A 115,343-nucleotide genomic window follows, 5' to 3' on the forward strand; every position below is an offset into this window, starting at 1 on the left:
GCGCGGTCCTGAGCAGCGGCGTAGTGCATTATGCGGGTATCCTCTCCGGCACGGGCAGCCGCCAACAATTAACCACCGCAGATGCTGACATTTTGGCCCAGCTCTCCCCCAACGGCGAGCAGCGCACCAAGAAACTCTCCATCGGCGGATACCTTTTGCAAGCTGAAGCTGTTCCCAATGGCGACGTCCTCATTACCGGGTTGCCCCTGGCCGCCACCGAACAAACCCTCTCCGCCCTGGTGCTCTCCATTGTGCTGGTCTCTTTGGCAGGGCTGCTGGCGCTGGGGTGGGCCGGGACAACCATCATCCGGCGCAACATGCGCCCCCTGGCGCAGCTTTCGGACACCGCAACCCAAGTCTCTACGCTCAGGCTCGACGCCGGAGAGGTCGCCCTAAGTGCCCGGGTCCCGGCCGCGGCGGCTAGTCCTGGGACAGAAGTAGGCAATGTGGGGTACGCCTTCAATGCCATGTTGGACAACGTGTCCCACGCCTTACAGGCACGTCAACACAGTGAGACTAAGTTGCGCCGTTTTGTGGCCGACGCCAGCCATGAATTACGCACGCCCCTGACAGCGATCCGCGGCTACGCCGAACTGCTGTCCATGACCGAGCAACTGAGCCCCGACGGGCAAATCTCCTTGGACCGCGTGCAGGTTCAGTCAGTTCGAATGAGCCGGCTTGTGGAAGATTTACTGACACTTGCCCGGCTGGACGAGGCCCGTTCAGCGGGCCGGCCAAGGAACCCCGGACAACAAACACCTGCAGTGGCCGTAGATTTAGGGCCATTGACTCTGGAGACCGTACGCGATATTCAGGTGGCCACGCCTGGGCACCACTGGAGCTTTTCTGTTCCGGACCAACCTGTGAACGTGGCCTGCGAGGCCACCACGATGCGCCAGATACTTCTGAACCTTCTCTCCAATGCTGCCAAGCACACACCCGCAGGAACAGAGGTACATATCGCCTTGTCCCAAGCTACCGACGGCTCAGCCCTTTTGGAAGTTTCTGACAATGGTCCCGGTATTGACCCCGAGTTCCAAAAAATCATTTTTGACAGGTTTTCCCGCGCCGATCAGGCTCGCACCGCAACATCTGGCAGTACCGGTTTGGGGCTGAGTATTGTGCGGGCAATGGCGCTCGCCCATGACGGCACCGTATCCATGGCCAGCACCCCTGGGCGCACCACGTTCACCGTCCGCCTGCCCGGCTCCTCCCCTATTCCTCCAGTACCCACTGTTCCCCCTGTTCCGCCCTTTCCGCCGGTTCCCCCTTCCACGGCCCCCGGATCAACAGCCTCGCGGGCGGAAAATCCCCGCCCTGAACTGTCCCGCCCCGGCGTGGCAACGTCAGATGGCGTACACGTTTGCGGCCCGACTTTACCCTGATCACTTCCCCTCGCTAAACTGCAGTGATCAACCGATGGAAAGGAGCAAGGTGCCTCACGCTCCCTTCAGACTGCTCCGTACCACGGCGGTAGCTACCACCATCCTCGGTTTGGCAGCAGGGGCGCACCTTTTGGGCGGCGGCACACTCCCCGCTCCATCGATCATGGTCGCCATCATGGCACTACATATTTTGTGCTCCACGATCGCCACCAGATTCCAAATCTCGCCCGCCACCATGGTGGCCTTGCTGGCGAGCAGCCAACTGGTCCTGCATCAGAGCTTTGAAATGCTCTCCCATGGCGTCCGTGCAGGTGTTGCCCCCGGAGCGCCGGCCATGAGCCACCACGGCATGTCCGCTGAGGAACACGCCTCCGCCATGATGGCCTCCTCCGTCCCGCTGGCAAGCTCTGGGATTGAGAACCTTAGCCACACAGTGCAAATGTCACCGTGGATGTGGGCGGCCCACATCGCTGCCACGCTCGCCGCGGCCGTCCTGCTCGCCTATGGTGAGGACGCTCTCTGGGCACTCGCGGGCTGGCTGCGCCCACTGTACCGCAGCGCCGCTGTTGTGCTTGAAATTCCGGCAAAATCAAGCCGGCCAGCCATCATGCCACGCCCGTTGCCCCGCCTGCCGTGGCGCAATCTGCGTGCCAACACCCGCCGTGGTCCACCTGCCGGAGTAGCAATTTTCGCCTAGCACCCTTCGAACTCGTCGCGGGGTGCCATTACCCCGTAATTTTTTGCGCACCCGCCCATTCGAAAGGCTTTCATCATGCGTTTTTCACGCACTCTCAAAACCACCCTCGCCGTTGGCGCCACCAGCACCTTGATGCTGTTGGGCCTGGGCAGCGCGTCTGCCCACGTGAGCGCCACTCCCACAGAAACCGCGGCCGGATCCTATTCACTGGTCACTTTTTCGGTGGGCCATGGCTGCGATGGCTCGCCAACCACCGCGCTGACCATCACCTTGCCCGATGAGTTGAACTCCGCCACCCCCACTGTCAACCCGAACTGGACCATCAGCACCACCAGCGAGAAGTTGGACACTCCGCGCACCTTGGCCAATGGCAGCAAGATCAGTGAACGCATGGCTTCCATCACCTACACAGCTAAAACCCCGCTGGTTGACCATGAGCGGGACACCTTCACCTTGTCCGTGCAGTTACCTGATGCGGTGGGAACCACCCTGCACTTCCCCACACTGCAAAAGTGCGAGGTGGGACAAACCGATTGGAAGGAAATTCCGGGCGCCGGTGCGGACCATGACTCCGTGGACGCCCCTGCCCCCGAGCTGACCGTCACCGCGGCTGTGGCGGAGGGCGACGGGCACGGCGCCCCTGCCGCTGACGCCGCCCCCGGGGCTGCCGCGTCCGTTCAGAAGAGCGACGCCGGTACCGCCTGGCCCGCTTGGCTCGGCTTGGGTGCGGGGCTGGCCGGACTTGTTCTGGGCGGCTTGGCATTTTTGCGCACCAGCAAAAAGGCGTAACGAAATAACTCCGCCTGGCACCCCGCTGGCCACCCCACCCAGATGACTGGCGGGCTGCCGCAAACTATCACCATCTGCCAAGGTAAGTGAGCGCAGCCGTGAGAAGCATTTTTTGCTTTGTCACGGCTGCGCTGACACTCCGGATGGAGAAAATGTGCCAGCCCCGATCAAACCGCACACGGCGGGGCCAGTTGACTCATTAACCTTCGCGCGGAAAAGTAGGGGCATGACTTCCCCACAACTCACCCCCATCCAGCAGTACTCGTGGGGAAAGCTGCTCACGGCAGCTTCCATAATCCTTCTAGGCAGTTCACTGGCTGCGTGCGGAGCGCAGAGCTCCGGGGACTCCACAGCCTCACCGCGCCCCAGCAGCGCTGCCACCACGGCCAGCCCCAGCGCAAGTACACCATCCCCCACAGCTGGGCAGACGCCGTCGTCCGCGGTATCGCCTACAAGCGCTGCCCCCATCACGCCCACAGACCAGGGTGTGCCGCTGTGTCCCGCGTCCTCTTTGAGTGGCGCCCTGGATGACAGCGGCGGAGGCGCAGCTGGGCACATTTACATGACCCTGGTCCTCACGAACTCGTCAGCGGAACCGTGTATTTTGGACGGTTACCCGGGAGTTTCCATGGTGGCAGCGGGCAGTACCACCCCGATCGGGGCACCGGCGGAACGTGACCCGCAGGCGCCATCGAAGGGGCCCATCACACTGGCTCCGGGAGACAGCGCCGGCGCCACCCTGCGCTATACCCAGGCGGGCAATTATCAGAACTGCCAGCGAGTGCAGGCAGAGTCAATTCTGGTGTATCCACCCAGCGCCACGGACAGCCTTGCCATCCCCCGCACTTTGACGGCGTGCAGCAATGAAGACATCAAATTACTAAGCATCGGCGCGTTCACGCAATAACACGCAGCTACGGGCGCAGGGCCTCGTTGGGGTCGAATTCTTCGAAGGATCCGATGAAGTCAGGCTCGCTGTCAGCCGATTCCCGGCGTCTTCCATGGCGCAAGATGTGCAGCCTGTTGGCCCCGACTGCCAAAATGGCGGTGCTCACCAGGTGCAGCGCGCCACCGATAATCTCTGCATGGATCACCGCTGTCAGCAAGCCCGCCAAAGCCACCCCTGCGCCCACTGTCATGAGCAACCTGAACCGTTCAAAGTAACCGTATACGGCAAGCGCGGCACCCAGCACCAGCCAGGGACCTGTGCCATTCAAAAATGGCAGCAACATACTTACGGCAACGGCGAACGCGGTGCCACCTACCAAGTACAAATAGTGGTTGCGCGGAGCAATCCACCACGACGGGTGCTTCCACAGCCACAGAGCGCTCACTGCGCCAACAACAAGCATTCCCACTGCGAAGAATCCGGCGTCGGCCCCGTTGCCTTTATCGGTGACCATGCTGATGGCTCCGGAGAGCAAAAAAAGCAGTGCCATACCCAGCAAGGGGAACCAATTGTTGCCAATATGGCGTACCTTCACTGTCCCTGACCTCCTAGGTTCTCTCAAGTGGAGCATCAGCTGGCACGTTTGTAATAACGGACCGGCACCGGCACCCATTGCCGCTCCTACCGATAGGTTACCGCGCGGCACCGACACTGCCGCACCACAAGTGCGCTCCCCGCCAAAATTTTGCCTAGGAATATCCTTTCCCTCATCCTTTGGCGCAATATGTCGGTGCCATGCGGCATGATGGAGCCGTGGATGTAACAAGCCAAAAGCCGGTCATGAATCAATTCGCAGAACCAACCCGCGAATGGTTTCTGGGCGCGTTCAGCTCACCCACTCCGGCACAGGCCGGGGCCTGGGATGCGATATCCGGAGGAGCGCACACTCTCGTGGTGGCGCCCACTGGTTCCGGAAAGACGCTGGCCGCCTTTTTGTGGGCCCTGGACTCTCTGAGCACTGGCAAGCTGGGTGCGGGCACCGGTGCTGCAGGTGGCCGGGAGGCGGATAATACGCAGGGCCCCCGCGGCACCAGCGTCCTGTATATTTCTCCCCTGAAGGCCTTGGGCGTGGACGTGGAAAGAAACTTGCGTGCACCGCTAATCGGCATTACGCAAACTGCCGCGCGGCTGGGTCTGGAAGCGCCCCACATCAGCGTTGGCGTGCGCTCCGGCGACACTCCCACCAGCGAGCGCCGCCGCCTGCTCAGCCATCCGCCGGACATCCTGATCACCACCCCGGAATCGCTGTATCTCATGCTGACCTCGAAGGCGCGAGAAACTCTCCGTGATGTCCACACCGTCATCATCGATGAGGTCCATGCCGTGGCTGGCAGCAAGCGCGGAGCCCACTTGGCAGTGTCCATGGAGCGCCTGGATGCTCTGTTGCAAAAACCCGCCCAGCGCATTGGTCTCTCCGCCACTGTCGAGCCGCATTCCACTGTGGCCCGCTTCTTGGGAGGTCAGGCCCCAGTGACCATCGTTGCCCCGGCCAGCACCAAGACCTGGAACTTGGCCGTCACGGTCCCGGTTGCCGATATGACCGAGTTGCCGGCGCTTGCCGCGGGCCACGATCTCGGGCCCGCCTCCGGTCTGGCACCCAACGCCTCCATTTGGCCGCATGTGGAAGAGAAAATTGTGGACGCCGTCCTGGCAAAGAAATCCACCATCGTCTTTGCCAATTCCCGCCGCCTAGCCGAGCGCCTGACGGGCCGGCTCAATGAGATTTATGTGGAGCGCTGCGAGCTTGCCACGCTGGGTGGCGCCGCGTCAGGTGGCGCCGCGTCAGGTGGCGCCGCGCCGGGTGGTGACGGGTCTGCCGCCGGCCTTTCCCCCGCGGACCCTTGGCGGACTGCGGAGTCCCCGGCCAGGCTGCCCGCCGAGATGATGGCACAGGCCGGGTCCGTGGCAGGGGCACCGAATGTGCTCGCCAAAGCCCACCACGGTTCGGTCTCCAAAGAGCAACGAGCCCTGATCGAGGACGATCTGAAATCGGGACGGCTGCGGGCAGTGGTGGCCACCTCCAGCCTGGAGTTGGGGATTGATATGGGGGCCGTGGATTTGGTCATCCAGGTTGAATCCCCGCCGTCGGTAGCCAGCGGGCTGCAGCGGGTAGGACGCGCCGGGCATCAGGTGGGCGAGATTTCGCAGGGACTGCTGTTCCCCAAGCACCGAGCGGACTTGCTGCATTCGGCCGTCACCGTAGAGCGGATGCTTGCAGGGGAAATTGAACCGTTGTCCATCCCCGCCAACCCTCTGGATATCCTGGCGCAGCAAACGGTCGCGGCCACGGCGTTGGAGTCCGTGGATGTTGAGATCTGGTTTGAGACGGTGCGGCGCAGCGCGCCCTTTGCCGCCTTGCCCCGTTCAGCCTTCGACGCCACACTTGACCTGCTGGCCGGGCGGTACCCGTCCGATGAATTTGCAGAGCTGCGCCCGCGCATCATTTGGGACAGAACCGCCGGCACCATCACTGGCCGCCCCGGCGCCCAGCGGCTGGCCGTCACTTCCGGCGGCACCATCCCGGACAGGGGCCTGTTCGGCGTGTTCATTATCGGTTCGGAGGAGCCGGTGGCCGCTGGCTCCGCCAACAAGGGTGGGCGGAGAGTGGGCGAGCTCGACGAAGAGATGGTTTACGAATCCCGGGTGGGTGATGTGTTCGCGCTCGGTGCCACGAGCTGGAAGATCGAAGACATCACCTTTGACCGGGTACTTGTCACCCCCGCCTTTGGCCAGCCCGGCAAGCTGCCCTTCTGGAAGGGCGATTCGCTGGGCCGGCCTGTGGAACTGGGCCGGGCACTAGGCGCCTTCATCCGCGAGGTCAGTGCCGCCCCACGCAAAAAGGCGCTGGCCCGTTGCGAAGCGACGGGCCTGGATGAGTGGGCGGCCAACAACCTGCTTGGCTATCTGGAGGAACAAAAGGCGGCAACCTCCGCGGTGCCCGATGACAAAACGCTCATGGTGGAGCGCTTCCATGATGAGCTGGGCGATTGGCGCGTGGTCCTGCACAGCCCCTTCGGCATGCCCGTCCATGCCCCCTGGGCCCTGGCAGTGGCGGCCCGGCTGCACGAACGCTACGGCTTGGACGGCTCGGCCATGGCCTCCGATGACGGCATTGTGCTGCGCGTTCCCCTTATGGATGATGAGCCGCCCGGTGCGGAGCTGTTCCTTTTTGACCCCGAGGAATTAGACGCCATTGTGACGGCCGAGGTGGGTGGTTCCGCCCTTTTTGCCAGCCGTTTCCGTGAATGTGCGGCCCGCGCACTGCTGTTGCCCCGGCAGAATCCCGGTAAGCGTTCGCCCCTGTGGCAGCAGCGGCAGCGTTCAGCCCAGCTGCTGGATGTGGCCCGGAAGTACCCGCAGTTCCCGATCGTGCTGGAGACAGTGCGCGAATGCCTGCAGGACGTTTATGACCTGCCCGCGCTGAAGGGCATTGCCGCGGCCATTGAACGGCGTGAACTGCGGATCGTGGAAACCACCACAAGCCAGCCCTCGCCCTTTGCCCGGTCCCTACTGTTCGGCTATGTGGCCAGTTTCCTGTACGAGGGCGATTCCCCGCTGGCCGAACGCCGCGCCGCCGCCCTCTCCCTGGACCCTGCCCTGCTCGATGAATTGCTGGGCCGAGCCGAACTGCGTGAGCTCCTGGACCCCACCGTCATTACCCGCACTGAATCCGCCTTGCAGCGGCTCGCGGGCGCCGGCCCCGATCAAGACCGCCGCGTCCGTGGCCTTGAGGGGGTTGCGGATTTGTTGCGTCTGCTGGGCCCGCTCACTGTGGCCGAGATTGCTGCCCGGCTTCTTCCGGAAACGCCAGCTGTGTTGGAGCCCAGCCAGGACCTGCACGACGCCGGGAACCCACCCTCCGCCGCCGCCCCACCCAGTGCGCCTGCCCCGGCCAGTACTTCTGAGCTGGCAACCGCTGCTGCCCATGCCGCCATGGCGAGCAGTTACGCGGAGGCGCTTGTCGTAGCAACCCGGGCGCTGCGCATCAACATGGCTGGGCAGGAGCGCTTCGCTGCCGTTGAAGATGCTGCGCGGCTCCGTGATGCCCTCGGCATCCCGCTGCCCATGGGCGTTCCGCTGGCGTTCATTGAACCTGTGGCGGATCCTCTGGGGGATCTGCTGGGCCGTTATGCCCGCACCCACGGCCCGTTCACCACGGCGGAAGCTGCAACGAGGCTGGGATTAGGTGTTGCGATCGTCCGTTCCGGGCTGGCCCGGCTGGCAGCGGATAGGAGGGTTACGGAAGGCGAGTTCCGCCCTGCCGAACTGACCCGTCCAGAGTCCAGCACTGCGTATCCGGAGGGTGGCACCGCGTATCCGGAGGGTGGCACTGAGTGGTGCGACGTTGCTGTATTGCGGCAGTTGCGCAGCCGCTCGCTCGCAGCATTGCGGGCCGAGGTGGAGCCGGTCAATGCTGCAGCATTTGCTCGATTCCTGCCTACATGGCAGCATGTCACAGCAGCTTCCGGCACCCCCGCCCTGCGTGGTTTAGACGGGGTTCTGACGGTAGTGGACCAGTTGGCGGGGGTACCGATTCCGGCGTCGGCATGGGAACCCCTTGTGCTGGCCGCCCGGGTAGCCGACTATTCCCCCGCGATGCTCGATCAGCTCAGCGCAACCGGGGAAGTTCTGGTCTCCGGCGCCGGTTCCATCGGTTCCAATGACGGCTGGCTGAGCCTTCACGTGGCCGAGTCCGCTGAACTGACGCTGGCCCCGCCTGCCGATTTGGAGCCCACGGACTTCCAGTCTGCGCTCTTGACGGCGTTGTCCAACGGTGGCGCCTACTTCTTCCATCAGCTGCGGGAAATGAGCGCCAACGGGCCGGATCTGGTGGCCTCCGATTCCGAGCTGACCGCCGCACTGTGGGACTTGTTCTGGTCCGGACGCATCAGCAATGACACCTTTGCCCCGGTCCGTGCCCTGCTCGCGGGCGGGCACACAGCGCATAAGCAGAAGCCACCGCCATCCCGGCTAAGACCAGGCCGGGCCGGACGGTATGCTCGGCCCGGCCTGGCCGGGGGCACCCCGCGCGGGGCGCCGCCCTTATCTGCAGGGCGTTGGAGCCTTTTACCCGGCGTTGGCACTGGCACTGAAGTGGGGGCGAGTGTCCAGATGGACAGTGCCCAGACCACCTTGCGCAGCCACGCACTCGCCGAGCTGTTCCTGGACAGGTACGGCGTGGTGACGCGCGGCTCCGTCATGAACCAGGGAATCCCGGGCGGATTCGGGCTCATGTACAAGGTGTTGGCACGGCTGGAGGAAGGCGGCAAGTGCCGGCGCGGCTACTTCATCGAGCACTTGGGCGCAGCACAATTCGCCGTCTCTGCCACGGTGGATAGGCTGCGCAGCTTCAGCGAGGACGCAACCACAAATCCGCGTCCACCGCAGGCTCTTGCCCTGGCAGCCACCGATCCGGCAAACCCCTATGGTGCCGCACTTCCGTGGCCGCCGCTGGATTCCGGGCACCGGCCGGGGCGCAAGGCTGGCGCTCTGGTGGTCATGGTCGACGGCGTTTTGGTTCTGTATGTGGAGCGCGGCGGGCGGACGCTGTTGTGCTTCAGTGACAGGGAGCCAGGCCTTGCCCTCGCCGCGGCCGCACTGGTTCAGGTGGTCAGGCGAGGAGCCATCGATAAAATGGCCATTGAAAAGGTCAACGGGCTCGATGTTCTGGGCACCCCCCTGGCCGCGGCACTATTGGCCTCCGGCGCGTACGGCTCGCCCAAGGGGGTACGGATCCGTGCCTGAGGGAGATACCGTCTGGCGGCAGGCGCGGGATCTACGGAAAGTACTGGAGGGACAAGTACTTACGTCAAGTGACTTCAGGGTGCCCGCGTATGCAACCTTGGACCTCGCAGGGTCAACGCTCACCTCTGTGCAATCGCGTGGCAAACACCTGCTCATGTATGTGGCCGGACTAGTGATCCATTCCCATCTATCCATGGAAGGTCACTGGGATATTTACCCTGTTAGCGCCACTGGCCGGGCTGCGCGGTGGCGGCGGCCAGCCTTCACGGCCCGGGCTGTCCTCACCACGGGCCAGGCCACGGCGGTGGGGTTCTCGTTGGGCACGTTGGAAGTGCTGCCGGAAGCATTGGTCAGCGAGGCTGTTGGACACCTCGGTCCAGACCTTCTAGGAGCTGACTGGGATGCCGGATTGGCCTTGAACAACTTGTTGGACCGGCCGGAGAGGGCCGTGGGCCTGGCGTTGCTGGATCAGCGAAATCTTGCGGGGATTGGCAATGTTTACCGCAATGATCTGTGTTTTCTAGGTGGCGTTCATCCGGCGCGGCCTGTGAGCGAAGTGCCGAATTTGCCGCGCATGGTGGAACTTGCCAAGCGGCTGCTTGAAGCTAATAAGGACCGCTCGGGCCGTTCCACCACGGGCGGGCCGGCACGCGGTGAGGCAGCGGCGTGGGTCTACGGTTTGGCGGGAAAGCCGTGTAAAAGGTGCGGGGCCACCATCCGGTACGCCACCTTGGCAGATCCGGACTTCCCGGTGCGTGCTGCCCGGGACATTTACTGGTGCCCGCGCTGCCAGCCAGATTGAAAATGAATTGACGTCCGTTTGGGCTTTTTCAAGCCTGCCAGGGCGCTGAGCTGATTCTTAGCTGCGTTTTTGTTTCAGGCGTTCGCGAAGAACGCCCACGCCCGGGCCGTTCAGCTCGCTCAGGTACGCGGTGCGCCCGGCCATGACCATCACCAGAGCCAGTGTGGGGCCTGTGACAAGAGCTCCTGCCCCTGCAGTGAAGGGCCCATCCTCCGCCCGCAGTTGCAGCCCGGCGGCGTTACTGCGGCTAGGCACGGCGAAATTGCGGCTCGCGTAAAATTCCGCAACCGGGGTCAACGCTGCTAATGACGGAGTCCGCGCCAGTCCCAGCGGACGGCGAATATCCTGGGCATGCACCACAACCTCACCGAGGTAGGCGGCCGTGTCCGAGCTCGGCGCAACGGTGCTGTTGATAACGGCCCGAAAGTTCTCCAGGGTTTCCGACGGAGTGACACCTAGGTGCTTCGCCAACCGCCGCTGATTGTGCACAGCGGGCCGAAACCGGGCGCCAAGCATGCTGGAAATCCACGCCCACTGGCCAGTGCTGGCCGCAGCGCTCAGATGCGCCAGCACATGCTGAACATCCCACGTTTCACACAGGCTTGGCTGGTGCCATTGCTCCGGCGAAAGGAGCGCTAAATCCTCTGCCAGCGCTGCCCTCTCTGCGTGCACCAAAGCCCACAAAGTGGTGTCCTGCGATTTCGCCATGTCGCGCCCATTTCCTTGGTGATGCAGTGCGGCTACTTAGCTGGTTAGCTGGCGGACACCGAGACAATAATGACCTGTGTCGATTTGCTGCCGTCATACCGAAGATCATAGGTGACACCGAACCCCGGAGAGAACCCAGGCGTGAGCACATACTCATGCTTTTCATCGGGGCGGGCCTTGACGCTGTCAATCCAGTTCTCGGCATCTGCCCGGTCAATCCCATATTTCTCCACGCCCTCACGAACCAGCGCGAAGTACTCTTCGCCCGTGTCAGCGGTCAAAAAGTAGTAAATGATGTCCAAGGTGGGCATGGTGTCGGTGGTGGTGAAGCGGACGTGGTCCGTCTCCGCCGTCACCGTATCCTCACTGCCTACAATGCTCAGAAGAAATTTCTGTCCCCGCGGGGCAACCAACTCGGGCCCATACGCCGAGTCCGGCAGGCCGACCTCGTGCTTGATCAAGGCGCCCGTGCGGAAGTCGAGGCGGATTGACTTGCTTTCTTTGATCTGGGCAACGCCCTGCTCATTCAGCAAAGAAAATTCGGTGGTCGGCATGGGAGCCTCCTGTGTGTTGGTGGACGGGCCGCCCAGAGTAAATCCGCATCCGGTCAAGGCGAAGCATGCGAGCGCCGCCATGAGGAGCCAGAGGGTGGAGCGGGGCGCGCTACGGGTGGTGTTGGAACGGTTGGGCACACCTTGTTGGGTCATCGCTGGTTGGGTCATCGTTGGTGGACCTCCACCTGAAATCCGTCCAAAATTCTTTTGACGATCGGTGCAATGTTGTGGCTCGGCCGGGATTGTTCCACCCTTTGGTTAAAGTCTGAGCTGATGATCTCGCGTGCTCTCGCAGGATCGTTGGCCAACAACTCCTGATACTGAGGCAGCGTGTCCTTGGTGATCAAGGCCCAGCGTTGTTCTTGATTGGCAATGTTACCGTCCGGCAGGCCCGTGGTTACCTCAGTGCGGAATTGAAGCGGGTTATCCCAGTGGGTGCCAGGGACGTCCTTGGGGCCGGGCGATTCAACGTTGAAAATATAGGGGAAAACCTCCGGAAAGCTCTTGGCTCCAGGGATGGAAGGCTCGCCCACGAGCGTGACCAGATAGGTCACGGCCTCCCCGGTTACTGGCCGTTGACGCATGAAGTCGTAGTCGTCCTTGATGATTTGGTTCTGTTCCCGATCCAACAGCACAGTATTGCCGTGCTTGATGCGTTCCGGATCCCCGGAGTCGATGTCATGCCAGGCCTGAGCTGTTTCCCTGCTGATGGCACCGGAGGCGTTGAGCCGATCAATTTCTGTGAGCCCGCCATGCTCATAAGCCATGTGCTGGCGGGCCTGATCGAGGAAGATTTCCTTGTTCATATCCAGCATGGCAACTTCATAGAACTTAACTTCGTCATCCGGCATGGCCGCGACGTCTCGCAGCCACTGCAACTGGTCAAAGGGAATCTTATCGATGGGGCCTTTGAGAACCTCTTGGGCGATGGTGCGCACCATGTCCATGTCCTTGAAACCTCCTGCGAAGGAGGGGCCAATCATGTTCGCCATGCCTGCCCACTGCAGATCTGGGTTGGCCAGAAATTGTTGACCGTAGAAGTCGTAGACCTTCTTGATGGTCTCCCAGTTGTGTGCCGTTCCCTTGGACGTGTCCCACTGCGATGGGTCTATGCCCATCCTTTCCATCGCCAGATTGTTCCAATAGTCATTCAGGAAACTCTTGTACTCCGGTGACTTTTCCAGAATCAGGCCCTGAGCAACGGCGTCATCCATGGCCTGTTTGGCTGCCGCCGAGTTTTCCGCGGCCCAGCGTTTGAAATCATCGCCTTGGAGGTAGCTGATCCGTTCCTGCGCCGTCATGGCGTTGAGCTTGTCAGTGAGCTCCTGAGCTGCAGCGCTCACCTCCGCCGCGGTGGGACCGGCATTGGGCGGGCCGGTATTGGGAAAGCCGCCCGAACCGTGGGTGCCCAAGGAATTGGCCGAACTGGCGTTTTCCTGCTCTTGTGCATTGCGCAGCAAGCTGGCTGAAGCATCATTCATGCCGTTGACTATCTGGGCTATAGATCTTTTGTGCCCTGACCAAGCCCTGCGAAAATTATCCGCATCCGGTCCATACCATTGGGCCGCGGAAATAACGTGCGTCAAGGTCATCGCGGTATGCCGCAGATTGTTTCCGGCAGCCGTCATGTCCTTGGCGAACAGCCGCAACTGTTCGGGGTCCGCTCCCAGCATCTTCCCCGACATAGGGCTCCTCCCACCGTGCTCTGAAGTGCTCACGCTACCAATAAAGCAGCCTATTCGGGATGGTGAGAACTATCCATCCACGGGCATGGTCGGGTCAGTGCATAACCCTCGGTACCCTTGAAAGGTGATGAAATCTCCCCTTCCCGTGCGCAATGGCGTCAATGCCACCCGCATGCGCATCCCCATTGCAGGCCCCTGGGCAACGGCCATGGAGTACGTGCTGGATAAGTTTAACCATGTGGACCCGGCGGAGATTGTGGAGCGTTTTGAACGTGGCGAGGTGAAGGCCCTCGACGGGGAGATCGTCACACCGACCACGGCGCTGAACGAGCACATGTTCATTTGGTACTACCGCGAGCTGCCCGTGGAGAAGCGGCTGCCCGTGGAACTATCCATACTCCACCAGGACGAGCATCTGGTGGTTGTGGACAAGCCGCACTTCCTACCCACTACGCCTGGCGGCATGTACGTGCAGGAATCAGCCCTGGTACGGCTGCGCGTGCTGCTGGACCTACCGGAGCTGGTGCCTATTCACCGTTTGGACCGCATGACAGCCGGGGTGTTGCTGTTCTCAGCGAACCCGGAAACTCGCGGCAAATATCAGACACTCTTTGAAAAACGGCGCATCGAAAAGACCTATAGGGCCGTGGCACCGGTCCGTGATGACCTGAAGTTTCCTCTGGTAGTACGCAGCCGCATGATCAAATCGCGCACGTATTTGCTGGCCCAGGAGGTCGAAGGCGAGCCGAATGCGGAGACCCGGATTGAGCTCATGGACACCCGGGTCGATGCGTCCGGGCAGACCCTAGGACTCTACGATCTGGCGCCACACACGGGTAAAACCCACCAATTGCGGGTGCATCTTGCCTCGCAGGGCCTGGGAATTCTCAATGATCCGTTTTATCCGGTCCTTCACGAACAAGCCCCCGATGACTACAGCAAGCCGTTGCAATTGCTGGCCCACAGCATTTCATTCCAGGACCCGCTGACCCGTGAAGCGGTGAAGTACTTCTCGAAGCTGGAACTGGCACAGTTCCCAGACCACAACTAGACGCAGCTGTCACTGTGGCGCCTAGTTGGCAGCCACCGCTGCGCATACGGAGAGCACGCTGGCAGGTCCGGACGCCCGCGCCCAATGAAACTGCTCAAACGCCGATCGTGGAAACTTCTACGATCGCCTTGACGCTCAGGAACGGATAATTTTCCGTGGCAAAGACACGAATCGCATCCGCCACCGCACGCGCCGTGGCAGGTGCTGGCAGCGAACCGTCGGTACCAATCCGTGTTCTGATGGTCAGGGCGCCAGTTCCGTCCCCGGTGGCAGTTGTGTCAACCAGGGGGAATTCTTCAATACCGCCCGAGCACACCACAAAGTGAGCCAGCTCCGCAGTGCCTTGCTCCAACAGTAAGCCCAGGCGTTTCACGGTTGTCAGCCACAGCGGATCGGCCGCATAGACGGTGGCAACCCCGTCCATGGACAGCACCAACTGGCGAATTTCCTCTTCCATGCTCATTCCGAATCCTCCCCCAAGCCGGCCGGGCCTCCGGAGCGTTCGCTCTCTCCGAAGTCTTCGCTCTCCTGGGCAAAAGCCTCATCCAACGGCGGGCGCAAATCTGTAAATGCCACGTGCACAGCCATCACGTTCAGCTCCGTGTGCACCAACAATTGCGCCCACACTGCTTCCCGCAATTGTTGTGCCAGTGTTGGCAGCGGGTAGCCATAGCGGGCGGAAACATGGATCCGCACCTCCACGGGCGCCCCGGGGACACTGACCTCCCCCTCCAAACGGCAGCGGCCTATGAGTACTCCTCCCAAAGAATCCCCCACTGAACGGACCAGCGCAATGACAGCACCTTCCGTTTCCGTGAGTTCATCATCGGGACCACCTTGTAACGGGATGGGGCGTCCGGCCCTGGTTTCCAAGCGCAGACTGGCCAGGATGCCGTCCAGCCAGCCGGCATCGGATGTGGCGGAAGCAACGTCGTCGTCCATGAGTTCATGAGCTGCGGCGCTGAGGCTGCGCAGCCCGGCAAGACGCGCGTGGCACTGCGGACAGTTCTCTATGTGAGCCGCGTCAGGTGAGGTGCCAGTGTCTAGGTAGTCGCTGAGGTCCGCGATGTGCAGGCTGCAACCGTTCGTGGGGTTCATCGCCATTCCTCCATTTCCTGAACTAGCGTTATCCGGGACCTAGCTAGCCGGCCCCGCACACTGGTAATGCTGATGCCCAGCTCCTCGGCGATCTCCGTGTAGGAAAGCCCTCCGTATTCCTTCAGTACCCAGCATCTTCGTTGCTCTTCAGGCAGCCGCGTCAGTGCTTTTTCCAATGCCCGCCGCGCGGACCCGGCCACAGCTAGTTGCTCCGGCGTTGGCTCCCGGTCAGCGGTTTCAGACTGGTCCTCTAAGTTGCTGTGCGTCTTACGACGGCGGCCGGTGTCCACTGCGCGGCGGGAGACTATGCGCATGAGCCAGGACTTCACAGCGCTTCCGTCCTGCAAGGCGGCAATGTCCCTCCATGCCGTGAACAGCGCATCCTGCACTACGTCGTCGGCCTCGTCATAAGAGCGCACCAAGCGCCGGGCATAGGCGCGCATGAGCGGACCGTACCGGCGTGCGAGCATGTCAAACGAGGCAACATCACCGTCGCCGGCCCGCTCCGCCAAGAGGGCATCGGAGGCATCCGCGAGCTTGTGCGGGAGGTCCTGCTGTTGTTCCACCTGCTAGGGCCTTTCGGGGTTCTCGGCTGGATCAGGGATATTTCCGGTGGTGACGGCACCCATAAAGAGCAGCCACGTCTTGATGGTAGGCGATACCCATCCTGCCACCTCACAGCACCCTTCCGGCACGTCCAAACTTTGTGCGTGTACCAGCGCGGATATGCACCAGCACAGGGATTTGTGAGCCAAGAAGCGCATCTAGACCACGGACCAGGTGTTCAACTTCGGCCGTCAAGTCTGCGGGTGAGGCACCTCTTCGCGCCTGGACACTAATCTTGAGCGCCACCCCGCCAACCACACCCCGTGCCCGCCACGATGTCACGGAACAGGAGAGCGCCGCAGTGTTATTCGCTAAAGCATCCTTGATGAGCTGCCCGGCAACCGCCGTGTCCACAGTGGTGTCTCCGGCGCCGCTGGCTTGGCGGGCCACGTAAGAGCTACGGCCCTTTCCTTGGGCAATAATCCACCACACGAGTAACACTGCCAGCAGCACGAGCAGAGCCAGCACCGCCAGACTCCACCAGCTGGTGTTGGTCCCGGGGATCGGGGCGGCCGCCAAGTTTTCTTGAATGCGAGCCCAGAGCTGGGTGGCGCTGACTTGGGCAATACCGGTTTGGGCAGTACCGGACAGCACCGCCACGAAAGCTAGCCCGAGGACTACCACGGCGAGCAGCGCCAGCACTGTGCGGTTCAGCCTGCGCTGGGCGCTATTCATGACGCCACCGTTTGCGTTCCCGTGGTGACATGCAAGGCCAGGGGCTTGCGCAGACTGTAACTGGCCACTTCACCTTCCACGGCTTCGCGAACAAGTACTAAGTCCACCGCTTTGCCTGAGCCGGGGTGAAGGACTACCTGAACGCGCTTTTTTCCAATGCGGCTGGTGACTTGTTCAGGAGCCAGGCGCGCAGCTGTCCGTGCGGCTCTGGAGACCGCGGCCGCCAGCACTTCACTGTCAACCACCACGGCGGAACGTTGGTTGTCCACAATGTGCCGCGGCTTGCTCCCGGGAAGTACTGCCGCGAGCAACAGTGTTAACCCTAGAAGAGCCAGGAGTGCCGCTGCTCCGATCAAGGCCCCAGGCGCAGCATCGGCTGTCAGTGAAAGTGATCCCTGGGCCAGTTTCGCTGGGGCTATCAGCAAGGGTGGCTGGCCAGTTGCCGCAAGCACCAGTTCCACGCCCAGCCACAGGGTTACCACGAGCAACACGGCAGCCACTGTGACGGATAGAGTAGCCCTGCCCGAGCGGGTTTCACGGACATTCATGCGATTGATGGCCCGGTTGTGCTGCTGGTTGTTGGGCAAGTTGCTCTGCTGGGGGCCCTTTGCTGTTGTGGCTCTCATTGAACCCTCCCCGCGGTCCTGCTCATGGCCTCATGAATTCCCGTGAAGCGAACATCCACGCGCGCAACTGTTGATCCAGCTAACAGCGCAAAACGCGCAGCAACCACCTTCCTTGCCGCGGCCGCCCACTCAAAGACGGTGCCGCCGTCGAGCGTGGAAAAAACAGCAGTAGAGTTTTCCTTCGCCGCCCGGACCATGAGGGGCACAACCAGGCGAACTCCTACTTGTCCTTGCTCATCATGGAGCGAGGCCCGTACCTCTTGTAAGGGGACCTTGAAAGCGTCGGCGGCAATGGCTGCTATCAGCTGATCCAAGGTGCCGGACGAAATGTTGGTGTACCCGGCGCACATCGGTGGCCGGCTTCGAAAACTTGGCTGCTGTTCAAACCCCAGCGGGCCGGTATCCATGAGGCCGGTATTCATGAGGAAGTGCGCTTGCCTCTGAGGGCGTCAATGACTCCCCTGAAATCCAGCCGGCCCTCCACGCTTCGCCCGATGACCGCTCCAACCGCCATGCACAGGGCTACCAGAAGCATGGCCCAGAATCCGAAGGCCACGGCGGTAAGTGCCAGCACAGCCCCGACTACTGCCCCGATAGCGGTGGCACTCATGAGACGCGGGCTTCGCGCTGGCCGCTCTGCTCGGTGCGAACGCGCTGCTCGTCATTGTCAGCCCGCCTGCTGGGCCGCTCATCGTCATCCTCGGTGGCAATGTGGATATCGGTGATGGAGACATTGACCTCCGTTACCTCCATGCCAACAACATCTTCAACGGCCGCGTAAATGGCGTTGCGGACATCGTCGGCCACTTGCTGGAGAGGGTGCGGGTACTCCACCACCAACGTGACGTCCACTGCCACCTGGGTCTGACCCACTTCAACGCTGACACCCTGAGTGAGGTCCTTCTGACCGACGGCTTCGCGAATACTACCCAAAGCGCGGGCCGCACCGCCGCCGAGTGCGTACACACCGGGGATATCCTGGGCTGCAATGCCTGCCACCTTGGCCACCACACCGTCCGCCACTGTAGTGGTTCCGCGGCTTGTTGCTGTCTGCCGTGCCGCATCAAAAGTACTTGACGCTACGGGCTTTGCAGCGGCGTTGGCTGCAGGCTGGTTCTTGCTTTGAGGCGCAGTAGTCAAAATAATCACTCCCGAAATTCATCGTGTCGATATTTTTGCAAGCATATTTTTCAAGCTCGGTGCCATCGTGGCGCCTACAAGTAAGGCGTAGCGAACGCTTACATCCTCACGGTGAATTTTATGTGATCTTAATCACAAGTATGGGGCGGCTCCAATGACCGGTCAAATGGGGCTGCTCAGATTGCGAGCCACTTCCCGGTTTGGCGGCGGTAGGTGCGCAGCGCACCCGAGCTGGCCACGGTATTCACACCGTGCGCCATGGATACCGCAGCGTTGCGCGCAAACTGGTTCTCGGCGTCGTGCTCGCTGGCCTCCACCATGAAACGCACGGTGATGCGCGGGGTTCCGGCCACAATATCTAGCTGATTTGCCTCCACTACATGGGCGGCACCGACAGCGGCAACGGCCATGTCCATGACTTCCTCGGGGGCGTGGCCAGGACGCAGCCCGGTGATCTGAAGGGTGGCGCGGAAGGAAGGCATTACTCCAGCCTATCGGCGGTGGGCCACACACAAAATTGCGCCCGCCTCCCAAATATGCGCCAGGTAAAGCGGGCGCATATTTGGGAGGCGGGCGCATTTTCAACACGAGAAGCCGAAGCCGGTGCTTATCCGGTGTTGCGCAAGCCGGCGGCAACACCATTGATGGTGATCAGCATGGCTCGTTGCAGGCGCTCATCCACCTCGCTCGCGGTGATGTCCGCTTCCCGGACGCGGCGCAGCAACTCCACCTGGAGGTAGGAGATCGGGTCCAGGTACTGATCCCGGACTTCCAGGGAGCGCTTGAGCAGCGGCTGGTTATCCAGCAGCTCGCTTTCTCCTGTCAGCAGCTGAATTTCGGCAACCGTCAGGTCAAACTCGGCGCGAATTGTGGCGAACAGGTGCTGCAACTCGGCAGGGACCAGGGTGCGAACATAGTGCGCGGCAATATCCATATCCGTCTTGGCCAACGTCATCTCCACGTTGGAAATGGTGGAGGAGAAGAAGTGCCAGTGATCCAGCATTTCCTTGAGCTCGGCTCCGCGGCCAGCTTCACGTGCCGCTCGAAGGCCGGAGCCCACACCGAACCAACCGGGCACGATCTGGCGTGACTGGGTCCAGCCGAACACCCACGGGATGGCGCGCAGCCCACCCAGGCCAGAACCCGAGTCGGGGCGCTTGGACGGGCGTGAACCAATGTTCAACGAGCCCAGCTGTTCCACGGGGGTGGAGGCCAGGAAGTAGGCCGGCAGATCCTGGTGCTCGATCAGTGTCCGGTAGCTGCCAAAGGCCGCATCAGAGATGATTTCCATGATCGCCCCAAAGCGGCCCAGATCGTCCTCGGAGTGGCGCGGGGCCTGATGCAGAGCAGATCCTTGCATAACAGCGGCGAGCGAGAGCTCCAAGTTTTCACGGGCCAGTTCCGGCAGGGAGTACTTATCCGAGATAACCTCGCCCTGTTCGGTGAACTTGATGGCGCCTTCCAAGACGCCATTGGGCTGGGCCATGATGGCATCATACGTGGGGCCACCGCCACGGCCCACCGAGCCGCCACGGCCGTGGAACATGCGCACGTTGACACCATGCTTGAGTGCAACATCGCGGAGCTTGCGCTGGGTCTTGTGGATTTCCCACTGCGAGGTGAGCACGCCGGATTCCTTGTTGGAGTCCGAGTATCCGAGCATGATTTCCTGCACGTCTCCGCGCAGCCGCACCAATTCACGGTAGGCAGGATCCGAGAGCAACTGGTCCACAATCTCCGCCGAGGCGCGCAGCTCGTCCACGGTTTCCAGCAGCGGGGCAAAGCCGATCTTCGCGTAGCGGTTCTCACCCGTGAGCTGAACCAGGCCGGCCTCGCGGGCCAGCACGGCAGCTGCCAAAACGTCATCGGCGCCGCGAGTCATGGAGATGATGTACGTTTCCACAACATCCGGGCCGTAGGTGCGCAAGGCACGCCGCACCACACGGAAAACGTCGTACGTGCCGTTCGCTGCGCCGTCGAGCTTAATGGGGTGACCGGACAGCGGGCGGTGGCTGGCCAATTCTGCGCTCAGTACGGACATCCGCTCGGCACGCTCGAGTTCTGCGTAGGGTTTGCCCAGCTCGCTAACCCGGTCAATGAGCTGGCCGACGGCGTCATGGTGGTAATCCGCGTGCTCGCGAATGTCCAAGGTGGCCAGGTGGAGGCCGAAAGAGGAGATGGCCCGGCGCACCGAGGCGAGGGCGCCGTCGGCAACCAGCGCTGCCGAATTGTTGCGCAGTGAGGTCTCCAGCAGTTCAAGATCGGCGATGAGCTCGGAGGTGGCGCTGTAGTCCCGGCCGGGCTCGTGATACGCGTCCGCTGCCACGCGCTTTTGGGTGTTGAACAGCTTGGCCTTGATGCACGTCAGCTTCAGACGGTACGGCTCATCCGCGTTCAATTCCAGCACGCGGGCATCGAACCCGGGCAGGTTCGCCAGATCGGCTGCGATGGAATCCGTCAACGCCTTATCCGCACCGCACAGGGCACTGGAGTTGGAGAGGACGCTGAGCAGTTCATCAATGAGCGCCGTGGCAATCTTCACGGCGTTCTGGTTCTGCAGGATCAGCACTTCACGGGTGACCTCCGAGGTGACGTTGGGGTTGCCATCGCGGTCCCCACCAATCCAGGAGCCAAAGCGCAGCGGAGCCGCATCGGCAGGTAAAGAAACACCGTGCTCGCCGAGGAGGTCGCTGAGCTCGGTCAGCACCTCCGGCATGGCGTCGGTGAGGATGTTGCGCAGGTAGTAAATAGCGTTGCGTGCCTCATCCATGGGGGTGGGGCGAACCTTGCGCAGCTCATCGGTCTGCCACATCTGATCAATGATTTCGGCAAGTTTGCGGTCCTGGCGGGCACGCGCGGACGTGCCTTCCTCGGAGGGAGTGGCCAGGATATCGGAGAGTTTGCGGATCTTATCCAGCACCGAACGCCGTGACGCCTCAGTGGGGTGGGCGGTGAAGATTGGCCTCACATCGAGTTCATTGACCACCTTCTGCAAAGCATCCGTACCGGCTTGTTCAGCGATCTCGGTGACAGCCTTGGCCAGCCAGCCATCCTTTTCAGCACGTGTTCGCAGGCTGCGCACGCGGTGTACTTGCTCGGCGGCATTGGCCAGGTGAAAATAGAACGCAAAGGCGCGAACCAAATCGGTTGCCTGCCCCAGTGGCAGGGAGGCGAGGACCTCGCGGACCTGCTCTGCGACGTCATTCGCGCTCCAAGGCCCTGTGCCGGAATCGCCGCGGGCGGCTTCCTTGGACTCCTTGGTGAGCAGGCGGACTTGCTCCACCATGGCGAGCAGCTCGGGCCCGTGCTGACGGACCAGGGATTCACCCAGGAGCGTGCTGACACGGCGTACGTCTCGGCGCAGATCAGTGTCCTGCTCCGGGTTCTGGGAGGTGCCCTGAGGGCTAGCGTGCATGTCTGAGCTCATGAGTCAGCGTCCTTACGGTCTATGAATCTGGGGTGCTCGTATGCGGCGCTGAATACGGTGGCGGCCCAAGGCAGGGCCTTTTGGATCCTACTGGGCCTTGTGTGACGGGTGCCAATCAGTCTCAAATTGTGGCTGAATTTTTACGGCTGGCCACCGGCTAGCCGGCGTGGCTGGCTACCGTTCGGCTACCGTGCGGCGTAGCTGGCGTGGGCGCTTTCCCAGCAAGGGTAAAAGTCGTCCCACCAGTGCTGCCAGTCAACGCTTTTGCCCTCAAGGGCCTCATTGAGGTGGTCCAGATGCACGTGCCAACCGGCCATCGACATCAACACAACCTCTTCCGGCAGCGCAACAACATTACGGAACGTCAACACCGTACCGCCGGGCACGGGGACCAGTTCAATACGAATCCGGCCGTGCATCGAGTTGGAGATTTCAAGGAGCGCTGGCGCCTCGGCTTCCACCACGCGCCCGTTCCACCAGTCAGTTTCAATGCCTTGTCCAACATCTTTGACGTTGAGCCATTTCAGGTCAAAGGAGGATCCCGTCTTAGCGTGACCACGCACTTTGGCCCACCACATTTGGGTTTTTTCGGGATCAGTCAGCATGGCCCACACCGCGTCCGGGGATGCTGCGTAATGCCGGGTGAAGACAAGTTCCGTGCGCTCGGAATCCACTACGGCCCAGGTGCCGAGCGGAAACCGTGCCATGTCCTTGTTGAATTCTGCGTTTGAAGCCATGAACCTATTCTTCCACTACCGCCGGGCACCCGGATCGTTAGGTGCCCGGATCACTGGGTGCCCGGACCACTGGGTGCCCGCCGCGCCCGGAATACGCGCATGCACCCCGCCGTTGCAACGTGTAGAGGTTTTTAGCGCATTCAAAGGAGCATCATGAGTACCCCCACCGCCGAGCTCAGCCGTCTCACCCAGCGTTGGGAGCGCTTCCGTTCCGGGCGGGACACCTCGTTGGCCGACGCCCACGGCTGGCTGACCCTGACCTCCTTCCACTGGCTCCCCACCACCGCGTCCGTTTTGCCCGGCATACCCGGACTGTGGAGTTCTGACGGCACTGCGGCGTCACTGACCGCCGCTGCAGAGGATCACCTGACGCTGGTGAAAAGCGGCGAACCGGTGAATGGCACCGTCACCGCTTTGCTCGTGGATGAAGAGTCACTGCTCTGGGTTTCCTATGGTTCGGTGGTGGTTGAGCTGGGCATGCGGGCCAACCGCTACATGATCCGTACCCGTGACGCGCTCTCACCCACCTTCACCCATTTTGCTGGGGTGCCCGTTTTTGACTACAACCCGAATCTCGTGGTGACGGGGGCGTTTACCCGCTTTGCTGCACCGCGCGCGGAGGCCATCGCCACGGCAAACCCGGAGGTGCCCGGCTCCGCCGAATTTGTTGGTGAAGTGTCCTTTGAACTGGCGGGCACGCAGTACCGGTTGGACGCTGAAGCAGGCGCCTTGGGTTCTCTTGTGATCACATTCCATGACGCCAGCAACAACGTCTCCACCGCGCCGTGGCGCAAGGTTGAACTGTCCAGGCCGCGCCCGGACGGCTCCGTTGTGCTGGATTTCAACCGCGCCATCAACTACCCCAGCGCCTTCAGTGACTTCGGTACCTGCCCGCAACCCGTTGCAAACAACACGCTGGCCGTGGCCATAGAAGCCGGCGAGCGCGACCCGAGGAAATAAATCCTGCGCTAAACGAGGGCACTGCGCCACACAAGGGCGCTAAACAAGGGCACCGCCCTAAACGATCGCCGAAATCCCCGTAATGGCCCGCCCGGCAATGAGTGTGTTGATTTCGTGGGATCCCTCATAGGTATAAATGGCTTCGGCATCGGCAAAGACCTTCGCCATGGAATAGTCACTGACAATTCCGTTGCCGCCCAGAATGGACCGCCCCAGCGATACGGTTTCGCGCATCGCAGACGTGGTGTGAGCCTTGGCCAGGGCCACCTGGGCCATGGTTGGACCCCCGGAGTCACCAGAGCCGGCGCTCTCTGACGCGTCTTGCAACCCCGCAATGCGTACCATCATGGCCAACGAAGAGGTGGCATTGCCCAGCATGGTCACCAACTGCGATTGAATCAGCTGGAACGCGGCAAGGGGACGGCCAAATTGCTGGCGCTCAAGAGCATAGGCCCGGGCAATATCAAAGGCCGCGAGCTGTTGCCCCACTGCCTGCCATGCCACGGAGATCCGCGAGCTGAGCAGCAACTTGTTGATGTCCGCGAAGGAATTGACCTGGGCAATCCGGTCCCGCTCCGGGACTTGCACGTCTATGAGTGTGATGTGCGCGTTTTGGACTGTCCGCAGCGCAATTTTGTTTTCAATCTTGCTCCGCTGCACCCCGGAAAGAGTGGCATCCAGGAAGAAACCCCGTACCTCCCCTGTCTCGGCATCCCGCGCCCACAGCAACATCCGCTCGCAAAACGTCCCGTTGCCAATCCAGCGTTTGGCACCGTTGATCACCCAGTGGGTTCCGCCGTCGTCGCCCATCACACGCCGGGCCGTGGTGACCATCCCGCCGGCAACATCGCTGCCGTGATCAGGTTCGGTCAGGGCAAAGGCGCCCGTGGTGCGCAGCGCCACGGCATCGGCGAGCATCCGCTCCTGCTGCTCCTGCGAGCCAAAGTCAATGAGAGCCTGCACAAAAAGGTCGTGGTGGACCAGAAAAAACGTGGCTAGGGACGTATCTACCCGCGTCATTTCAGCCACTACCAGCCCCGTGAACAAGTGGCTATACCGGCGGCGGTCCGGGGCGGCCAGATCCAGGGCAGCAATCTTGGGCAGGATGTGGGCCGGGAACTGCGCATCATTCCACCAGCCGACGGCGTGCGGGGCCACCTCCTGCGCCAGAAAGGCCCGCAACTGTGCCAGCTTGGCCTGTTCCTGTGCACTGAGCAGCGCCTCGAAGTCGTAGAAGTCCGCGGACGGCAACTCCCTCTTAGGCAAACTCATTTGGGTGCCATCCGGATGGCGCCGTCGAGTCTGATGGTTTCGCCGTTCATCATGGCATTCGCGAGAATGTGTTCCACAAGCACCGCATATTCAGCGGGCTTGCCCAGCCGTGAGGGGTGCGGAACCTGCGCCCCCAGGGAATCTTGCGCCGCTTGCGGCAAACCTGCCAGCATGGGCGTTTCAAAGATGCCCGGCGCAATGGTGACTACCCGGATCAGCGAACGCGCCAGTTCACGGGCTAGTGGCAAGGTCATGGCCGCCACGGCACCCTTCGAGGCCGCATAAGCGGGCTGGCCGATCTGCCCGTCAAAGGCAGCCACGGAGGCTGTGTTCACAATAACCCCGCGCTCGGGACCGAATTCCCCCGCGAACGGCTCGGCAGCGGCCATGGCCTCGGCACACAGCCGGACCACATTGAAAGTACCCACCAAATTGATCTGGACCACGCGGCTGAAGGCCTCCAACGGCAGCACACCCTCACGCCCCAGCACCTTCCCGGGAGTGGCAACGCCTGCACAATTGACAGCGATTCGCAGCGTCCCCAGCTCGGCGGCAGCCTGGACCGCGGCACGCACCTGGGCCTCATCGCACACATCAGCTGGGGCAAAGACAGCCCGCTCCCCGAGTTCCGCGGCAAGCTCGGCACCTTGCGAACCTGGCAAATCAACCAGTACGACGGCGGCACCGGCCGCGTGCAGCCGCCTCGCCGTTGCTGCACCCAGCCCGGAGGCACCACCGGTGATGAGCGCAACCGTGCCATTGTCAGAGATTTCCATAATTCCTCCTCATTGAGGTGCTGCCACCCGTCACCAGGCCACAACGACTTTGCGTTAATGCATACTAACCAAAATTTCTGGATGCTGGGGCGTGCCTTTCACACCACGGCTAGGACAGTACGCTTGGGTCCATGACAGGCCCTTTCCCGAACACGGCGAAGTCACCACACCCCTCCCGGGATTGGGCTGCGCTGGCCGCCACTGCCGCACAAAACGTCAACGCCCGTTTTGGCCATCCGCTGATGCGCCTGCCGGGGACCTGGATCGGTTCCCTTGCAGCAGGGCCCAACGCCCGCCCACCATCGACGGTGCCGTGGTCCGAATGGCATTACTGGTGGCAGGCCCACTACCTTGACGCCATCCTGGACGCCGGGTTCCTGGCCCTGTCCAACGGCGCACGCCCAGCAGCCCGGCGCTGGCTGCGGCAAGGTCAGGCCCTCTTGCGCGGCATCCTCATCCGAAACTTCGGCCGCTTCCCCAACCATTTCTATGACGACATGGCGTGGCTGGCCTTGGCAGCCTCCCGGCTCAACGAATTATCCCTGCGGCTGAACGCTAAACCCGTGGCGCTGGCTCGGTTTGCCACGCGGGTGCTGACCCGGCAGTTGCATGCGGCCCATGATCAGGTGCTGGGCGGAGGCTTGTACTGGTCGCGGAAACGCGACTACAAAAACACTCCCGTCAACGGCCCGGCGGCTCTACATTTTGCCCGGATTGGCGAGCTCCGCACTGCCGCAGCGGTGACCGCTTGGCTGCGCACCGAACTCTTTGACCTGGACTCGGGACTATACATGGACGGCGTCCACCCCACCGCTACCGGGCGCAGCGTGGAAAGAAACATCTACACGTACAACCAGGGCCCTATCCTTGCCGCCCTTCTGAGGCTCGGAGGGCCGGGCCAGCTCGATCAAGCAGCCGGCCTCGTCACCGCCATCAAAGCCCAGCTCAGCACCCCCGGGCACGGGCTGCGCCTCGAACCAGGCGGCGATGGAAGCCTGTTCACCGGCATCCTGTGCCGTTATCTGGCCGTGGCCGCGCGGGACGGAAGGCTTTGTGCCCAAACCCGGGAAACGGCGTCGAACCTCATTGTTCAGACCGCGGAACAACTCCTGAATCACGAGCCGGATCAACTCTCAGCCGCCATCCAGCGCTGGAGTATCTTTTCAGCCGCAGCCGCACTCTAATCGTCGGGGCGCCACTGACCTTTCACGTACGCCTAGAGCGGCCGGCGCTTTTGCGGGTACGGCGTCTGCCCCGCTGCCAGCATCCCCACAAAACGAAGCATGTTTGCCTCTCGGGCGGCTTGCGTTTTCACATTGGCCAGCCGGTAGAGAAAGGCATAGCGGTTGGTAGCGCTCAGGACCTCGAACATGGCCTGGGCCGCCGGGTTGGCTGCGATCGCGGCGGCAAAATCGTGCGGAACCTCGGCACTGGCCTGCCCGGAGTATGCAGCCTCCCAGCGGCCGTCCGCCTTGGCAGCATTGGCGGCGGCAACTCCTGCAGAGCACATACGCCCCTGCTCACAGAGCCGTTCAAAGTGGCCCACGTTGATCTTGGACCATTTACTGGCCTTGGTGCGCGGGGTAAAACGGCGAACAAAGGAGTGCTCGTCACGTTTGCCCACCACCCCGTCAATCCAGCCAAAACACAGCGCCTCATCAAGGGCACCCGCATAATCGAGCTCAGTGACGGCGCCGCCCTTCTTATGCAGCACCAGCCGAACCCCGGGAGAGTTGGTGTGGTTCTCGCTCAACCAGGCCCGCCATGAGATGGCGTCGGGGAGCAGCAATTCAGGAAGTTCGGCCATGACTCAACACTATTATTGGAACCATCCACCCGCCACCAGGAGAAACCATGCTGCGCGTGCGCCCCCTTATTTTGACCCCCCACTTCGATGCCACCGTCACACAACTGCGTGAGCTGGGCCTGGACACTCTGGAGATCGGCAGGGACAGCGCCGACTTTGATTCCGGCAACGGCAAGATCCGGGTGATTCGCGAGTCTCCGCAGGCCAGCCGCACGGAGCTTGCCTTTGAGCTGCGCGACGCCACTATTTTTGTTCGGCGCACTCTGGCCGATGGCTCGCACGCGGAGCTTGCTGACACAGACAACGGCCCCGGCGCTAAGGTCACCGCGCCCGACGGTTTCAGTTTTTCACTGGCCGAATCCGAAGACCTCCGCCTGCCCCACCCGGCCGCAGCTCTGGCTGTCACCGCCATCTGGCGCACCCCGGACACTGCTGCCGCCAACAAGGTTCTGGCCAACATTGGCGCCAAGTTTGTCCGGGATCTCCCGGATGGCGGTGCCCTGTACCGGGCCAAAAACGGCGGTTTTGTGGCCACGGCGCAGGGTGAGGTGTCCGGCGTCGAGCTTGAGCTAAAGCACGGCTCCGGGATACTCACTTTTGGTGCCGGCAGCGAACTCTTCCTAGATTTCAGTGCGGAAAAGAAGCGCGCAGGACGTGGATAAGGTAGAACTTAGATATGAGCGTGCGTACCCCTGATCCTTATCCCGGCTGGTTATCCAACGAGGACCTCTATGAGGCTCGCAACCGGCTTCCCATGGTCTATGTCGAAGCGGTTCCAGTGAGGCTGGACCCGCTGGGATACGTCAACGAGGTGGGGCTGCTGCTGCAAGCTGATGAGCAAGGTTCCATGGTGCGAACCCTGGTCTCGGGAAGGGTGCTGTACCGCGAAACCATCCGGGCCGCCCTCATCCGCCATATTGAGAAGGATCTGGGCCCACTCGCAATGCCACAGCTACCTGTCAGTCCCGTCCCGTTCACGGTGGCCGAGTACCTGCCCTCTCCCTCCCAAACGGGATTCACGGACGAGCGCCAGCACGCGGTTGCCATGGTTTATGTCATCCCGGTGACGGGCGACTGTGAGCCGCGCCAGGACGCCCTCGAGCTGACGTGGATGACACCGGAGGAGGTTCTCAGCCCCGGTGTCCAGGCTGAATTCGTGGGCGGCCGCGGGGCGTTGGTGCGCCAAGCAATCTCCTACGCCGGCTTGGGCCGCTAAGCCGAGGCTCGGCAACCCGCCGCCGGCAGCTCTGGCCCGTTTGAACTATCGAGCGTAGATTACCTTCCATGGTGACCACTCAGCTTTCCGTCCTGATCAACGCCGATGCCGAGCAGGTTTGGCTCATGCTCCGTGAACCAGCCAAACTTGCCCAATGGCACGGTTGGGACATGGACGGCCTGGATGCGGAAATCCAACAGGTCTATCACGCCAATGTGAGCGAAAGCGCTGACCATCTGCGCTTGAACTTGGAAATGGGCGATTTTTTCACCTTGCAGCCGCGGCCAGACGGCACCTTATTGACGCTGACTCGTGGTGTGGCCACAGGTGAATGGGCCAAGTACAACGAGGATATTACTTCTGGTTGGACCATGTTTATCCAGCAATTGAAGTTTGCTCTTGAACGTCACCCAAAAACTGCAAGGCGCACCATCTATGTTGATGGGACCAGTTCGGCGCACACCAACTTGTGGGACGCCCTGGGCATCGATACCGGGTGGCTACCCGATCCGGGGGAACCCTACGAGTTGACGTTGAACACGGGGGCTTCACTATCCGGCAAAGTTTGGTATCGCAGTGAATCCCAAGTGGGGTTGACGGTGGCCAATTATGCTCAGCATGGAGACGGGCTGCTTATTCTTGCCCAGCAGAAACCCTTGGAAGGTCTGCGCGAACACCCCGGCGCCCAGATCATCGCCTCCACCTATGGCCTCGGCGCCGCAGCTTTCGACGCTATCGGCACCCAGTGGGACGCCTTCATGGAAACCCACTTCCCTGACGAATAACACCCGTCACCTCCTCGACTCTCTGCGGCAACTGCGTGAGCGTTCAAAGGGGTGGGGCGGTTGCGTTGGACACCTTCGTGACCGCTGGCCTGCAAAGACTGGCAAAATGGAGAAATGCCTTCCCCTGAAACACTCACTGACCTGCTTGCGCCCGCACACGCACCCTCCGAAGCGCCCTGTGAACCACCGGCGCCCGGCGCACCTGCCTCGCAAAGCGAATTCGGTTTTACCGTCACCACCCGGCTGAACGAGACGTGCGCACCCAACGCAGCGGCGATTGAGAAAAACGGCGGGGCGTTCCAGGGCCGTACCGGCGTCATCACCACCCCGCACGGCGCCATCAAGACCCCGGCGTTCATCGCTGTGGGCACCAAGGCCACCGTGAAGGCGGTACTGCCGGAAACCATGGCGGAATTGGGTGCGCAGGCGTTGCTCTCCAACGCCTACCACCTGTACCTGCAGCCCGGCGCGGACATCCTAGATGCCGCCGGCGGCCTCGGTAAATTCATGAACTGGTCTGGGCCCACGTTCACCGACAGCGGCGGATTCCAGGTCATGTCCCTAGGCTCTGGGTTCAAGAAGGTCATCAACATGGATGCCGTGGCGGCCTCCCCGCACGCCGGCGCCGACGATTCCGTGGCCGTGGGCAAGGAACGTCTGGCGCACATTGACGATGACGGTGTCTGGTTCAAGTCCCACCTCAACGGGGACATGCACCGTTTCACCCCCGAAGTTTCCATGGCGGTCCAGCACCAGATCGGGGCGGATATCATGTTTGCCTTCGATGAGCTGACCACCTTACTGAACTCCCGCGGCTACCAGGAGATGTCCCTTGAACGCACCCGGTTGTGGGCGCTGCGCTGTATCGAGGAGCACTTCCGCCTCACGGAGGAGCGCACGGGCAAGCCGTACCAGGCCCTGTTTGGCGTAATCCAGGGCGCCCAGTATGAGGACCTGCGCCGCAAGGCCTCCCACGATCTGGGAGAAATGAACTTTGACGGTTTCGGAATTGGCGGTGCGTTGGAGAAGGAAAATCTGGGCACCATTGTGCGCTGGTGCTCCGAGGAGCTGCCGGAGGACAAGCCGCGCCACCTGCTGGGGATCTCGGAACCCGATGACATTTTCACCGCCATCGAGAACGGGGCTGACACCTTTGACTGCGTCTCGCCCACCCGTGTGGCCCGCACCTCCGCGTTCTACACCCCGGACGGGCGCTTCAACCTCTCCGGAGCCAAGTACAAACGCGATTTCACGCCTCTCTCCGATGAGTGCGATTGCTACACCTGCGAAAACTACACGCGCGCCTACATCCACCACCTGTTCAAGGCCAAGGAAATGGTCTCCTCCACGCTCGTCTCCATCCACAACGAGCGCTTCGTGGTGAAAATGGTGGACGATGCCCGCCTCGCCATCGAGGATGGCACCTTCTTCGCGTTCAAGGCCGAAACCCTGCGCCGCTATTACCCCAAACGGCAGGCATAGCGGCGCAAAAAAGTACGACGGCGGCACCCGGGAGAGTCAAAAAACTCACCCAGGTGCCGCCGTCGTATGTTCAAAACGGGTTCGGCTGGTGTTCGCGGAAAAAGACAGTGGTAGACGGCCGTCTTTTTCCGCAAGCGCCGTCCGAATCCACACTGGGCTCCAGCCGAAGCTGCGGGCAGCAACTATGTTGCCGGCGCGGCCTCCACATAGGAGGGCTCGTTGCGTTTGAACCAGCGGATCACCACCGCGGTGACGGGGATCAGCGCGTACTGCACACCCACCTTGTACACAAAGCCCACCAGCACGTAGTTGACGAACATGCCAAAACCCACAATGCCAATCACAGGGGCGGCAATGGCACAGAAAATCAGGGTGTCCAGGAATTCCCCGGCACCGCTGGAGCCCATGAGCCGCACCCACAGCTTGCGTTCACCGTGGTGGGCCTTGAGCCGGACCATGATCGCGGAATTGACACTCTGCCCGGCCAAAAATGCGAGCAGGCTGGCCAGCACAATTTGCGGCACCGGCCCCAGCGCGTCCTGCAGGGCCTGCTGCTTAGCCAGTCCAAAGTCGTCAGTGAACCCGGGCAGCGCAATCATGACCCAGTAGGAAAGGGACGCGAAAATGGAGAGTGCAAACGTGGTCAGGATGGCCTTGCGGTTGACCTTGAAACCGTAAATTTCGCTGATCACATCACCCAAAATGTAGGCGAAGGGGAACAGGAAGAAGCCGCCGTCGGTGATGATGGGGCCAAATTGCACGCCCTTGGAGGCGCCAATATTGGAAAGGATCACAATGACGGCCATGCACGCCAGGAGAATCCCAAAATAGGGGCTTCCGATGGCGGCGAACGTAGGCGTGGTTTTGGGGGAGTTTTTGGTCGGGGTTGCCGAGTCAGGGGTTGGCGAAGCTTTGCTTTGCAGCGGGGACATGTTGAGTCTCAAATTTCTTTTGTTTAAGTGGTTCGCTCATGCCACACCCGTCAGGGGCGGCCGGCTGTATTATCACTGGGCCCGTCTGCACCCGGGCCACCCCCTATTCTGCCACGGCAGCAATCCCCTGCCCACCCGGGCTGCCGTTACTTCCTGAAGCTCAGGATCTGCGCCACACGGTTCCACCCGTCGACGGCGGCAAATCGTTGCGCTTGTTCCTCACCTGCCACCAGATACAGAGTGTCTGCCCCATGGGCGAAGGCTTCATCGCCCAGCCCCGCAACAATGGCGTTCTCAAACACGGGAAGCTGATCCTCATAGCCCTCATCAACACTGAGCTCAGCCACCACGGCAAGTTCATCTGCCGTGCTCAACCGGCCACGGCCCACAGGGTGGTCAAAGACCGCTAGCTCAACAAGGTCGTAGTTCTCCATGGGCGCCTCCGCAAGATTGGCTTCGGCAGGCAAGTGCGGCGCCAAGTCAAGGTTGTCCGTCTGCGCCTGCAGCAGCACCGCCCGCGAGGTGGCCACAAGTCCTTTGGACAGGGCATAGGTAGTGGTTTCGGCGGCATCCTCGGTGATCAAGACCAGCTCCGAGCCCTGCGCCAGCACCGTGATTTGAGCTTCAATATCCTGCCCGGGCCACACCATGACGTGCTGGTTGCCGAAAAGTACTGTGGAACCCTCAACTGTGGCGGCCAGGTCCTGGCTCGCAGCCCACGCCTGTGCCCAGTCCGCAAAAGTGTCCTGCCAAGATCCCATGTCTTCACCCTTTCCAACCACAATATTTCAGGTGCTGGCGGCTCCATCCGGGCCGCCCGCGTGCACCTCCAGCATAGGCACACTCACCGCGGGAAAACATCGCAATAAACATCACACACCCGTCCCCTCTTCACGGCCGCTACGGCTAGCATCAAGCTATGAGCACATGGCAGCAGGACGTCCTTGGCCCCACCTTTGAACAGCTCACCCTGGACCTTCCCGCAGGTTCCCCCGCCACACTGGTTCGCTACGTTGGCCCCGCACCACTGTGGGAGCCGTCCGCGCTGACCGGTGCCGATGTCCTGTACGTCCACGGCTGGTCGGACTACTTTTTTCAGCACGAGCTGGCCGAGTTCTGGCACCGCGCCGGCGCCAATTTTTATGCCCTTGACTTACATCATTACGGCCGCAGCCTGCGCCCGGGCCTGGCGCCGGGGCAGGTCTCTTCCCTCACCGAGTACGACGCCGACATTGCGGCCGCGCTGTTGGCCATGGGACGCAGCGTGGTCCCCGAAGCGGCGGTTCCTTTCCCCTCCCCTGAGCCTGCCCCGGATGAGAAGTCCTTCGAGCTGGACTTCCTAGAGGAAACCCGGCACCGTCTCAGCGCGGCCTTCGACGCGCTTGCAGGGCGCGAACGCGTCGAAAAAGCCCCCGAATTCACGGGCCAACGCCCCCTGGTTTTGCTGGGCCATTCAACAGGCGGGCTCACACTGAGCTTGTGGGCCGCGCGGCACCCGGGTGCGGCATCCGCCCTCGTGCTTAACAGTCCTTGGCTGGAATTCCAGGCCAGTGAGGTGGGGCGCGCCATGGTGGCACCGCTCATCCAGGCGCGCACCAGGTTCCGGCCCATGGTTCCGCTGCCGCCTATTGACCCCGGTTTCTATACGCGGGCCGTGTCAAAGAAGTACGACGGTGAGTGGGAGTACGAGTCCGCCTGGCGCCCGGATCGTGGCTTCCCTGTGACGGCATCGTTCTTAAATGCTGTCTTTCAAGGGCAGGCGCAGGTAGCTCGTGGGCTGGGCCTGACGGTCCCGGTGCTGGTCATGCTCTCAGACAAGAGCTATTTGCAACCCAAATGGTCTTCCAGCGCGTTGTCCTCAGATGTTGTCTTGAATGTGGATGTGGTGGCCAAACGCGCCCTGGATTTGGGATCCAGCGTCACATTGCACAGGATCCAAGGCGCCTTCCATGACGTTTTCTTATCCCCCACCGAGATCCGGGATCAGGCGTACTCAGGCATGGGCCGCTGGGTAGAAGCCGCCCTGAATGCAGCCACATCGCAGCGCTGGGAGCGGCGAAGTGTGAGCTCCTTTCTCGGCATTTCCTAGTGCGCATGTGTTTGAATAATGCGCAGGAATAAAACCACGAGTCGCTTTGGGTCTCAAGGAGAGGAACACGCTTCCATGAATTCATCTATGAAGGCCATGACTTACCAGCAATACGGCGGCCCGGAGGTTTTGCAACAGGCGCCGTTGCCCATTCCTAAAGTGTCCCCCGGGGCTGTGCTGATCCGTGTCAAAGCGGCAGGGGTGAATCCGGTGGACTGGAAAATTATGGGCGGCCACCTCGATTCCCTGATGGATGTGAATTTTCCCGTGGTTCCAGGCTGGGACGTTGCCGGAATTGTGGAGGCAGTGGGCTTCGATACGCCGGAGTTCTCAGTGGGAGATGAGGTATTTTCCTATGGCCGCCGGGATACCGTTCAGGGCGGGACCTTCGCCGAACTTGTGGCACTTCCAGCCGCGATCGTGGCACACAAGCCTGCAAACCTTTCTTGGGAACAGGCCGCAGCCCTCCCCTTGACCGGCCTGACAGCTCAGCGGAGTCTAGATACGCTAGGCGTGACTGCGGGCCAGACGCTGTTGATCCACAACGGTTCCGGCAGTGTTGGGCGCACCGCCATCCAGCTAGCAGCCCAGGAGGGCGTGCGCGTCATCGCCACGGGCTCCGTAAAAAACCATGCCCGCCTCCGTGAACTTGGCGCCATCGCGGTGGAATACGGTTCCGGGCTAGTGGAGCGCGTGCGCGCCGAAGCGCCGGAGGGTGTAGACGCCGTGGCTGACTTTATTGGCGGCGTCCTCGAGGATACTTTGGCGTTATTGAAGGAGAACGGCCGGCACGCCTCAATTGCAGATGCGAGCGTGAGCTCCCACGGCGGGCACTACGTCTGGGTCCGCCCCGGCACGGAGGAACTAGTGCGCCTGAGCCTGCTGGTTGAGGACGGATCGCTGAGCGTAGATGTGGCGCAAACTTTTCCCATGCAGGAAGCTGCCCGCGCCTTTGAAGCCAGTATGTCCGGGCACGGCAGCGGCAAGGTGGTCCTGACCGAGTTCAGTAACTAGCCCCCGCGCCCTCCACGGCTCGTCCCGCGTTTCGGGGCACTCTGACCTCTTCCGCGCGGGGGCGCGGGGCGCGGGTGTGCGCCGGGGCGGAGTGGGCTTGCGCGGCTGCACGGGTGCGGCAGCCAGGCCAAGGCGACTACGGTTAAGGAACCTCATCCCGCTGTCTGCAAGGAACCCTGTGGCCAATAAGTCCAAGAACGCCAAGAAGTCCCGTTTCGGCAATCCGGCCAAGGCCTCGGCCGACTCCGCTGCCCGGTCAACGCAACGGCCCTCGGCCGAGGCCCGGCTGGATCGGGCCATGGTGGCACTGTCGTCGGGCTATGTTGCCTGGTTGGAAGCCGAGAGCCGTCCCAATAAGTCAATCGATCTCAGCCTTGCCATCCTGGATGATTTCTTTGACATGTACCGCATCCTTGAACCGCATCCGGATCCCACCAATCTGGTGCCCGCAGCGCTGCGGGAAGTTCTGGAAGTCACCGGCCACGCGAACCCGCTGGGTGTGATGACCCTGCGCAACGGCGTCCATGATTACATCGCCTACTTGGCCGAGGCCGAGCTTTGGACGGGAACGCATGAGGATCTGATGACCATTTTTGAAGAGCTGGCGCAGACGGCAGTTCCCGGGGCTGACCCCGATGACGCGTTGGATGATGATAGCCTGCCCGTTGAGGACTACGAGTTCGCCGAAATCTACCTCCCCACGGTCAGTGAAGAGGCGGCTGCAACAACAGCTGCCAATTCCCCACTCTGGAAGAATGTTCTGGCCCTGCTTGAGTGGATTGGCGAGGGCAAGGACCTCACGGAACACGGCACCGTGCTGGATCAGGAAGGCGCCGCTGCCACCTTGATCCATACAGGCGTAGGCGCCCTCGCCGCGGCCGCCGCGTTCACCACCCCAGCCGATCACGGCGCCGCACGGCTGGCACTTTATTGGCAATTGCTGGATGTGGCGGGGCTGGTGAGCGTGCGTGAGAGCCGTATCTCCCCCACCTCCACGCAGCTGTTGCACAGCAATGATCCCGAGATGGTGTTGCATATGCGGGATTTGATGGGCCATCTGATTTATACGGCCACCCTGGAAGGTTCAGAGGAGGGCATTTATGAGGATTGGCATCTGGAAATGGCGGATTGGCTGACCCAAGCCGCATCCGGCGCCCCTCCCGAAGCGGCCCTGCTCATCCAAGCCTTGGAGGAGCCGGATTCTGTTCATCCGGACTTGTTGGCCATTGCCCAAAACATCGCCCACTGGGCTGAGGAGGGCCTTGTCACCGTTGGCGAGTTCATTGAGGTGCCACCGGTCTGGCGTCCCGACGTTTTTGACATCCTCAAGGACGATTTCCCCATCCAGGCAGTAGGTCCGGGAGCAGAGGATCTCTGACCCAGAGTACGACGGCGGCCGGCACCTCGCCCGGACGGGGCACCGGCCGGGCGAGGTGCTTTAGCTGCGGCTGGCCTCGTTGACGCGCAACTGCAGGAGCGCCAGATCGATCAGCGGCACTGGCACACCCAACCCGGCGGCCCGGCGAGCGAAGTCGCCCACTATCTGCTCGCCCTCATGCGCCAGCCCGGCCGTCACATCCCGGTACAGCGACGAGGTGAACGTTGAGCCAGGCTCGGTAAGGAACGTGAGGTTACCCGCCTGCTGCGCTTGTGGCACCGGGTAGCCTGCTGCGGCAGAGACCGCAGCGGTCTGCGCCAGTACCGCCGCCACAAACTCCGGCCCTCCCGGCACCGCGGCAATGGACCCCACCGGTCCGCGCATGAGGCAAGTGGTGACCCCGGCAGCCACAATAAAAACCCATTTGTGCCACATGATGGCCAGCCCATTCGGCACAGCCACGGCTTCGAAGCCAGGCACGGAAATCTCGGCCAGCAGCGCCTGCACCCGTGCTGACACGGCGCCTTCCAGGGGACCGTCTTGGTCACCAATGCTCCAGCGCGCTAGCGGGTTGAGGATCGCAATGTCGCCGTCGGCGTTAATGGTGGAGACCAAATGCACCACGGAACCGATCACGGCGTCGGCACCAAACGCGGTGGCCAGCACCTCCATGTGCCCCATACCGTTTAGGAACGGCACAATGAGAGTGTCCGGCCCCACGGCCGGGGTCATGTCCACCATGGCTTGTTCCAGGCCGGGACCTTTAACGGTGACCAGGACCACGTCGAATATCTCATCAAGCGTCCCTGCCGTGAGGATACGGGGCGCACTACGGGTTTCACCTTCCGCGTCCACAATGCGCAAGCCGCGTTCCTGCAGGAATTGTGCACGTTTTTCGCGGACTAAAAAGCTCACATCCCGGCCGGCACGGGCCAACGCAGCGCCGAAGTATCCCCCAGTTGCACCGGCCCCTACTACGAGTATTTTCATGTGCCTATTTCCTTGCTGACACGTCGTCGGTGCCTTCGGTATTCATGCCAGGTGAGCAGCACAATGAGTGCGTCAAACACTGTCAAGATGATGAGCCCGGCCGAGGGCTGCACGCTCAGCTGATAGAGCTGGTAAAGGATGAACAGGCCAAGGACGGCGATCATCCAGGGGTACGCCCACAACTTATCCACGAGTAATGCGGCCACAAGGACCACTTTTACTATGCCATGAGCCAGCAGGTAGAAAGCGGCAAAGAGGACCACATGGTCGCTGAGCCCGGAGGCGCCCCGAAGGATGCGGTTGGCAATAAAATTATCCGGATCTTCGGTCAGTTCCGGCTGGGTGACCAGGACGGCAATCTCCTGGATTTTGGCCGGGGCTATGAAGAGCAGGAGCACGCCACCGAGCAGTTCCAGGACACCGTCCAAGCCTTTGATGATGATGCCGGCGACGAAGAGCCTGTCCCACCAATCGGTCATTTTGAGTATGCGCATCATTCCTCCAGCCGCATTCCTGCTTGGAGCCTAACACTGGGGCCTTGGCACTTGCCTAGCGGTTGATCAGCGATCTCACTTGGTCAAGCGTGTCTTCATACCGTTCCTGAACAATCCGCGTGTGCAGCCAAGTTTCGATGCTCCTGACCCCTGCCAAAGATCTGATCCGGGAAACTATTTCGTTGTATTGTTGCTGCGAGTCGGCTGCAATGGTGGCCACTAGGGAGAACCGGCCAATAGTCCGGGCAACGAATTCAACGCCATCCACGTCAGCCAGTAAGTTCACTACGTCTGCTGACGCATCACCAATGAGCGACAATCCACAGCCAAAGACGATGGACCCATTTATTCCGGCGCGGCGAGTAATGGCCCCAATCTGCATCACATTGGCATCAATAAGTCGCAACGCACGGGACCTGCACGTACTCATGGACACACCAATGGCTTCTCCAATTTCAGCAAACCCCCGACGCCCGTCCTGCTGGAGTATGCGCATAATATCAATGTCAATCTGGTCCAAGGACAACCGCTCTAGCACCGGCTCTTCACCTAAAAAGAGGCTGCGAATGACCTTCTCGTACAGGAGAACATTGACGGAAGAGACATCTGGTAGCCCACTGACAAAGGCCACAGTCTCATACAGTTCATTCATGGTGCTTACCCGCACCTCGGCCACCACTTGATGCGCACCCGTGGTTTCTGAGATGTAGACAGCAGAGTCAAGGGCCTCCACCCGGCGCAGGACGTCGTGACTGGGGCCTGAAATTTTCAAGGCCAAGTGAGCGAGCACTTCCAGCCCCAGCACTCGTGGGTGCACAGCGGCAATGACTTTCACCTTGCCCGAACCCAACAACTCGTTCACGTGAGAGGCCACGAGAGTGCGGTTGATTCCCACTGACTTAGCCAAGTCACTATATGATGCGCGCCCATCGGCTTGCAGCTGCTGCACAAGCATTCTGTCCATCTGATCCATTCACTCTTTATACCAGCTGCAGCAAGGTAACAGTCAAATAATTAACAAGAAACCTCAATAACGGAAGACTTGTCGAACAATTACTGAAAATCTCACACAGATTTAAGGCAAAGAGTCTCACATTCTAATAATTTGTTGACAACGAGTGTTTCGTGTCACACAATCGTTTAGACACCCTGCTAGCACAATCACCTGTGCTGCTCCCCCTTTCCCAGGAGAACTACAATGGCGAAATTCTTCAAACTTGCGGCTGCTGCCTCCATCAGCCTGCTAGCACTTTCGGGCTGCTCAACCTCTACCGGGGGGGACGCCGCAACAGGAAACAGCAACACCCCTGCAGACCTCGTCAAGGCCGGCCAAGTCACGCTGTGTATCGATCCGGAGTACCCTCCCCTTGAGTACTACGCGGATGGTTCCGGCGGAGACATTGTTGGCTTCGATGCCGACGCTGGCCGAGCGCTTGCCGACCACTGGGGCGTGAAGGTCAAATTTGAGGTGACCTCCTTTGACGGCCTGATGCCCGGACTGCAGACAGGACGCTGTGACATCATCCTCGGCGGGCTATACACCAGCCCGGCACGTTTGGAAGTAGCAGACGCCGCTCCCATCATGAACGCTGGCCCTGCAGCCCTTGCTGCACCAGCTTTGGCCAGTAAGCTCACCAGCAAACTCGATCTGTGTGGACGTAAGGTAGCTGCGCAGGCCGCGTCCAGCAACGCAGCAACGGTTCAGGCGATGGGCGAAGAGTGCAAGGCCGCTGGCAAGGGGGCCCCTATCGTCTCCGAGTATCCCAAGACCTCGGACACCGTCTTGGCTGTTCTCAATGGCAAGTCTGATGTGCTCGTTGAAACTAATGTGGCCGCCGCCTACATGGTCACGCAGAACAAGGGCAAACTCGAAATGGCCAGCCAAGTTTTTGACCCCGACACCACCTTCGGCGTCTTCACCAAGAAGGACAGCTCCATGACACCGGCCATTGCTGCCGCGTTCAAAGCCCTCAAAGAGGATGGCTCCTTGGCAGAAATCGCCAAAAAATACGATCTTGACCCAACCATTGTTGACGTCAAATAGGCGGATCTCCGCCTTTTTCTACCCTGCTTTCACGCACCAAACCATGGTGTTTGCCGGTCCTCACCTGGAAGTGGGCCTAGCCCACGATTCTCACGAGAGTGCATAGACAATGCTTTTTGATTCCAATATCTTCTTCGCGCAACTTGTCAGCGTTGACTACATGAGGGGCGCCGCCCTATCGGTGGCGGTGGCCATCGTTTCGCTGATTCTTGCCACAGTTATCGGCTTCTTCATGGCCGTCGGGCGTACGGCAAAACAGCCGTACCTGCGAGCCCCAGCCCACTTTTATGTGTGGTTCTTCCGTGCAATCCCCGCCTTGCTGGTACTGCTCATCATGTGGAACGCCCTGCCTCAAATCATTCCAGCCCTGCGTGCCGACTGGTTCTCACCGTTCATCGCCGCATCCGTGGGTCTGGGTTTGGTAGAGGCAGCATTCATGTCTGAAATCATCCGTTCAGCCCTGCTCAGTGTTGATGATGGCCAAGGACTCGCAGGACGCGCTTTGGGAATGTCCCCAGCCAAGGTCATGGTCAAGGTGGTGCTGCCACAGGCCATTCGGATTGCACTGCCGCCTACCGGAAATGAGTTCATCGGCCTGGTCAAATACTCCTCACTGGCCTCCGTGATCTCCTTGCGGGAGTTGCTCACCACCGCGCAGGTGGGAGTGAACATCACCTTCCGTTACGCCGAATACTATGCCGCCGCGATCGTCTACTACCTGGTGATCGTCTCGATCCTGTCCATTCTTCAGGGTCTCTTGGAAAAGAAGTTCGCTTGGACCTCAAAGTCCGCGAAGTCCAAGAAGTCCACTGAAGCCACTGTCCCCGCCCCCATGGGGATCTCATGATGCCGGCACCCCAACTTTCCCAGGAGCCCCTAATGACCCAGCAGCCCATCCTTCAAGTCCGGGACCTGCACAAGACTTATAACGGTAACCAGGTCCTCAAAGGCGTGGAGTTCGACATTGAGAAGGGCCAAGTCAAGGCCGTGCTGGGGCCTTCCGGCTCGGGTAAGTCCACCATGCTACGCCTGATGGCCCTGTTGGAGCCGGCCGATTCTGGTCAGATTTTACTCAAGGGAAGCAGAATTGGCAGCCGGGAGCACAAAGGCAAATCAGTGCACCTATCCGAGCGGACCCTGGCAATCCAGCGCCAAGAAGTGGGTATGGTATTCCAACGATTCAACCTCTTCCCTCACCTGTCAGCAGTTCGCAACGTCATGTTGGGGCTGACCAGTGTCAAGGGAATCTCGCACCACGAGGCACGCATTCAGGCACGGGATATGCTCCAAAAAGTTGGTTTGGACAACCGCGCTGACCACTACCCTTCCGAACTTTCCGGTGGACAGCAACAACGGGTGGCCATCGCCCGCGCTTTGGTCATGAATCCTTCAGTCATGCTCTTTGACGAGCCCACCTCGGCCCTGGATCCCGAGCTGGTCGGCGAGGTTCTTGAAGTCATGGAAAATCTCGCAGAATCTGGGATGACAATGATCGTGGTTACCCACGAGGTTCGTTTCGCCCGGCGTGTAGCCAACGAGGTCACCCTCTTTGATGGTGGCGTCATTGTGGAACAGGCCGAGCCTGAGGAATTTTTCACCAATCCGCAGCACGAGCGCACGAGGAAGTTCCTCAGCCATGTCCACTAGAACCGCCACAACCATCGCTGCAGAATCTGACAGCGCTGTTGAGTCAGTGAACAAGACCCTGCGTGCTGTCTACACGGACATGGACGACGTCGACTTCCGCGCCGGTGTAGACCGGCTCCGTGAAGGAGGATTCGAGGTTGACTACCTCAACACCTCAGATTCTGCACAAATCATGGCCCAAGCCCCTGACGCTACGGCTCTGTTGGTGGGTTACGCGGAAGTAACCGCCGTCATGATGGATGCCATGCCTTCGCTGCGGATTATTGCGCTGCTGTCCATGGGCTTTAACAATGTTGATATTGAGGCGGCACGTGAGCGTGGAATTTGGGTCACCAATATTCCCGGCGCGGCCACGGAGGAAGTAGCAACGCACGCGTTGGCACTCACCCTCTCCCTGACTCGCGGCCTTACTTTTTACAGTTCCGCAGTGCAATCCGGGCAATGGAATGCCCGTGATTCCACCGTCCCACCACGGCTGAGTCAAACCCGTTTAGGAATTCTGGGGTTGGGCCGTATTGGCACTCGACTCGCCGAACTCGGAGGCGCCCTTTTTGGCGAAGTGGTGGGCTACGATCCCGTCCTTCCGGACACTCCGGTGATCCGACAGCAGCTGGCTGCAGCCGGCATTCGGCGCACTTCTTTAGAAGAAGTGCGTTCCACCTCAACGGTGCTGTCCTTGCACATGCCGCTGACCCCAGAAACTGAAGGCATGGTCGACGCCGCGTTCTTGGCCCAGATGCCACAGGGCTCCTACCTGATCAACGTCAGCCGGGGCGCATTGATAGATTCACAGGCCTTGCGTGAGAGCGTCAACGCCAAGCATTTGGCCGGTGCAGGCCTGGATGTGCTGGACGAAGAACCACCCACCGTCAGCGGCCATCCACTGCTAGGTAACCCGCGCATTCTCATCACACCCCATGTGGCTTACCTTTCCGATTTCACGGACGCTGAGTATGTTCGCCAACAGGCCCAGAACGTACTCTCTTGGGCGGCTCAAGGGCGCCCAGACTCCCCCGTTCTTGAATTGCTTTAGCTCATCCTCAACCGCCCCCGATTCTTGGGAGAGAAGATTTTGCGTAAACTCAACGCCTTCGAGCACCGCCCGTACGGCCACCGCCCTGTCATTGTTACAGCCGAGCACATCCACACCATGGATTCCTCCTACCCCAGCGCGGAAGCCTTCCTGCTGATCGGTTCGGAAATTGCTGCCGTCGGTAGCATCCAGGAATGCCGTGAAACAGCGGCACTGCACGGCAGCCAGGAACCTGAAATCCGGGACTTCGGCGCAGCCACTGTGGTCCCCGGATTCATTGACGCTCATGCGCACCCTTTGATGTATGGACAAATGATGAGCTGGGTGGATTGTGGCCCGGCCCAAGCCACAACCATTCCCGAGATTGTGGCCTTGCTTGTGCAGGCTGCTGAAAAAACCCCCAACGGACTGCCCGTACGCGGTTTTGGTTATGAACACCGCAACCTTCTCGAGGGTCGTCACCCCACACGCCACGAACTTGATGCCGTGGCCACGGACCGGGAGGTGTATTTGATGAACGCTTCTGGTCACGGCGGCGTTGTCAACTCCTACACTCTGACCCTCAACGGTGTCACTGCTGAGACCCCCAACCCTCAAGGTGGGGAATTCTTCCGCGACGCTAACGGCGAACTGACCGGCGAACTTTCCGACGCAGCGTGCAACATCCTCACCGGTGTCTCCGGCGTCAAAATTGGTCACCACGGACCCAACTTCCACCTTGCTGACGAACCGGGCGAACATTTACGCCAGCTGGGTCTCGCCCAGGAAAGTTTCCTTTCCGGCGGTGTCACCAGCATCGGTGACGCTCAAGTTTCACGCCGCGAATTCGACATGTACCTTCGCTTGGCCGCAGAGAACCAGCTCAAGGTTCGGGTCAGTATGTACTTGCTCTCTCACCTACTAGAGGACGCTCTTGAGATGGGTTTGCACGGACAGTTTGGCAATGCCCGGTTAAGCTTTGCTGGCATCAAGCTCTACGCTGACGGGACGCTCGGTGGGTGGACCGCCTACTTCCCTGACGGGTATGTTGGCGATCCCTGCCGCACTGGCCAGCTCTACCATGAGCCTGCTGCGTACAAGGCTTTGATCGCGAAAGCACACGCGGCTGGTCTGCAAACAGCAACCCATGCACAGTCTCCCACCGCCATTGAAATGGTCATCGACGCCATAGAATCGGCGCTGGTTCAGCGCCCCGACGCAGACGCCCGGCACCGGATTGAACACTGTGGTTTACCCACAGGCGAACAAATTAGCCGTATGGCCCACTCCGGGATCCGCCCCGTCAACCAACCCCAGCACTACTACAACTGGGGTGAAGGCGTTCAGCAAGCTATTGGCACCCCGGGGGAACGTTTCAACCCACTCGGGGAGTTCATTGAAGCGGGAGTACCCGTCACTATCAGCTCCGATGCCCCGGTGGCAGAGCCGCGCCCCCTGGAGGCCATTCAGGCCGCCGTCACCCGTGTCACCCGCAACGGTCACAAACTGGGCCCGGATAACTTGTGCATCACAGTTGCACAAGCCTTGGCCGGGCATACCATCAACGCCGCCACAGCTTTGGGCCGCGAAGATGATCTGGGCTCACTGACCGTGGGTAAGAAAGCCGATTTTGCTGTCCTCACAGGTGATCCTTTGAGTACTGCCGCCCATGAAATTTCAGCCATCACCGTGCTCCAAACCTGGATCGATGGGACGTGCCAGTTTACGGCTGAGCCAGACTCGGCAAGCCACGAGTCCACAGGTACCCCCACACTTCACACCGTGAATTCGTAAGAAGGAACACCATGCAAACCCAATCCACGGCAATTACCCCTTTAGAGGACAACGTGCAGGTCACCAACAATGCTGGCTATGCAGTGCTCAAGACGCTACGCAACTACGGCATTGACACGATCTTTGGAATTCCCGGCACTCACAACCTTGAGTTCTACCGCCATTTGGCCCCTTTGGGCATCCACCCTGTCACAACCCGCCACGAGCAAGGCGCAGGATATGGCGCCGACGGGTGGGCCCAGCAAAAGGGACTGCCAGGCGTGGTGATCACCACCTCTGGACCTGGACTTCTCAATGCCCTCTCCGCCGCCGGGACTGCCTACTGCGAATCCCGTCCACTGATCATCCTCTCCCCCGGCGTACCAGAGGGTGAGGAATTTGCCGATATCGGTTCTTTACATGAGACAAAGAATTCCACGGCAGCAGCGGGTGCCATTGTTCAATGGAGCCGCCGAGTTCACTCCGCCACGGAAGCTGTGGCCGCCGTCCATGACGCGTTCGAGATATTCCGCTACGGCCGCCCACGCCCGGTCCATATAGAGGTGCCGCTGAACATCCTCGAGTCTCTCTCCGATTGCCCCGAAGATTTGCTTCAGGCACGGCCACGCCGGCAAGGCGCCCAGGCGGATGCCACATCCCTTGCAACGGCTGTGCACCTTTTGAAGGCTGCGCAGAACCCCGTCATCCTAGCCGGTGGCGGTTCCATCCCCGCCGGAGCAGCACTGGCGGCTCTGGCGGAAGCGTTGCAGGCACCCGTGGTGACCACTCTCAACGGCAAAGGCGCAGTTCCCGAATCCCATCCTCTGGCGCTGGGCTCTGATATCCGCCTCCCCGCCGCCCAGCAATTGTGCAACCGTGCCGATGTGTTGCTGGTGATCGGTTCTAAAGTGGGTGAGTCTGAACTGTGGGGTGGGAATATCACCCCTAGTGGCCCCGTCATCCGGGTAGATATTCTTGCCTCCCAAGCCAACAAAAACCTCGCCTCTGACCTCGCACTCATTGGCGACTCGGCCGCCATCGTGACTCAATTACTCCATGAGATCGGTTCCCCTGAGCGCCCCGTTGTCAACCTTGCACCGGTCCGGGAAGAACTGCGCAACCAAGCCAGGGCGTTGTCTCCGGAGTTAAGCCGTATTGCTGAGGAAGCCGCCGCGGTTTTGCCGTCCAACACCATTGTTGGCGGCGACTCTTCGCAAATCACCTACCTGGGCACGGCGTCGTTCATTCCCCAAGAATTCCCGCACTCCTTCCTCTACACACCGGCCTACGCCACGCTGGGATACGGGCTCCCAGCCTCCATCGGAGCCAAGATCGCAGCTCCAGAACGTCCCGTTGTGTGCATCGTGGGCGACGGCGCTCTCATGTTTGCTGTGCAAGAACTCATCACGGCCGTGGAGCAGCGGCTAGATCTTGTAGTGGTGTGTGTGGATAACGGCGGTTATGCCGAAATTCGTTCCAATGAAGCAGACCGCGGCATCCCCGCTGTGGGTGTGGATCTAGTTCAACCGAACTGGGCAGCCCTTGCCACCGCGTTTGGCGGCACCGGTCACGCCATCACCCGCGCCGCTGATTTCGCACCGACCCTGCACGCCGCACTGCAGGGGCGTGGATTGCACGTTCTGCACGTGCCTGTGAGTTTATTCAACGCCGCATCCTAAATACCCCGGAACTTCTCCCTTCAACGCCTGAATCAGGAAAAACCATGACACTTGCATCTCCACATTTGACTGCAGCGCCCGAACTGACAGCGGTGGCCAAGACAACCGCCCAACAATGGATTACCGAGAATATGCCCCGGCTCTCCACCTGGCACAAGCACATTTGGGATCTGGCAGAACCTGCCTGGCGCGAATACAAGTCAGCCAGCTGGTACGTGGAGCTGCTACGCGCCGAAGGCTTCACCGTTGAAGCTGGCAGCGCAGACATGCCCACTGCCTTCAGCGCCCAGTGGTCTTGCGGCGATGGCGGTCCGGTCCTTTTGACTTATGCCGAGTACGACGCCGTGCCAGGGAATTGTCAGTCAGCCTCCACCGAGCAGTCCCCGCGCGAGGATCTGAGCCCGCACGCACCCGGTCACACCGACCCTCACTCAGCACTGGGTATCTCCACTTTGGCCGGCCTCCTCGGCACCAAGCACGCCATGGAAGTACACGGAATCGCCGGAACCTTGAAGTACACGGGCGAACCTGCCGAGAAAGTGCAGGGATCCAAGGTGGTTCATGGCCTGAGAGGCTACTACGACGGCGTGGACGCCATTGTCAGTTTCCACCCGTTTTACATGCTGCCGCTGTGCAACACTGCCCGCTGGGATACCCAGTGTGGTAGCTACTACAGCAAGGTGTACACCTTTATCTGTGATGAGCCGGAGACGTGGCAGCTCAATGCGAATCCCAACTCGCCCATCCCGGCGTCACACTCGGCAGCCCGTGCACCCGGCGCTAACGTCGCCTTGATGAGCATGTACACCTCCTCCCGCGTCATGCAGGACGCCATGCTGCCCAGCTTTGGTGGGTGGAGCCTGTCCGACGCCATTTTCACTCAGGGCCAGGCCACTGCCGATAACCTGCCGGCCCGGATTGCACAGATCCAGTACTCTTGGCGCTGCCCCACCTTGGAAATGGCCGACCACGTCTTGGCAGTACTTGACCGCAACGCAGAACATGCCGCCGCCATGGCCCACTGCAAGCTGAGCACCACGTGGGTGGCACGCAACCGCCCTGGCCGCACCAACCATGTCCTGGCGCAAGCGCTGTACAACAACTTAGAAGGTGTTGGAGCTCCCTCTTACGGTGAAGAAGCCATTGCTGCAGCCCAGCAGATCCAGCGCACCTTGGGACTCGAGCCCATGGACAGGCCGTTCCTTGACGAGTGCGAGGCTCTGATCAGCCCGCAGGACGCTGAAGCGGCTTTGCGTGAGCATCTTGCTCCATGGCAAAAGAACTGGACCAGCGACGACTATGTAGAGATGACCCACTATGCCCCCACGGTGCGCTTCTATGTTTCGCGTCCAGCGTTGAAACCAGCACCAGGTCAGGGCGCATATCCCGGCTGGGTGATGAACGCTCTGGGCGGCATCCCCGCAACCATTGATCCCACGATCGACGTTGCTGGTAAAACCATTGCCGGAACATTCGTAGATTTGCTCACTCGCCCGGAAATTGTGCAGCAGGCCAAGAGTGAGTTTGACACGCGTGTGGCGCAGGATCCCATGCCCGTGCTCTTGCCAGCAGATTTCATGCCGCCCACTGAGTTCGCGTGGCCTGACTACTCTGCAGCACCCGACGGCGAACGAGTCTGGTACCCCAAAACCTCAAGATAGCAGCGTTTCCAGCCACCACCGATGAACAGGATCACCCGTGTCTCACACTTCAGCACCCAGTACCCAGACTCTGCGCTACAGGGTAACCAATCCCAGCAGCGGCGCCGTGATCCAAGAGTTTCTCACGGCCACGGACACTGAGGTGCAGGAAGCCCTGGCTTCATCGGAGCAGGCTTTCACAACATGGCGGCACGTACCGATAACCGAACGTGCCGCCGTGATTGCCCGCATTGGCGCACTCTTCTTAGAACGTAAGGATGAGTTGTCAGCGATAGTCACCGAGGAAATGGGAAAACGTCTTTCTGAAGCCGTGGGTGAGGCGGAATATTCTGCTGAAATCTTTAATTATTACGCCAAGGAGGGGCCTGGCTTAGCCGCGGACCAACCTATTAAAGCGATCAACGGTGACCGCGCCGTCATTCAAAAGCGGCCGGTTGGTCCATTGCTGGGGATTATGCCGTGGAACTACCCGTATTATCAGGTAGCCCGGTTTGCCGCCCCCAACCTCATGCTCGGTAACACCATCATTCTCAAGCATGCAGAGAACTGCCCGCGCTCTGCTCTAGCTATTGAGCAGCTCATGCGCGACGCCGGCCTCCCGGCTGGCGCCTACATCAACTTGTTCGCCACACATGGACAAATCGAAAGTATCATCGCGGACTCCCGCATCCAGGGCGTGTCCCTGACAGGTTCCGAACGGGCCGGGGCTGCCGTGGCCCAAACCGCCGGGCGCCATCTGAAAAAGGTGGTACTGGAATTGGGTGGCTCGGACCCGTACCTTGTCCTTTCCAGCGCTGATGTGGCGGCCTCCGCCCGGGCAGCATTCAGTACCCGGATGGAAAATGCTGGTCAGGCATGTAATTCCAACAAGCGGATCATCGTTATGGATGAGCTCTACGATGAGTTTGTCCAGGAATTAGCCGACCAAGCCAAAGCATTACAGCCTGGTTCACCCGAACTAGAAGAGGACGGAACGTATGTTCCGCTGTCTTCAGCTGCCGCTGTTACTGGACTGCTGAACCAAATTAATGACGCCACGGAAAAAGGCGCGGTTCTTCATGCAGGTGGTTTTCAGGCGGACCGACCCGGGCACTACTTGGCACCGACGGTTTTGACCGGCGTCACAGCAGATATGAGGGCATTCGGGGAAGAGCTTTTTGGCCCTGTTTTAATCGTCTACAAGGTCTCAAATGAAGCCGAGGCTGTGGCACTCGCCAACAATTCTGAGTTCGGTTTAGGCGGGGCTGTCTTTAGCACTGACACAGAGCAGGCATTGGCCGTGGCCCAGCAAATCCATTCCGGAATGGTGGCCATCAATACCGCTGGAGGGGAAGGGGCAGGCATGCCGTTTGGCGGGGTGAAGCGATCCGGGTTCGGGCGGGAACTGGGTCCTCTGGGGATGGAAGAATTTGTGAATAAACAATTGCTCTACGTGGCTGCGACCAGCTGAACTGCTGCGCTGGAAAGCATTCTCCCCCGCTCAATGGTTGACGAAAGCTCTGTTGCGGCGGAAGCTAGGGAGTGGATGGCACCTGCTGCGCCTCAGTGGACAGACACCGCCCAAGTTGCACAGTCGCGGCCCGTACGGGGCGCACAAATCCGGCACCAGTCAACGGCTTTTTTGTAATTGGGGTGTTTCGTGGAACAGGTCTCGGCAGAGCTGCTCAGCACGGTCCGCAAGGTTATCGCCGTCCACCTTGCCTACAAGTCCCGGGCAGAACAGCGCGGGCGGATCCCCTCACATCCGTCGTATTTCCTCAAGGCCCCTTCCTCACTGAGCCTCAGCGGTTCGGTGGTGGAGCGGCCGGTGGGCTGTGAATTACTCGCCTTCGAAGGCGAAATCGCGCTCGTCATCGCCAAGGCAGCACGGCGGGTCAGCCCCGCAGAAGCCTGGTCCCACATTGGGCACGTCACCGCAGCGAACGATCTTGGCGTGTATGACCTCAAATATGCGGACAAGGGCTCCAACGTCCGGTCCAAGTCCGGCGATGGTTTCACACCGCTGGGTCCGGGCCTCATTCCCGCCGCCGGGCTCGATCCCCATGCCCTGCGGCTGCGCACGTGGCTTAATGGGGAACTGGTCCAGGATGACACCACCGCTGGCCTGCTCTTCTCTTTCAGCCAGATCGTGGCCGATTTATCCCAGCTCATGACCCTGGAACCCGGGGATGTCATCCTCACGGGCACCCCTGCCGGATCCTCTGTGGCCGTACCCGGAGATGTCCTTGAGGTTCAGCTCGACTCCCCCGGAACGGGTCCATCTACCGGCTTATCTACCGGCCGGCTGCGCACGTCAGTGGTGCAGGGCTCCGGGGAGTGGGCCGGCTATGGCGATGTACCCCGCATCAGCGATGCTGACAGGGTGGACGCGTGGGGTTCTGCTGAAGCCGCCGGGCTGGCTTCCACTTCCACTTCCACAGCTCTCAGTGCTGAACTTCAGCAGAAACTGATAAGTGTTGGCACGGCCACCCTCAGCTCCCAACTGCGCAAACGCGGCTTTAACAACATCCATATTGAGGGCTTGTCCTGCACTAAAGCCGGGCTGAGGATCGCCGGAACGGCCCGAACCTTACGCTTTGTGCCCTTTCGCGAGGACTTATTCGCAGCTCACGGCGGCGGCTTCAACGCCCAAAAACGCGCCATTGACTCGCTCAATGACGGGGAGGTCCTGGTCATGGAGGCCCGCCGGGACCCCACCGCGGGGACACTGGGGGATCTTCTGGCCCTGCGCGCCCAGGTCCGGGGCGCGGCGGCCATAGTGACAGATGGCGGAGTCCGGGACCTCACCGAGATCGCCGCCCTGGACATTCCCGTCTTTCATCACGGCACCCACCCGGCCGTCCTGGGCCGCCGCCACGTCCCGTGGGACACGGACCTGACCATCTCCTGCGGCGGGGCCACCGTCCAGCCGGGGGACATCATTGTGGGCGATGACACCGGCGTGCTGGTCATCCCGGCGTCGTTGGCGCAAGAGGTAGCGGACGCTGCCATCGCTCAGGAATATGAAGAGAAGTTCATTGCCGAAATGGTGGCTCAGGGCCACGGCATGGACGGCCTGTTCCCCATGAACGCCACGTGGCGGGCCACGTTCACGGAGTGGGAGTCCAGCCACAGCGAGCAGAAAGGCGGCCTAGGATGAGCGGCCATTTCATCCCGGACGGCCTGCCCGCCCACATCCGGCACTACATTGACGGCCAATCCGTGGACTCGGTGGGCGGGGAGAGATTCCATGTGCTGGATCCGGTGACCAACGCAAACTACGCCACCGCCGCCGCCGGACAGAAAGCGGATATTGCGCTGGCCGTGACAGCCGCAACGCGTGCCTTCCGTGAGGGACCGTGGCCGCATATGAAGGCCCGGGAGCGGGCCCGGATCCTGAACAAGGTGGCAGACGCCATCGAGGACCGCGAGGACCGGCTGGCCGAGCTGGAAACCTTCGACACCGGTCTGCCCATCACCCAGGCTCGCGGCCAGGCCCGGCGCGCGGCGGAAAACTTCCGCTTCTTCGCGGATCTGGTGGTGGCCCAGTTGGACGATGCCATGAAGGTCCCCGGTGCGCAACTCAACTACGTCAACCGTAAACCGGTGGGGGTTGCCGGGCTCATCACGCCCTGGAATACGCCGTTCATGCTGGAATCCTGGAAGCTGGCGCCCGCGCTTGCCGCTGGCTGCACGGTGGTGCTCAAACCCGCCGAATTCACGCCTCTGTCAGCGTCGTTGTGGGCCGGTATCTTCGAGGAGGCGGGCCTGCCTCAGGGCGTGTTCAACCTGGTCAACGGTCTGGGCGAGGAGGCTGGGGACGCGCTGGTGAAACACCCTGGCGTGCCACTGATCTCCTTCACCGGCGAGACCACCACGGGTCAGACCATCTTCCGCAACGCAGCCACAAATCTGAAGGGGCTCTCCATGGAATTGGGCGGCAAAAGCCCGTGCGTGGTCTTTGCCGATGCAGACCTGGACGCCGCGATCGATTCCGCCCTTTTCGGTGTGTTCTCCCTCAACGGCGAGCGCTGCACGGCAGGTTCGCGGATCTTGGTGGAGCGGCCCATTTATGACGAGTTCTGTGAGAAGTTTGCTGCCCGCGCCCGGAACATTGTGGTGGGCGATCCTCACAACCCTGCCACCGAGGTGGGTGCGCTGGTGCACCCGGAGCACTACGCCAAGGTCATGAACTATGTGGAAATTGGCAAGTCCGAGGGCCGGCTGCTGGCCGGTGGTGGGCGCCCCGCGGGCCTGGACACCGGAAACTATGTGGCACCCACCGTGTTTGCCGATGTTGGCCCCGAATCGCGGATTTTCCAGGAGGAGATCTTCGGCCCCGTGGTTGCCATCACCCCCTTCGAGGACGACGCCGGGGCGCTGGCTTTGGCCAATGGCGTCAAGTATGGTTTGGCCGCCTATGTGTGGACGAACAATCTTAGGCGCGCCCACACCTTCGCCCAAGCCCTGGAAGCGGGGATGGTGTGGCTGAACAGCCACAATGTGCGGGATCTACGCACCCCTTTCGGCGGTGTGAAGGCCTCCGGGCTGGGGCACGAGGGCGGCTTCCGCTCCCTTGACTTCTATACGGACCAGCAAGCTGTGCACATCACCTTGGGCAGCGTAAACACCCCGAAGTTCGGAGCCTTGCCATGAGCGCTGCCGACCCGCAAACCCCTGTCCCGGATATTGTCCGCTGCGCCTATGTGGAACTTGTTGTCACCGATCTTGGCGCCTCCCGAGCCTTCTATGTTGACCTCCTGGGCCTGCATATCACCCGTGAGGAGCCGGGCGCCCTGTACCTGCGCACTCTGGAGGAGTTCATCCACCACAACCTGGTGCTGCGTCTTGGCCCCGTGCCCGCCCTGGCTGTTGCAGCGTTCAGGGTCAGGACGCCGGCGGACGTCGATGCTGCTCAGGCGTATTACACGGCGCTGGGCTGCCGCACCGAGCGGCGGCGGGAGGGCTTCGTTGCCGGGATTGGTGACTCCGTCCGGGTGGAGGACCCTTTGGGGTTCCCGTTCGAGTTCTTCTACGAGGCCGCACACGTGGAGCGGCTGACCCGGCGCTATGACCTTGCCTCGGCCGGGGAACTGGTTCGCCTGGACCACGTCAACCTTGTCACGGCCGAGGTTGCCCGCGGCCGGGATTACTTAGAAGGGCTGGGTTTTCGGGTCTCCGAAGACATCCGGGACTCGGCCGGCACCACCTATGCGGTCTGGATGCACCGGACCCAAACCGTGCATGATATCGCTCTGACAGGCGGTGCCGGGCCACGCCTGCACCACATCGCCTTCGCAACGCATGAGAAGCACAACATCTTGCACATCTGCGACAAAATGGGCGCCCTGCGCATCTCCGCGCGGATTGAGCGCGGACCCGGCCGGCACGGGGTCTCCAACGCTTTTTACCTGTACATCCTTGACCCTGACGGACACCGCGTGGAGATTTACACGCAGGACTACTACACGGGAGATCCGGACAATCCGGTGGTTAGCTGGGATGTCCATGACAACCAGCGCCGCGATTGGTGGGGCAACCCGGTAGTCCCGTCCTGGTATACAGAGGCCTCCCCGGTTCTGGATTTGGCAGGCCAACCCCGGCCGCTGCACATACTGGCCGGAGCATCCGAACAAAGCATCGCGGTTGGTGCCGACGGTTTTTCCTACACCCGCGACGACAGCGGCCGGGGCTTCAAGCTGGGAGAGCAGCTGTGAACCGTACTCACCGGCGTCCTCTTAGCCCGGCAGGGGCAAGTTCTTGCCGCCCGCTTCGCGGGTGCCCGAAGCCACTCCGGCGCGGAATATGCCCCTGCCGGGACTGCGCCGCGAGCGAGAAGGAGACAGCTCATGCTTGACGATGCAACGCTTACCGGGATTGCCGACGAACTCGCGGAGGCGGCACGGACTCGGGTGCCGGTCCCCCTGCTGAGCGTTCGCTATCCCGGCATGAGCGTGGAGGACGCCTACCGGGTGCAAAAGCTGTGGCGTCAGCGCGGTGAGGCTGCCGGAAGGGTCGTGGCCGGGCACAAAATTGGGTTGACTTCCCGCGCCATGCAGCAGGCCACCGGTATTAGTGAACCCGATTACGGCATCATCTTTGAAGACGCCATCCTAGAAACGGGGCGTACGCTTCCCTGGCAGCAGTTCACCCACCCCAGGGTGGAAGTGGAGCTCGCATTCTTGCTCAAGGAAGATCTTGTTGGCCCTGGCATCACCCTGATCGATGTTCTGCGTGCCACCGACTACGTCACCCCAGCCCTGGAAATCCTCGATTCCCGGGTAGAGATGGAGTGGCGCACCATAGTTGACACCATCAGTGACAACGCCGCCCTCGGTGCCGTAGTGGTGGGCGGCAACCCGGTGAAACCGGACGCCATTGATCTGCCGTGGGTATCCGCCATCCTGCTCCGCAACGAGGTGGTGGAGGAGACGGGTGTTGCCGCCGGCGTGCTGGGTCACCCTGGGCGGGGCGTGGCCTGGCTGGCCAACAAGCTGGCCGTCCACGGCGAGTCACTCAGGGCCGGGGAACTGATCCTGGCAGGATCCTTCACCCGCCCACTCTGGGTTGCCGCCGGCGATACCATCCATGCCGATTTCGGAATGCTAGGGAGAGTCACATGCCGCTTCGAATCAGCCCCGATCCTTCACTAAAGGACGCGCTCGCCGCCACCAGCAGGCCGCTGGTGGGCATGTGGGTGTGTTCCGGCAGCGCCCTAGTGGCGGAGATTTGTGCCGGAGCCGGGCTAGACGCCGTAGTGATCGACGGCGAGCACAGCCCCAACGGGCTCGAGGGAATCCTGGCCCAGTTGCAGGCGGTGCACGGCTACCCGGTCACGGCCGTGGTGCGCCCGCCGGTCAACGACACCGTAATCATTAAGCAGTATTTGGACTTGGGTGCGCAGTCGCTGCTGATCCCGATGGTCCACACCGTGGCCGATGCCGAGGCCGCCGTGGCTGCGGTCCACTATCCTCCGCGCGGGGTACGCGGGGTGGGCTCGGCCTTGGCCCGGTCCTCGCGCTGGAACCGCATCCCTGACTATGTTCAACGCGCCGGGGATACCGTGAGCCTCATGGTACAAATTGAATCGGCCCAGGCCGTGGAGAACGTGGCTGGGATCCTGGCTGTGGACGGGGTGGACGCCATCTTCGTGGGACCGGCCGATCTCGCCGCCTCCATGGGATTGCTGGGAGCGCAGGAACACCCCACGGTGATGGCGGCCGTGGAGCAGTGCATTGCCGCGGCGAAGGCAGCCGGAAAGCCGGTGGGTGTGAACGCATTTGCTCCGGCCACTGCCCAGTACTACATCGACGCCGGGGTGGACTTCATCCTGGTGGGCGCCGATGTCACCCTTCTGGCCAGGGGCAGCGAGGGTCTGGCCTCAGCGTTCATTCCCAAACGCGTAGGCCGCCCCTTGCTGTGAGCTCATCGGGTGCACGGCTCATCCTTTTGCGGTCGCCTCCAGAAAACGGGCTGTGCGCCTAAAATCACGAAATAGCAAAGCAATCCCGATTATCCCTACGCCGGAGGCCACCACCCCTATCCATACGAACATCTCGTCCCGTCCCGCCCAGTTGAGCGTTTGGGAGGCGAACATCAACGGGTAGGCCGGCATGATGATCAGTTGTGTGGCCAAGCCCTTGAGGCGTTGAACCCCAGCAGCCCGGACCACCGGTAAGTGCTCCCGCTCCAGAGGTGCCTTCCCGGTAATCTGCGCAGTGATGTTCTTGCGTTCGCTCTCTGCCAACCGAAACAATACATCTAGGGTGTTGAGCCGAACGGCGGGTGCCACCTTCTTAGCGTTGTAGATCAATCCGCCCACGAACGCACCCAACGTGGACAGTAGAAGCCCCACGCTCAGATAGTTCGCCCAATCGGCCGCAGTAGTTCCGAAAAGCAAGATCCCGCCACCGATTCCGAGAACCAGCAAGGCAAGGAAACCAACAGGGAAATACCGCAAGTAGTAGCTTCTGACGGCGCGCCCCAGGCAAACGTCTTCGACGCCGTCGGCCCTCTTCATGGCTCACTGCCACCGTTCATTGGACTCGGCCAAGAGATCGTCAAGTCCGCTCATCCTGTTCCTCCCCACCAGACGCTGTTTTGCCCTGCCATACCATCATCGTTGTGCCGTGCCAACAAAAGATAGGGCTTATGCTGACTCTGCCTTCTTGGGTTTCCTGGCTTTCATGGACAAGCTCGGCGTACCGTGCTGACATGTATCCATGCACCCTTCGGGACGGGACAAAAAGATCAGGGCAACTGCTGGCTTGGCCATCATTGCTTTGTCGTTCTTGTCGATGGTCATGATCTACTTGTCCGGGCTCAATCTCTGGAGCGCAATTCCACTCGCGGTTATCTACGGTCTCCAGGCGCTGTTTACGCTGGGCGCCGGCGTCTATCTTTGCAGTGGTTGGCGCAAGGCAGGAGCCTTGGAACTGATTACCGGCCGGTGGCGCCTCATTGGATTGGCCGCTTTTGGTTTGGTGGGAACGGCCGCAGTCATCTTCGGATTCTCGGCGGGCCCAGATGCACTCATCACCACAGCCCTGTGGCCCAATATGGTGGCGTTGTGGATTCTTTTGAGCTTCAGACCCATGACCGCCCGCTTCCCACGCGAGGAACAGTGGACCAGCTCGCTCTCCGGCGAAGCCGCCTGGGTCTCACTGACCGAGGCGTTCCACCAGCCGGGGTTGATTGCAACAACGGCAGGCCAGGACCTCTGGCTCAAGATCAGTAAAGATTGGGCTGGCGGGACTTGGCAGCACGAGGACGCCGCCCGCTATATGAAAGTCAGGCCTGAGATCCATTTCAGGATCGATGAAATCCGCGGCGAAACCCGTATCACCGCCCACAGTGACGACAGTGCAGTGGGAGGTATGTTCGACGAGCTGAAGCTCATGGAGGAAATGAGCAAGACTGCAGTAGAACTGGCCCAGCAGGCAACCCGCGCAAACGCGGGTGAGCACAGTTAACCGTGCGCCAGCATGATGGGGGCGAAAAATGCTGCCAGCCCTGCCGTGTCGCTCAACGGCAGCACGTTCGCCACGTACTGGTCCGGGCGGACCACTACGACGGCGCCGGAGCGGCTGATCCCGCGGGCTTCGAAAATGTCGCGTGACGGGTCCGTGGCATAGACCAGTTCGTAGTCAATGAGCCCAAAAGGGCCGGTGCGTGGCATGAACACTTCCGGAACTTGGCCCAGCTCCACACCCTCAAAGTCCTGCTGGGTAATAAGTTTTACATCAAACACGGCATCGGAGTCCCCCTCCGGTGGCGTGTACTTGAGCAGCGGCGACTCAGGATTGTGAGAGAGCCAGTGTGCCCACTCCGACAGGGCTGACTGCTCGCCAATGGCGGGTTCATCGGCGAAGGCGTAGATGCGCCACCGCCCATCGGCCCGGTGGTGGTGACCCAACTGCACCGGGTTTGCATCCGCAACCCTAACCACTGGCGCAGACTTAAAGCGCTTGCCGAGGGGAAAACCCGTGGCCAGTTCCTGATGCGTTGCTGGTGCGGTGATCATGGAGGGCTGGTACTGGGTCATGAAGCCTGCCGGGAACTCGAAGGTGCGCACATAAAAGTCCTCCAACTCGGTGGCATCCGCCATGTCCTCGGGCCGCATGGCCATCAGCTTGGACCATTCCAAATCGAAGTCAATGAGGTTCTTGGCAATGACCTGGCGCTCGGCCGAATACGTGGCCAGCAGCGACGCCGGGCTGCGCCCGGCCAACACATGCGCAATCTTCCACGCAAGGTTGAAGCCGTCCTGCATGGAGACGTTCATGCCCTGGCCCGCCTTGGCACTGTGCGTATGGCAGGCATCCCCTGTGATGAACACGCGCGGAAGGCGAGTGCCGAGCAACTCCAGTGGGACGTCGTCGAACCTGTCAGTCAGGCGGTGCCCCACCTCGTAAACGCTGGTCCAGGCCACGCTGCGCACATCCAGTGTGTAGGGGTGCAGGATCTTGTTGGCCTTGGCGATGATCGTTTCGATGCTGGTGCTGCGCACGGTGTGCGAACCGTCTTCTGGCACCTCACCGAGGTCAACGTACATGCGGAACAGGGAGCCGCCCTCGCGCGGAATGAGCAGGATGTTCCCGCCATCACCGGACTGGATGGCGCATTTGGCGCGAATGTCCGGGAAATCAGTGACGGCCAGAACATCCATGACACCCCATGCGTGGTTCGCGTGGATGCTGCTGTGCTTTGCCCCAATGGATTCGCGCACGGCACTGTGCGCCCCGTCCGCACCCACCACGTACTTCGCCCGGACCACACGTTCTAATCCGGTTTGCGCACCATGGGTACCCACCAGCGTCACAGCGACAGGAAAGTCTCCATGGTCCTCGATTTTCAGGGTGCGCAACTCCCAGCCGTAGTCGGGGCGGATGCGCGCCGGGGAGTTGGCCATGACCTCAGCAAAGTAGTCCAGCACGCGCGCCTGGTTGACAATAAGGTGCGGGAATTCGCTGATCCCCGTGGTGTCATCCGGGGCGCGGGCCGCCCGGGCAATGCGGGTGTGATCAGCCGGGTCAGGTTTCCAAAACACTGTGGCAGTAATCCGGTACGCCTCGGTGATGATGCGCTCGGCGAAACCAAACGCCTGAAACGTCTCCACGCTGCGGGCTTGGATACCGTCCGCCTGGCCAATCTCCAGGCGCCCGCCGCGTCGCTCCACAATCCGGGTGTTGATGAACGGGAATGCACCAAGTGCGGCCGCAGTGATCATGCCGGCAGGTCCCGAGCCCACAATGAGCACGTCCATCTCATCCGGCAGTTCCGCCGGACGGCCAATACCCGTCCCTTCCGCGGCCTTGACGCGTGGGTCCCCGGACACGTAACCGTGCTGGTGGAATTGCATGTACTTCCTCCCTGCCTGTGTGGCGCCCGCACCTTCATCATGTGCCCCTGGGGCAGTCCAATCAAGGGGCTTTGGCGCACCCGTGGCGGCAGTCCGGTATGGAGCAGATCCTCAGCCGCGGCAAAGCAGCGTTACGGCAGCCGGGCGGCGTGGGCGGCCGCGGCCGCCAACAGCTCCGGCACTCCCGCCTCGAGCGCGGCGCCGAACCTCTCACCATCTGCCCGTTCCCCGTTCTTCCATCGCGTGTAAATGGCCTCACTGAAAATGGCTGCCTTCCACAGCGCCAGCGCCTCATACCAGGGCAATGCGGAAAGGTCCAGATTAAAATGCGCGTTGTACCGTGCCGCCATGCCCGCACGGTCCAGGTATCCCGGCAGAGCCGTCACGGGCGAAAGTTCCAGCAAGGTGGCAGTGGAGCCTGCCTGCGAGTACGTGGCACTGAGGTACCCCAGATCAGCCAATGGATCACCCACGGTGGCCATTTCCCAGTCCAGCACCGCTTTCACCTGGGCGGGACCCTGCCTGGCAAACATCAGATTTCCCAGCCGGTAGTCCCCGTGGATCACGGCATGGCGCTGGGTCTCTGGACGGTTCTCCTCCAACCACCGGGCCAGCTGCGCCACTTCGGGAAGTTCACGTGTTGCCACTAAGTCCCACAACCCCGCAAACCGCGCCACCTGACGTTTCAGGTAGCCCTCGGGGCGCCCAATCTCTGCCAGCGGACCACTAGTAGCGTCCACGGAATGCAGCTTCACCAGCATGTCTGCTGCCGCTTCGCTCGTAGCCCGGCGCTGCGCCAGCGTATCCAGGTGCGCCGGCACGGCGTCTGTAACCACCTCCCCGTCAACGAATTTCATGATGTAGAACGGCACTCCCAGCACGTTGGCATCGGCACATGTAGCCAGAATTTTCGGCACCGGAATGCCCAGCGGCGCTAGCAGCGATTGGATGCGTGCCTCACGGACCATGTCATGGGTAGAGGGCGGCAAGGGTGGGCGAGGTCCCCGGCGAAGCACCACGTGCGCCCCGCGCCGTTTAATCCTGAACGTCACGTTGGATTGCCCCTCGCCAATACGGCGGGCGTGGACTGGCCCTGTCCCGAGGTGGCAGGCATCAAGGAATTCCGCCACCCGGTCAAGGATCAGCAGTGGCGGTGACTGCGCCCTTGCCGCATCTTCAATGGTTTGCACAATATCCATCGGGACCCCCATTAGCGTTCTCCCTCGTGGCTGACAGCCGTGCCCTGGAACGGTTCTCCGCCGGCAACGGCACGGCGCCGCTCAGCGGCAGCACGGCGTGCAATGGCCCATTTATGAGTTTCCGTGGAGCCGTCATAGATCCGGAACGGGCGGACTTCATTGAGGTACTGCATCAGTGGCAACCCGTCAGAGACGCCGTCTCCGCCGCACAACTGCACCGCCCTGTCCATGACCCGGTACACCGCCTCGGAGCAGTGCACTTTGGCCACTGAGGAGAGTGCCGAACCCGCCTTCGCATCTACGGCAAGCAGGCGCGCACACTTGGCGATGATGGCATCAGAGGTCTCAATGTCCATCACGGACTGCGCAATCATGTCCTGCGCAATGCCCAGCTGGGCAAGGTGCGCACCGAATATCTCCCTGGTATTGGCGCGGTCAAGCATGATGTCCATGGCTCGCCGGGCCAAGCCCAGCCAACGCATGCAGTGGGTCAGCCGGGCAGGGCCCAACCGCACCTGGGCGTATTGGAAGCCAAGGCCCGCTTCCCCGAGGACACCGGAGTCCGGGACTAGAACGTCCTCAAAGTGGAGATGGGAATGCCCGCCAGGGAGGTAGGTGTCCATGGTGTGGATGGGGGCGCCAAGCCGTACGCCGGGAGTGTCCATGGGCACCAGGAACATTGAGGCACCTGTGCTGGCCCCGTGCGCACCGTCAGCTGCGTCTGCGTCCGTGCGCGCCATGACAATGGCGAACCCGGCGAGCGTAGCACCACTGGTGAAGCGCTTGTGCCCGTTGATCCGCCAGCCGTTGCCGTCCCGCACAGCCGTGGTGGCTAGTGCTGCGGGATCGGACCCGGCGCCGGGGTGTGGCTCCGTCATGGCAAAGCAGGAGCTGATGTCTCCGGCGGCCAGCGGGGCTAGGAAACGCCGTTTCTGCTCCGCTGTGCCGATCAGGTTCAACATGTGCATATTGCCCTCATCCGGTGCCATGGCGTTAAGCACCGCCGGACCGATAGGTGAGTAACCGGCTTCCTGAAACACCGGTGACCAGTGCTCCACGGCCAGTCCCTGCCCACCGAATTCCACCGGTACGTGCGGGGCGAAAACCCGGGCCGCCCGGGCAGCAGCCGCTAAGTCACGGCGCACCGAAACGTTTAGTGCCTGCCCCGGCCGGGGTTCGGCAGGGATCACCGTTTCACGGATGAATTGACGCGTGCGTGCCCGGAGATTTTCCACGGCCTCCGGGTATTGCCCCTCTGGTGGTGTACTGTTCATGATCAGCCCAACCCTCCCGCATTGCCCAAACCGCCATCAAGAATCAGGACCTGTCCCGTCACCCAGCTTGCGTCACAGGAGGCGAGAAAGGCCACGGCGGAGGCAACGTCGCTAGGCTCGCCCAACCGGCCCAGCGGGTAGGAGGCCGCCACTGCCGCTTCACGCCCCTCATAGAGCGCACCCGCAAAACGGGTTTTCACCACGGCCGGCGCCACGGCATTAACCCGGATTTCCGGTGCCAGTTCCATGGACAGTGTGCGGGTCAGGTGTGAAACGGCGGCCTTGCTCACCCCATACAGGCCCAGGCCGGGGGCGGGAACGTTGGCGCTGATGGAGGACACGTTCACCACGGTCCCGCGCCGCACCTTGAACTTGAGCCCAGGATGCGCCAGCACGGCCTGCGTCCAGGCGAGGGTGCCCCACACGTTAACCTCAAAAATTTTGCGCCCCGCGTCCAGCTCCGCGGTTTCCAGAGGCCCGTAGACGGGGTTGATGCCGGCGTTGTTGACCAGCACATCCAGCCCGCCAAAGTGATGTTCGGCTGTGGCCAGCACCTCTGCGCGGTGCTCCGGGTCATCGGCATGCCCGGCCACGGCGAGGGCGTTCGCACCGAGGCTGGCAACTGCCTCATCCAACGCATCCTGGCGCCTGGCCGTGATGAGGACGCGGGCCCCCTCCTCCACCAGCCTCCGGGCAATGGCCAGCCCTATCCCCCGGCTGGCGCCGGTGACGATGGCATTCTTGCCAAGAAATCGCTGGGCCGGGTTCGGGGTTGAGTGCGTGCCATCTAATGCCATGGGATCCTCTTTTTCCGTTGCCATCGCGCCTACTCGGCGGTAGCTATTGCCAGCATGCTGTGGAATGCGGCAACGGTCAAGGGAAAGCTGGAAACCGCTAGTGTGCGGCGGCCCGGGTTTCTGCACCTTCACCCCACGGCTGCCCCACTCTCTCGTTGAGCAGCCTTCAGTTGCTCAGCCCTTCTCGCGGAGGGCCTTGCCATGCGCGGCTGCAGCAACTTCCGAAACGTGCACCTGCTCGGGTGTGCGCCCGTCACGGTTCAGCGGCGGGCAAAGCTCGGCGCGCATTGCTTCCTCAAGATCGGCAAGGGGTGCAGCGTCCGGGAGTACGCAAAACTGCACGCTCAGGTTTTGCGTCATCCAGACGCTCAACACTTCTTCATCTACATCGGTCAGGCGCGGGTGTGCGGAGCGCCCATGCCACTGGGCCTGAAGTCCCAGCAATGCCGCCAGGGAACGGCGGAAAGTGGATTTTGACGTTTGAATATCGTGGTGTTTTGCCCTGCCCTTGAGGTTCGTGGCCTTGCCCACGTAGAGCAGGTCACCGCGTTTGAGCGGGGTCAGCTCCGCCGGCCAATTCATGTCCTTGGGCAGGCCTCCGCTCAGGTAGTACTTATAAAGGCCGGGGGCAAAAGGCATCGCCTGCCATGCGCTTTTTGCGGGGGCGGTTGCAGTCCATTTGAGTTCGCTCATCCGTTGACTTTACGGCATGGAGCCTGTGGCGTCCTGCCGTTGAGCCCTGGCAGAGCGCCAAGAAACCCGCTCGGCAATAGGGGCTGCCACCTTCGTCTCCTCCAATACCAAGAGCCCCGGCTGGGCGCGCAACCACGCGGCATTCAAGCCAGTGACGTCTTCGGACTCGAAGAGGTCTTCAAACTCCACATCCAACCGCTCCATGGCGCCAAGCCCTTCGCGGACGTAGGCATCAAGGTCTTCGCGGCGCATTCGTGGCAATGTCCGCTGGAGTCAACAGTGCCCGGAACATGTCATTGACAACAGAAAACGTTGTCTGCGATCACGTCTTCATTGTTCCCGGCGGCACCTGCGGCACTCAGCACAACGGGGATGTGGCGTGTAGTCATGGACGTTCCTTAGCTCTTCGGATGCGGTTGGCCCTTCCACGCTAAGTTGCAGGAGTTCACTTCACCCCTGTGCTCGCGTGAACGCCAGGGAAAAACCGGGGAACGTTTCACGCCATGACCCGGCCATGACCTGCGGCCTCTTTTACCGGCCTTCGTGCGCTGCCAAGAACCTGTACACCTCTGTCTCGTCCACTCCGGGGAAGGCGCCCTGGGGCATAGCCGCCAAAAGGTGCGAGTTGGCGCGGGTTGAGGGCCAGGCATGCCCTGCCCACTGGGCCGAAAGCTCGGTGGGTGGGCGCCGGCAGCAGTCAGGATCCGGGCAGCGGGATGCCGAACGCTCCGTGGTGTCCCGGCCCCGGAACCATTTAACGTGCTCATAAGGTACCCCAATACTGAGCGAATACTCTCCCGAGGAATGGCGTTCAGTGCGGGCAGTGCACCAATACGTCCCAACGGCCGTGTCCGTGTATTGGTTGAACGCACGGAACTTATCCGGCACTTCAAAGACGGCCCGGGAGGTCCAGTACCGGCACACGGCCTGGCCTTCGATGGCGCCGGTGTGATCGGCAGGGAAGTTCACGCCGTCGTTCTCGTAGGCTTTGTGGATGATCCCTGACTCATGCACCTTCTGAAAGTGTGTGGTGATGCCCAGGTGCTCGGTGGCCAGGTTGGTGAAGCGGTGCGCGGCCGTTTCATAGGAGACGGCGAAGGCGTCACGGATGTCCTCAATGGCAAGCTCCTTCGCCATCTTGGCTGTCTTGAGGAAGTCCACTGTGGCCCGCTCCGGCATGAGCAAGGAAGCCGCAAAGTAGTTGGTGTACACGCGTTGGCGCAGGAAGTCAGCGTAGTCGCGGGGGGTCTGGTGCCCCAGCACATAGTGACCCAGCGCTTGCAGCAGTACCGAACGCGGATCGTGGTCGGAGCGCTGCCCGTGAGTGAGATAAATTCGGCGATTCTTCAAATCCGTCACAGACCGGGTGGAATGCGGCAGATCCCCCACATAATGCAGGTCAAATCCGAGGTGTTCGGCCACGTCCGCAGCAACGTGGTGGGACAGTGGCCCACGGTCATGCCCCACCGCCGCCAGTAGATCCTGGGCCTGGCGTTCAATCTCCGGATAGTAGTTGTTGCGTTCACGCATTTCCTGGCGTAGTTCGTTGTTCGCCCGGCGGGCCTCCTCCGGCGTAGCGGACTGTTCATCCAGCCGCCGTTCCAACTCGTGTTGCAAACCCACTAAAGATTCAAGGACTTCGGTGGAAAGCCGTGAGCTGACGCGGACTGTGGGCAGCCCCAGCGATTGGTACAGCGGCCCGCGCTGCGCCCGTTCCAGCTCAATTTCCAGTGCCGCGCGCCGGCTGGGCGGCTCGTTGCCCAACAGCTGATCAAGCCCTACGCCGAGCGCCCCGGACAGCGCCTGCAGCAGCCCCAGTTTGGGCTCCCGTTTGCCGTTTTCAATCAAGGAAAGCTGCGACGGCGCGGCCCCCACTTTCACCCCGAGATCATCCAGGGTCATCCCCTGGGTCTTACGCAGGTGCCGCACCCGGCGCCCTAAGGAAATGATGTCCAATTCTCCCTGCGCAGCAGCTTTCTTACCGCGCCGGGCAGATGCCTCACCTGTGTTCCATCCCACATTCGTCATTTCTTGACAATACGCGAAGAAACGCGTTTCTTTCCATCAATTACCTCTAGTAACCCCTTGAAAAGCGCTGAATAGTAGAAATCACGAAGAAGAACGCAGCTTCAACTAGCTCACCCACCCCGGTGATCGAGCTTGTCGAGATCCACAATAACAAGGAGCTTTCCATCATGAGCGCAGCATTTGAACCCGCAACCACGCCGGAGCAGAACCGCACCGAGGCAGCTGCAGCCCTCGAGCTCGAGTGGGCTGCCAACCCCCGCTGGAATGGCGTGGAACGCTCCTTCAGTGCCGGGGATGTCATCAAGCTCCGTGGCCGGGTCCAGGAGGAACACACCCTGGCCCGCCGCGGCTCCGAGAAGCTGTGGGACCAACTGACAAACGCCGCACCTGGCGGCTACACCAACGCACTGGGAGCCCTCACCGGCAACCAGGCGGTTCAGCAGGTCAAGGCCGGCTTGAAAGCCATTTACCTGTCCGGCTGGCAGGTTGCCGCGGATGCCAACTCCAACGGCAACACCTACCCGGACCAGTCGCTGTACCCGGTAGATTCGGTGCCCAAGGTAGTTCGCCGCATCAACAATGCGCTCCTGCGTTCAGACCAGATTGAGTTCTCAGAAGGAATCCAGAGCGTTGAGGATTGGCTGGTGCCGATTGTGGCCGATGCCGAGGCCGGCTTTGGTGGCCCCCTCAACGCCTACGAACTCATGAAGTCCATGATCACCTCCGGTGCGGCCGGTGTGCACTGGGAAGATCAGCTTGCCAGCGAGAAGAAGTGCGGGCACTTGGGCGGTAAGGTGTTGATCCCCACGGCCCAGCATGTCCGCACGTTGAACGCGGCAAGGCTCGCGGCCGACGTCGCCGGCGTCCCCTCGGTAATTATTGCCCGCACCGACGCCGAGGCCGCCACGCTGATCACCTCGGATGTAGATGAGCGCGATCGCCCCTTTCTCACCGGCGAGCGCACGGCGGAAGGTTTCTACCACGTCCGCAACGGGATCGAGCCCTCCATTGCCAGGGCCCGCGCCTACGCCCCTCACTCAGACCTCATCTGGATGGAGACCGGAACACCTGACCTTGAGCATGCAAAGAAGTTTGCTGAAGGGGTCAAATCCGAATTCCCCGACCAGATGCTTGCCTACAACTGCTCACCGTCATTCAACTGGAAAAAGCATTTGGATGACGCAACTATCGCTAAGTTCCAACGGGAGCTTGGCGCTATGGGATACACCTTCCAGTTCATCACCTTGGCTGGTTTCCACTCCCTGAACTACTCGATGTTTGATCTTGCCCATGGCTACGCCCGTAACGGCATGAGTTCCTACGTCGAACTGCAGGAGCGAGAGTTTAGCTCCGAATCCCGCGGCTACACCGCAACCAAACACCAGCGCGAAGTGGGCACAGGCTACTTCGATGCGGTGGCGACCGCCCTGAACCCGAACAGCGGCACCCTCGCTTTGGCAGGCTCCACAGAAGCCGAGCAGTTCCACTAACAACTCCCTCCCGCTGGGTGGGACCGCTGGCCGCCTCTTGTTGAGACTCACGTTGCAACAAGAGGCGGCTCGCAGTCCCGTCACCGGCACTTTCAGACTTGGAGCAAGCCCCATGAACTCAACGAACAGCCTGAACGGAATCACGTTCAACGGCATCACCATGACCGCACCGCCCATCTACCGCCAGGAAGAAATCCTGACTCCTGAGGCACTGGATTTCATTGCTGCACTAAACCGCACCACGACGGCGCGGCGCACCGAATTGCTGGCAGCCCGCCGCACGCGCCGCTCCCAGATCCTCAGTGGCACTGATCCGCGCTACCTGCGCGAAACGTCCGCCATCCGGGAAGATCCCCGCTGGCGCGTTGCTCCCCCTGCCCCGGGTTTGGAGGATCGCCGCGTGGAAATCACCGGCCCTGTTGACCGCAAGATGACCATCAATGCGCTGAACTCCGGGGCGAAGGTCTGGCTGGCTGATATGGAAGACTCCTCCACACCCACCTGGGGCAATGTGATCCGCGGCCAGCTGAACTTGATTGACGCACTGGAGCGCCGCATCGACTTCACCAGCCCCGAAGGCAAAGAATACAAGCTGGCGCCGGCGGAGGAACTCCCCACTATTGTGGTCCGTCCCCGCGGCTGGCACTTGCCGGAGAAGCACCTGCTGATCAATTCCAAGCCCATGGCAGGCGGCATCGTAGACTTTGGCCTGTATTTCTTCCACAATACCCGGAGGCTGATCGCTCAGGGCAAGGGACCGTACTTTTACCTGCCGAAGATTGAAAATCACCAGGAGGCCCGTCTCTGGAATGACATCTTCATCCAGGCGCAGGACCTGCTCGGCATCCCCCAGGGCACCATCCGTGCCACGGTGCTGATCGAGACCATTACGGCCGCGTTCGAGATGGAGGAGATCCTCTACGAGCTCCGCGACCACGCCGCTGGCCTGAACGCTGGCCGGTGGGACTACCTGTTCTCAGTCATCAAGAACTTCCGCACCCGCGGCCCGCGCTTTGTGCTTCCGGACCGCAACCAGATCACCATGACCGCACCCTTCATGCGCGCCTACACCGAACAACTGGTCCGCGCCTGCCACACCCGTGGCGCTATGGCGATCGGCGGCATGGCAGCCTTTGTGCCCAACCGTCGTGATCCGGAGGCCAACGCCAACGCCATGGAGAAGGTCCGTGCAGACAAGACCCGGGAAGCCAACGACGGCTTTGACGGTTCCTGGGTGGCCCACCCTGACCTGGTTCCCGTAGCCATGGAGGTCTTTGACGAGGTGCTTGGCTGGAACCCGAACCAGATTATTCGCACCCGTGAGGATGTTCTCCTCGATGACCGTGCACTGCTGAACGTGGCCGGCACGGAAGGCAAGATCACCGAGCAGGGCATTCGTGACAACATCTGGGTGGGTATCCAGTACATCGAGTCCTGGCTGCGCGGCCATGGTGCTGTGGCCTTGAACAACCTCATGGAGGACGCCGCCACCGCGGAAATCTCCCGTTCCCAGATCTGGCAGTGGATCCACAGCCAGGCCATCACGGACACAGGCGAACTCATCACCTATGACTGGGTCAAGGAAATGCTCGACGAGGAGTTCTCACGGCTCCCCCGATTTGATAAGGACCGGTTCGATGACGCACTGGAAATCTTCACCGATGTAGCCATGGGCGAAGAGTTCCCGGCCTTCCTGACTACCTCCGCCTACGCCAACTACCTGCACGCGCACGCCGAAGTGCCCGAACAGCAGTTGATCGCGGCCTAATTTTGACAGCTCTCGCCGAACGCGACGCCACTGCACACCCGAGATCCGGGTCTCGGCGAGAGCGTCATTACCATCACCGAACGTACAGTTGATGCCCTGTTCCCACAGGCATCAATTGTACGTTCGGCGTTTAACGGGGCGTTTACGGGGTGGGGCGGGCGGGGAATAAGCGCCGAACGGGGCATGTTAGCCACAGTATGAAGATTGAGATCTGGTCCGATGTGGCCTGCCCCTGGTGCTACATCGGCAAGCGCCGTTTTGAAACCGCTCTGAGCGGCTTTGCCCACAAGGATTCCGTGGAAGTGACGTGGAAGAGTTTCCAGCTGGATCCCACCCTTCCCGAGCACTACGACGGCACCGAGCTGGAATACCTTGTGGAGCGCAAGGGCATGGACCGCGGACAATTGCTGGGCATGCTGGGCCACGTCACACAGGCTGCCCAGGGTGTGGGGCTGGACTTTAAGTTCGAGAAAGTGGTGGTCGCCAATAGTTTCCGCGCCCACGAGCTGCTCCACCTGGCCAAGTCCCACGGATTGGGCGACGCCGTCAAGGAAGCCCTGCTCTCAGCCCACTTTGAGCACGGCGTGGATATTGGCAACCGAGAAGCCCTCGTTGCGATCGGCACTAAGGCGGGGCTGTCCGCCGTCGAAATCAATGATGCTCTGGAGAGTTCGCAGTACGCCGACGCCGTCCGCAACGACATTGCCGAGGGCCGCGCGATTGGCGTCCAGGGTGTTCCGTTCTTCGTCATCGACCGGAAGTACGGCATCTCCGGTGCTCAGCCTTCCGAGGTGTTCGGCCAGGCTCTGGAGCAGGCTTGGCAGGAAGCCAACCCGCTGACCATGGTTTCGGCCACCGGTGGAGAAGACGCGCAGGCCTGCGGCCCGGACGGCTGCGCCATCTAGGCTCTCCGGCCTTCCGAGCAGGTGGGCCCGAAGCAGGTGGAATACTATGAGGATCCCGAGCGCTGTGCTGGCCCTTGTGGCTGGGTTGGCTGGCGGTTGGCCCGGCAGTGCCTTGGCCCGGCCCGCAGCCACGGCCGCTGCTCTGGTGGGTGGCTTCGATGCCACCGCCGTGGCACGGGCGGTACTGAGGGGTGAGCGCCGTTGGTTGCCAAAGAGCTCGGGGTGGCCGACGCCCTGTACTTGCAGGCTGAGGTGCCAGGCGGTCCCGCTGCCCTGGCCGGACTGCGAACAAGCGACGTCGTGGCGCTACTGGATAATCGCCCCGCCACCAGCACCGCGACACTCGGCGCCCTGCCCTGACACGGAGCCCCTCTGCTCCCCTAGATTCGTGACGGCGTGCCAAGACTGACGGCAACAGATAGGCGGTGGTGCGCGCTCTGGAGGCCATTTACCACCGCCCAGCGTCTGGACTGAACTGGGACCCCTCCCACTTCATGTGGCAGGGCATTGATCCGGTTTCCTTCATCTGGGACTTCAAGGACCGGATCTACCATGTTGATTGCAAGGATACGAAGCTGCGTCCCACGGGCCGCAACACGGTCATGGGCTCGCATTTGCCATGGGGAGATCCGCGCCGCGGCTGCGACTTCGTTTCGGCTGGCCGGGGAGATGTGCCGTGGGAATCCTCCTTCCGCGCACTGAGCGCCATCGGATACCACGGCCCCATCTCCATCGAGTGGGAAGACGCCGGAATGGACCGTCTGCAAGGCGCACCCGAGGCCCTCGCAGCACTGAAGAAGTTCGACTTCGCCCCGTCCACGCAGTCTTTTGACGCTGCGTTCAGCAACCAGGACTAGCCCTACCGATGGCGTTTTGGGGTATCTGACGAGTTCTGACACCGATCCCGCTTTCTGATCCCGGAAATCCGGGATCAGAAAGCGGGATCGGTTTCATTTTTCGTGGGACAGGCTCACGGATAGAGTGGATTCCATCATGAGCATTCCAAAGTCAGCACCCGCCTCAGTGCGCATTGACGCCTGGCTGTGGTCCATCCGCGCCTACAAGACCCGGTCCATGGCCACTGCCGCCTGCCGCGCCGGCCATGTGAAACTCAATGACGTGAACGCCAAGGCTGCTCACACGGTGGTCCCCGGCGACACCGTCCGAGTCCGCCAGCCCGGCTATGACCGGATCCTGGAAGTTCGCCTGTTGATCAAAAAACGCGTTGGTCCCGAAGCGGCCTCGCACTGCTTCACCGACCACACTCCCCCGCGCCCGGTCCTGCCAGCGCTGGGCTTGCCCCAGCGCGATCGGGGCACTGGCCGGCCCACTAAGAAGGACCGCCGAGACATGGACAAACTTCGCGGAGAATGACTCCAAAGCGGGCGCTGAGTGAACCTACCGAACGCAAGGGCCGCCGTCGTACTTGAAAAAGTACGACGGCGGCCCTCAAGTTTTGCGGCCAGCGGCAGTTAGCCGGGAATCTGAACTCGGGCAACCTGCTGCATCAGCGGATCCGAGATGCCAATGCTCGCTGCACCCGGAGCAATGTCGAAGGCAACAAAGCCGCGTGATTTATCTCCAGCAGGCACGTCGCCAGCAGGCAACTGATCGTCGGCGAAGAACTGAAAGTCGCCCTTGCGGCCGTCGTCAGTCTTTACGGAGAAATACAGCGGATTGGCGGAGGTGGTTCCAGACTCGGTCTCCCACAGCACATCCAGCAGCAGGTACTCGCCATTTTTGGCCTCGGTGGCGAGCACGTTCGTGCTGACAACATCTGTGCGCACCGCCGAGACAATGGTGATCCTAGCAACGTTGCCATTGCCCATCTTTACCGTGAAGGGGACGCCAACAGTAGGCTCCGCTTCTTGGGCTGGCGCCTCCGGGGCTGGAGCGTCAGCGGCAGGATCTACCGCAGGTGCCTCAACAGGGGCATCGACCTTGGGAGCCGTGATCACAGTATTCTTCAAGGCGTCGGGGGCTGCTGAGGATCCGCCCGCTGCGCCACCTCCGGACACCGAACCAATCACCAACAAGACGGCGGTGACTATCCAGGCCACAACCTTGTGCTTGTCATATCCCGCCAGCAGTCGTCCCTGCTTGTCCCGCTGCTTTCCAGCCAGTGTGATGATGAGATCCACCAATACCCATATGCCCGCGCCGCCGAGGGTGACGAGTTTGAGGATGCCGGTGCCCACCTTGCCCAGGTAGAACCGGTCAACTCCGAAAATCCCCAGGAACAAGGCAAAGAGCCAGGTGGCAATGAAGGATTTGGTCCCTACTCCGGCGCCCTGCGGCTCCGTTGCAAAGGGCGCTGACGGTGCCTTGGTGTACATGTCGTTCGTCAATTTAGGTGTCCTTGTCTGTGGCACTGCGGTCCATGGTGGCCGCGAGTGAAAGTGATGATGAACCGGGATTACCCGGGGAACTACTGTTTGGTCCAGCTACCACAGCGGCTCGATTTAAAGTCCTGGCCGGCGCTGATGGTCACCGACGGGCGGCCCCCTCCCGGGATGTCGTTGTCCACAATGTCCGAGCCGTTGCTCCCACTGGTCAGGATCGCCCAGTAGCACGAGGAGCCAACGTCGGCTGTGGCAATGTAGGTGCCCGGCTCAATGTCACGTCCCACTGTCCGGGTTCCATCGCCAAAGGTGTTCTTGGCCTTCGCCGCTTCGGCTCCACTCACTGTGGTTTCACGCTTCTTGAGCGCAGCTTCTGCCTCGGAGTTCTTCTTCTCCGTCTCAGTCGCGGCCTTCTCCCGGCTCACAACCGCCGATTCACGAGACTCAATATCCCCTTTGAGCTTGAGGTGAAGCTCCTCCAAGGTGGCGTAGTCCGTCTGCAGCAACCGAATTTTCTGGTCCACACCGGCCTTGCTTTCTTGCAATGCCACGTACGCCGAGCTCTTGCTGGGGTCCGGCAGTGTTGTCCCGAAGAACGTCCCCGCCCCAAGAAGTACCGCGCCGGCCACTGCACTTACCAGCACCTTGGCCTTCAACGTGCGCTTTGTACCGGCCTTCGGCTTCGAAGACGGCACCTGCGCAGCATTGGCTCTTGGAGCTTCTGAGACCACTTGGTCGTTTTGCTGCTCAGGCTTCATAGCCGTCTTCCTCATTCCGTGTTGGAGTTCCTTGTTCATCAGGCACATCAGTGGCAGCGCCGGCTGCCGTTGGGACTGCCCGGAGGGCGTTCACCAACGGAGGGCTACCAAACAACTGACCGTCCGCCAGCCCCAGGACTTGGCCCGTGCTGCTGTATATCAACCGCCGTCTGGCTTTTCCTGCATCGGCGTTTTTGCTGCCCATGATGTGCTTCCCCCAAATGGTGAATGGTGCTCGTTGCTGTCAGGAATACGCTAAGCCGTCGTGAGAAAATTACTGAGGATCGTTCTGATAAGAGGACTTATCAACAAGTTGTAAACAGTCTGCGGATTACGGCATAGGCTGTATTTGCACCTGCCACACAGACATGAAAGGAGGGCGCATGCACCAGCAACCCGCACCCCTGCGCATCTCCTTGGCTGAAATTGCAGAGCTGACCCGGGTGCAGCGTCCTGTGGTCTCCATGTGGCGCAGTCGCAGCAAGGGCACCGAGAATCCCTTCCCGGAGCCAGCTAACGTGCACCGCGGTCAGCAGCTATTTGACGCCGCTGAAGTCATGACCTGGCTTGAGACAACTCATCACGGCAACAATCCACAGGCCCCCGCGGACATGGCCGCCTATGCCCGCGCAGATTCGGCCCGGACGGATCCGGAAGCAGCGTTTGCCTCACTGAGCGCACTTGTCACGCTGCGCTACTTAACGGGCCAGCCACTGAACGGTCTGGACCACGATGACTTGTTGGATGCTGCGGATGATCATGATCCGGACAACGTCTTTCTATACTCAGAAATCGAAGCCCTGGGCTCCACGGCAATGCAGCAGGGCGCACATGCTGACGGATTAGTGGACGCCGCCTACTCCCCTGCTGCCGCCTTCGAGCATCTGCTGGGCGAACGCTTCCGCGCCGGTCTGCGGGACCATGCTGATACGGCCTTAGCGGATCCGGCCATTGAGCTGGCAGCCCGCTGCGCCGTGGAACTTGGTACGGCCATCGGCGCCAGGCACCCAATATTTGTGGATCCCACTCCCGGCAGCAGTGACTTGTTGGTGGCCGTGGCCGGGCTATTGCCGGAGGACGCCGATCCAACCTTCATCACACCCAACGCGCCCGGCCAGGCACCCCGGACAGCACTGTGCCGCCTGTTGGTCCACGGCGTTCACCGCGAGTGCCTCGAGGTCACCGGTTCCGGACAGTTCTCCGTGCAGGATCCGGCCGTGCATGTGGCGGCGTACCCTTCCGCGGGCGCCCCGGACATGGCCGCGGCAGACATTCTCGCCAGCATCGAAAACACTGTGTTGCAGATGGATGACCGCCAGCGCGGCGTCATCATGGCCCCCGCCACGGTGCTCACCGATGCTTTAACTGAACCGGCTGCCGCCGTGCGCTCGGACCTGCTCCGCTCGGGCCGGGTGCGCGCCATTGTCAGGCTGCCCGCAGGCCTGGTCCCGGCCAAGACCCGCCAGTCGCTGGCCCTCTGGATGCTTGGGCCGGCTCTTGCTGCCGTGCCGATTGCCGAGCGTTGGACCATGGTGGCCGATCTGTCCGGGACTACCTTGAGCCGGGTGGTGGTGCAGGATCTGGTGAGCGATCTTGCCGTGTCCATGGATTCGGCGGCAGTGATCCGCGCCCACTCCATGCGCTTTGCACACCTTGTCCCCACCTCACGCCTGCTGGCCATGCGTGGTGCGCTGGTAAGGCCCGCAACCGAGCGGAGCACATCTCATCCTGCCGAGCAGGCCGTGCGTGCCGATCAGCTCATTGCACTGCTCAATGGTGCTGATACCACGCCCGCGCCCCTGCCCATTGGGCTGACGCTAGGCCAGGGCACCGGTGCCACGGCCACGGTGCAGCAGTTGCTGGACAAGGACCATCTGAAGTATCAAACCGGCGCCCGGCTGGATCCCAATTTGTCCCTGACGGACGACGCCGGCCCCCGCGTTTTGGGGCTGCCGGAACTTGGGCTCGCGGAGCCTTTGGGACGGGCGCAGCCGTCGGGACTGCCCGAGGCTGTGGGAGGGGCGGGTGTGCGCGAACGCCGCATCCAGCGGCTGGTATTGGCCAGGACTCACCCCAATGCGCGGCTGACCGAACCAGGTGATGTCGTCTTTGCCACAACTCCCACGCCGGCGGCGATGGTGGACGCAGAAGGAGGGGCCGTCGTCGAATATCCGGCTAGGGTGCTTCGGGTCAGCGCCATGGATCCCGGCGGGCTTATGCCGGAACTCTTGGCAGCCGATATCAATGGTGCCGCATCCAAGGAATGGCGGAGTTGGTCTCTTCGCCTCATTCCGCATAGCACCGTACAGGCGCTGCGCCCCGTGCTATTACTGCTTGAAACCGAGCAGGCTGCCGTTCAGCTCAGGCTCCAGCGGCTCAATGAACTCACCACACTCATCCGTGACGGCGTCAGCGCCGGCGGGATGGTTGTGGACGCTAACATCGTTTTAACGTAAAGGAAGTATGGCCCATGCCCCCGAAGAAGAATGTGGACGCCGCCCCGTCCACCATGAAGGAACTCAAGGACACTCTGTGGAAGGCCGCGGATAAGCTGCGCGGCTCCATGGACGCCTCACAGTATAAGGACGTGATTCTGGGGCTAGTGTTCCTGAAGTATGTTTCGGATGCCTTTGATGAGCGCCGTGAGCAGATTTCCTCCGAGCTGACGGCCGAGGGCCTGAACGAGGAGCAGATCGGCCAGCTCATTGACGATATTGATGAGTACACCGGCCGTGGCGTGTTTTGGGTTCCGGCCCGTGCACGCTGGACGTATTTGGCGCAGAATGCCAAGGGCACACCGGCCACTTTGGACGAACATGCCAAGAGCATCGGCGAGCTGATTGACGACGTCATGGCGGACGTGATGGGCACCAACCCGTCGCTGGCCGCCACGCTGCCCATGATCTTCAACAAGGACAACATCGACCAGCGCCGACTGGGCGAACTGCTGGATCTGTTCAACTCGGCCAAGTTCACCGGCCAGGGCGCCACGAAGGCGCGCGATTTGCTGGGCGAGGTGTACGAATACTTCCTGGAGAAGTTTGCGCGCGCTGAGGGCAAGCGCGGCGGCGAGTTCTACACCCCTGCCGGTGTGGTGCGCGTTTTGGTTGAGGTGCTGCGTCCGGATCACGGCCGCGTGTATGACCCCGCGTGTGGTTCCGGCGGCATGTTTGTCCAGGCCGAGAAGTTCCTGGAAGCCCACAACAAGGAGGGCTCGGAGATTTCCGTCTACGGCCAGGAGCTGAACGAGCGCACCTGGCGGATGGCGAAAATGAACCTGGCCATCCACGGGCTCAACGGCAACCTGGCCTCGCGCTGGGGCGATACGTTTGCCCGCGACCAGCACCCGGACATGCAAGCCGATTTCATCATGGCCAACCCGCCGTTCAACATCAAGGACTGGGCCCGGTCCGAGTCGGACCCCCGCTGGAAGTACGGCGTCCCGCCGGCTGGCAACGCAAACTATGCGTGGATCCAGCACATCATCTCCAAGCTGGCCCCCGGCGGTACGGCCGGTGTAGTCATGGCGAATGGTTCCATGTCGTCCAACTCTGGCGGTGAGGGTGAGATCCGTGCGCAGCTGGTAGAGGCGGACCTGGTTTCCTGCATGATTGCCCTGCCCACCCAGCTGTTCCGTTCCACCGGCATCCCGGTGTGCACGTGGTTCTTCGCCAAGGACAAGAGCGCCGGTCCTGCCGGGTCTGTGGACCGGACCGGGCAGGTGCTGTTCATCGACGCCCGGAACCTGGGCCACATGGTGGATCGGGCCGAGCGTGCGCTCTCTGATGAGGACATCGCTCGCATTGCGGGAACGTTCCACGCCTGGCGCGGCACCACTGCTGATGCTGGCACGTACGACGACGAAGCCGGCTTCTGCAAGTCCGCCACCCTCGCCGAAATCAAGGCTGCCGACTATGCACTGACCCCGGGGCGCTACGTTGGCGCCGCCGAAGTAGAGGACGACGGCGAAGCGATCGAAGAGAAAATCGCCCGGCTGTCTGCGGAGTTGTTTACCCAGTTCGACGAGTCTTCACGGCTGGCGGCTGTAGTGCGCGACCAGTTGGGGAGGGTTTCATGAACGAGTGGCCAATCTCAACTGTCGGTTTCGTATCTACGCGCGTGACCAAAGGCACGACCCCGAAAGTGGGGGGCTACACAACTGGCGGTGTTTCATTCGTCAAAGTTGAATCAATCACAAGTGAGGGGCAATTCGTTCCCTCGAAATTGGCCTACATCAACGATGAAACGAATCAGTTCCTGGCACGGTCAATTCTAGAGGAAGATGATCTCCTCTTTTCGATCGCTGGAACGATCGGGCGAGTAGCTCGCGTAACACCGCAGGTTCTCCCTGCCAATACCAATCAAGCACTTGCAATAATTCGACCTGATAAAAACAAGATTGCCGTCGGATTTTTGCTGTACTGCCTTCGAGACAAAAATCGAATCCAGAATGCACTGTCGCTAGTAGTTCAGTCGGTGCAGGCCAACCTCAGCCTCTCTGAACTCTCGTCCATACAGATCCCATTTCCGCCACTAAGTGAGCAGCGCGCCATCGCAGAAGTCCTGGGCGCCCTCGACGACAAGATCGCCGCCAACACCAAACTCGCTGCAACCGCCCACGAGCTGGCCGGACACATTTACGACTGCTCCACGAATCCTTTTGATTCCGTACCGATGAGTGACGTTCTGTCCCCTGTTCTTGGTGGAACTCCACCACGGTCAAGGGACGACTTCTGGGCGGGAGACCAATTGTGGGCATCTGCCAAGGACATTACGGGTGCAGAATTTTCCACTGTTGTGGACACCGATGAAAAAATTTCATGCAGTGCAGTCGAAAAGACAAAAGCGAAGCCGTTGCCTGCTGGAAGCGTTATTCTGACCGCCCGCGGAACCGTGGGAGCAGTCGCCCGACTCGCTGTTCCCGCATCCTTTAATCAGTCCTGTTATGGGTTCGTACCCGGAGTTGTTCCACCCGGCGTGTTGTACTTCTCGATCGTGCACGCAACACAGCGGGCCAAGGCCATCGCTCATGGTTCGGTTTTTGACACGATAACCATGAAGACTTTTGACCACTTGGAGTTCCCTGATTTCGAGGGAGACACGATGGCCAACACCGAAGCCAAGATCGCGCCACTTCTAGAGACAATCACGGGGGCAGTCCTCGAAAACCACAAGTTGGCCACAACCCGCGACGCTTTGCTCCCGCAGCTGATGTCCGGCAAGCTGCGCGTTAAGGACGTCGAGTCGCTCGTCTCGGCCGCTGTCTAAAAACAACTCCAAGTTTCCTCCAAGTTCAAATTGGATTTGGAGAAAACTTGGAGGTAGCACTCTGCACTTCAGGAATACGCTTCGCGGGGTCACCGCTCCCCAGTCATCATCCAAAGGAAGAAATGCCGTATTCACTCGAAAATCGCCTTGTTGTCGGGGTGGCTTCAAGCGCTCTGTTTGACTTGAAACGGTCTGATGACTATTTCAACAAGTACGGGGAGGCGAAGTATCGCATCTATCAAGACAAACGCATTGACGATACCTTGGCGCCTGGCTATGCCTTCCCGTTCATTGAGCGCCTCTTGAGTCTCAACAATTTGAGAGGACCCGAGGATCCGGTAGTTGAAGTCATCATTCTCTCGAAGAACGACCCCTCCACCGGATTGCGCGTAATGCGTTCGGTCAAGAAACACGGCCTAGGCATATCACGCGCGGTGTTTACTCAGGGGCAGGCGCCCTACAAATACATCGGCTCCTTCGACATGTCACTGTTCCTCTCGGCAAACCGCAAAGATGTTGACGCGGCTACTCAGATGGGTTTCCCTGCTGGACATGTTCTGCCCTCAACTGCTATCTACACTGGAGGGGACGCATTGCGAGTAGCATTCGACTTCGACAGCGTGCTCGGTGACGATGAGTCAGAAAAGGTCTACCAAGAGACTTCAGGGGACCTGGCCAGATACTACGACTACGAAACCGCCAATCAAGACAGACCCCTTTCCCCGGGTCCGCTAAAGCGGCTACTTGAAGATCTAAATTTGATCCAAGAGCTCGAGACCACTCGTCAAAAGTACGATAAAGACTACAAACCGAGATTGCGGATATCCCTCATCACGGCACGCAGTGCCCCGGCACACGAGCGTGCGATCAGATCACTCACGCAGTGGGGTGTCACCGTTAACGACGCGTTTTTCTTGGGTGGCATCGCAAAATCTAAGGTCCTCGAAGTAATGCGCCCACATATCTTCTTTGATGACCAAAAATCCCACCTAGACCCTGCCGCAGGTTTCACTGCTGGTGTTCATGTTCCCTACGGCATCGCAAACAAGGCTCTTGTACTCAATGAAACACAGTCTGCCCAGCCTGCCGTCGGTGCGATCGACCTAATCACTCCTCAGGATGGCAATAAGGTTGAAGACCTTCTAACGTCAGCAGGTTGAAGTGCTGGATGCTCCTGCTCCGCGTTGGTTCCGTCAGCCGTCCTGAAGAGTACGCTGCGGAGTGAGACCAGCCACCCAAGGCAGTGTTGCAGCGCAGGTCCGATTAACGTACCCAGATTGACATCATTAGATCTAAAAATTACCAATGCACCCGTTCTTGGGTGCATTAACAAGATAATGTGATTATGTACTCGAAATCGAGTACATAATCACATTAGGCTGCGAGGGGCTGAATGACAATCACATCAACTACTACCCGGCTAGGTGCTTCCCTTCGCAGCCGACGAATCGCCCTTGGTATGTCGCAAGAGGAACTCTCCGAGCAGCTGGGAATTTCGCGATCAAAGATCAGCGCCATGGAAAACGGCCGCTTCGGGAGTACCCGATTGCTTTTTGAAGTGACTGAAGCCATCGGGCTCGAAGTATTCATGCTCCCTCGCGACGACAGGACCGCTCGCGCGATTCTCCTGACCCAAGACGATTTTAGGATCAAGACCAGGGGCACTCGAGTGAGGCGTACCAATAATGGCTGACTCCCTAGAAGTCTGGTTCAACAATGCCCACGTGGCCGATCTGACATCCGATGGCCCGGGCGGCGGAGCGGCACTGACGTACACAGCTCATGCGCTGAAGGACTTCGGCGTCGGCTTCCCGCTCTTGTCGGTCCGTATGCCGGTCAGATTGGAAATGTACCCGGCCACGCAGACGCGTGCGTTCCTTGATGGGTTACTCCCGGAAGATCATATCCGTGCACAATTTGCCAATGAGGCCCGTGTAAGTACCGACGATACGTTTGGATTATTGCGCGCATACGGGCTCGACTGCGCCGGAGCCATCCAAGTGATTGACCCGGAAGTTCCCGATCACGCGCGAGAACCAGGCATCCGATGGCTTGATGAAAACGAGTTCGCAGTTGTCGTCTCAGACCTTCCGTCGGCTCCGCTTGGCATTTCGGCTGATCCCGGTGTCCGCTCGAGCCTGGGTGGGCTCCAGGGAAAGCTGGTCGTCGTCGTCGATGGCGACCGAATTGGCATTCCCTTGAATGGACAAGCTTCAACCCACATACTCAAACCGGCTAGACTCACCGAAAAAGGGCTGGAACGCTGGCCGGGCATTGCACAGTTGGAGACCATGGGACTTCGCCTCATCAAGGCTGCCAGCGAGGCCGGGGTTTCAGTTACTGCCTCCGATGCTCGCGTCATCGACATTTCCGGACGACTCGGCCTCCTCGCCAATCGATTTGATCGAAAAAAAGACAAATCGGGCCTCGTGCAACGCATCCACCAGGAAGACCTCGCCCAAGCGCTGGGTATCAAACAAAAGTACCAACTTGACTCCCACACTGCGCCTCGGCTAACAGACATTGCCAACCTGCTTAGAGTCCATGCAACGGCGCCAGCAAGTGCAGTGAATCAGCTTCTGGAAATGGTGACACTGAACGCCGCCATCGGCAACTGCGACATGCACGCGAGAAACCTTGCGTTACTTCTCGACAACGGAAAAATCGGCCTGACACCGGCCTACGACGTGGTCCCCACTGCCGTCTGGCCCGACCATGATAGGGAACTGTCCCTACGTGTTGGCGGCGAGGCATTTCTTGACGATCTTCGTGGTGAGGACCTCCTCGCCGAGGCGACAAGCTGGGGTATGCGACGCCCCCTTTCCAAAAGGATCATCAACCGCTCACTCACAGCATTGGAAGTGGCACTTCCGGCCGTCCGGCAAGCTGCAATAGCCGAAGGTTGGGATCACCCTCTTTTGGACTCAGTAGTAGCCGGTTCCCTTATCCGCATTGAAAACCTGCGGGTGTCATAGTCCGCACCCCACCGCAATCCAAAATTGCAGTGGGGCTCAGGGTCAGCGTCGAGCTTTAGCCAAACCAGTACTGATTCATCCAATTCCGCGGATTCGACCTTCTGTTCATCACGGAACCCATCAAAAATCATCTGCTTGAAGAGGCTCCAGCGGAACCAAATGCGCCTGAATCGCGTCACGAACTTTATCGACGTCGACCTCGAAGTGCTGGTCAACTAGGATGTCAGCGATGCGCTGCTCGGTGCTTCGCCTCACAAAGCAACTGCGTCGGAGAGCGCGGACTCTGAGATCGGCTGCTTGAGCAAGTGGACCGGAAAGGGGTCGATGTCGCTACCCTCACGGGCGGTTCCGCGGACAATTGATCCAAAAATCTTGGGGTTTGTTGCTGCGTGCTTTGCCAGGAGTGCAAGGAGCTCACCACAGTGGGCGTTGAGGAGCTCGCGGAGTGCGATCGTCACAGGCGTTGCGGCTGCCATAGACATGCATCAAAGATAGCGAGAGGTCCTGATTGGGCGCCAAGATCCCGCACGTAGAAACATGAAGTATTGCCAGCTCCACTTGTGACGAGACCGCCATCGCACTGGACGACATTGACTCACGAGCCCGTCATAATACGGGCGGGAACTTAGTCCCGAAATTGGGCGGGTAGTCTGATCTTTAAGTACCGAAGCATCCAACGTTGGGTGCGCAAATTAGCGCCACGATGGGGGCTCGTCTTGACTGAAAAAACTGTTCTACTTTTCTTGCACGGTGTGGGGGACGGAGACCCGGAGGGCCAATGGAGGGCAGCGCTTGATGAGGCCCTGACACTCTCCGGGTATCCGGGCCTCGACGCGGTTAGCGTTATCGCCCCCAGGTTTGCGCATGCGCTCAAGGGGTTCGATGAACCTGAGCAGCTTCCCACCCGGACCGTCAAGGCGCTCAGCCGTGACGCTGCCAAGCTGAATCGCAGAGACTTCGAGCGCCGCCTTGCCGCCATTGAACACCGGATAGGACGGCAAGATCAGGAACACCTCATCAAAGCGGCTGTTGGGATCCTAGTAGCACCGGCACATGACCTAGTTGCGGACGCAGCATTAGAAACCTGGTCCTTTAAGCAAGCTGCGAACTACTTGAACAGCAAGCAAATCCGAGCCCAAGTCCTAAACCGCATCTTGGCCGCCGTGCCAGAATCCGGCAAGCTTGTCATTGTCGCCCATAGTTTGGGGTCCGTGATCGCTGCCGATCTGCTGCTGCGGCTGCCAGTGGAAGTTGAAGTCTCCGCCATGGTCACCATTGGCAGTCCTTTAGCCAGCGGGAAGTTCAAGCTCGATGATTTGCATGACGCACTGGCCGATCCGCCGTCCCATCTGTCATGGTGGGTGAACTTCAGGAATGCGTGGGATCCGGTGGCAATCAGGCGTGGCCTGTCTTCCGTATTTCCGTGGATGTTGGACCATGTGATCAACACAGGATATGACCCAAACCCAATACTCCCTCATACCGCAAGTGTTTACCTGGAACACAGCACCGTAGCGGACACCATTGGATACGCGGTCTTCGGTTCCAAGTTCAAGGAGGTTGCCTTCGTTGAAAGAGGCGTAGAAATCTCGCTCAATGAAGTTGAGAGTAAGACACTGCTGGGTTTGCGGTACTGCCATCTCATCAAGAATGAGTTGAGCGGTGATATAAGGCGCCGCTACCTTGCCGCGTTGCGATCCGTTCAGGCGCAAGCAGTGGCTGACGTCCGCACGCACAACGCAGCCATCAAGAGGCCCCTCCCATCACAAATAGCACGGCTCGACTTTGACTATTCCGACAGCACTTCACTGCTGCCGGAACCGACGTTCAACCGCTCGGGAACATCAAAAGAGGAGGCCGTGACACTGCTGACGGCCGTTGCTGTGACAAACGTTATTGCTCCTTTCGAAATCACAATTTCAAAGGACATAGAACGGGCGGCCCTGGAAGGACTGGCCTCGGAGATGGGACTAAAACGGCAGTTCGGTTCCGATGTGCTAGAAGCCGGCAAACGTGCCCAAGGCATCCTGCGAGACAGTCAAAATCTGCAATGGGTCAAGGTCGGGGCATTGGTGGCCGGTACAGCGGCATTGGTTGTGGGAACGGGCGGGCTTGCCTTGGCAGCCGCCCCAGGTCTTGCAGGTGCAGCTGTTATCACAAGCGCTTTGGCCAGCTTCGGTCCCGGCGGGATGATTGGCGGGCTGATAACAGCTGGAGCCTTGGTGGGTGGCGGCGGGCTATTGGTCGGTTCCGGAGGCGGAACCATGGTGACCGGCCTTGCAGGGGACGAGACCAGCGTCGATCAATTTGAAGGATTTCTTGCCCTGCAAATGGCCGCTGTAACACTGCGGCAGCAACACAAGATCGACAGCAATCCCTCCGTGTGGCAGTTGCTGACCGAGATTGAAACCAAGGTTAGCCGGCAGCATGAGCGCCTTGATGAAATCTCTGACCCAAAGGCCCCGTCTGTTGCAGCACTTGCCAAGAAACGCATCTTAGTGAAACGGGCGCTCACATACATGAGTGACAACGGCTTGGAACCAGGTGTTCCTGAGATGGCTGAACCGGACGGCAACCCCAGTGATAGGCGCGGGGCAAGGTTCGTCCCGCAGTTCCAGCGCACCAAGTAAAATTCCCCGTCTCCAAACTTCCTCCAAGTTCACTTTGAACTTGGAGGAAGCTTGGAGAAACAACTTTGCTTCCATGAGCGGCAGGCAAGTTGCGGCTGAAAGGCGAGCGCCGTCGTCGTACTTTCCTCAGAACAACTCGGAAAGAATCTCGTCCACGCCATCCTCATCAAAGCTCTTGGGGTCAAACGCTTCACCCTCTTCAATCCCGAGCCAGTCACGGTATTCCTGATATTCCGGGTGGGTGGGCTGGGTCATGATGGCGACGATGTTTTCCCAGCCCCACACACCGCCGCTGTCCTCAGCCGGTCCGGCACCCCGTCCGCCAGTACAGCGTGCGGCGGGACCGCCGCGGTACTCCAACACGTTCTCCACGGCGATGGAGTGCTCCCAGTTGTCACCAAAATCGTAGGTATAGCCAATCTTGTCCTTTTCCTGCGACAAGATCTGGCCCACTTTTATGCTGGCTTCATCGATGGGCATCTGGTCCCCAAAATCAAAGTCATCACCAACCGGGCCGTACGCCGTACCGTTGTAACCGCCCACACGGAACTCATGCAGGTGGCAGTTCATCCAGCCAAACGCCCGCTGAATGATGTGGTGTAGCTGCGCCAAATTCAAGTCGTTGCGCACCAGTAGGCGCCGCCACACGGGCGGCTTGGAATCCTTGAGCATGATCTTGACTTGCAGGAGCCGAGTCTGCGGGCTCGCCTTGGGCGCAGGCCCGCCGATGGCATCGATACCGGCCAAGCCCTCCCATTCATCGTCCCCCTCCGGCCTGTTCTTTGCGTATTCGAGCAAGGAGGGGATGAATGGCACTAGTGGCGGCAGGACCTGGATGACAGGTTCCAGGGTGAGCAGCCCCAGGCGGGCCATTTCATGCGTCCGTTCCGTCACGATGTCAATGATGGGATCCACGGCTTTTAGTCCAATGTTTGCCACCAACTCGGGGATGTAACCCATGGTGAATCCCCCTGGATGGCAGATGTCCAGTAACAGGATGGATTGGACCAAAGCGACATCTTGGAAGAGCATGCTCCAGTGACTCTCACCATGAACAGAGATTTCCAGGAACTTGCTCACAAAACTGCGCAGAATGCCCAGCCGCCCCGGATGCCCTGTTTCCAGCAGTTCCTCCGCGAATGCAGTGGGGCGGACCCTTGTGGGGCCGACCTGGACCAGGTGGCACGCCTCCAGCGTCACCCAGAACTTCATGAGCTCGTCCAGGCCGTTCATGGACAGGACGGCGTAGACCTCGGCATCGGGCTGGTTCGGATCGCGGCTGGGCTTTTCCCATCTCTGATCGCGGAGCGGCCTGCCTCCCCTGGCACGAAGGCCTATGGCAGATGCTGCGCCCTCAATTTCCTTCAGGCGCAGCAGGCCCGTGGAAGTCACTTCCCTGCCCTTGCCTAGCCAGTGCAAGAAATTTTCCAGATAGTGCACCAGCTCTGTGCCTTCGTAGAACGCCAACTCATCGTTTGCGGTCAGCTGGGGCACTTCAAGCTGGGCGCCGGCGTTTTCCTCGCTCACGTGGAACAGGGAATGCACCGCGTCATATTCTGCCTCCGTACCCGTCCACATACCTGCGCGTTCTAGGAATTCGACATACAGGTGAACGGCTTCAAAGACGAACATAACAGCGTTGTCGGACCCGGTGCTGGCGTTGTCGTAAGCCGCGTATACCTTCCCCAGTACGGTCCCGAACGGTTCCGCATCAAATGCTGTGGCCACGGATGACGGCACCAGCTCAAAATATGCTGCCGCCACGTCCTTCACCGGGTTCAGGTATTCCATGGCAGCATCTGCCGGCATCCCGTGAGAGTCCTGGCACCATTGAACAAACGCAGGTACCACGGCGTCCACGGCCCGGCTTGCCCGAAGCTCGCCAACCGACGTCATTTTCGAATCTTTTGCCGAGCGATCGGTCTTCTTAGCCATGGGATTCCTTCGTGTGCCGAGCGGGCGGGGTCTCGAACACACAGTCTATCCGCGACGGCTGCGTAGCCAGCCGCTCGGCAGAGATGTAAAGAAGGGGGCAAAAGGTTTAAACGTTAGCGAGACATGTAAAGCAGGTTGCAACGTTTATCCACAGCCCTGAAGTAGCGTTCATACCCTCAGGCGAAGTCGTCTTTGAGGATGCTCGGCAGGAAGCCAAGCTCATCCAGCTGCCGAATGATGAATGGCGTAATCGGACCGGGCGCCAAGACAAGTTGGTAGCTGCGCTTGCCCTCGGCAACGGGCTGAATCAGTTTCCTGTCAACAAGCTTGCGAGTTTACTGGCTTCGACTCGAAAACGACCCTGGCAGTGCGATCTCCAGATCCGCGGCCTTAACTTCAGTCAGCCGCGCCACAACATCGAGAGCAGCCGACTCGCGCGCAGAAAATGCACCGGCATCAACCACGCGCTTTATGGCTGGCCGCAACAAGCCGTCCAACACAAAGGTACTGTCGCTGAGCTTATTGAGCTTTTGCATGTCGTTGAGCATGCCGTTCAAGAGGTATTCGCACCACCGGATAATGCCATCCGGAGTAAGTGAATCTGCTTCCTCCAACATGCTGTAATACCGCGACCTGTCCGATCCAAAAACCGATGTCGGGTTGACTGCCCGGTACATCCCGGAATCGCTGAATCCTTGGGAAAGGATAATCGCGTAGGTAAATAGGCGACAGACGCGACCATTTCCGTTTCCGTTTCCGTTTCCAAAGGGATGTATCCAGACGAACCGGTGGTGCGTGATGGCCACTTTCAGAAGGTCGAAGTTCTGCTCCACGGGCCTATTCACAAAGTCCAAAAGCTCAGTCATGTCCCCTTGAACAGACACAGGCGGCGATGGAACGTGGGCTGAACCACCGATCATGACCTCACCGGTTCTGTAAGAACCGGGAGTCTTATCCCCTTCCCGATTCAATCCACTAACCGCAATCTTGTGAAGCTCCCTCACCAGAGCATGCGTTATGGGCGTACCTGGCTTCACAACCCTGTCAACAAAAGCCGCAGCATCCTGCAAATTGATGATCTCTTGGACGCCCTCGGAAGGAGTACAGTCGCCCCCAATTGACCTTGTAGCGCCTTCAACAGCGTCGACGATGGATGTCCGGTTGCCCTCGATGCGTGCGCTCATGATGCTGGACATCAGCTGGAACAAAGACTTCAGCTGCAAAAAATTAGCGGGCGGGCGTTTCCTGTGCTCAAATCTCCTCTCAACCGCTCAAGGTCGATGATCGTGCCAGCCAAGGGCGGACTGAAGGAGAGCTCAGGAAACTCAATGCTCGGCATGCCAAGAATTTAGCATCAACAAAACAACAACTTAGGGAAAAGGCAAAAAAATCCTTTGTTTTCAGTGTTTTTTGCGATCAAATTTCGTCAACAATTAACTTCAAGAGAAGAAAGAACTAAGTTTCTTCTCATCTGCAACTGCATCGAACTCAAAGATGGCACGGCCCAAAAGCCTTGATAACCCCACATACCGGACAAAAAAACATCGCGATGACGCTCAGCTGATAGCGTCATTGAAGATGACAACCACTGGGGAGAATACGATGACATTGGCAGCCACGGGCTTTTCCGAAGCCGACTGGGAAGGCCTCGCGCTGGAGCAACTCGCCGAGCCTCTCGGCTGGCTCCCAAAGCACGGCGAGGACATTGCCCCAGGCAAGGACGAACGTGAGTCTTGGTCTGAGCTGTTGATCCGTCCACGCCTGCTCGCTGCGCTGCAAAAGTTCAACCCCACCGTTCCGCTGCAGTACGTGAAGCAGGCACTGGCGGAGATCATCGCACCCAAATCCAACGATGCCATTACCGAAAATCAGCGCATCCACGGCTATCTGGTCAACGGCTACAGGCTCAGCTACATCGATGCGGACGGCAGCGACGTCAACGCCACTATCCATCTCCTCAGTGCCGACCCAGACCAAAATGACTGGCTCGCCGTCAGCCAAGTGACCTTGGTGGCAGGCGACTACAAGCGCCGCTTCGATCTGGTGCTGTACTGCAACGGCATGCCCGTCAGCGTCATCGAGTTGAAGAAGGCCGGTAGTGCACACGCCAACCTCACCGGCGCGCACGCCCAGCTGCAAACATACCTGCGCGAATTCCCCATGGCCTTCCGCTTCTGCGTCTTTACCCTCGCCAGCGATGGTATCCAGGCCAAATACGGCACCCCTTTCACACCCTTCAATCACTTCTCCCCATGGAACGTGAATGACGACGGCGTCCCTGTTCCCCCGGGATTGATGATTGAGGGGGAGGCCGTCACTGAAATGGAGACGGCCCTACAGGGGCTCTACAACCAAGACAGATTCCTGCAACTGCTCAATGACTTCACCGCTTTTGATGAGAACGCAGACGGCTTGAGTAAGCGCATTGCCAAGCCACACCAGTACTTCGCCGTCACCAAAGCTGTGGGAAGCACGGTCCAGGCGGTCGAATCCAATGGAAAGGCCGGCGTCGTCTGGCACACCCAGGGTTCGGGCAAGTCTATGGAAATGGAGCTCTATACCAACCGCGTGATCCGCCACCCACGGCTGAAGAACCCCACGGTGGTTGTCATCACCGACCGAAATGAGCTGGACGGTCAGCTGTATGAGACGTTCCTGCAGAGCCAGCTGCTGCCGGAAAAGCCACAGAAGATCCGGCGCCGGAGCGAGCTGCGCGAGGAACTGAGCAACCGCACCACCGGTGGCATCTACTTCACCACGCTGCAGAAATTTGGTCGCAGCCAGGCCGAAAAGGAAGCCGGAACAGAGCATCCCTTGCTCAGCGATCGCCGGAACGTCATCGTGGTGGTCGATGAGGCGCACCGCAGCCACTACGACGATTTGGACGGGTACGCCCGGCACCTGCGCGATGCGCTTCCCCACGCCACGCTGATCGCCTTCACGGGCACACCCATCTCCTTCGAAGACCGCAACACCCGCGATGTTTTTGGTGATTACATCGACATTTACGATCTCACCCGGGCCGTGGATGACGGCGCCACCGTTCCTGTCTATTTCGAGCCTCGCCTGATCAAGGTGGGCCTGGCCGGTTCCATTACTGAAGAACAGCTGGATTCCGCGGCCGACGACGCCACGGTGGGTCTGGACATCACCGAACGCGCCCGCATCGAGGCGAGCGTGGCCGTGGTCAACGCCGTTTATGGCGCCCCAGAACGCATTGCCGCGCTGGCTGCAGACCTGGTGGAACACTGGGAAGGCCGCCGATCCGTGATGAAAAAGTTCATCTCGGTACCGGGAAAAGCGATGATCGTGGGCGGCACCCGCGAGATTTGCGCGAGGCTCTACACAGCCATTGTTGAGCTGCGCCCGGATTGGCACTCCAATGAACTGAGCGCCGGCAAAATCAAGGTGGTCTACTCCGGGGATGCAACAGACACAGCGCCGGTGTCCAACCACGTTCGCCGCGATTCGCTCAACGCCATCGTCAAGGCCAGGCTCAAGGACGCGGATGACGAGCTGGAGTTGGTGATTGTCAAGGATATGATGCTCACAGGCTTTGATGCGCCGCCTCTGCACACCCTCTACCTGGACCGCCCACTCAAGGGGGCGTTGCTCATGCAGACCCTTGCCCGTGTGAACCGCACGTTCCGGGGCAAGGAAGACGGGCTGTTGGTGGCGTACGCCCCGCTCGCCGAGAACCTGGCCAAGGCGCTGGGCGAATACACGCAGTCCGATCAGGCCAACAAGCCTGTGGGAAAGAACATCGACGAGGCCATCGCGTTGACTGTGACAGTGATGGGGACCCTGCGCCAGCTGCTGGCCGGTTACAACTGGAAAACGGTCCTGAACAAGGGCGGCCCCAAGGCCTGGATCAATGCCGCAACCGGAGCCACCTCATACCTACGCGATGCGGCAACACCGGGGAACGCGCCGTCGGAGGATGAAACCTTGGCGTCAAAGTACCGGCGCTATAGTGGGCAGCTCTCGCGGGCCTGGGCGCTGTGTTCCGGCGCAGTGAATCTGGCGGAGCTCAAACCTGAAGTCCAGATGTACGAGGAAATTCGCGTCTGGATGGCAAAGTTTGACGCCGCAGACCGTCAGGCATCCGGCGAACCTATCCCGGAAGAGATTCAGCGGCTTCTGGGTGAGCTGATTGCCGGTGCCACCCAATCTGGCGAAGTCCTGGACATCTACTCGGCGGCTGGCATGCCCAAGCCCTCACTTGATGATCTGACGCCAGAATTCATCGCCAAGACCAAGGCGGCACGAAACCCGCAGCTGGCCATTGAGGCCCTGCGCAAGCTCGTAGCTGAGGAATCGGTAGCCACCACGCGCAACAACATTGTGCGTCAGCGGGCGTTTTCAGAGCGCATCACCGAGCTGATGCGCAAGTACACGAATCAACAGCTCACCTCCGCTGAAGTGATTGCCGAGCTGGTGGAGTTGGCCAAGGAAGTGGCTGCTGAAGCCAACCGCGGACAGCACTTCACGCCCGCACTGAACTCTGATGAGCTGGCGTTTTACGACGCCGTCGCCTCTAACGAATCCGCCGTGGAAATCCAGGGTGAGGGCAAGCTGGCCGAAATTGCACGGCAGCTGGTAACCGTCATGCAACGCGATATTCGTACCGACTGGACGGTCCGCGATGATGTTCGGGCGAAACTGCGCTCATCCATCAAACGGCTCTTGGTGATCAACGGGTATCCGCCGGACAGCCAGCCTGCGGCGATCAAGCTGGTCATGGAACAGATGGAGTCCATGGCGCCTCGGTTTGCGGAAGCGCGGGGATGACCGGGCTCGTCCACGCACCGGTGAGTATTGCTGAGCTGTGATCCACAGGGTTTAACGGCTTCACGCGCGGTTTGTGAATGAATACTGTCAGTGCCATGATCGCCACACCCAGCAGCGCTGTGCAGACGCCGGGAGGCAAGTGCCGCCGTCGTACTTGCGGAAAAAGCCGGGCCCAGACGGCTTAGAACCTGTCGGCAAGCTGGCCGTTCAGCCCGAGCCAGCCCCGATAATCCGTATATTCCCCATGGGAGGGACCAGTGATGGCCTCCAGAGCGCGGGTGGCCCGCAGCTCACCGCCAGAGATCACTTGATGATGCGCTGCACCTTGCCGGTTCACCTCGTTTTCTTGGCCATGGGTAACCTTCACCCTTGAGATCACCCCTTATGCCCTTAGCGCGCGACACGTCATAGCCGTTAATGAGGAGGAACATCCAACGTCCGGAATCCAACCACAGCGGCACTGGCAGGACTTTGGGGCACCTCTGTGATTCTGCTCACCGGTAGTGATGATCTAGGCTATAATTTCGTGGTCGGACCATAGTGGTCTGACCACGGTTGCCTCACAAAGGGACCACTAAGAACCTTCCCCGCCCCACTCCAAGCGAAGGACCCCCGTGGATACATTCACACCTACAACAGATCCACTGGTCGGCAGCATCGCGCTTTCGGCCATCGTCGCCCTCCTGCCCCTAGTGACATTCTTCATCATGCTGGCAGTAGTCAAGGCCAAGGCCCACGTCTCCGGCCTAACCTCCTTAGCGGTAGCGATCCTTGTGGCCATCTTCGTCTTTAAGATGCCCGTGGGCATGACATTGATGTCCGGCGTGATGGGTGCCGTATTCGGCGCGTTCCCCGTTGTCTGGATCGTCATCATGGCTATCTGGCTGTACCAAATCACCGTGGTTTCAGGACGCTTCGAGGATCTGCGCCGAGTCTTTGACGTGATCGGCGGCGGGGATGTGCGTATCCAATCGATTCTCATCGCCTTCTGTTTCGGTGGCCTGCTTGAGGCACTGGCCGGATTCGGAGCCCCCGTGGCCATCACAGCCACGATGCTGCTGGCCCTGGGGATGTCTCCGCTGCGCGCTGCGGCCGCAGTCCTGGTTGCCAACACCGCCCCGGTGGCCTTCGGCGCGGTAGCCATCCCAATCACCACCGCGGCCTCGCTGACAGGATTGGACGCCAACCACATCGGCGCCATCGTGGGACACCAGGCACCGATCCTTGCCCTCTTTGTTCCGACGCTGCTGTTGTTCATCATTGATGGCAAACGCGGTGTCAAGGAAGTCTGGCCGGCAGCGTTGGTCATCGGCGCCACGTTCGCTGTGACTCAGTTCTTGTGCGCTACCTATTTCTCCTACGAATTGACGGATATTGTTGCCTCGCTGGCTGGCCTTGGCGCAGCCGTCATTTTCCTGCGTTTCTGGTCCTCCAAGGGCCGCGAAGCAGCACGTGAACGCATCATGGTGGGCGGAACTAACGGGACTACCGGGGGAAGCGCCGGCATTACCACAACGTACGACGAGTCCAACCGCAAGCTACTGCCGGGCCCAACGTTCCTGGCCTTGTTCCCCTACTTGCTTGTGATCATCATCTTCGGCATCGCCAAGCTTTGGACAATTGGAGTCAGTGTTCCTGCCGTCCTTGGATCCACCGACGTCAAGGTTCAATGGCCACTACTCTATGGCCACATCCTGGATGCCGGAGGGAACCCCGTCACCTCAACCGTCTATAACTTCCAGTGGCTCTCGAACCCCGGCACCCTACTGCTGTTCACAGGTCTGATTGTTGCCGTGGTCTATTCAATCTTTGACGGTGGCGGCAAATACAAGATCAAGGTTTCCCGGGCTGTCGCCGAAATCTGGCATACCCTCTACAGAATGCGCTGGGCAGCCACCACCATCTTGTCCGTGCTCGCATTGGCCTATGTCATGAACCTCTCCGGCCAGACCATCACCATCGGGACCTGGCTAGCCGGCACAGGAGCATTCTTTGCCTTCCTGTCACCCATTCTTGGCTGGATCGGCACCGCGGTCACCGGATCGGACACCTCGGCCAACGCCTTGTTCGCGAACCTGCAACAAACTGCCGGCATCAACGCTGGGATTGATCCGAACCTCTTGGTTGCCGCCAACACCTCCGGTGGCGTGGTGGGCAAGCTAATCTCCCCACAGAACCTTGCCATTGCCGCAACAGCGGTGGGTATGGAAGGCAAGGAGTCGGTCATCTTGAAGAAGGTTGCCGGCTGGTCGGTGGGCATGCTCCTGATCCTGTGCGTCTTGGTCTATCTGCAGTCGACACCGGTTCTGAGCTGGATGCTGCCCACACCGTAGCCCCGCCGGGCGCTTGGCGCAATCTCTAAATCGATCCGTGAGAAAAGGTCGCTTTGACAGTGTCAAAGCGACCTTTTCTCTCGGATCGATGAAGCGGCGGCATTGGCCGCGAAGGCTTACGCCTCGACGATGATGACCGTGTAAACGGGCTTGCGGCGTAGTGCGCGGTCAGACCAGCGCAGCAGACCGTTGGCCACAGCCTTCTCAGCCGCCGGTCCGGTCTTTTCGCCGCGGATCCCGGAGATGGTCTTCTCCACAATTCCGGCGGCCTTTTCAATGTCCTTGTCCGTCAGGTTGAAGCCCACGGAGAAGAACTCGGGGTCTTCTTCAATCTTGCCGGTGTCCGGGTTAACAATGAGCAGCACCGTGACGGCACCATCTTCGGCCAGACGGATGCGGTCCTGGAGTGATTCTTCAGTTGCCGCACCGGCAACCATGTTCTCCACGTAGACATAGGCAGCCGGGACGCTGCCGCTGACCTTGACCACGCCGTCCTTGAGGTCCAGCGCAGTGCCGTCTTCAATGATGAACGTGTTCTTGGGTTCAACACCGGTGCGGACCGCCAGCTCGGCGTTCGCCTTCAAGTGGCGGTACTCGCCGTGGACCGGCATGACGTTCTTGGGGCGGACCAAGTTATAGCAGTACACGAGCTCGCCAGCACTGGCGTGCCCGGAGACGTGCACCTTGGCGTTGCCCTTGTGGATAACGTTGGCGCCCTGCTTGGTGAGGTCATTGATCAGGCGGTAGATCGAGGACTCGTTGCCGGGAACCAGTGAACTGGCCAGCAGGACGGTGTCGCCCTCGGTCAGGTTGATCTGGTGGTCACCGTTGGCCATGCGGGCCAAGGCGGCCATGGGCTCTCCCTGTGAACCGGTGCAGATCAGCACGGCCTTCTTGGGGTCCATCTTTTCCAATTCCTTGGCGTCAACGAGTACGCCGCGGGGAATCTTCAGGTAGCCCAATTCGCGTGCCGTGGTCATGTTCCGGACCATGGAGCGGCCAACAAAGGCAATCTTGCGGTTGTACTTGTGCGCAGAGTCAATGATCTGCTGGATGCGGTGCACGTGGCTCGCGAAGCTGGAAACCACAACGCGGCGCGGAGCCGTGCGCATCACCTGGTCAATGGCCGGGATGAGGTCTGCTTCAGCAGCCAGGAAGCCGGGTACTTCTGCGTTGGTGGAGTCGGGCAGGAACAGATCCACGCCTTCCTCGCCCAGACGGGCAAAGCCCGCCAGGTCAGTGATGCGCTTATCCAAGGGGAACTGGTCCATCTTGAAGTCACCAGTTTCCAGCACCAGACCGGCAGGGGTGCGGATAGCAACAGCCAGTCCGTCCGGGATGGAGTGGTTGACGGCGAGGAATTCGACGTCGAACGGACCGAACTTGCGGCGGTCGCCTTCCTTAACCTGGACCATCTTGCCCTTGATGCGGTGCTCTTCAAGCTTGGTCTTCAAGAAAGCCAACGTCAGCTTGGCCGAGATGACCGGGATGTCGCTGCGGTGCTTGAGCAGGTACGGAACACCGCCAATGTGATCTTCGTGGCCGTGTGTCAGCACCAAGCCAACAACATCTTGCCAGCGGTTCTTCAAGTAAGAGAAGTCCGGCAGGATCAAGTCAACGCCGGGGTGGTGATCCTCAGGGAAGAGCACACCGCAATCAACGATCAGCAACTTTCCCGCGAATTCGAAGACGGTCATGTTGCGGCCAATCTCCCCCAATCCGCCAAGGGCTACGATGCGCATTGCACCATCAGCGAGGGCGGGCGGGGTCTGGCGTGCAGTTCTTCTCATGGGTTCCAAACTTTATTCTGTAGTGGGCGTCTGGCGGCGATGCTGCGCTGCCTTCTCGTGCGACTCGTTCGGCCAAAAGCTGTTCCGGTGTCGCTAAAATTTAGGGGGATTGCTCCACAGCCGATTTTACCACCGTGACACATGGGATGGCACCACGTGCCGCCGTCGCGCTTTAGCGTCCGACGGCGGCACCCAGGTTGGGTGCAATCAGCCCTCTCACGCTGTGGCTGGCACCCTACTGGTCACCGTGACTTTGCGGCGCGCACAGTTTGCTGCGATCCGTACCACCGGCAAAGAGATCATCACCTAATTGCTCGCGTCTTCGCCGCTTCCGGCAGAGAGGAGGCTTTTGCGCATCTTGATGCTGGTAGTTTCGTAGCCCAGCGATTCGTAGAGTCCGCGGGCCGAAGCGTTGTAGCCGAACACGTTCAATCCCAGGGTGAGGGCGCCACGTGAGCGAGCATACTCTTCCGCGAGTTGCATGGCTTCCCTGCCATACCCCTTCCCTCGGTGTGCGGAGTCAACAAGGATGTCCCACACCCACCACGCGGTCGGGTCGTCGGAGTGGTCCCGGCCAACCCAGATATAGCCCACGGCAGATCCACCCTGGTCCATCAGGGTGAATACGGCGTTGTCGAGGCCCGGGCGGCCCTCAGGGAAGGATTTGTGAAGTGAGGCTTCAGCCTGCTGACGAGCCGCTCCGGGCGCGCTTCCCGAGGAGATGAGATCGGCCACATACTCGCTGCAGCTTTGTTCCAACCACTGCGGGAAGCTGCCAGGATCCAAAAGTTCAAGACAAATTGCCATCGACCCAGCGTATGCCAATTCCGCCCCACTGCCTTGGTTCCTTAGGGGTCTGCGAGCAATCCGGTGGACGGGTCAATTCCAGCAAGGAAATCCCCAAGGTCCGCGTAGATGCGCCTGTCCGCCGGCGCAGGGGCACAGAACCAGCCACCGGACATTGACGTACGACGGCGGCACGCACCTCCTGCAGGCTGGGCACCTCAAGCCGTGGCCGGCTCCCAGCCGATCGCCGGGGCGATGTGTTCGGCAATGTTGGCCAGCATTTTTGTGTTGTAGTCGAGACCTAGCTGGTTGGGCACGGTGAGCATGACGGTGTCCGCTGCTTGAACAGCTGCATCGGCAGCCAGCTCCTCGGCGAGCACTGCGGGATCGCCAATGTAGCTCTTGCCAAAGCGTGAGAGGAAGCCGTCGATCATGCCGACCTGATCCCGGCTGTCCGCCTGGGCACGCACCCCGAAGTACGTCCTGTCGACGTCATCCACCACAGGAATGACGGAGCGGCTGATGGAGACGCGGGGCGTAAAATCATGGCCGGCACGCGCCCACTCGTCACGGAACAACTGAATCTGTTCGGCCTGCAACTGATCAAACGGCACACCGGTGTCCTCGGTCAGCAGCGTGGAGCTCATCAGGTTCATCCCCTGCGCCGCGGCCCATACGGCTGTGGCACGGGTGCCAGCGCCCCACCAGATCCGCTGGGACAGCCCCGGCGATTGCGGTTAAATGCGCAACAGCCGCTCGCCGCCCATGTGTGAGTACTCCCCAGGCTCGGCCACTCCTGCACCGGAAATTGCCTGCCGAAATAAGGCGGTGTGGCGGCGGGCCATGTCCGCAACCGTTTCGCCGTCGAGCGGGCGGTAGCCGAAGTCTGCGGCCCCATTGGCAGCGGGTTCGGGTGAGCCGCGGCTCACCCCTAGCTGCAGCCGACCCCCACTGATCAGGTCCGTGGCGGCTGCCTGTTCGGCCATGTACAGCGGGTTTTCATAACGCATGTCGATGACGCCGGTACCAATTTCGATCCGGCTGGTGCGCGCAGCAATGGCAGCCATGAGCGGGAACGGGGCAGCCTGTTGCCGGGCGAAGTGGTGCACCCGGAAGAAGGCCCCATCGATGCCCAGTTCCTCGGCGGCCACGGCCAAGTCAATGCCTGCCGCAACGCATCGGCAGCCGTGTTGGTCTGCGAGCCGCGTCCCGTTCCGTAGTGGCCAAAGGACAAAAACCCAAGGCGTTTCTTGAATGTGCTCTCCATGATCAGCACAACCGGACCCCGCACCAAACTATTCCATGCATACGCATGCAGTCAGGTGCGGGTCGGTGGCTCCTCCGTCCGTTTGCGATCAGGTGTGCTTCTTCGTGATCTTCGCAACCGGATCCTCGGATTCATTGGCAGCACCGCGGGCCTTCTTCTCTGCGCGCTTGGCCTTGATGGCGTGGCCCTTATCCAGCTTCTTGTGTTCGTGGTGGTGAGGCTGTTTGTCAGGCATGGCAAGCTCCTTCTGCATCGCGCTCATTGCGCACCGGGTCAGCTGGCCCAACACGCCCCTCTTTGAACGTTACGCTTATTTCGCCGCGCAGAACAGGCTCAAATGTCCTGCCGCCACGAGTTCCACAACGCCGCATATGAGCCATTCTGTGCCAGCAGTTCGTCGTGCGGGCCCAGCTCCGTGATGCGCCCCTTTTCCACGACGGCGACCCGGTCGGCGTCGTGCGCGGTGTGCAGCCGGTGCGCGATCGCCACTACCGTACGCCCCTGAAGCACTGCACTGAGGGAGAACTCCAGATCCCTAGCGGCCTGCGGGTCAATCAGCGAGGTGGCCTCGTCCAGCACCAGCGTGTGCGGGTCCGCCAGTACCAGCCGGGCCAGCGCCAACTCCTGCGCCTGAGCAGGCGTGAGCGAATGCGACCCTGAGCCCACCTCGGTGGCCAGCCCTTTGGGGAGGGCGCGCACCCAAGCCAGGGATCCGACGTCGGACAGGGCCTTTTCAATCTCGGCATCAGTTGCGTCGGCCTTCCCCAGACGGACGTTGTCGGCCAGCGTGCCCACGAACACGTGGTGCTCCTGCGTGACCAGGGCCACCTCGCCGCGCAGCTCATCCAGCGGTCGATCCATGAGTGGCACCCCGCCCACCGTGACGGAGCCGGCCGTGGGCCCATTGATACCAGCGAGCAGCCGCCCCAGCGTGGACTTTCCCGCGCCGGAAGGACCCACCATGGCCAGCCGCTCGCCAGGACGGAGTGTGAGGTCAATGTTGTGCAGCACGTCGTGGCCTTCGCGGTAGGCGAAGCGGGCCTGCTCCACCAGGATTTGTTCATCGGTGGGCACAGCATCCGTTGCGGTACGGTCCGGCGCCACGTTGCGGATGCCCACAATGCGGGCCAGAGATGAGGCGCCCACCTGAATCTCGTCAATCCACATGATGAGCGTGTCCACGGGGTCGATCAACTGCAACGCGTACAACGCCACTGTGGCTACCATGCCCGTGCTGACCTGTCCCTGCGAGGCGAGCCAGCCGCCCCACAAAAGCACTGCCGCAACGGGCAGCCAAAAGGAAAATTCGGCCGCCGGAAATAGCACCGTGCGCAGGCCCAGCGTGTACTTTTCCCGTTCAAAGCAGTTGCGCAGGGCCGCGTCAATCCGGTGGCGGCGGTTGGCGCCAAGACTCAGCGCATCCACCGTGCGGGCACCCTCAATGGTTTCGGTAACGGCACCATTGAGCCCGGCGTAGCTTTCGCGTTCCAACAGGTACCCCGGCGTGGCTCGCTTGAGATACCAGCGAGTCACGGGCACCAGCAGCGGCACGCCCACCAGTAGGGCCACGGCCAGGATGGGGCTCGTCAACACTGCCGCGGCCGCCGTCAGCACGATGGACGCGACCGAGACAAGCACCTGCGGCACACCGAAGCGGACAGTGTGGGAGACCGCGTCAACGTCGTTGGTGGTGCGCGAGACCAGGTCGCCGGTGCCGGCCCGTTCCACCGTGGAGAGCGGCAGAGACGTGACCTGCTCCATAAATTCCTCACGGAGTTGCGCGAACACTTTCTCGCCCAGCATCATGCCCTTGCGCCGGGCCCAGCGCGCCAGCACGGTCTGGATGAGTACGAACCCGCCCAGGGTCAACGCCACCATGGCCACAAAGCCGGTAGTGGTGCCTGCCGTGACCGCATCCACGAGCCGCCCCAACAGGAACGGTCCGGCCAGACCGGCAATTGCGGCCACACCATAAAGACTAACGACGCCGGCCAGCGGCTTTTTGTGCAACCGCATCAACCGCAGGCCCTCGGCCTTGACCTGGGCGGAGTCCGCCACAGGCAACATTGTCTCTGTCATTACTTCTCCCCCTCGGTGGCGGTGCTGTGGTTGGCGTTGGCGGCTACTGCTGCTTCGGTGTGGCCTTGACCGTTCATGCCCTCACCACGGACCACCACCTTGCGGTATTCCGGGACAGTGTCCAGCAGGTGCCGGTGTGTGCCCTGAGCCTGCAGCTTGCCGTGCTTCAGAAAAGCCACAGTGTCCATGGCGCCCAGCAGCAGCGGGCTGGCCGTCACCACAAGTGTGGTGTGCGCAGCGGAACCGCGGCTTTTGCCCAGCGCCCCTGCTATCCGTTGTTCGGTATGTGCATCGACGGCGCTGGTTGGTTCAATGAGCACCAGCACCTCCGCTTCGGTCAGCACAGCACGAGCCAAGGCCAGTCTCTGGCGCTGGCCGCCGGAAAAGCTGCGCCCCTTTTCCGTGACTTCCGCGTCTAGGCCCTGCTCCAGACCATCAAAGACGTCCTGTGCACTGGCCACCTCAATGGCCGCCATAATCTCCGTGTCGCTGTGCCGGCCGTCCGGGTCTAGCTCCTCGCGGAGAGTGCCGGTGAACAACTGCGGTTCGGCGTCGGAGACCACAATGCGGGAGCGCACCTCACGCAGCGGCATCAGGTGCAGGGCCTCGCTGCCCCACTGCACCACAGCCTCACGCAGCACTGCGTCCTCAAAACGGCCCAACCGCCGGGCCAGCTCAGCGGCTGCGGCGGGGTCCTCCGAAACAATCGCGCTCATCCCACCCGGGGCAACCACCACTCCTGAAACCGAGTCGAGCAAAGCGCTCGGTGCGGCCGGGGCTGGGACTGTTGTCTCGGCGTCGTGCACGGCTGAAGGGGTGGCCAGCACATCGATGATGCGGCGGGCACCGACCTGGGCACGGATGAGGCGGGAGACGGCGTCAGCGGCGGTGCGGATGGGCGAGACCAGGAAGACCGCGTAACCGTAGAGGGCCACGAGCTGGCCGGCCTCGATCTGCCCGGTCACGGCCTGTACCGCGCCGATCCAGGTGAAAGCGACACTGAAAATTCCAACGACGAAGACCTGGGCGGCGTCGAGGTCGGCCAGGGACCAGGCCACCTTGTTGCCGGCGAGCTGAGTTTCCCGGGAACGCTCGCGGTAACGCTGGACGAAGATGTGCTCGCCACCAATACCTCGCAAAACGCGCAGGCCGGCCACGGTGTCAGCGCCCAATGCCGTCATTTTTCCGGCCGCTTCACGTTGGTCTTTTTGGCGACGTTGGAGGGGGCGGATCACGAACAACATCCCGGCACCGCACAGCGGCACGCCCACCAGGACCACCAGTCCCAGCTGCCAGGAGGACTGGAAGACAAGGTAGGAGACCAGCAGGTATCCCACAACGGAGCCGGCCAGGCGTGCGGCGACGTCAAAAATCTCGCCAATGCGCATGGCGTCGGAGGCACACGTGGAGACCACCTCGCCGGTGGAGAACTTTTGCGGGAGAGCGTCGCCGCTGCGGGTGACCTTGTGGCCAACAATCTGGGCGGACCGGAAGGCCGCCTGCATCCAGTTGCTCATAGCGGCGCGGTGACGCAGCGTGGCGGAGATTGACTGGATGATGGTCAAGCCCACCAGCAGGCCCACCCAGAAGGAGAGACGGCCGAAGTTGCCCGGCAGGATGCCCTGGTCGATGGCTTGGCCCAGAATGTATGGCGTCAGGGCCTGGCACACCGTCCAGATGGAACCGTACAGAATGCCGAGCAGGAGGGTTCCTCGTTGGGCGCCAGCCAGCCACAAAAGATAGCGTGAGGGTGAACGGAGATCGGGTTTTCCGGCGGATTTGTAAGGGAATGAACGCACTGCGGCCTTCTATCGAATTCAGGGGTTGGTGGGCTACGAAGACGCGATCCAGCACGCCGCGGCAGCTTGCTGCGGGCGGTGCGATCTGCGTGTCTGTGTTCTCTACCTCACAGTTATTGACCCTAGTGCACACAGGAGTCATGGACCAAGTGAAATCTTGCAGCTTGTGGAGCCTCCGGTATTTTGTGCCGGGCCGCACTGCCCTCCGATAGCATCACGGGACAGGGTCCATGATCGGAGATGACAATTCACGCACCTCAGGAACGCCATATTCGCGCCGTTTCCGAGTTTCACCGGGAGAAACGCAGCCAGCGACGGCAAATTCTTACGTTGCTGTTCTTAGGCTTGCTCCTGTGTTTAATGATCCTGCAAATCCATCACCCCCTTGACAAGGGGCGCATTGCCTCGTTTGGCGATCTCAACATGGTGTGGGGACGTCTCCTCGAGCGGTTGCTGGCACCTTTCACCAGTCCGGGGACCTTTGAATTTAGCATTGATGCCCTTGGGTGGATCCTTGGCGCCACGGCAACCACGCTGGTTGCTTTGGTCTTTAGCGGCCGTAGCCCCTTGGGTATGGCCAATGAATCCCAGGTTATGGCACTGGAGGAGCTACTGGAGCTCCTGACGCTATTGGTTGGCATTGCCGCCGCCGCAACCATGTGGATGGCGTTGCACAACGTCTTCTTCCTGCCCTCTGCCCCTGATTCCGGGCCTGAGTTCTTCCTTGGCATGCTCTCGTTGATGCTGGTTATTTTCTCCGTGGTCCGCCAGCGTGACACGGCAGTACAACGAGATATTGATGAGTTCCACCTGACCACCTCCATGCGGCTGCGCATTCAGCGGTGGGAACGGATGTGGGGCATTTCCACACACAACCGGATCCGGGTGGATGGGCGCAAGATCACCGGGCTGGTGGCCTGGTGAGCCTTGCCGGGCTACTCATCACCTTGGTTTCGTTGTTCTGGCACAGTGAGCTCACGCCCGTGCGGGTCCTGCTCTCGGCACTGGCACTGACCCTGCTGGTAGTTGTGAGCGCTGCACTATCCGCTCTGGCAGTGTCCTTGTACCGCAGCAATCCGCGCCCAGGCGTGGGGCTGGCGTACGCCTCAGTACTGCTGGTGGTGGTGGCGTTGGCAGTGGTCAGCCCGCTTGTTGTGGCCGCATGGCAGAACAACAAGGTGTTACTGGCCTTGCTCAGCTACTTCATTTGGCTGGGACCAGCCCTGTTCCTCATTTTCCGCAAGCCCCAGTCCGCCCACATGTCCCCTCTCGAATTCAAGCTCTCCGCCCGGCCCAAAAAACGCGTACCCCACGGCCTGATCGCCATTTTCGACGGCGCCCGTGAGGCAGCGTACTGGGTGGAGCTGACCATGGAGGCCAGGCGGCAGCTGCACTACCAGACTAAGCTAGCCCGCTTTGAGCTGGCACAGGCCACCGCCCTCGCCGCGGAGGCAGAGCCTGCCAGAGGCGCTCCGATTCCAGGGCCGGAAGCCCCTGGCTCTGAACGGGAAGCCCCGAGCGCTGAGGAATCCTGACCCTGTCCGCTAATGTTCTTTAGCGAAACAGTCCGCTGTAGGCATTCAACGCCAGCTGTCCGCCCGAATGCGCGTAGAGGACGTTGCTGCTGGAAGGAATGTCCTTGCTGCGGACAAGGTCAATCAACCCAGCCATGGATTTTCCTTCATACACAGGGTCGATGATCATGCTTTCAAGGGATCCGGTGAGTTTTATGGCCTCGGGCGTGGATTCCACAGGGATGCCAGAGTGGTTGCCGGCCCAGCCTTGCAAGACAGTGGTCTCGTCGTCACGGATCTTCCTGTCCAAGTCCATCAGCTCAGCTGTGTGACGGGCGATCCGGGCCACCTGAGCGCGAGTCTTTTCAATGGTGGCTGAGGCGTCAATGCCGATGACGCGCCGCGGCCTGTCTTGTCCCGCAAATCCAGCGATCATGCCTGCGTGGGTGGAGGCGGTAACGGTGCAGAGCACAATCGTGTCGAAGAAGACACCTAGTTCCTTCTCCTGCTGCTCCACTTCATAGGCCCAGTTAGCAAAGCCCAGCCCGCCCAAGTGATGTTCGGAGGCGCCTGCCGGGATGGGATAGGGCTTGCCCTGGCATCTTCGACGTCCTTGATGGCTTGTTCCCAGCTGCTACGGATGCCAATGTCGAACCCAGCTGCATCGAGGTGGACGTCGGCACCCATGATGCGCGAAAGCTCAATATTGCCTACCCGGTTGGATAGCGGGTCCGGTCAGTCCACCCAGTTTTCCTGCACGAGACGGGCTTTCACACCCGGCTTGCAGCCACTGCCGCCACCTGACGGGTGTGATTCGACTGATATCCGCTGATGGAGACGAGCGTGTCAGCTCCTTGGGCAATGGTGTCCGGAACAATGTAGTCGAGTTTGCGGGTCTTATTGCCACCAAAAGCCAGACCACTGTTGACATCCTCACGTTTGGCCCAAATCCTCGCGCCGCCGGGATGTTTGCTCAGACGCGCCAACTCGTGGACGGGGCTGCGGCCAAACTCCACCTGGGACGATATATCCTATGTTGCATGCCGACTCCTCCGCCCCAGGGAATTCACAAGCGCTCCCTGCTTCGTAATGACGTGTACGATTCCATCCGCGACGCCATCGTCAATGGCACCTTCGCTCCGGGCGAGCGCCTGCGGGATCCGGAGCTAGAGGCATGGTTGGGCGTGAGTCGAACCCCTATCCGGGAGGCTCTGCTCCGGCTTGAGCGGGCCGGGCTGATTATTGCCCAGCCGGGCCGGGCCACCATCGTCGCCCCGCTTGATGCCGCCTCCACCGTGAATGCGCAGCAGGTAGTCGCGGCCATGCACGAGCTGGCGGCGCGGCTGGCAGTTCCCCTGCTGAGCGAGCAGGACCTTGCCACCATGACCGCTGCCAACGTGCGCTTTGCCGCCGCCATCAAGAAGAACGACGCCGATGCCGCCTTGGCTGCCGATGACCAGTTCCATGCCGTTCTCGTTGGTGCGTGCGGAAATGACATGGTGCCAACCATGCTGGACCAGGCCATGCCACTGTTGCGGAGAGTGGAGCGTCAACGGTTCAGTTCCCACGATGCGCAGCATTCGGTCAGTGCGCATGCGGACATCATCAAACTTGCCACTGCGGGCGACGCCGACGGCGCAGCACTGGCCACACGTGCGAACTGGCTGGCTCTCGGCATCCAAGCAGTCGCCGAAGAAACTACAGCTTGAGTGTTGTGGGCTACTTGCCTGCGCCGCACCACCGTGTCGAATCGTTAGGCTTCATCCTCGAACACATGCGGTGCGGCGTCCTCGGCGTTGACGCTGCTCAGGATTTAGTGATGTCTAAGCCTTCGTGACGACTGCGCTGACAGGCGTGGTGTGGCTTAACAGGTCTTGGACAGGGCAGCGTGCTTCAACAATGCGGCCGAGCTCTTCGTAGCGTTCCTGCGATTCAGGTCCCGTGATGCTTACGGCTAGGCGGATGTCGCTGAAGCCGGGACGGATTGACTCATCGATCCCGAACAAGCCACGGACGTCCAGATCACCTTCGGCCTTGATGGTGATGTCATCGAGCTGGATACCCAGTTGCTCCGCGTAGAGGCGGTACACCACAACTTGGCAGGCGATGACGGCACCGAGTGCGAATTCCACGGGACTGGCTGCGGCATCGTCCCCAGCAAGTGCGGCAGGTTCGTCGACGAGGAATTGGTGTTTGCCGGCGCTGATGCGCGTGGCCACCGAGCCAACCCCCACGCCGGCGGCTGTGTACGTGAGCTTCGCATTGTCCGGACTGGCTCCGATGCGCTTGGCCCAGGCTGCGCCGGCTTCGCCAAGGCGCGCCGATCGCTGTGCTGCGTCGTCAATAGTTACAGTGGTCTCAGTCATGATGTCTCCATTCAGGGGAACGCAAGTGCCAGGCACCGCGCCATACTTACGCCCGCGGCAGCTGCCGGCGGCGTCGAATCCTCACCTGGGGCACCCCACTATGGTTGCGAGGGTTGCCGTCCAGTCGGCCAGGGCCTCTGACTGGAACTCTTGATTCTGTCCACTAGATTGCCCTGACAGAGGGCCTCAAGCAACCTTGCCGTCACACACGGCAACATTTCGGCGGCTTCCCCGAATCGGTCCGTGAGAAAAAGTCGCTTAACTCAGTTCTAAACGACCTTTTCTCACGGACCGATGGGAGATGCACAATGGAGGCGCGGTTGAAGGCGGGGACGGGTGGGAGCGGGTGCGCCGGGACCCCGGCAGCACAAAAACGTCCGGGCGGCGCAAGGAAGCGACTTAAGATGGATGCATGAGCGCAACACTTGTCGCGAAGGACCTTTCCGGAGGCCACGCACACCGCACCCTTTTCAGTAACCTCTCCTTCACTGTGGCCCCGGGCGACGTCATAGGCGTGGTGGGTGCCAATGGTGCCGGCAAGTCAACACTTTTGGCTCTCCTCGCGGGCGCCACCACCCCGCAGGGCGGCACCGTCAGCACTGCCCCACAAGACGCCTTCGTCGGCTGGCTGCCGCAGGAACATGAGCGGATCGAGGGCGAAAGCATCGCCGCCTACATTGGCCGGCGCACCGGTTGCACCCAGGCCACGGAGGAGATGGAATCATCCGCAGAAGCACTAGGCTCCGGCAACTGCGCCGACGATGACCGCTACGCCGCAGCCCTGGACCACTGGCTCGCCTGCGGTGCCGCAGACGTGGATGAACGCATCCCGGCCACCCTGGCCGAGCTCGGCTTGGACCTCACTCCCAGCACCCCCATGACAGGGCTCTCCGGCGGGCAGGCCGCCCGCGTGGCGTTGGCCGCGCTCCTGCTGAGCCGCTTCGACATAGTACTTCTGGATGAACCCACCAATGATCTGGACCTGGCGGGACTGGCCCGGCTGGAAGAGTTCGTCAGGGGTCTGCGCGGCGGCGTGGTCCTCGTCTCGCATGACCGCGAGTTCCTGGCCCGCACCATCACCTCCGTAGTGGAGCTGGACCAGGCGCAGAACAAGGTGGCCGTGTATGACGGCGGTTACGACTCCTTCTTGGAAGAACGTGCCATTGCAAAGCGCCACGCCCGCGAAGCCTATGACGAGTTCGCGGACAAGAAGGCGGACCTCGTGGGGCGCGCCCGAGTCCAGCGCGAGTGGAGCTCGCAGGGTGTACGCAACGCCATGAAAAAAGCCCCCGACAATGACAAGATTCGGCGCAAGGCCGCCAGTGAATCCAGTGAGAAGCAGGCGCAGAAGGTGCGCCAGATGGAGTCCCGGATCGCCCGCCTGGACGAGGTTGAGGAGCCACGCAAGGAGTGGGCCCTCCAATTCAGCATTGGCGCAGCACCCCGCTCAAGCACCGTGGTCTCTACGCTTAACGCTGCGGTGGTGCGCCAGGGCAGCTTCACCCTGGGGCCGGTGACTGCACAGGTGAACGCTGGAGAACGCATAGGCATCACCGGCCCCAACGGCGCCGGCAAGTCCACCCTGTTGCGGCTGTTGCTGGGCCGCATTTCCCCGAATGACGGTGTTGCCTCCCTGGGCGCGAATGTTGCCATCGGGGAGATTGACCAGGCGCGCAGCCAATTCCCAGAACAGGCTCCGCTAGGAGAGGGCTTCGAGGCGCTCGTGCCGGAACTGAATCAGGGCGAGGTGCGTACCCTTTTGGCTAAGTTTGGGCTGAAAGCTGACCAGGTGACAAGCCCGGTGGGTGCGCTCTCTCCCGGCGAACGCACCCGCGCATCGTTGGCACTTTTGCAGGCCCGCGGCGTGAACGTATTGGTGCTAGATGAGCCCACCAACCATTTGGACCTGCCAGCCATCGAGCAACTCGAGGAAGCGCTGGAGAGCTACGAAGGCACGCTGCTCCTGGTCACCCACGACCGCCGGCTCCTTGAAAACGTGCGCTTGGACTCCCGGTGGATGGTGGAGAACGGCCAGCTACAAGAGCTTTAAGGCATCAAGCAACGTTCCATAAGGGTCTGCACAATCAAAGGATTGCGCAGACCCTTTGCCGTTTCGCGGAGCCCACAGAAACAAAGCATTAGAAGTACTTACTAATCAGTACGCTTTGACTTATTATCCCTAAAATGTTGCAATAGGTAACAAGTTTGCTGCACTTTTTGGATCTGCAGCAGGCTGCTTTTCGAATCCTGGTGCACTCCTTGTACCTCACACAGGTTCCGGACAACGCCTTCCGCGTGTAAGTTCCGCCAGAACCACGGGCGGCCATCCGCCTGGTCTTTTGCCGCAGCAAGTCTGCCGCCCGCGCACTTAGCGCCTTGATGCTCCGCCACGGGAGCGCCGATCACGGCCCGCCCGTTCATGCTGTTGAGCTATGGATTCGAAGCGTCTGGTGACACGAGGACAAAATGATCCAAATAATGAGGAGAAAAGCATGACATTGCGAGTCGGAATCATTGGAGCAGGCCCCAGCGGCATGGCACAGTTGCGTGCCTTTGACTCAGCAAGCCAGAACGGCGCTGACATCCCGGAGATCATGTGCTTTGAGAAGCAAAGCGACTGGGGCGGCCAGTGGAACAGCAGTTGGCGCACTGGCTTGGATGAACACGGTGAACCCGTGCACTCGAGCATGTACCGCCACCTGTGGTCCAACGGCCCGAAGGAATGCCTGGAATTCTCCGACTACTCCTTCGACGAACACTTTGGCCGCGCCATCTCCTCTTTCCCGCCCCGCGAGGTCCTCTTCGATTACATCAAGGGCCGTGTTGAAAAGTCAGATGTGCGCAAATACGTCCAGTTCAATACTGTTGCCCGGCACACCAGCTACAACCAGGACACACAGGAATTCACGTTGACGGTGGAGAACCTGATCACCGGCGTCACCACCGATCATGTCTTTGACAAGCTCGTGGTCTCCTCCGGCCATTTCTCCACCCCCACCGTCCCCGAGTTCAAGGGCATTGGCTCTTTCCCCGGCGAGGTCCTGCACGCCCACGATTTTCGCGGCGCAGAGCGCTTTAGCGGCAAGAATATGCTGCTGATTGGCGCCAGCTACTCCGCGGAGGACATTGGCATGCAGGCCCACAAGATGGGCGCCGCCTCGATTACTTTTAGCTACCGCAGCAACCCCATGGGCTTCGACTGGCCCGAGAACACTGTGGAGCGCCCGCTCGTAACCGAATTCGAGGGTAAAATCGCCCACTTCTCCGACGGCACCTGCGGCGAGTTTGACGCCGTCGTGCTGTGCACCGGATACCAGCACAAGTACCCGTTCCTGCCCAGCGATCTGTCACTGACGTCCAAGAATGTGCTCTACCCGGGGAATCTCTACAAGGGCGTGGTGTGGCAGGAGAACACCAACCTGTTTTACCTTGGCGCGCAGGATCAGTACTACACGTTCAACATGTTTGACGCGCAGGCATGGTTTGCCCGCGACGTCATGACGGGCGCCATCGAGCTGCCGTCTCTAGCCCAGCGCGAGGCAGATATTCAGCTGTGGCTGGAACGTCAGGCTGCCTTGGCGGATCACAATGCCGAAGCGGATTTCCAGTCGGACTACCTGCGTGAGCTCATTGCCGCAACGGACTACCCGCCGTTTGATCTGCACGCCGTTTCGCAGCTGTTCAAGGACTGGATGCACCACAAGGAAACCGACATCCTGGGCTACCGGGACATGATTCACCAATCCGTGGTCACCGGCACCATGGCCACCAAGCACCACACCCGGTGGATCAATGCCATGGATGATTCGCTGGACCGCTACCTTAATGGCCCGTCGCAAGATGTGGACACCGGCACCCTGACCGCCCTGACCAGCGAGTTCAGCGCGAAGTAGTTTCACACCAAAGTTTCACGTCGTGGGCCGGGGCAGCTGCCCCGGCCCACTTTTGCTGGACTATTGACAAGTTGTGTCGTGAAGCGCAATCTAAAAACATAGATCACGTTTTTAGATGGAGGAGTCATGGCAACACATTCAATTCCCGCCCCGTCCAGTGGTTGGAGCTCCCAGACACTGGCACGCGTCAAGGCCGAGCCCGCTTATGGGGCTTTCCTGCTCTTGTGGGTTGGCTTCATCGCCATCCCGCTGATCATGGGCGTGGACAAATTCTTCAATGTCTTAACCCATTGGGAAAACTACCTGGCACCATGGATCGAGAACGTCTCCCCGTTCAGCGCCCACGGCACCATGATGGCGATTGGCGTGGTGGAGATCATTGCAGCAATTGCCATGATCCTGCGCCCACGGTACGCCGCCTACATTGTGGCGCTCTGGCTGGCAGGCATTATCGTCAACCTGCTCACTTACTCAGGCTTCTACGACGTGGCTCTGCGCGATTTTGGCCTCATGGTGGCCGCTATAGCGCTGGCACTACTGGCCCGCACCTACACCAAGCCCGGCTTCCGCCAAGGCGGCATGAAGTAGTTTCACGCTGAAGTTCACCTGCGTGTGACCCTGCCCCGAACCTGCACACCGTTAAAGGCCAAATGGTGCGCCACTGTTGAAGTGGCACACCATTCGGGGTCAAACAGTACACAGGATCAAACTGTACGCGGGGGCGCTAACGTCTTAGCTACCCACACCGGCGTAGGAGTGCAGGCCGGAGAAGTACACGTTCACAATAGTGAAGTTGAAGACCACGCACAGGTAGCCAACAATGGACAGCCAGGCCGCACGGGTTCCGGTCCAGCCCTTGGTTGCCCGGGCGTGCAGGTAACCGGCGTAGACAACCCAGATCACGAACGTCCAGACTTCCTTGGTGTCCCAGCCCCAGAAGCGGCCCCATGCCTTTTCGGCCCAGATGGAGCCGAACATCAGCGTCAGTGTCCAGCCAACAAACGCAATGCCGTTGATGCGGTAAGAAAGGTTCTCCAGACTCAGCGCGTTCGGCACCAGGCGCATGACGTGGAACTTATCCGGCTTGCCCGAGGCGATAGAGGCCTCGCGCCGAGACTGGAAGAGTTGCAGCACGGACATGGCAAAGGTGAGGGTGAAGAACGCCGAGGACAGAACCGCAATGGAGACGTGAATAACCAGCCAGTAGCTCTGAAGTGCCGGAACCAAGTGCCCAACAGGTGTCCAGAACGCCACGGACGCGGCCACCACCATCACCAGCACCAGGCCAATGACAAAGGTCCCCAGGAACCGCAGATCGCGGCGGGTCAGAACAAGCAAAAATACTACGGCCACAGCAAAAGAGCCAGTGGTGCAGAATTCATACATATTGCCCCACGGCACACGCCCTGCCGCCAACCCGCGGAAGAGCACAGCAAAGCCCTGAACCACGGCGGCCAGTATGGTCAGTGCCACGGCTACCCGGGCTACAACGCGCCGCTCCTTGCCGTAGCGCATGGAGTCCCCGGCCGTGACGCCGTCAGTCCCTGCATGGGTCTTGGAGCTGGGACGCACACCGCGGTCCTGTGGACCGGCACCAAGATCCTGGCCTGCGGAACCGCGAGCCGCACCTGAACCCACACCGGCCAGGACGGCGTCCTTCTCCACACCGGCAGCGACGGCCGTGGCACGGGTGTCGGCTGCGAGGCCACGCTTGGCTGCCTGGCTAAAAGTAAACAGATCCCACGCATAGGCGCAAAAAGCCACTGCATACGCCAGACCGGCCAGCAGCATGAGCCTCTCGCTCAGCAGGGCGAAGCTTTGATTGATCTCTGGCATTACTGGTCCTTACTTGCCGCAGTGACGCTCTGTGCGGAGTCGTTGATTATTATCTGATCATCATCATTTTGCCCTGCCGCGTCCATTGGCACCAGCCATTTTGCGTGCAGCGCCTTGTTGATGGCCGCATATTCTCCGGCCAATCGGTGGTCCTCGCCGCGAGCCAGCAGACCAAATTCCACCATGGTGCGCCCGTCTGGGTGGTTACCCGTGCGGACCCAGACACGGCGGCGGTTCAAGAACAAGGAGCCCATGAGGCCCGCCAACGCCAACAATGCGAATACTAGAACGTAGGCCTGACCCGGGTCGTGACGGATATCCAAGGCAGCAAATCGTTTGATGCCATCGAAGCTGATGGTGCCGTTGCCGTCGGGGAGCGTGTAGCTCTGATTTGGTTTCAGAACAATGCCGCCAGCGTCTAGGTTGCGGGAGTTGATCTCCTTCATTCCGGAAGTATCCAAGGTGAAAACGTTGCGCGGCACCCCGCTGTCCAAGCCGAGATCACCCGTGTAGGCGTTCAAGTTCAGCACCGGGTTGAAAGGGTCAGGGTCAGAGCCGAAGGCCACGCCCTCATCGTTGTAGACCGCAGTGGGCAAGAAGAAGCCAACAAAGCCCAGCTGTTTCGGTTTGGCGTCCGGAACCTTGATCACCATCAGTGAGGTGTAGGCGCCGTCGGTGGGGATGGTGATGACCGGGCCCTGGAAGGCCACATTTCCTTCGCCGTCCTTGACGGTGACAACGGGTGCATAACCGTTACCCACCAGGTAAAGGTTGGTACCACCCACAGCAACCGGCTCGTTGACTTTCAACGTCTTGGTCTTGGCTTCGGCGCCGGGACCGTCCTTGACACTCAAGGTTGCGGTGAAGTCGAGGGGCTGGCCATAGTGCGCCTCTGTTGAGCGGTCGTACTTGACCACCAGCCGGTCCAGTGTTGCCGAGTAGGGGCTCAACCGGCCCTCACCAAAGTTGGCTCCAGGAGTGAAAGTGTCGTACCCGGTGAGGGTATTGACAAACGTTTCTCCCTCCACCAGCACGCGTTGGCCGCTGTAGCCAAACAGACCGCTGAACGCGATGGCGGCCAGCACACCGATCATGGCTGTATGGAAGATTAGGTTGCCGACTTCCTTCATGAACCCGATTTCGGCACCCACTGAGGGCCGGTCCGTGTCTAAGTCACGCACGTCAACACGGTAACGGCGGGCTTTCAGTACGGCCGCAGCATCCCTGACAGCAGTTTCGGCGTCAATGCCGCTGCCGGCCGGGATGGTGACAGTGCCGTATTCTGCCAGGCGGGAAAGCCGCTTGGGGGTGCGCGGCGGCGCCGAGCGCATAGCCTTCCAATGGATTTTGGCGCGCGGCAGCACACAGCCAATCAAAGAAGTGAACAGCAGCAGGTAGATGGCCGCGAACCACGGCGAGGAGTACACGTCAAAGAGCCTGAACCAGTCCATGATGGGACCGGAACCGGGGTTGTCCTTCAGGTACTGGGTCACTTCGGCAGGGGCGGAGGGCCGCTGCGGGAAAAGGGATCCAGGCACAGCAGCAACAGCCAGCATCAACAACAAAAACAAGGCTGTGCGCATGCTGGTCAACTGACGCCAAGCCCACCGGAGCATCCCGCCGAAGCCGAGCTGCGGCAGGACCACCTCGCTGGCACCAGCCTGGGGCGCCTTGCCCTTGGGTTCTTTCACCACTGTCTCTTTCATTAGATTGGCAACCTGACTTCATTAGCGAACCAAAGCTGCAGGTCGTTGATCCAGATCCCCCACAAGCCTGACACCATCAAAACACCCAGCAGGATCAGCATGCCCCCGCCAAAATACTGGAGCCCGCGGCGGTGACTGCGGAAAAATGCGAGGGCTCCGAGCCCGCGGCGGGCACCGAGGGCAATGAGCAGGAACGGCAGTCCCAGCCCCAAACAATAAATAAAGGTCAGGAACGCACCCTTGGCCGCGTTGGGACCGTCGGAGAAGGCGAGCAATTGCACGGCACTGAAGGTGGGGCCAATGCATGGTGCCCAGCCCAATCCAAAGGTTACGCCCAAAATGGGTGCGCCCCACAAGCCGGCCGGCGGCTTGGCATGAATTTTCGCTTCGCTTTGGAACCAGCTCATCCCACCAAGGAACACCACACCCATGAGAATCACCACCACGCCCAGCACCTGGGTGACCCAGGCGGCGTCGGGCCCCATGAGCCAGGCACCCAGCTGACCGAAAACGGCCCCAATAAGCACAAACACCACGGAGAAGCCGAGCACGAATAACCCAATCCCGGCAAACATGCGGCCGCGGCGCTGGTTTTCAAGATCGGCACCTGTCAATCCGCTGACGTAGCCCAGATACCCGGGAACAAGCGGCAGCACGCACGGCGAGAGGAAGGAGACAAGGCCAGCCAACAGCGCCACCGGCATGGCCAGCAGCATGGAGCCGCTCAGAATTGTCTCGGCAAATGGATTGTTCATGAAGGAGGTTGGCCGCTATTTTTCCGTCAGCGCACTGCTGATGAGCGCCTTCAAGGTGCCCTTCTCTGCAACACCGAGGATGCGGGCGCAAACGCGGCCCAACTTATCCAACACGAGCGTGGTGGGCACCGCGGCCGGGGGCACATATTTGGTCATGGCCAGCAGCACCCCGCCGTCCTTATCCGCAACGCTGGGGTAACTGAGCCCGAAGTTACGCTCAAAGGCTTCTGCAGCGGCCTTTTCATCACGAACATTGACGCCCAGAAACTCCACATCCTGAGACTTAAAGTCCGTGTAGAGCGCTTGCAGATCAGGGGCTTCAATGCGGCAAGGCCCACAGGCCGCGTACCAAAAGTTAAGGACGGTGACTTTTCCCACAAAATCAGCTGCGTCCACCGTGCCGCCGTCAAACAAGACGCCCTTGAAGGCCACCGGATCCTTGCGGTCCGCGGCCCCGTACTCCGTGACAGAGCCGTCCCCGGCAATGTAGTTCTTGTTATCTCCGGCATTGGCCTGGTCCGCCAGAGGGTCATTTCCCGAGCAAGCGGCCAGAGCCACCGTCAAGGCTGCCCCGCCAGCGGCAAAAAGCGCCCTACGGCTCATCAAAGAAGTCACGACGCGTTTCTTTCATTTCATGGTTAAGCCATGACTGCGCGCAGACATGACATTTTGTTCTACAGTATGTCGAAAAGCTGATGGTCAGCTGTATGCCGCTCAGGCTCCGGGGGTGGTTGCAGCGCCTGGTAGTAATGCGGCAGCGGGCTCGCTGTACACAACATCGACCACATCATCGCCGTCGAACGTCAATGACGTCAGGGAGGCGAGGGTGCACTCCCGATTGCGGGGATCGTGCCACAGACGCTTGCCCTCAGCGCTGCGGCGCGTGGACCAGATGGGGAGCTGATGGCTGACCATGACGGCTTGGGCCCCGTCTCCACCAATTTCAAAAGCACGACGGCGGGCATCGCGTGCCGCCTCCAGCATGCGCTGCGCTTGGGCTGAGTATGCTTCACCCCACGAAGGCTTGAACGGGTTCACGAAGTAAGGCCAGTGCTTTGGCTTGGCCAGCTCCGCTTTACTCATAACGAGCCCCTCGAAGTGGTTCTCGGCCTCAATGATGCGCGGATCAGTCACAATCTCAAGGCCCAACGCTGCTGCCGTGGGCGCCGCCGTTTCCTGGGCTCGCGTCAGAGGCGAGGCCACCAGATAAACCGGTGCACCAGCGCCGTTCTTGGCGGCCGCCGCAAAGTGCTCCGCCACCATGACCGCCATGGCTCGTCCACGCTCAGAGAGGTGAAACTCGGGGAGCCGGCCGTAGAGGACGCCATTGGGGTTAAAAACCTCGCCGTGACGCAAAAGATGCACAGTTACTCGGGACATGTACCCAGTTTCTCAAAGTTGTTGCGGAAGGGGTTAATCCGGAGCCGAATGAATTTCATTCACTCGGGAATATTAGATGCAAACGCATGCTTATAGTCTGTGACCGGCCGCCCCACAGGTGGTTCCATTGCTTAGTCACAACCATTCAAGGAGCAGCACATGTCAGCAACAATCAGTGAATCAACCGGGCTCGCCCAGGGCCTCTGGACTCTTGATAGCTCACACAGCACCGTGGGCTTCATGGTCCGCCATGCCGGCATTTCCAAGGTTCGCGGCCAGTTCACCGAGATGGAAGGCTCCCTGAACCTCGGCCAGACACTGGCCGACGCCTCCGTCACGGCCACCATCACGGCCGCAAGCTTTAGCTCAGGTGACGCCAACCGCGACGCCCACGTCCGCGGCGCCGACTTCTTCGATGTTGATCTCTTCCCCACACTGACATTTGTCTCCACCTCCGTTTCCGGCGATGAAGAAGACTTCGAGATGACGGGGGAACTGACTATTCGGGGCATCTCCAAGACTGTGAGTTTCAAGGGCGAGTTCGGCGGCGTGGCTGTTGACGCTTTCAGCGCCACCCGCGCGGGGTTCGAAGCCAAGACCGTGATCAGCCGCAAGGAATTCGGCCTGACCTGGAACGCTGCCCTGGAAGCAGGTGGCGTGCTGGTCTCTGACAAAGTCACGATTTCCCTCGAAGTTGCCTTCGTCAAGGCTGGATAGCACCGCCTCGCAGCTGGATGCAACTGAAGCATCTGGAGCAACCTACTTTCTGGAGGTTCTCCTGCCGGTCCGAGATTTTTCGGGCCGGCATTTTGCTGCCCTCCCCATGCGCGGATACTCCCCGAGGGGTGTCAGGTGGATTCTGCTCCCCGGCTCCCCTCGCTCTTGGGATGGGCGGGGATTTGCCGGCAAAATTTCTCTCCAATAGTTGCCACGCAGCAGGTCGCGTAGGGTTTATATGAGACCCGCAGCGGCCCTCTCCATCTCTGGCCGCGATGGGCCTGCCAGCTGGTCAGTGGTTGTACCCCCAACTGATCAGTGCCTGAACCCATTGAGCCCACACATATTGGGCCCGAACCCTTTGAGAGAGCAATCCCATGAGCACCCCCGGTGAAGAGCCTCAAGAGCAAACCCCGCCAGCCCCTAGCAGCCCGCCCATCCCTGGCAGCTACGGCGAAATCTCCCCTGGTGTTCCCCGTTACGGCCAATATGCGCCCGCTGGGTGGGAACTTCCTCAGGAGGTGAAGGACGCACAAGCCGGCGCAAATCTGCCGCCCGCGTTGGCCTATCCGGGCCCGCCGGTCAGCCAATCAGGCATAGCCAGTCCCGGGGGCGCACAGCTGGCACCTCCGGCCCGGGTCAGGATGGCTTGCAGGCTCATTGTTACAGCCGGAATTATGCAGGCACTCTCCGTCCTCGTCCTCTTGGTGGTGCTGCTGGTACCAGCGGCCAAGGCACCTGTTCTCGATGTCCTCCAAGAGACTCTCGCGGCCTCCCCTGAGCTGGCCGCCGTCTACTCAGATGCGGCACTTCTGGACACTATTTTGTTCCTCGGCTTCGTGTTGAGTATCGTCATGACGGCGTCGTACTTCTTGTTGGCTCGCGCCATTCGCAAAGGGTCCAACGGTGCGCGCACCACTGCCTTGGTGCTGGCTCTGTTCTCGCTGTTGCTTCTGGGACAGCTCAATCCGGTGGCAATTGTTCAGATTGTGCTGGGCCTTGTTGCGGTGTTCTTGCTGTACCGATCCCCCGCCAAGGAGTTCTTCCTCGCCCACAAAGCCCGCAAGGGCCTGTAGCGGCACTGCTTAGACGCCCGGTAAGTCCTCGTCCAGGTGTGCGCCCTGGAGCCGCTGCGCATGATAGGCAAGAATTTGCAGCTCTGTAGCCATATCCACTTTGCGCAAGTTCACGTTGCCGGGAACGCTCAGGGCTACGGGGGCAAAACTGAGGATGCTGCGCACGCCAGCGGCCACCACTCTGTCACAGACAGACTGTGCAACGGCCGCTGGCAGCGCCAACACCACCATGTTGGCCCGTGTGGAGCTCACAACTTTTTCGAGGTTTCCCACATCACTGACACGTAGCCAGCCAATTTCTGTGCCTACCAGCATCTCGTCGGCATCAAGTAGGGCAACTACGTCAAAGCCACGTGATTCGAACCCGGCATAGCGGGCCAGAGCGCGGCCCAAGTTACCGGCACCCACAATGGCAACACGCCATTCATGGGTCAGGCCAAGTGCTTGGGCAATTTTGCGGCTCAAGTTGGCCACTTCGTAGCCCACGCCGCGGATTCCGTAGGAGCCCAGATAGGACAGGTCCTTGCGGACGTTGGCGGATCCCACACCAGCAGACTCGGCCAAGGCTTCCGAGGAGACACTTTCGGCACCTTCGGCCAGCAACGCGTTGAGTGTGCGCAAGTAGAGGGTCAACCTGGACACAGTGGCAGCAGGCAGCTGCCTGGCCG

General features: G+C 60.8%; 101 protein-coding genes, 3 pseudogenes and 1 riboswitch (2 of these 105 running past the window's edge). Of the genes and pseudogenes, 53 read left to right on the forward strand and 51 right to left on the reverse strand.

Features of this window, described 5'->3' with window-relative positions; genetic code table 11:
• From ABIB48_RS03845 to ABIB48_RS03860, 4 genes are all read left to right on the forward strand, one after another.
• A protein-coding gene (locus ABIB48_RS03845) for a sensor histidine kinase (protein WP_354212174.1) crosses the window boundary here: on the forward strand, positions 1–1,385 show its 3' portion. It extends 274 nt beyond the left edge of the window; 1,385 of the gene's 1,659 nt are visible here — the last part of the coding sequence; its start codon lies off the left edge, out of view; its stop codon occupies positions 1,383–1,385.
• A gap of 49 nt (positions 1,386–1,434) precedes the next feature.
• Positions 1,435–2,082: a hypothetical protein gene (locus ABIB48_RS03850; protein WP_354212176.1), complete on the forward strand. Its 648-nt coding sequence runs from the start codon at positions 1,435–1,437 to the stop codon at positions 2,080–2,082.
• A 75-nt stretch (positions 2,083–2,157) separates the two neighbouring features.
• Positions 2,158–2,871, forward strand: coding sequence for a YcnI family copper-binding membrane protein (locus ABIB48_RS03855; RefSeq protein ID WP_354212177.1), 714 nt, complete (start codon positions 2,158–2,160; stop codon positions 2,869–2,871).
• A gap of 226 nt (positions 2,872–3,097) precedes the next feature.
• Entirely contained in the window at positions 3,098–3,778 is a 681-nt protein-coding gene (locus ABIB48_RS03860) for a DUF4232 domain-containing protein (protein ID WP_354212179.1), read from the forward strand.
• 7 nt (positions 3,779–3,785) lie between these two features.
• Here ABIB48_RS03860 and ABIB48_RS03865 read toward each other — a convergent pair whose 3' ends face one another.
• The gene (locus ABIB48_RS03865; RefSeq protein WP_354212182.1) at positions 3,786–4,355 is read right to left on the reverse strand and encodes a hypothetical protein; all 570 of its coding nucleotides are present in this window, start codon (positions 4,353–4,355) and stop codon (positions 3,786–3,788) included.
• A gap of 245 nt (positions 4,356–4,600) precedes the next feature.
• Between ABIB48_RS03865 and ABIB48_RS03870 the strand changes: the two genes are divergently transcribed.
• A complete protein-coding gene (locus ABIB48_RS03870) occupies positions 4,601–9,565 on the forward strand; it encodes a DNA glycosylase AlkZ-like family protein (RefSeq protein WP_354212184.1) in 4,965 nt (1,654 codons plus the stop codon).
• Entirely contained in the window at positions 9,558–10,367 is an 810-nt protein-coding gene (locus ABIB48_RS03875; protein ID WP_354212185.1) for a DNA-formamidopyrimidine glycosylase family protein, read from the forward strand. The genes ABIB48_RS03870 and ABIB48_RS03875 overlap by 8 nt, the downstream gene beginning before the upstream one ends.
• Positions 10,368–10,424: 57 nt before the next feature.
• Here ABIB48_RS03875 and ABIB48_RS03880 read toward each other — a convergent pair whose 3' ends face one another.
• Genes ABIB48_RS03880 through ABIB48_RS03890 form a run of 3 tightly spaced genes read right to left on the reverse strand, consistent with a single transcriptional unit; the run spans position 10,425 to position 13,314 of the window.
• A complete protein-coding gene (locus tag ABIB48_RS03880) occupies positions 10,425–11,075 on the reverse strand; it encodes a maleylpyruvate isomerase family mycothiol-dependent enzyme (RefSeq protein ID WP_354212186.1) in 651 nt (216 codons plus the stop codon).
• A gap of 44 nt (positions 11,076–11,119) precedes the next feature.
• Positions 11,120–11,797 carry a hypothetical protein gene (locus ABIB48_RS03885; RefSeq protein ID WP_354212188.1) on the reverse strand — a complete coding sequence of 226 codons (678 nt, stop codon included), beginning with the start codon at positions 11,795–11,797 and terminating at the stop codon, positions 11,120–11,122.
• The gene (locus ABIB48_RS03890) at positions 11,794–13,314 is read right to left on the reverse strand and encodes a WXG100 family type VII secretion target (RefSeq protein WP_354212190.1); all 1,521 of its coding nucleotides are present in this window, start codon (positions 13,312–13,314) and stop codon (positions 11,794–11,796) included. Before ABIB48_RS03890 ends, ABIB48_RS03885 begins: the two co-directional genes overlap by 4 nt.
• A 127-nt stretch (positions 13,315–13,441) precedes the next feature.
• Here ABIB48_RS03890 and ABIB48_RS03895 point away from each other — a divergent pair, with 127 nt between their 5' ends.
• On the forward strand, positions 13,442–14,365 hold the full coding sequence (locus ABIB48_RS03895) for a pseudouridine synthase (protein ID WP_354212376.1): 924 nt from the start codon (positions 13,442–13,444) through the stop codon (positions 14,363–14,365).
• A 94-nt stretch (positions 14,366–14,459) separates the two neighbouring features.
• Here ABIB48_RS03895 and ABIB48_RS03900 read toward each other — a convergent pair whose 3' ends face one another.
• The 11 genes from ABIB48_RS03900 to ABIB48_RS03950 all read right to left on the reverse strand — a co-directional run bounded on the left by ABIB48_RS03900 (position 14,460) and on the right by ABIB48_RS03950 (position 22,674).
• On the reverse strand, positions 14,460–14,828 hold the full coding sequence (locus ABIB48_RS03900; RefSeq protein WP_354212192.1) for a hypothetical protein: 369 nt from the start codon (positions 14,826–14,828) through the stop codon (positions 14,460–14,462).
• A complete protein-coding gene (locus tag ABIB48_RS03905) occupies positions 14,825–15,463 on the reverse strand; it encodes an Asp23/Gls24 family envelope stress response protein (RefSeq protein WP_354212194.1) in 639 nt (212 codons plus the stop codon). The genes ABIB48_RS03900 and ABIB48_RS03905 overlap by 4 nt, the downstream gene beginning before the upstream one ends.
• A complete protein-coding gene (locus tag ABIB48_RS03910; protein ID WP_245932056.1) occupies positions 15,460–16,029 on the reverse strand; it encodes an RNA polymerase sigma factor in 570 nt (189 codons plus the stop codon). The genes ABIB48_RS03905 and ABIB48_RS03910 overlap by 4 nt, the downstream gene beginning before the upstream one ends.
• Positions 16,030–16,138: 109 nt before the next feature.
• Complete coding sequence (locus tag ABIB48_RS03915; protein WP_354212196.1) at positions 16,139–16,744, reverse strand: hypothetical protein; 606 nt, start codon at positions 16,742–16,744, stop codon at positions 16,139–16,141.
• Positions 16,741–17,370, reverse strand: coding sequence for a hypothetical protein (locus ABIB48_RS03920; RefSeq protein ID WP_354212198.1), 630 nt, complete (start codon positions 17,368–17,370; stop codon positions 16,741–16,743). The genes ABIB48_RS03915 and ABIB48_RS03920 overlap by 4 nt, the downstream gene beginning before the upstream one ends.
• Complete coding sequence (locus tag ABIB48_RS03925) at positions 17,367–17,792, reverse strand: hypothetical protein (RefSeq protein ID WP_354212200.1); 426 nt, start codon at positions 17,790–17,792, stop codon at positions 17,367–17,369. Before ABIB48_RS03925 ends, ABIB48_RS03920 begins: the two co-directional genes overlap by 4 nt.
• Positions 17,789–17,980, reverse strand: a complete 192-nt coding sequence (locus ABIB48_RS03930) for a DUF2273 domain-containing protein (protein ID WP_354212202.1) — start codon at positions 17,978–17,980, stop codon at positions 17,789–17,791. Before ABIB48_RS03930 ends, ABIB48_RS03925 begins: the two co-directional genes overlap by 4 nt.
• A complete protein-coding gene (locus tag ABIB48_RS03935) occupies positions 17,977–18,510 on the reverse strand; it encodes an Asp23/Gls24 family envelope stress response protein (protein WP_218867976.1) in 534 nt (177 codons plus the stop codon). Before ABIB48_RS03935 ends, ABIB48_RS03930 begins: the two co-directional genes overlap by 4 nt.
• Before the next feature lie 176 nt (positions 18,511–18,686).
• A complete protein-coding gene (locus tag ABIB48_RS03940; RefSeq protein WP_110105055.1) occupies positions 18,687–18,992 on the reverse strand; it encodes a hypothetical protein in 306 nt (101 codons plus the stop codon).
• Between the two features lie 125 nt (positions 18,993–19,117).
• Entirely contained in the window at positions 19,118–21,937 is a 2,820-nt protein-coding gene (ppc, locus tag ABIB48_RS03945; RefSeq protein ID WP_354212204.1) for a phosphoenolpyruvate carboxylase, read from the reverse strand.
• 185 nt (positions 21,938–22,122) lie between these two features.
• Complete coding sequence (locus ABIB48_RS03950) at positions 22,123–22,674, reverse strand: SRPBCC domain-containing protein (protein WP_315914032.1); 552 nt, start codon at positions 22,672–22,674, stop codon at positions 22,123–22,125.
• Positions 22,675–22,827: 153 nt separating this feature from the next.
• Between ABIB48_RS03950 and ABIB48_RS03955 the strand changes: the two genes are divergently transcribed.
• Positions 22,828–23,634 (forward strand): DUF1684 domain-containing protein, encoded by an 807-nt coding sequence (locus ABIB48_RS03955; RefSeq protein ID WP_354212205.1) that lies wholly within the window; start codon positions 22,828–22,830, stop codon positions 23,632–23,634.
• A gap of 57 nt (positions 23,635–23,691) precedes the next feature.
• Here ABIB48_RS03955 and ABIB48_RS03960 read toward each other — a convergent pair whose 3' ends face one another.
• Both ABIB48_RS03960 and ABIB48_RS03965 read right to left on the reverse strand, forming a co-directional pair.
• The gene (locus tag ABIB48_RS03960; RefSeq protein ID WP_354212206.1) at positions 23,692–24,906 is read right to left on the reverse strand and encodes an acyl-CoA dehydrogenase family protein; all 1,215 of its coding nucleotides are present in this window, start codon (positions 24,904–24,906) and stop codon (positions 23,692–23,694) included.
• Positions 24,903–25,682: an SDR family NAD(P)-dependent oxidoreductase gene (locus ABIB48_RS03965; protein WP_354212207.1), complete on the reverse strand. Its 780-nt coding sequence runs from the start codon at positions 25,680–25,682 to the stop codon at positions 24,903–24,905. The genes ABIB48_RS03960 and ABIB48_RS03965 overlap by 4 nt, the downstream gene beginning before the upstream one ends.
• Positions 25,683–25,813: 131 nt before the next feature.
• Here ABIB48_RS03965 and ABIB48_RS03970 point away from each other — a divergent pair, with 131 nt between their 5' ends.
• Positions 25,814–26,866 carry a glycoside hydrolase family 76 protein gene (locus ABIB48_RS03970; protein WP_315914028.1) on the forward strand — a complete coding sequence of 351 codons (1,053 nt, stop codon included), beginning with the start codon at positions 25,814–25,816 and terminating at the stop codon, positions 26,864–26,866.
• A gap of 32 nt (positions 26,867–26,898) precedes the next feature.
• Here ABIB48_RS03970 and ABIB48_RS03975 read toward each other — a convergent pair whose 3' ends face one another.
• On the reverse strand, positions 26,899–27,489 hold the full coding sequence (locus ABIB48_RS03975; protein WP_110105061.1) for a YdeI/OmpD-associated family protein: 591 nt from the start codon (positions 27,487–27,489) through the stop codon (positions 26,899–26,901).
• Positions 27,490–27,536: 47 nt separating this feature from the next.
• On the opposite strand from ABIB48_RS03975, the gene ABIB48_RS03980 reads away from it, so the two are divergent.
• The 4 genes from ABIB48_RS03980 to tgt all read left to right on the forward strand — a co-directional run bounded on the left by ABIB48_RS03980 (position 27,537) and on the right by tgt (position 30,972).
• A complete protein-coding gene (locus tag ABIB48_RS03980; protein ID WP_354212208.1) occupies positions 27,537–28,151 on the forward strand; it encodes a hypothetical protein in 615 nt (204 codons plus the stop codon).
• A 14-nt stretch (positions 28,152–28,165) separates the two neighbouring features.
• Positions 28,166–28,705, forward strand: coding sequence for an NUDIX hydrolase family protein (locus ABIB48_RS03985; protein WP_110105063.1), 540 nt, complete (start codon positions 28,166–28,168; stop codon positions 28,703–28,705).
• A 68-nt stretch (positions 28,706–28,773) separates the two neighbouring features.
• A complete protein-coding gene (locus tag ABIB48_RS03990; RefSeq protein ID WP_218867975.1) occupies positions 28,774–29,490 on the forward strand; it encodes an SRPBCC family protein in 717 nt (238 codons plus the stop codon).
• Positions 29,491–29,604: 114 nt separating this feature from the next.
• Positions 29,605–30,972: a tRNA guanosine(34) transglycosylase Tgt gene (gene tgt, locus ABIB48_RS03995; protein ID WP_354212209.1), complete on the forward strand. Its 1,368-nt coding sequence runs from the start codon at positions 29,605–29,607 to the stop codon at positions 30,970–30,972.
• Between the two features lie 182 nt (positions 30,973–31,154).
• Here the strand turns inward: tgt and ABIB48_RS04000 are convergent, their stop codons facing one another.
• Together ABIB48_RS04000 and ABIB48_RS04005 are read right to left on the reverse strand one after the other, a co-directional pair.
• Entirely contained in the window at positions 31,155–31,904 is a 750-nt protein-coding gene (locus tag ABIB48_RS04000; RefSeq protein WP_354212210.1) for a queuosine precursor transporter, read from the reverse strand.
• A gap of 146 nt (positions 31,905–32,050) precedes the next feature.
• Positions 32,051–32,665, reverse strand: a complete 615-nt coding sequence (locus ABIB48_RS04005) for a hypothetical protein (RefSeq protein ID WP_354212211.1) — start codon at positions 32,663–32,665, stop codon at positions 32,051–32,053.
• A 158-nt stretch (positions 32,666–32,823) separates the two neighbouring features.
• On the opposite strand from ABIB48_RS04005, the gene ABIB48_RS04010 reads away from it, so the two are divergent.
• The 3 genes from ABIB48_RS04010 to ABIB48_RS04020 all read left to right on the forward strand — a co-directional run bounded on the left by ABIB48_RS04010 (position 32,824) and on the right by ABIB48_RS04020 (position 36,385).
• Positions 32,824–33,993, forward strand: a complete 1,170-nt coding sequence (locus tag ABIB48_RS04010) for an alpha/beta hydrolase (RefSeq protein WP_110105067.1) — start codon at positions 32,824–32,826, stop codon at positions 33,991–33,993.
• An 87-nt stretch (positions 33,994–34,080) separates the two neighbouring features.
• Positions 34,081–35,007, forward strand: coding sequence for an NADP-dependent oxidoreductase (locus ABIB48_RS04015; RefSeq protein ID WP_354212377.1), 927 nt, complete (start codon positions 34,081–34,083; stop codon positions 35,005–35,007).
• 178 nt (positions 35,008–35,185) lie between these two features.
• Positions 35,186–36,385 (forward strand): hypothetical protein, encoded by a 1,200-nt coding sequence (locus ABIB48_RS04020; protein ID WP_354212212.1) that lies wholly within the window; start codon positions 35,186–35,188, stop codon positions 36,383–36,385.
• Positions 36,386–36,445: 60 nt separating this feature from the next.
• Here the strand turns inward: ABIB48_RS04020 and ABIB48_RS04025 are convergent, their stop codons facing one another.
• From ABIB48_RS04025 to ABIB48_RS04035, 3 genes are all read right to left on the reverse strand, one after another.
• Positions 36,446–37,375 carry a 2-dehydropantoate 2-reductase gene (locus tag ABIB48_RS04025; RefSeq protein WP_110105070.1) on the reverse strand — a complete coding sequence of 310 codons (930 nt, stop codon included), beginning with the start codon at positions 37,373–37,375 and terminating at the stop codon, positions 36,446–36,448.
• Positions 37,372–37,854: a DUF2127 domain-containing protein gene (locus ABIB48_RS04030; protein WP_354212213.1), complete on the reverse strand. Its 483-nt coding sequence runs from the start codon at positions 37,852–37,854 to the stop codon at positions 37,372–37,374. The genes ABIB48_RS04025 and ABIB48_RS04030 overlap by 4 nt, the downstream gene beginning before the upstream one ends.
• A 70-nt stretch (positions 37,855–37,924) precedes the next feature.
• Positions 37,925–38,842 carry an Lrp/AsnC family transcriptional regulator gene (locus ABIB48_RS04035; protein WP_110105072.1) on the reverse strand — a complete coding sequence of 306 codons (918 nt, stop codon included), beginning with the start codon at positions 38,840–38,842 and terminating at the stop codon, positions 37,925–37,927.
• 225 nt (positions 38,843–39,067) lie between these two features.
• Here ABIB48_RS04035 and ABIB48_RS04040 point away from each other — a divergent pair, with 225 nt between their 5' ends.
• The 13 genes from ABIB48_RS04040 to ABIB48_RS04100 all read left to right on the forward strand — a co-directional run bounded on the left by ABIB48_RS04040 (position 39,068) and on the right by ABIB48_RS04100 (position 55,087).
• Positions 39,068–39,913 carry a transporter substrate-binding domain-containing protein gene (locus ABIB48_RS04040; protein WP_354212214.1) on the forward strand — a complete coding sequence of 282 codons (846 nt, stop codon included), beginning with the start codon at positions 39,068–39,070 and terminating at the stop codon, positions 39,911–39,913.
• 109 nt (positions 39,914–40,022) lie between these two features.
• Positions 40,023–40,760, forward strand: coding sequence for an amino acid ABC transporter permease (locus ABIB48_RS04045; protein WP_110105074.1), 738 nt, complete (start codon positions 40,023–40,025; stop codon positions 40,758–40,760).
• Positions 40,761–40,792: 32 nt separating this feature from the next.
• The gene (locus ABIB48_RS04050; RefSeq protein ID WP_110105075.1) at positions 40,793–41,560 is read left to right on the forward strand and encodes an amino acid ABC transporter ATP-binding protein; all 768 of its coding nucleotides are present in this window, start codon (positions 40,793–40,795) and stop codon (positions 41,558–41,560) included.
• Complete coding sequence (locus tag ABIB48_RS04055) at positions 41,550–42,593, forward strand: C-terminal binding protein (protein ID WP_110105076.1); 1,044 nt, start codon at positions 41,550–41,552, stop codon at positions 42,591–42,593. Before ABIB48_RS04050 ends, ABIB48_RS04055 begins: the two co-directional genes overlap by 11 nt.
• A 39-nt stretch (positions 42,594–42,632) precedes the next feature.
• Positions 42,633–44,366, forward strand: a complete 1,734-nt coding sequence (locus tag ABIB48_RS04060; protein WP_245932057.1) for an amidohydrolase — start codon at positions 42,633–42,635, stop codon at positions 44,364–44,366.
• Between the two features lie 11 nt (positions 44,367–44,377).
• Complete coding sequence (locus tag ABIB48_RS04065; protein ID WP_354212215.1) at positions 44,378–46,024, forward strand: thiamine pyrophosphate-binding protein; 1,647 nt, start codon at positions 44,378–44,380, stop codon at positions 46,022–46,024.
• Between the two features lie 44 nt (positions 46,025–46,068).
• On the forward strand, positions 46,069–47,685 hold the full coding sequence (locus ABIB48_RS04070) for a zinc-binding metallopeptidase family protein (protein WP_110105078.1): 1,617 nt from the start codon (positions 46,069–46,071) through the stop codon (positions 47,683–47,685).
• 37 nt (positions 47,686–47,722) lie between these two features.
• The gene (locus tag ABIB48_RS04075; protein ID WP_110105079.1) at positions 47,723–49,135 is read left to right on the forward strand and encodes an NAD-dependent succinate-semialdehyde dehydrogenase; all 1,413 of its coding nucleotides are present in this window, start codon (positions 47,723–47,725) and stop codon (positions 49,133–49,135) included.
• A 189-nt stretch (positions 49,136–49,324) separates the two neighbouring features.
• The gene (locus ABIB48_RS04080) at positions 49,325–50,824 is read left to right on the forward strand and encodes a fumarylacetoacetate hydrolase family protein (protein WP_354212216.1); all 1,500 of its coding nucleotides are present in this window, start codon (positions 49,325–49,327) and stop codon (positions 50,822–50,824) included.
• Entirely contained in the window at positions 50,821–52,320 is a 1,500-nt protein-coding gene (gene hpaE / locus ABIB48_RS04085) for a 5-carboxymethyl-2-hydroxymuconate semialdehyde dehydrogenase (RefSeq protein ID WP_354212217.1), read from the forward strand. The genes ABIB48_RS04080 and hpaE overlap by 4 nt, the downstream gene beginning before the upstream one ends.
• Positions 52,317–53,381 (forward strand): 3,4-dihydroxyphenylacetate 2,3-dioxygenase, encoded by a 1,065-nt coding sequence (gene hpaD, locus ABIB48_RS04090; protein WP_354212218.1) that lies wholly within the window; start codon positions 52,317–52,319, stop codon positions 53,379–53,381. The genes hpaE and hpaD overlap by 4 nt, the downstream gene beginning before the upstream one ends.
• Positions 53,382–53,513: 132 nt before the next feature.
• On the forward strand, positions 53,514–54,317 hold the full coding sequence (hpaH, locus tag ABIB48_RS04095; protein WP_354212219.1) for a 2-oxo-hept-4-ene-1,7-dioate hydratase: 804 nt from the start codon (positions 53,514–53,516) through the stop codon (positions 54,315–54,317).
• Positions 54,284–55,087 (forward strand): HpcH/HpaI aldolase family protein, encoded by an 804-nt coding sequence (locus ABIB48_RS04100; RefSeq protein WP_179442318.1) that lies wholly within the window; start codon positions 54,284–54,286, stop codon positions 55,085–55,087. The genes hpaH and ABIB48_RS04100 overlap by 34 nt, the downstream gene beginning before the upstream one ends.
• A gap of 18 nt (positions 55,088–55,105) precedes the next feature.
• Here the strand turns inward: ABIB48_RS04100 and ABIB48_RS04105 are convergent, their stop codons facing one another.
• The gene (locus ABIB48_RS04105) at positions 55,106–55,684 is read right to left on the reverse strand and encodes a hypothetical protein (RefSeq protein WP_354212220.1); all 579 of its coding nucleotides are present in this window, start codon (positions 55,682–55,684) and stop codon (positions 55,106–55,108) included.
• A 202-nt stretch (positions 55,685–55,886) separates the two neighbouring features.
• Here ABIB48_RS04105 and ABIB48_RS04110 point away from each other — a divergent pair, with 202 nt between their 5' ends.
• Complete coding sequence (locus ABIB48_RS04110; RefSeq protein WP_110105086.1) at positions 55,887–56,636, forward strand: hypothetical protein; 750 nt, start codon at positions 55,887–55,889, stop codon at positions 56,634–56,636.
• Here ABIB48_RS04110 and ABIB48_RS04115 read toward each other — a convergent pair.
• From ABIB48_RS04115 to ABIB48_RS04145, 7 genes are all read right to left on the reverse strand, one after another.
• Entirely contained in the window at positions 56,633–58,525 is a 1,893-nt protein-coding gene (locus ABIB48_RS04115; RefSeq protein WP_110105087.1) for an FAD-binding monooxygenase, read from the reverse strand. The two genes, ABIB48_RS04110 and ABIB48_RS04115, sit on opposite strands and share 4 nt — an antisense overlap.
• Positions 58,526–58,656: 131 nt before the next feature.
• Positions 58,657–59,724 (reverse strand): phosphotransferase family protein, encoded by a 1,068-nt coding sequence (locus ABIB48_RS04120; RefSeq protein ID WP_315914012.1) that lies wholly within the window; start codon positions 59,722–59,724, stop codon positions 58,657–58,659.
• Positions 59,725–59,735: 11 nt separating this feature from the next.
• A complete protein-coding gene (locus ABIB48_RS04125; RefSeq protein WP_354212221.1) occupies positions 59,736–60,998 on the reverse strand; it encodes an acyl-CoA dehydrogenase family protein in 1,263 nt (420 codons plus the stop codon).
• A 2-nt stretch (positions 60,999–61,000) separates the two neighbouring features.
• Positions 61,001–61,819, reverse strand: a complete 819-nt coding sequence (locus tag ABIB48_RS04130; RefSeq protein WP_502914099.1) for an SDR family oxidoreductase — start codon at positions 61,817–61,819, stop codon at positions 61,001–61,003.
• Between the two features lie 150 nt (positions 61,820–61,969).
• Complete coding sequence (locus ABIB48_RS04135; RefSeq protein ID WP_110105090.1) at positions 61,970–62,488, reverse strand: GIY-YIG nuclease family protein; 519 nt, start codon at positions 62,486–62,488, stop codon at positions 61,970–61,972.
• A gap of 9 nt (positions 62,489–62,497) precedes the next feature.
• Positions 62,498–62,740 carry a hypothetical protein gene (locus ABIB48_RS04140; RefSeq protein ID WP_354212222.1) on the reverse strand — a complete coding sequence of 81 codons (243 nt, stop codon included), beginning with the start codon at positions 62,738–62,740 and terminating at the stop codon, positions 62,498–62,500.
• 279 nt (positions 62,741–63,019) lie between these two features.
• Positions 63,020–64,516 carry a helix-turn-helix transcriptional regulator gene (locus tag ABIB48_RS04145; RefSeq protein ID WP_110105092.1) on the reverse strand — a complete coding sequence of 499 codons (1,497 nt, stop codon included), beginning with the start codon at positions 64,514–64,516 and terminating at the stop codon, positions 63,020–63,022.
• Positions 64,517–64,683: 167 nt separating this feature from the next.
• On the opposite strand from ABIB48_RS04145, the gene aceA reads away from it, so the two are divergent.
• From aceA to ABIB48_RS04175, 6 genes and pseudogenes are all read left to right on the forward strand, one after another.
• On the forward strand, positions 64,684–66,006 hold the full coding sequence (gene aceA / locus ABIB48_RS04150) for an isocitrate lyase (protein WP_354212223.1): 1,323 nt from the start codon (positions 64,684–64,686) through the stop codon (positions 66,004–66,006).
• A gap of 112 nt (positions 66,007–66,118) precedes the next feature.
• Positions 66,119–67,774, forward strand: coding sequence for a malate synthase A (aceB, locus tag ABIB48_RS04155; RefSeq protein WP_354212224.1), 1,656 nt, complete (start codon positions 66,119–66,121; stop codon positions 67,772–67,774).
• A 197-nt stretch (positions 67,775–67,971) separates the two neighbouring features.
• Complete coding sequence (locus ABIB48_RS04160; protein WP_354212225.1) at positions 67,972–68,679, forward strand: DsbA family oxidoreductase; 708 nt, start codon at positions 67,972–67,974, stop codon at positions 68,677–68,679.
• Between the two features lie 201 nt (positions 68,680–68,880).
• The gene (locus ABIB48_RS04165) at positions 68,881–69,039 is read left to right on the forward strand and encodes a hypothetical protein (RefSeq protein ID WP_354212226.1); all 159 of its coding nucleotides are present in this window, start codon (positions 68,881–68,883) and stop codon (positions 69,037–69,039) included.
• Positions 69,040–69,107: 68 nt separating this feature from the next.
• A pseudogene (locus tag ABIB48_RS04170) lies at positions 69,108–69,536 on the forward strand (sugar phosphate isomerase/epimerase family protein); the annotation flags it as partial.
• A gap of 136 nt (positions 69,537–69,672) precedes the next feature.
• A complete protein-coding gene (locus ABIB48_RS04175) occupies positions 69,673–70,053 on the forward strand; it encodes an RNA-binding S4 domain-containing protein (protein ID WP_315914004.1) in 381 nt (126 codons plus the stop codon).
• 98 nt (positions 70,054–70,151) lie between these two features.
• Here ABIB48_RS04175 and ABIB48_RS04180 read toward each other — a convergent pair whose 3' ends face one another.
• Together ABIB48_RS04180 and ABIB48_RS04185 are read right to left on the reverse strand one after the other, a co-directional pair.
• Positions 70,152–71,027: a TM2 domain-containing protein gene (locus ABIB48_RS04180; RefSeq protein WP_315914003.1), complete on the reverse strand. Its 876-nt coding sequence runs from the start codon at positions 71,025–71,027 to the stop codon at positions 70,152–70,154.
• Between the two features lie 80 nt (positions 71,028–71,107).
• A complete protein-coding gene (locus tag ABIB48_RS04185; RefSeq protein ID WP_354212227.1) occupies positions 71,108–71,794 on the reverse strand; it encodes an Rv1352/Rv1906c domain-containing protein in 687 nt (228 codons plus the stop codon).
• A 368-nt stretch (positions 71,795–72,162) separates the two neighbouring features.
• Between ABIB48_RS04185 and ABIB48_RS04190 the strand changes: the two genes are divergently transcribed.
• The 6 genes from ABIB48_RS04190 (at position 72,163) to ABIB48_RS04215 (ending at position 80,022) form a co-directional block, all read left to right on the forward strand.
• Complete coding sequence (locus ABIB48_RS04190) at positions 72,163–74,235, forward strand: hypothetical protein (protein WP_315914001.1); 2,073 nt, start codon at positions 72,163–72,165, stop codon at positions 74,233–74,235.
• A 14-nt stretch (positions 74,236–74,249) separates the two neighbouring features.
• Positions 74,250–75,857: a class I SAM-dependent DNA methyltransferase gene (locus tag ABIB48_RS04195; RefSeq protein WP_354212228.1), complete on the forward strand. Its 1,608-nt coding sequence runs from the start codon at positions 74,250–74,252 to the stop codon at positions 75,855–75,857.
• Positions 75,854–77,047 carry a restriction endonuclease subunit S gene (locus ABIB48_RS04200; protein WP_315913999.1) on the forward strand — a complete coding sequence of 398 codons (1,194 nt, stop codon included), beginning with the start codon at positions 75,854–75,856 and terminating at the stop codon, positions 77,045–77,047. The genes ABIB48_RS04195 and ABIB48_RS04200 overlap by 4 nt, the downstream gene beginning before the upstream one ends.
• Positions 77,048–77,169: 122 nt before the next feature.
• Entirely contained in the window at positions 77,170–78,207 is a 1,038-nt protein-coding gene (locus ABIB48_RS04205) for a 5'-nucleotidase (RefSeq protein ID WP_354212229.1), read from the forward strand.
• 233 nt (positions 78,208–78,440) lie between these two features.
• Complete coding sequence (locus ABIB48_RS04210) at positions 78,441–78,740, forward strand: helix-turn-helix domain-containing protein (protein WP_354212230.1); 300 nt, start codon at positions 78,441–78,443, stop codon at positions 78,738–78,740.
• Positions 78,733–80,022: a HipA domain-containing protein gene (locus ABIB48_RS04215; RefSeq protein ID WP_354212231.1), complete on the forward strand. Its 1,290-nt coding sequence runs from the start codon at positions 78,733–78,735 to the stop codon at positions 80,020–80,022. Before ABIB48_RS04210 ends, ABIB48_RS04215 begins: the two co-directional genes overlap by 8 nt.
• A gap of 251 nt (positions 80,023–80,273) precedes the next feature.
• Here ABIB48_RS04215 and ABIB48_RS04220 read toward each other — a convergent pair whose 3' ends face one another.
• A complete protein-coding gene (locus ABIB48_RS04220; protein ID WP_354212232.1) occupies positions 80,274–80,504 on the reverse strand; it encodes a nucleotidyltransferase domain-containing protein in 231 nt (76 codons plus the stop codon).
• A gap of 234 nt (positions 80,505–80,738) precedes the next feature.
• On the opposite strand from ABIB48_RS04220, the gene ABIB48_RS04225 reads away from it, so the two are divergent.
• Entirely contained in the window at positions 80,739–82,652 is a 1,914-nt protein-coding gene (locus ABIB48_RS04225) for a lipase family protein (protein WP_354212233.1), read from the forward strand.
• Between the two features lie 126 nt (positions 82,653–82,778).
• On the opposite strand, the gene ABIB48_RS04230 is transcribed toward ABIB48_RS04225, so the two are convergent.
• Both ABIB48_RS04230 and ABIB48_RS04235 read right to left on the reverse strand, forming a co-directional pair.
• On the reverse strand, positions 82,779–84,587 hold the full coding sequence (locus ABIB48_RS04230; RefSeq protein WP_354212234.1) for a plasmid pRiA4b ORF-3 family protein: 1,809 nt from the start codon (positions 84,585–84,587) through the stop codon (positions 82,779–82,781).
• 335 nt (positions 84,588–84,922) lie between these two features.
• Complete coding sequence (locus tag ABIB48_RS04235; protein WP_315913993.1) at positions 84,923–85,771, reverse strand: Fic family protein; 849 nt, start codon at positions 85,769–85,771, stop codon at positions 84,923–84,925.
• A gap of 418 nt (positions 85,772–86,189) precedes the next feature.
• Between ABIB48_RS04235 and ABIB48_RS04240 the strand changes: the two genes are divergently transcribed.
• Positions 86,190–89,378, forward strand: coding sequence for a type I restriction endonuclease subunit R (locus ABIB48_RS04240; protein WP_354212235.1), 3,189 nt, complete (start codon positions 86,190–86,192; stop codon positions 89,376–89,378).
• Between the two features lie 181 nt (positions 89,379–89,559).
• On the opposite strand, the gene ABIB48_RS04245 is transcribed toward ABIB48_RS04240, so the two are convergent.
• Positions 89,560–89,745, reverse strand: coding sequence for a hypothetical protein (locus ABIB48_RS04245; protein WP_354212236.1), 186 nt, complete (start codon positions 89,743–89,745; stop codon positions 89,560–89,562).
• A gap of 247 nt (positions 89,746–89,992) precedes the next feature.
• Here ABIB48_RS04245 and ABIB48_RS04250 point away from each other — a divergent pair, with 247 nt between their 5' ends.
• A complete protein-coding gene (locus tag ABIB48_RS04250; protein WP_354212237.1) occupies positions 89,993–91,711 on the forward strand; it encodes an L-lactate permease in 1,719 nt (572 codons plus the stop codon).
• 116 nt (positions 91,712–91,827) lie between these two features.
• Here the strand turns inward: ABIB48_RS04250 and ABIB48_RS04255 are convergent, their stop codons facing one another.
• The 6 genes and pseudogenes from ABIB48_RS04255 to ABIB48_RS04280 all read right to left on the reverse strand — a co-directional run bounded on the left by ABIB48_RS04255 (position 91,828) and on the right by ABIB48_RS04280 (position 99,432).
• Positions 91,828–93,501, reverse strand: coding sequence for a ribonuclease J (locus ABIB48_RS04255; protein ID WP_354212238.1), 1,674 nt, complete (start codon positions 93,499–93,501; stop codon positions 91,828–91,830).
• A gap of 306 nt (positions 93,502–93,807) precedes the next feature.
• Positions 93,808–94,308 (reverse strand): GNAT family N-acetyltransferase, encoded by a 501-nt coding sequence (locus ABIB48_RS04260; protein WP_110105107.1) that lies wholly within the window; start codon positions 94,306–94,308, stop codon positions 93,808–93,810.
• 197 nt (positions 94,309–94,505) lie between these two features.
• Positions 94,506–95,554, reverse strand: a pseudogene (locus ABIB48_RS04265) (LLM class flavin-dependent oxidoreductase).
• 88 nt (positions 95,555–95,642) lie between these two features.
• Positions 95,643–95,789: a hypothetical protein gene (locus ABIB48_RS04270; RefSeq protein WP_170120891.1), complete on the reverse strand. Its 147-nt coding sequence runs from the start codon at positions 95,787–95,789 to the stop codon at positions 95,643–95,645.
• 98 nt (positions 95,790–95,887) lie between these two features.
• On the reverse strand, positions 95,888–97,633 hold the full coding sequence (locus ABIB48_RS04275) for an ABC transporter ATP-binding protein (RefSeq protein WP_315913990.1): 1,746 nt from the start codon (positions 97,631–97,633) through the stop codon (positions 95,888–95,890).
• A complete protein-coding gene (locus ABIB48_RS04280) occupies positions 97,633–99,432 on the reverse strand; it encodes an ABC transporter ATP-binding protein (RefSeq protein ID WP_315913989.1) in 1,800 nt (599 codons plus the stop codon). The genes ABIB48_RS04275 and ABIB48_RS04280 overlap by 1 nt, the downstream gene beginning before the upstream one ends.
• Positions 99,433–99,672: 240 nt before the next feature.
• Between ABIB48_RS04280 and ABIB48_RS04285 the strand changes: the two genes are divergently transcribed.
• Both ABIB48_RS04285 and ABIB48_RS04290 read left to right on the forward strand, forming a co-directional pair.
• On the forward strand, positions 99,673–100,356 hold the full coding sequence (locus ABIB48_RS04285) for a hypothetical protein (protein ID WP_354212239.1): 684 nt from the start codon (positions 99,673–99,675) through the stop codon (positions 100,354–100,356).
• A complete protein-coding gene (locus ABIB48_RS04290) occupies positions 100,353–100,967 on the forward strand; it encodes a hypothetical protein (RefSeq protein ID WP_354212240.1) in 615 nt (204 codons plus the stop codon). Before ABIB48_RS04285 ends, ABIB48_RS04290 begins: the two co-directional genes overlap by 4 nt.
• A gap of 19 nt (positions 100,968–100,986) precedes the next feature.
• Here ABIB48_RS04290 and ABIB48_RS04295 read toward each other — a convergent pair.
• Positions 100,987–101,974 (reverse strand): annotated as a pseudogene (locus ABIB48_RS04295) (1-aminocyclopropane-1-carboxylate deaminase).
• A 12-nt stretch (positions 101,975–101,986) separates the two neighbouring features.
• On the opposite strand from ABIB48_RS04295, the gene ABIB48_RS04300 reads away from it, so the two are divergent.
• On the forward strand, positions 101,987–102,655 hold the full coding sequence (locus tag ABIB48_RS04300; protein ID WP_354212241.1) for a GntR family transcriptional regulator: 669 nt from the start codon (positions 101,987–101,989) through the stop codon (positions 102,653–102,655).
• Between the two features lie 114 nt (positions 102,656–102,769).
• On the opposite strand, the gene ABIB48_RS04305 is transcribed toward ABIB48_RS04300, so the two are convergent.
• Complete coding sequence (locus ABIB48_RS04305; protein WP_354212242.1) at positions 102,770–103,312, reverse strand: OsmC family protein; 543 nt, start codon at positions 103,310–103,312, stop codon at positions 102,770–102,772.
• A gap of 37 nt (positions 103,313–103,349) precedes the next feature.
• Positions 103,350–103,468: riboswitch (SAM riboswitch) on the reverse strand.
• Positions 103,469–103,724: 256 nt separating this feature from the next.
• Between ABIB48_RS04305 and ABIB48_RS04310 the strand changes: the two genes are divergently transcribed.
• The 3 genes from ABIB48_RS04310 (at position 103,725) to ABIB48_RS04320 (ending at position 107,793) form a co-directional block, all read left to right on the forward strand.
• Positions 103,725–105,362: an ABC-F family ATP-binding cassette domain-containing protein gene (locus ABIB48_RS04310; protein ID WP_354212243.1), complete on the forward strand. Its 1,638-nt coding sequence runs from the start codon at positions 103,725–103,727 to the stop codon at positions 105,360–105,362.
• A 442-nt stretch (positions 105,363–105,804) separates the two neighbouring features.
• Positions 105,805–107,205 carry a trimethylamine monooxygenase gene (locus ABIB48_RS04315; protein WP_354212244.1) on the forward strand — a complete coding sequence of 467 codons (1,401 nt, stop codon included), beginning with the start codon at positions 105,805–105,807 and terminating at the stop codon, positions 107,203–107,205.
• 126 nt (positions 107,206–107,331) lie between these two features.
• Complete coding sequence (locus ABIB48_RS04320; RefSeq protein ID WP_354212245.1) at positions 107,332–107,793, forward strand: hypothetical protein; 462 nt, start codon at positions 107,332–107,334, stop codon at positions 107,791–107,793.
• A 144-nt stretch (positions 107,794–107,937) separates the two neighbouring features.
• On the opposite strand, the gene ccsB is transcribed toward ABIB48_RS04320, so the two are convergent.
• From ccsB to ABIB48_RS04345, 5 genes are all read right to left on the reverse strand, one after another.
• Complete coding sequence (gene ccsB / locus ABIB48_RS04325; RefSeq protein WP_354212246.1) at positions 107,938–109,041, reverse strand: c-type cytochrome biogenesis protein CcsB; 1,104 nt, start codon at positions 109,039–109,041, stop codon at positions 107,938–107,940.
• Positions 109,041–110,747 carry a cytochrome c biogenesis protein ResB gene (gene resB, locus ABIB48_RS04330; protein WP_354212247.1) on the reverse strand — a complete coding sequence of 569 codons (1,707 nt, stop codon included), beginning with the start codon at positions 110,745–110,747 and terminating at the stop codon, positions 109,041–109,043. Before resB ends, ccsB begins: the two co-directional genes overlap by 1 nt.
• Positions 110,747–111,502 (reverse strand): cytochrome c biogenesis CcdA family protein, encoded by a 756-nt coding sequence (locus tag ABIB48_RS04335; RefSeq protein WP_110105119.1) that lies wholly within the window; start codon positions 111,500–111,502, stop codon positions 110,747–110,749. Before ABIB48_RS04335 ends, resB begins: the two co-directional genes overlap by 1 nt.
• Before the next feature lie 15 nt (positions 111,503–111,517).
• Positions 111,518–112,105: a TlpA family protein disulfide reductase gene (locus tag ABIB48_RS04340; RefSeq protein WP_179442507.1), complete on the reverse strand. Its 588-nt coding sequence runs from the start codon at positions 112,103–112,105 to the stop codon at positions 111,518–111,520.
• A 111-nt stretch (positions 112,106–112,216) separates the two neighbouring features.
• A complete protein-coding gene (locus tag ABIB48_RS04345; RefSeq protein WP_315913980.1) occupies positions 112,217–112,882 on the reverse strand; it encodes a histidine phosphatase family protein in 666 nt (221 codons plus the stop codon).
• 159 nt (positions 112,883–113,041) lie between these two features.
• On the opposite strand from ABIB48_RS04345, the gene ABIB48_RS04350 reads away from it, so the two are divergent.
• On the forward strand, positions 113,042–113,599 hold the full coding sequence (locus ABIB48_RS04350) for a YceI family protein (RefSeq protein ID WP_315913979.1): 558 nt from the start codon (positions 113,042–113,044) through the stop codon (positions 113,597–113,599).
• A gap of 377 nt (positions 113,600–113,976) precedes the next feature.
• Positions 113,977–114,675 carry a hypothetical protein gene (locus tag ABIB48_RS04355; RefSeq protein WP_315913978.1) on the forward strand — a complete coding sequence of 233 codons (699 nt, stop codon included), beginning with the start codon at positions 113,977–113,979 and terminating at the stop codon, positions 114,673–114,675.
• A gap of 9 nt (positions 114,676–114,684) precedes the next feature.
• Here the strand turns inward: ABIB48_RS04355 and ABIB48_RS04360 are convergent, their stop codons facing one another.
• A protein-coding gene (locus tag ABIB48_RS04360; protein ID WP_110105124.1) for a redox-sensing transcriptional repressor Rex crosses the window boundary here: on the reverse strand, positions 114,685–115,343 show its 3' portion. The gene runs 55 nt beyond the window's last position; 659 of the gene's 714 nt are visible here — the last part of the coding sequence; the start codon falls outside the window, past its right edge; the stop codon is at positions 114,685–114,687.

It is taken from the genome of Arthrobacter sp. UYCu511, assembly GCF_040547105.1.
Lineage (GTDB): Bacteria > Actinomycetota > Actinomycetes > Actinomycetales > Micrococcaceae > Specibacter > Specibacter psychrochitiniphilus.

Coding starts and splice junctions, on each gene's coding strand:
- ABIB48_RS03940 (WP_110105055.1), bottom strand. CDS start 18,992: ATGCCTTCCTTCCGCGCCACCCTTCAGATCACCGGGCTGCGTCCTGGC.
- ABIB48_RS04030 (WP_354212213.1), bottom strand. CDS start 37,854: ATGACCGATTGGTGGGACAGGCTCTTCGTCGCCGGCATCATCATCAAA.
- ccsB (WP_354212246.1), bottom strand. CDS start 109,041: ATGCCAGAGATCAATCAAAGCTTCGCCCTGCTGAGCGAGAGGCTCATG.
- ABIB48_RS04275 (WP_315913990.1), bottom strand. CDS start 97,633: ATGACAGAGACAATGTTGCCTGTGGCGGACTCCGCCCAGGTCAAGGCC.
- ABIB48_RS04210 (WP_354212230.1), top strand. CDS start 78,441: ATGACAATCACATCAACTACTACCCGGCTAGGTGCTTCCCTTCGCAGC.
- hpaD (WP_354212218.1), top strand. CDS start 52,317: ATGAGCGCTGCCGACCCGCAAACCCCTGTCCCGGATATTGTCCGCTGC.
- ABIB48_RS03960 (WP_354212206.1), bottom strand. CDS start 24,906: ATGAGTTTGCCTAAGAGGGAGTTGCCGTCCGCGGACTTCTACGACTTC.
- ABIB48_RS04110 (WP_110105086.1), top strand. CDS start 55,887: ATGCACCCTTCGGGACGGGACAAAAAGATCAGGGCAACTGCTGGCTTG.
- ABIB48_RS04255 (WP_354212238.1), bottom strand. CDS start 93,501: ATGAGAAGAACTGCACGCCAGACCCCGCCCGCCCTCGCTGATGGTGCA.
- ABIB48_RS04010 (WP_110105067.1), top strand. CDS start 32,824: ATGAGCACATGGCAGCAGGACGTCCTTGGCCCCACCTTTGAACAGCTC.
- ABIB48_RS03975 (WP_110105061.1), bottom strand. CDS start 27,489: ATGGCCGAACTTCCTGAATTGCTGCTCCCCGACGCCATCTCATGGCGG.
- hpaH (WP_354212219.1), top strand. CDS start 53,514: ATGCTTGACGATGCAACGCTTACCGGGATTGCCGACGAACTCGCGGAG.
- ABIB48_RS04015 (WP_354212377.1), top strand. CDS start 34,081: ATGAAGGCCATGACTTACCAGCAATACGGCGGCCCGGAGGTTTTGCAA.
- ABIB48_RS03950 (WP_315914032.1), bottom strand. CDS start 22,674: ATGGCTTCAAACGCAGAATTCAACAAGGACATGGCACGGTTTCCGCTC.
- ABIB48_RS04285 (WP_354212239.1), top strand. CDS start 99,673: ATGACAATTCACGCACCTCAGGAACGCCATATTCGCGCCGTTTCCGAG.
- ABIB48_RS04345 (WP_315913980.1), bottom strand. CDS start 112,882: ATGTCCCGAGTAACTGTGCATCTTTTGCGTCACGGCGAGGTTTTTAAC.
- ABIB48_RS04065 (WP_354212215.1), top strand. CDS start 44,378: ATGCAAACCCAATCCACGGCAATTACCCCTTTAGAGGACAACGTGCAG.
- ABIB48_RS04035 (WP_110105072.1), bottom strand. CDS start 38,842: ATGGATCAGATGGACAGAATGCTTGTGCAGCAGCTGCAAGCCGATGGG.
- ABIB48_RS03920 (WP_354212198.1), bottom strand. CDS start 17,370: ATGAGAGCCACAACAGCAAAGGGCCCCCAGCAGAGCAACTTGCCCAAC.
- ABIB48_RS04220 (WP_354212232.1), bottom strand. CDS start 80,504: ATGTCTATGGCAGCCGCAACGCCTGTGACGATCGCACTCCGCGAGCTC.
- ABIB48_RS03915 (WP_354212196.1), bottom strand. CDS start 16,744: ATGAATAGCGCCCAGCGCAGGCTGAACCGCACAGTGCTGGCGCTGCTC.
- ABIB48_RS03885 (WP_354212188.1), bottom strand. CDS start 11,797: ATGACCCAACCAGCGATGACCCAACAAGGTGTGCCCAACCGTTCCAAC.
- ABIB48_RS04320 (WP_354212245.1), top strand. CDS start 107,332: ATGGCAACACATTCAATTCCCGCCCCGTCCAGTGGTTGGAGCTCCCAG.
- tgt (WP_354212209.1), top strand. CDS start 29,605: ATGCCTTCCCCTGAAACACTCACTGACCTGCTTGCGCCCGCACACGCA.
- ABIB48_RS04230 (WP_354212234.1), bottom strand. CDS start 84,587: ATGGCTAAGAAGACCGATCGCTCGGCAAAAGATTCGAAAATGACGTCG.
- ABIB48_RS04040 (WP_354212214.1), top strand. CDS start 39,068: ATGGCGAAATTCTTCAAACTTGCGGCTGCTGCCTCCATCAGCCTGCTA.
- ABIB48_RS04050 (WP_110105075.1), top strand. CDS start 40,793: ATGACCCAGCAGCCCATCCTTCAAGTCCGGGACCTGCACAAGACTTAT.
- ABIB48_RS03905 (WP_354212194.1), bottom strand. CDS start 15,463: ATGAACCCCACGAACGGTTGCAGCCTGCACATCGCGGACCTCAGCGAC.
- ABIB48_RS04335 (WP_110105119.1), bottom strand. CDS start 111,502: ATGAACAATCCATTTGCCGAGACAATTCTGAGCGGCTCCATGCTGCTG.
- ABIB48_RS04125 (WP_354212221.1), bottom strand. CDS start 60,998: ATGAACAGTACACCACCAGAGGGGCAATACCCGGAGGCCGTGGAAAAT.
- ABIB48_RS04205 (WP_354212229.1), top strand. CDS start 77,170: ATGCCGTATTCACTCGAAAATCGCCTTGTTGTCGGGGTGGCTTCAAGC.
- ABIB48_RS04140 (WP_354212222.1), bottom strand. CDS start 62,740: ATGCGCCGCGAAGACCTTGATGCCTACGTCCGCGAAGGGCTTGGCGCC.
- ABIB48_RS04340 (WP_179442507.1), bottom strand. CDS start 112,105: ATGAGCCGTAGGGCGCTTTTTGCCGCTGGCGGGGCAGCCTTGACGGTG.
- ABIB48_RS04100 (WP_179442318.1), top strand. CDS start 54,284: ATGCCGCTTCGAATCAGCCCCGATCCTTCACTAAAGGACGCGCTCGCC.
- ABIB48_RS04145 (WP_110105092.1), bottom strand. CDS start 64,516: ATGACGAATGTGGGATGGAACACAGGTGAGGCATCTGCCCGGCGCGGT.
- hpaE (WP_354212217.1), top strand. CDS start 50,821: ATGAGCGGCCATTTCATCCCGGACGGCCTGCCCGCCCACATCCGGCAC.
- ABIB48_RS04355 (WP_315913978.1), top strand. CDS start 113,977: ATGAGCACCCCCGGTGAAGAGCCTCAAGAGCAAACCCCGCCAGCCCCT.
- ABIB48_RS04200 (WP_315913999.1), top strand. CDS start 75,854: ATGAACGAGTGGCCAATCTCAACTGTCGGTTTCGTATCTACGCGCGTG.
- ABIB48_RS04120 (WP_315914012.1), bottom strand. CDS start 59,724: ATGGATATTGTGCAAACCATTGAAGATGCGGCAAGGGCGCAGTCACCG.
- ABIB48_RS04000 (WP_354212210.1), bottom strand. CDS start 31,904: ATGTCCCCGCTGCAAAGCAAAGCTTCGCCAACCCCTGACTCGGCAACC.
- ABIB48_RS04005 (WP_354212211.1), bottom strand. CDS start 32,665: ATGGGATCTTGGCAGGACACTTTTGCGGACTGGGCACAGGCGTGGGCT.
- ABIB48_RS04045 (WP_110105074.1), top strand. CDS start 40,023: ATGCTTTTTGATTCCAATATCTTCTTCGCGCAACTTGTCAGCGTTGAC.
- ABIB48_RS03870 (WP_354212184.1), top strand. CDS start 4,601: ATGAATCAATTCGCAGAACCAACCCGCGAATGGTTTCTGGGCGCGTTC.
- ABIB48_RS03970 (WP_315914028.1), top strand. CDS start 25,814: ATGACAGGCCCTTTCCCGAACACGGCGAAGTCACCACACCCCTCCCGG.
- ABIB48_RS03880 (WP_354212186.1), bottom strand. CDS start 11,075: ATGGCGAAATCGCAGGACACCACTTTGTGGGCTTTGGTGCACGCAGAG.
- ABIB48_RS03890 (WP_354212190.1), bottom strand. CDS start 13,314: ATGTCGGGGAAGATGCTGGGAGCGGACCCCGAACAGTTGCGGCTGTTC.
- ABIB48_RS03855 (WP_354212177.1), top strand. CDS start 2,158: ATGCGTTTTTCACGCACTCTCAAAACCACCCTCGCCGTTGGCGCCACC.
- ABIB48_RS04070 (WP_110105078.1), top strand. CDS start 46,069: ATGACACTTGCATCTCCACATTTGACTGCAGCGCCCGAACTGACAGCG.
- ABIB48_RS04270 (WP_170120891.1), bottom strand. CDS start 95,789: ATGCCTGACAAACAGCCTCACCACCACGAACACAAGAAGCTGGATAAG.
- ABIB48_RS04300 (WP_354212241.1), top strand. CDS start 101,987: ATGCCGACTCCTCCGCCCCAGGGAATTCACAAGCGCTCCCTGCTTCGT.
- ABIB48_RS04115 (WP_110105087.1), bottom strand. CDS start 58,525: ATGCAATTCCACCAGCACGGTTACGTGTCCGGGGACCCACGCGTCAAG.
- ABIB48_RS03965 (WP_354212207.1), bottom strand. CDS start 25,682: ATGGAAATCTCTGACAATGGCACGGTTGCGCTCATCACCGGTGGTGCC.
- ABIB48_RS04175 (WP_315914004.1), top strand. CDS start 69,673: ATGAGCATTCCAAAGTCAGCACCCGCCTCAGTGCGCATTGACGCCTGG.
- ABIB48_RS04310 (WP_354212243.1), top strand. CDS start 103,725: ATGAGCGCAACACTTGTCGCGAAGGACCTTTCCGGAGGCCACGCACAC.
- ABIB48_RS03990 (WP_218867975.1), top strand. CDS start 28,774: ATGGTGACCACTCAGCTTTCCGTCCTGATCAACGCCGATGCCGAGCAG.
- ppc (WP_354212204.1), bottom strand. CDS start 21,937: ATGAGCTCAGACATGCACGCTAGCCCTCAGGGCACCTCCCAGAACCCG.
- aceB (WP_354212224.1), top strand. CDS start 66,119: ATGAACTCAACGAACAGCCTGAACGGAATCACGTTCAACGGCATCACC.
- ABIB48_RS03925 (WP_354212200.1), bottom strand. CDS start 17,792: ATGAATACCGGCCTCATGGATACCGGCCCGCTGGGGTTTGAACAGCAG.
- ABIB48_RS03985 (WP_110105063.1), top strand. CDS start 28,166: ATGAGCGTGCGTACCCCTGATCCTTATCCCGGCTGGTTATCCAACGAG.
- ABIB48_RS04185 (WP_354212227.1), bottom strand. CDS start 71,794: ATGAGGAAGACGGCTATGAAGCCTGAGCAGCAAAACGACCAAGTGGTC.
- ABIB48_RS04350 (WP_315913979.1), top strand. CDS start 113,042: ATGTCAGCAACAATCAGTGAATCAACCGGGCTCGCCCAGGGCCTCTGG.
- ABIB48_RS03860 (WP_354212179.1), top strand. CDS start 3,098: ATGACTTCCCCACAACTCACCCCCATCCAGCAGTACTCGTGGGGAAAG.
- ABIB48_RS04215 (WP_354212231.1), top strand. CDS start 78,733: ATGGCTGACTCCCTAGAAGTCTGGTTCAACAATGCCCACGTGGCCGAT.
- ABIB48_RS03930 (WP_354212202.1), bottom strand. CDS start 17,980: ATGAGTGCCACCGCTATCGGGGCAGTAGTCGGGGCTGTGCTGGCACTT.
- resB (WP_354212247.1), bottom strand. CDS start 110,747: ATGAAAGAGACAGTGGTGAAAGAACCCAAGGGCAAGGCGCCCCAGGCT.
- aceA (WP_354212223.1), top strand. CDS start 64,684: ATGAGCGCAGCATTTGAACCCGCAACCACGCCGGAGCAGAACCGCACC.
- ABIB48_RS04195 (WP_354212228.1), top strand. CDS start 74,250: ATGCCCCCGAAGAAGAATGTGGACGCCGCCCCGTCCACCATGAAGGAA.
- ABIB48_RS03895 (WP_354212376.1), top strand. CDS start 13,442: ATGAAATCTCCCCTTCCCGTGCGCAATGGCGTCAATGCCACCCGCATG.
- ABIB48_RS04135 (WP_110105090.1), bottom strand. CDS start 62,488: ATGAGCGAACTCAAATGGACTGCAACCGCCCCCGCAAAAAGCGCATGG.
- ABIB48_RS04315 (WP_354212244.1), top strand. CDS start 105,805: ATGACATTGCGAGTCGGAATCATTGGAGCAGGCCCCAGCGGCATGGCA.
- ABIB48_RS04190 (WP_315914001.1), top strand. CDS start 72,163: ATGCACCAGCAACCCGCACCCCTGCGCATCTCCTTGGCTGAAATTGCA.
- ABIB48_RS03900 (WP_354212192.1), bottom strand. CDS start 14,828: ATGAGCATGGAAGAGGAAATTCGCCAGTTGGTGCTGTCCATGGACGGG.
- ABIB48_RS04240 (WP_354212235.1), top strand. CDS start 86,190: ATGACATTGGCAGCCACGGGCTTTTCCGAAGCCGACTGGGAAGGCCTC.
- ABIB48_RS04025 (WP_110105070.1), bottom strand. CDS start 37,375: ATGAAAATACTCGTAGTAGGGGCCGGTGCAACTGGGGGATACTTCGGC.
- ABIB48_RS03955 (WP_354212205.1), top strand. CDS start 22,828: ATGAGTACCCCCACCGCCGAGCTCAGCCGTCTCACCCAGCGTTGGGAG.
- ABIB48_RS04160 (WP_354212225.1), top strand. CDS start 67,972: ATGAAGATTGAGATCTGGTCCGATGTGGCCTGCCCCTGGTGCTACATC.
- ABIB48_RS04260 (WP_110105107.1), bottom strand. CDS start 94,308: ATGGCAATTTGTCTTGAACTTTTGGATCCTGGCAGCTTCCCGCAGTGG.
- ABIB48_RS04235 (WP_315913993.1), bottom strand. CDS start 85,771: ATGAGCGCACGCATCGAGGGCAACCGGACATCCATCGTCGACGCTGTT.
- ABIB48_RS03980 (WP_354212208.1), top strand. CDS start 27,537: ATGCTGCGCGTGCGCCCCCTTATTTTGACCCCCCACTTCGATGCCACC.
- ABIB48_RS04055 (WP_110105076.1), top strand. CDS start 41,550: ATGTCCACTAGAACCGCCACAACCATCGCTGCAGAATCTGACAGCGCT.
- ABIB48_RS04105 (WP_354212220.1), bottom strand. CDS start 55,684: ATGAAGAGGGCCGACGGCGTCGAAGACGTTTGCCTGGGGCGCGCCGTC.
- ABIB48_RS04305 (WP_354212242.1), bottom strand. CDS start 103,312: ATGACTGAGACCACTGTAACTATTGACGACGCAGCACAGCGATCGGCG.
- ABIB48_RS04130 (WP_502914099.1), bottom strand. CDS start 61,819: ATGGCAACGGAAAAAGAGGATCCCATGGCATTAGATGGCACGCACTCA.